The organism is Nostocoides sp. F2B08, from assembly GCF_009184895.1.
In the GTDB taxonomy this organism is placed as follows: Bacteria; Actinomycetota; Actinomycetes; order Actinomycetales; family Dermatophilaceae; genus F2B08.
Window position 1 is genome coordinate 57024 of the sequence record NZ_WESE01000005.1, and the last position, 115343, is coordinate 172366.

Here is a 115343-nt window from a genome sequence, read left to right on the forward strand (position 1 = left end):
GGTGCGATCTCCCCGACGACCGGACGCACGCTGCCGGACCGCTACATCGAAGGCACCTGCCCGATCTGCGGCTACGGCGAGGCCCGCGGCGACCAGTGCGACAACTGCGGCAACCAGCTCGAGCCCGAGGAGCTCATCGACCCGCGCAGCAAGATCAACGGCGAGACCCCGGAGTTCGTCGAGACCCAGCACTTCTTCCTCGACCTGCCGGCGCTTGCCGAGGCGCTGCGCACGTGGCTCGAGGGCCGGGAGGAGTCGGGGACCTGGCGTCCCAACGTCATCCGTTTCAGCCTCAACATCCTCGACGACATCAAGCCGCGCGCGATGACGCGGGACATCGACTGGGGCATCCCGGTGCCTCTCGACGGCTGGCTCGACCTGCCGACCAAGCGCCTCTACGTCTGGTTCGACGCGGTCATCGGCTACCTCTCGGCGTCGATCGAGTGGGCCCGCCGCACCGGCGACCCCGATGCCTGGCGCAGGTGGTGGAACCCGGTCAGCGGCATCGGCGCCGATCCCGGCCCGGACCAGGTGTCGTACTACTTCATGGGCAAGGACAACATCACGTTCCACTCCCAGATCTGGCCCGCAGAGCTGCTCGGGTATGCGGGGCGCGGGTCCCGCGGCGGCGAGCCGGGGGTCTTCGGCGAGCTCAACCTGCCGACCGAGGTCGTCTCGAGCGAGTTCCTCACCTTCGGCGACCGGCAGTTCTCCACGAGTCGTGGTGATGTCATCTACGTCCGGGACGTGCTCGACAGGTACGGCCCCGACGGAATCAGGTACTACATCTGCGCGGCGGGTCCGGAGAGCCAGGACTCGGCCTTCACCTGGCGGGACTTCGTGCAGCGCAACAACTCCGAGCTCGTCGCGGGCTGGGGCAACCTCGTCTCGCGCACCGCGGCGATGGTCGCCAAGAACTTCGGCGAGATCCCCGGTCCGGGCCCGCTCGAGCCGGTCGACGAGGACATCCGTGCCACGGTGGTGGGCGCCTTCGAGACCGTCGGACCCCTCCTCGAGCGCAACCGGGTCAAGGCGGCGCTCGCCGAGGTGATGCGCGTCGTCGGAGAGGTCAACGCCTACGTCTCGCGGACCGAGCCGTTCAAGCTCAAGGCCGAGGACGAACGCGAGCGGCTGGCCACCGTGCTCCACACGCTGGTCCAGTGCGTCAGCGACCTCAACACGCTCCTCGCGCCCTTCCTGCCCCACGCGGCGAACCGGGTCCACGCGGCTCTCGGAGGCTCTGGCGAGTTCATGCCGATGCCGGTGCTCACGGAGGTGGTGGGGCTCGACGACGCGGACGAGGGCAAGCGGTACCCCGTGATCAGCGGTGACTACTCGACCACGCCGCCCTGGCGCTCGGTCCCTGTGGTCGTCGGAACGCCGGTGACCAAGCCCACGCCCGTCTTCGCCAAGCTCGACGAGGCCGAGGTCCTCGCCGAGTGGGGACTGTCCTGAGACCGGGAGCGGCCCGATGAGTCACGGCGACCGGCCGCCCGCCCCGGACCCGCTGCCGCTCCCCGTCGTCGACAACCACACGCACCTCGACATGGGGCGCGGTGAGGAGCCACGTCCCGATCTGGGCCGGGCGCTGCGCGAGGCGGCCGCGGTCGGAGTGGACCGCGTCGTCCAGATCGGGTGCGACCTGCCCGGGGCGCGCTACACGATCGAGGCGGTCGACGCATACCCCTCGGTGCTCGGAGGAGTGGCTCTGCACCCCAACGAGGTTCCGCGTCTGGCCGCCCGGGGTGAGCTGGACGCGGCACTCGAGGAGATCGCGGCTCTCGCCGCACACCCGCGAGTGCGCGTGGTCGGTGAGACGGGTCTGGACTACTACCGCACCGGCCCTGAGGGGGTCGAGGTGCAGCAGGAGGCCTTCAGGTGGCACATCGACCTGGCCAAGCGGGGTGGCGCGGCACTGCAGATCCACGACCGTGACGCCCACGACGACGTCCTGCGGATCCTGCAGGAGGAGGGCGCACCGGAGCGCACCGTCCTGCACTGCTTCAGCGGGGATGTCGAGATGGCCCGGGTCTGCGTCGAGCGTGGGTACTACCTGTCCTTCGCCGGCACGGTCACCTTCAAGAACGCCCGGGACCTGCGTAACGCACTCGCGGTCGTGCCCCTCTCGCAGGTGCTCGTGGAGACCGACGCTCCGTACCTCACTCCGATGCCGTGGCGCGGCTCGACGAACTCGCCCTATCTCATCCCGCTGACGGTGCGCCGGATGGCCGACGTCCTGGGAGTGGCCGTCGCGACGTTGTGCGAAGCGCTGAGCGAGAACAGCGAGCGCGTCTACGGGTCGTGGCGACCCGTCGCGGAGGTCGGAGAGGGCCCGTGGCGGTGAGACGAGTCACGTCTCCGCCCACCGTCGTTACCAAAACTTGACCTTTGGTGGCCGGGCAGGGCAGCCTGGTACACGGACAGCCGGAGGCGTCGCGCCCCGGAGAGTCGGATCGAGACCTGGCGAGTATGAGCCGCCGGGTACGAGCCGAGTGCCCCACCCCTGCGGGGCACACCAGTCCCGACGGATAGCGCGTTCAGTGCCGTGCACGCTCTCCGGCGGTCGATGGTCGGTCGCGCCACACGCCCCCGCGGTTCCGGTGCTGCCCGCCGTCCTGGCCCTCTCCGAGGACACGCGGACCGGATCGTGCACACATCGGAGTATCTGTTGTTCCTCACCAAACTGCTCGCCTCTCGCAAGCTCGCGGCCGTCGCCGCAACCCTCATCTTCCTCACCACAGCCGGCGCCGGGATCGGCTATGCCACCCTCGTCAAGGACGTCACCCTCACCGTCGACGGTGAGGTGACCGACGTCCGCGGCATGCACGCCACCGTCGCCGACGTCCTCGCCAGCGAGGACATCGAGATCGGCGAGCACGATGTGGTTCAGCCCGCGCCGACGACCGAGGTCCGCGACGGTCAGAACGTCGTCGTCCGCTACGGCCGAGAGCTGAAGGTCAACGTCGACGGCGAGGTCACGGCGTACTGGACCACCGCCACGACCCTCGATGCCGCCATCCGTGACCTCGGCCTGCGCGTCGAGGGCGCCGAGCTCTCCGCCAGCCGCTCGCAGACCCTCGGTCGCGAGGGACTTGCGCTGCGGGTCATCATGCCCAAGGACGTCACCCTGACCGCCGACGGCGAGAAGACCGAGATCACCTCGACCGAGCGCACCGTGGCCGCCATGCTCCGTGAGGCGGGCGTCGCCCTCGGCGACGACGACATCGTCACTCCCGAGCTCGGCACCGTCATCACCCCTGGCCTGGCCGTCACCGTCAAGCGGGTCAAGATCGAGGAGAAGACCGAGGCCGTCGCGGTCCCGTTCACCACGGTCGAGGAGAAGAGCAGCGACCTCTACAAGGGACAGACCAAGACCAAGACCGAGGGCGTCAAAGGCAGCAAGGACGTGACCACCGAGTACACCTACACCGACGGCAAGGTCACCAAGGAGAAGGTGCTCTCCGAGAAGGTCACCAAGAAGCCGACCAGCCGCGTCGTGCTCGTCGGCACCAAGGAGCGGCCGGCCGCCCCGGCGCCTTCCTCGAGCGGTTCCTCGAGCAGCTCGTCGAGTTCCTCGTCCAGTGCCGGGAACACCTCGGGTGCCGGGATCAACCTCGCCAACGCGGCGATGTGGGACCGGATCGCGCAGTGCGAGTCCGGCGGTCGCTGGAACATCAACACCGGGAACGGGTACTACGGCGGCCTCCAGTTCAACTACAACACGTGGCTCTCGGTGGGCGGTGACGACTTCGCCCCGCGCGCCGACCTCGCCAGCCGCGCCGAGCAGATCACCGTCGCCAACCGCCTCTACGCCCAGCGCGGGCTGCAGCCGTGGGGCTGCGCCCACGCCGCCTGAGGCCTCCAGCGCCATCCGCGGGACCTCACCCGAACCGAGGCCCGCACAGCATGACGGCCAGCCGCACTAGGCTGGCCGTCATGCTGTCCGCGCGCGAGATCAGAGCCCGCGCGGCCGAGCTCGACATCCGTCCGACGAAGCAGTGGGGCCAGAACTTCGTCGTCGACGCCAACACCGTCGAGCGGATCGTCCGTCTGGCCGAGGTCCACGAGGACGATGTCGTCGTCGAGGTCGGACCGGGCCTGGGGTCACTGACGCTGGCTCTCCTGCCGCGGGTCGCGAGGGTCGTCGCGATCGAGGTCGATCCGGTCCTGGCCGCCGCATTGCCGGACACGGTCGCCGACCAGGCCCCCGCATACCGCAGTCGTCTGGACGTCGTCCATCAGGACGCTCTCACGGTGACGACCCTGCCGGGACCCGACCCGACGGCTCTCGTCGCGAACCTGCCCTACAACGTCTCCGTGCCGGTCGTGCTGCGCTTCCTCGAGCGCTTCCCCGGTATCAGGACCATGCTCGTCATGGTCCAGCTCGAGGTCGCCCACCGGCTCGCCGCCTCGCCGGGGACGAAGATCTACGGAGTGCCGAGTGTGAAGGCGGCCTGGTATGCGGACGTCCGACTCGTCGGCACTGTTCCGCGGACCGTCTTCTGGCCGGTGCCCAACGTCGACTCGGGCCTGGTGCGCCTGGACCGTCGTGAACCCCCGGCGCACGACGTGGGCCGTGAGGCGGTGTTCGCCTGTGTAGACGCCGCGTTCGCACAGCGGCGCAAGACCCTGCGGGCGGCGCTGGCCGGCTGGGCCGGAAGCCCCGCCGCCGCGGAGGAGGCCTTGCGCGCCGCTGGCATCGACCCCCGCACCCGTGGGGAACAGCTGACCGTCGGAGAGTTCACGGCGGTCGCCCGTGCCCGGGAGCAGAGTCAGCGGTAGGCCGACTACCGGTAGACCACGACCTTGGTCCCGACCTTGGTGTGGTTGAACAACCACTCGGCCCCCGCCCAGTCCCGCAGGTTGACGCACCCGTGGCTGCCCCAGTCGCCGACCCAGCCGTCGCGGGCGAATCCGTAGCTGTAGTGGAACGCCTGCCCGCCATAGAAGTACACCGAGAACGGCATCGGGGTGTTGTCGTAGGTGTAGCTGACCTCGTTGCGGACCTTGCGGGTCACGTAGAACGTGCCTTCGGCCGTCGAGTACATCCGCTCGCGACCGTTGACGTCGTAGGCGCGGCCACCGAAGCGAGCATCGAGTGTCCGGACGATTCGTCCCCTGTCGACGTAGTAGACCTTGCGGTCGTTCTTGGAGGCGCAGACGACGACCCCCGAGGTGTAACAGCGCGGGTCCAACCGGGTGCGGGTGAGGGTGACGGTGGGGCTGTAGTAGCGGGTGCCGCCTACGGTGACCACGACGCGGAAGGTGTGGGTGCCGGGCGTGGAGGCGCCGTAGGTCAGGGGGAGCACGTAGGAGCCGCGGCTGTCGGTGGTGCTGGTCTGGCTGGTCGACCAGGAGCCGCCCTTGAGGGCCTGGACCGAGACCGGCGCGTTGGGGGCGCCGGTCGCGGTGCCCCAGACGTTGCTCGCGGTCCTGATGACCTTCGTGCCGGCGGTCTTGGCCGTGACCGTGACAGCAGGCGCGGTCGTTTCGGTCGGTGTCGGCTCTGAGGTTGGTGTCGGCTCCGAGGTCGGCAGCGGCTCTGAGGTCGGCGCCGGCTCTGAGGTCGGCGCCGGTTCGGAGGTCGGCGTCGGAATCGGCTCAGCCGCCGCGGACGACACACCAGCCGCCATGACGGCCACCGAGGTCATGACGACGACAAGCCTCCGCGCTGTGCCGCGGGCGCCCCCCCACATACTCACGGTGACCTTCTCTCTCATCGATGAGCCACACCCTGCCGGCGGCCAGCGCGCTGATCGTAGCGTCTGGAGGAAGGCCGAGGAAGGCATTCGGTGAACGACCGGACGAACGGCCAACGGCTGCCGGGTGGTTAGGGTGAGTGGATGACCTCGGCGATGCGCACTTCCCCGTCCGTGACGGTTCGCGCGCCGGCCAAGGTCAATCTCGAGCTGCGGGTGGGACCGGTGCGTCCCGACGGCTTTCACGGGCTGGCGACCGTCTACCAGGCCGTCTCCCTCTATGACGAGGTGACGGTCCGTGCGGCCGACGAATGGTCCGTGACGGTCGAGGGCCCGCGAGCTCTCGGCGTGCCCGCCGACGACTCCAACCTCGCGATGCGGGCCGCGCGGGCGCTGGCGGCGGTGCACGGCATCGATGAGCCTGTCGAGATCGTGATCGACAAGGACATCCCCGTCGCCGGCGGTATGGCCGGCGGCTCCGCGGACGCCGCGGCGGCACTGGTGGCCTGTGACTGGCTGTGGGGACTGAGCAGCTCGCGCGAGGAGCTGGCCGAGATCGGTGCCGAGCTCGGGTCCGACGTGCCGTTCCTCGTCTACGGTGGCACGGCGATCGGCACCGGTCGAGGGGAGGTGGTCGCTCCCGTGCTCACCCGGGGCACGTATCACTGGGTCTTCGCCGCCGCCGATGTCGGCCTGTCGACCCCGGCGGTCTATGCAGAGTTCGACCGGCTCGCCTCGGACCGGGAGATAGCCGACCCCGTCACGTCGCCGGACCTGATGAGCGCCTTGCGCTCCGGGGACCCCGCCGCTCTCGGCGCCCGCCTGGTCAACGACCTCCAGCCTGCGGCCATCTCGCTGCGCCCCGAGCTCGGCGAGCTGCTCACGGACGGACTGTCCTACGGCGCGCTCGGCGGGATCGTCTCCGGCTCGGGTCCGACGGTGGCGTTCCTCGCGGCCGGGCACGAGAGCGCGATCGACCTCGCGGTCGCCCTCACCGCATCCGGTGCGGTCACCGAGGCCCACCGCGCCACCGGTCCGGCCCACGGGGCGAGCCTGCGCGGCGTCCCTCGCGTGGACTGACCGCCGCCGACCCAGACCCCCAGCCCGAGAAGACCACCTATGGCCGCACTGCCACCCACCAGCCTCGTCAACGCCGAGCGCGTCACCGTCGGCTTCGGTCTCGATCCCGTCCTCGAGGAGGTGTCTCTCGGTATCTCCGGCGGCGACCGGATCGGGATCGTGGGCCGTAACGGCGGGGGGAAGTCCACGCTCATCGCGATTCTGGCCGGCCTGCGCGCTCCCGACTCCGGACGCGTGTCGCGCACCGGTGGCGTCAGCGTGGGAGTGGTCCGTCAGGACGACGAGCTCGACGAGGGGGGCACCGTCCGCGACAACGTCCTCGGCGGCGTCGCCGAGCACGACTGGGCCGGTGACCCCGCCGCCCGGGACGTGGTGACCGGCCTGCTCGGACCGCTCGGGGGCGGCGCGGTCGAGCTCGATACGTCGATCGCGGCCATGTCGGGCGGCGAGCGCCGTCGAATCGCCCTGGCCCGTGAGCTCGTGCGGGCGCCTGACGTGCTCTTCCTCGACGAGCCGACCAACCACCTCGACGTCGAGGGGGTCGCCTGGCTCGCCGACCACCTGGTGAGTGGGTACGCGCGGGCCGACCGCGCGCTGGCCGTCATCACCCACGACCGGTGGTTCCTCGACGCCGTCGCGACCCGGACCTGGGAGGTGGTCGACGGCGGCGTGACACCGTTCGACGGGGGCTATGCCGCATACGTCCTCGCCAAGGCCGAACGGGAGCGGATGGCCGGCGTGGTCGCCGACCGCAGGTCCAACCTGCTCCGCAAGGAGCTCGCCTGGCTGCGACGGGGTCCGCCCGCCCGCACGAGCAAGCCCAAGTTCCGCATCGACGCGGCCAACGCCCTCATCGCGACCGAGCCGCCACCCCGCAACGACGTCGAGCTGTTGGGGTTCGCCACCGCGCGGTTGGGCAAGGACGTCGTTGACCTGCACGACGCGAGCGTGGTGGTGCCCGGCCAGGACGGCGGGCATCGCACGCTCCTGGATCGGGTCACGTGGCAGCTCGCCCCGGGTGAGCGGGTCGGGATCGTCGGGGTCAACGGCGCCGGCAAGTCGACGCTGCTGCGTGTCATCGCGGGAGAGCAGCCGCTGACCTCGGGGCGGCGCAAGCAGGGCGTCACCGTGGCGATCGGCCATCTGACCCAGGATGTGAGCGAGCTCGAGCGGTTCGCCCGCTGGCGGGTCATCGAGGCCGTCGAGGACGTGCGGTCATACGTCCGGCTCGGCTCCAAGGAGCTGAGCGCGGCCCAGGTCGCCCAGCGTCTCGGGTTCACCGGCCCCGCGCAGCAGACGCGGGTCGCAGACCTGTCCGGCGGCGAGCGCCGGAGACTCCAGCTGACCCGCATCCTCATGGCCGAGCCCAACGTGCTCCTCCTCGACGAGCCGACCAACGACCTGGACATCGAGACGCTCACCTCGCTCGAGGACGTGCTCGACGGCTGGGCGGGCACGCTGCTCGTCGTCTCGCACGACCGCTACCTGCTCGAGCGGGTGTGCGACCGGCAGGTGGCACTGCTCGGCGACGGCCGCGTCCGCGACCTGCCCGGCGGTGTGGAGGAGTACCTCAGACTCCGCCGGGCGGCCGTCGCGACCGCCGACCAGGCGACCCTCACCGGTGGCTCGGTCGGGGCGGCCTCGCCCACGGCCGGCACGGTCAGCCCGGCCGAGCAGCGCGAGGCCCGCAAGACGATGGCCCGGGTCGAGCGACAGCTCGCCCGCCTGGCCGAGCGTGAAGCGAAGGTGCACGATGCGATGGCTGCGGCGGCCACGGACCATGCTCGGGTGCTCGAGCTCAACCGGGACCTGCGCGAGATCGTCGACGATCGCGAGGCGCTCGAGCTCGAGTGGCTCGAGGCCGCCGAGGTGATCGAGGAGTAGGTCGAGCCGGGTTGGACTAGAGCAACGTGCTCCAGTAGCTCCAGAACCGGACGATGATCAGGGCGATGACCAGCCCGAACCAGAACAGCAGGATCACCCAGCGGAACGTGAGGAAGAACCCGCCGATCCCCGTCTCCGGGCTGGCATCCGGGTCCTGGTCCCGCCCCGCCAGGACATGGGCCGCGGTGAAGACGAAGATCGGCACGGTGACCGCCCACACGACCATGCAGTACGGACAGAGGTAGTTGATCGCATACAGGCTCTGGTGGGCCAGCCACGTGACGAAGAGGAACCCGAGCACCGTCCCGGCGAGCAGCGAGAACCAGAACCAGCGCGCGAAGCGCGCACCGGCCAGCAGGCCGGCACCGATCGTCACGACGACCGCGAACGCCGCCACGCCGAGGATGGGGTTGGGGAACCCGAACAGCTCGCCCTGCCAGCTCGTCATCACCGAACCGCACGCCATCACGGGGTTGAGGCTGCAGGTGGGGATGTAGTCGGGGTCCTTGAGCAGCTCGATCCGCTCGATGAGCAGGGCGGCGGCGGCGACGAGGCCGATCAGGCCGCCCACGACGTAGAGCCAGGCGAGCGCGCGCGGGGTGCGGGAGGTGGGAGTCATGGGTATGCGGTGGTCCGGTCTAGGAGATGAGGTGGTCCGATGAGGTGGTGAGGAGGCGACGCAGGACTCGCGGAAGTGCCGCGCGATCTCCGGGGTCCAGTGTGGCGACCAGGGCGTGCTCGTGGTCGAGCAGGGTGCCCATCGCGCCGTCCACGACGTCGCGACCGGAGGTCGTCAGGCGCACCAGGACGCCGCGACGGTCCCGGGGGTCGGGTCTGCGCTCGACGAACCCGCGATCGATGAGTCGGTCGACCCGGGTCGTCATGGTGCCGCTGGTGACGAGGGTCTCGGCGACGAGCTGGCCAGGGGAGAGCTCGTACGGATCTCCGGCTCTCCGGAGCGCGGCGAGCACGTCGAACTCCCAGGCGTCGAGGTCATGCTCGGCGAAGGCCGCAGTGCGGATCCTGGCGTGCTGCTTGGCGATCCTGGCGATGCGGGACAGGACGTGCAGCGGTTCGACGTCCAGGTCCGGGCGCTCGCGCTGCCACGCCGCGACGAGGCGGTCGACGTCGTCGCCGGGGCTGCCCTCGAGGGGTGAGAGGTCCTCGGACCGCCCGCGACGCATTGACATGTGGACAGTCTAGCCGCCGTCAAGTATCTTGACATCAAGATAGATGGATCGAAGGATAGGGCATGGCCGAGACGACCTGGGACCCGACGCAGTACGCGCGGTTCGGAGACGAGCGGGGGCGGCCCTTCCGCGACCTGCTGGCCCGGGTGGGTGCCGCCGAGCCGGCCGTCGTCGTGGATCTGGGCTGTGGCAACGGTCCACTGACCCTGACGTTGTCCGCGCGGTGGCCGCGCGCGGAGGTGATCGGGCTGGACTCCTCACCCGAGATGCTGGAGGCCGCCCGCACGCTCGACACCGACGGGTCGGTGCGATGGGTCCGGGCCGACCTGCGCGACTGGGACCCGTCGTCCCTGGGTGTCGCGCCGGACGTCGTCGTGACCAACGCGACTCTGCAGTGGGTGCCGGATCACGTCCACCTGATCACGCGGGTCGTGTCCGCCCTGGCCCCCGGCGGGTGGTTCGCGATGCAGGTGCCGGACAACTTCGGCGCCCCGTCGCACGCGTTGATGCGGGACGCAGCATCGGCCCACCGGCGATCGACGGATCTGCTGCCGGCGGTGTCGCGACTGGCCGTCGAGCCGCCGGAGGCCTATCTCGAGCTCCTCGCCGGCCTCGGGTGCGAGGTCGACGTCTGGAGCACGACCTACCTGCACGTGCTCGACCCCGCGGGAGAGGTCGATGATCCGGTGCTCGAGTGGGTGCGGGGGACCGGACTGCGGCCGGTGCTCGCCGTGTTGACCGATCCCGACGAACGCGAGGAGTTCCTCGCGGACTACCGCGCCCGGCTGCGCGAGGCCTATCCGCGAAGCGCCGCGGGTGTCGTCATGTCGTTCCGCCGGACTTTCGCCGTCGCTCACACGAGGGAGGCCTGATGGCCGCAGTCGGACTGCATCATGTGCTCATCGCCTGCCCGGCTGGCTCCGAGGACCTCATGCGCGAGTTCTACTCCGGGGTGGTCGGCCTCCGGGAGATCCCCAAGCCACCGCAGCTCGCCGCCCGCGGCGGGGTGTGGTTCGCGGTGGGCCAGCAGGAGCTGCACTGCGGCGTCCAGGGTGAGGACGGCGGTGGGTTCGTGCCGGCCCGCAAGGCTCACCCGTGTCTCGTCGTCGACGACCTCGATGCCCTGGCGGCCGCGGTGGCCGACCGGGGAGGGGAGGTCGTCTGGGCCGACGAGATCCCCGGCGTGCGGCGCTTCCACACGAGCGACCCGGTCGGCAACAGGGTGGAGTTCCAGGCCCAGCGGTGACTCGGGCTGCCGTGCTGTGAACGGACTCAGTCGTCGAACGGCTCGGTCAGGGTCGGCTTCCGCTCGAGGTCGGTCAGGCCGTTCCACGCCAGGTTGACGACGTGGGCCGCCACCTCGTGCTTCTTGAACTTGCGCGAGTCGAGCCACCACTGACCGGTCATGGCGATCATGCCGACGAGCATCTGCGCGTACATCGGCGCCGCCTTGGGGTCGAGCCGGTGTCGTTTGAACGCGGCGACGAGGATGTGCTCCACCTGGCTCGCGACGTCGGACATCAGGCTGGCGAACGTGCCGGTGGACTGCCCGGGAGGACTGTCCCGCACGAGGATCCGGAACCCGTCCGTCGAGCCCTCGATGTAGTCCAGGAGCGCGAGCGCGGCACGCTCGATGATCTGGCGTGAGGTTCCCGGGGAGGTGAGCGCCCCCTGGATCGCCGCGAGAAGGGCGTCGATCTCACGATCGACGACCACCGCATACAGGCCCTCCTTGCCGCCGAAGTGCTCGTAGACGACCGGTTTCGACACGCCGGCCGCGGCGGCGATCTCCTCGACCGAGGTGCCTTCGAAGCCGCGCTCGGCGAAGAGCTTGCGGCCGACCATCACGAGCTGCTCACGCCGCTGCTTGCCGGTCATGCGGGCGCGGACGACCGCTGCGCGCGTCGGAGGTGGGCTCGCCGTCATGGCTTCCATCATGCCTTGCACGTGCGGACGGTCCCAGGCCGCCCGCGGGCCGCACGGCACCGGCGTGCACGCCCGCACGCCCACGTACGGTGAGGGCATGGAATTCCGATACCTCGGCAACAGTGGACTGAAGATCTCCGAGATCACCTACGGCAACTGGCTCACCCACGGCTCCCAGGTGGAGAACGACGTCGCGACCCAGTGTGTGCGGGCTGCGCTCGACCACGGCATCAGCACGTTCGACACCGCGGACGTCTACGCAAACACCAAAGCCGAGAGCGTGCTCGGCGACGCGCTGCACGGTGAGCGGCGCGAGAGCCTCGAGATCTTCACCAAGGTGTACTGGCCGACCGGCCCGGGCGGAAAGAACGACACCGGCCTGTCCCGCAAGCACATCATGGAGTCCATCGACGGCTCGCTGACCCGGCTCCGCACCGACTACGTCGACCTCTACCAGGCCCACCGCTACGACACCGAGACCCCGCTCGAGGAGACGATGCAGGCCTTCGGCGACGTCGTCCGAGCCGGCAAGGCGCTGTACATCGGCGTCAGCGAGTGGACCGCCGACCAGATTCGTGCCGGTCACGAGCTCGCGAAGGATCTCGGCATCCAGCTCATCTCCAGCCAGCCTCAGTACTCGATGCTGTGGCGGGTCATCGAGGGCGAGGTCGTCCCGACGTGCGAGGAGCTCGGCATCGGGCAGATCGTGTGGAGCCCCATCGCGCAGGGCGTGCTCACCGGCAAGTACGTTCCCGGCCAGGCGCCCCCGCAGGGTTCTCGGGCCGCTGACGAGAAGGGCGGAGCCGACATGATCAAGCGGTTCATGAACGACGACGTGCTCGGACGAGTCCAGCAGCTGAAGCCGGTCGCAGACGAGGCCGGCCTGAGCATGGCTCAGCTCGCAGTCGCCTGGGTTCTGCAGAACCCCAATGTCTCCGCGGCGATCGTCGGCGCCTCGCGACCGGAGCAGGTCGGCGAGAACGTCAAGGCCGCCGGGGTGCGGCTCGAGCCCGAGCTGATGACGCGGATCGACGACGTGCTCGGCGACATCGTCGAGCGGGACCCCGGCAAGACCGCCGAGACGGCTCCGAAGGGCCGCGTGGTCTGAGCCGGCCCCGCTGGCCGCCGCGCTGAGGCGCGGACTGCGGGTCGGGCACTGACAGCTCGTGGCCGGCTCGTTCCTCGCCGGTTCGAGCTCCCCGGGTAGGAATCGAACCTACGTCGCTAATCCTGATTCAAAGTCAGGCGGGCCCTACCAGCAGACCAACCGGGGAACGAGTCCGTGCGGACCCGAGCGTCAAGGGTAGACCAGGCCACCCCGGACCCCCTCGCGACGAGAGATGGTTGTGGACACGCCTGCGGCCGAGAAGCGCGTCCACAACCATCCGTCGTCGGGTGGCGCGTGCGCAGAACCATCCCTCCTCGGCGGCGGTGTGACGGGGAGTGCCTCAGACGCGGCGCGGCCTCACACCACGCCCAGGACTCGGGGTGCCGGTCGACGATCGGGGCGAGGCTGACCATCACCTCGCAGACCGCCTGCTGGAACTCGGTCTCGCCCGGGTTGCGACGCAGGACGGCGTCGACGTTGTCGCGAAAGCTGGGGGTGGAGGGCGTCGTGCGGCATGTCCCTCACTGCGCCGAAGCCGCCGGGAGGCGGTCGAAGCGGTTCCGCGCGGCGGCTCCCCCCGCGGATCTGCGCTCCTGTATGCGGTCCTCACCCATCGCGGGAGTGTCGCCTTCCCACTCCGCGAGACCAGACAGAGATTTCTGCGCTCTGGCGTTTACAGCGTTTTGTTTCTGTGGTTTTATGTCTGTATAGCGATGCACCACGCATCACCGGGTGACGAAGGAGCGCCGTGTACGCAGCCGAACGCCAACAGCGGATCATGGCCGATGCCCGTCGGGACGGCCGGGTCGAGGTGGCCGCGCTCGCGGAGGCCCTCAACGTCACGCCCGAGACCGTCCGGCGCGATCTCACTGCCCTCGAGCGACGAGGCACCCTCCGCCGCGTCCACGGCGGCGCCATCCCGGTCGACCGGCTCGAGCTCGAGCCCACCCTGGCTACCAGGACCGGTCGACTGACGGAGGAGAAGCGGCGCATCGCCGCAGCAGCCCTCGAACAGGTCCCGACCGAGGGCACGGTGATCCTCGACGCCGGCTCGACGACGCTCGCGGTCGCCGACCTCTTCCCGCGCGAGGGCGACGTGACGGTCTTGACGAACAGCGTCGCGGCGGCGGCGGTCCTGACGGCCAACCCCGGTGTGACCCTCTACCTCATCGGCGGACGGATCCGCGGCGTCACCGGCGCGGCCGTCGGGGAGTGGGCTCTGGCGGCCCTGCGCGACATCTGCGTCGACGTCGCCTTCCTCGGCACGAACGGCTTCTCGACCGCCCGGGGGCTCACGACCCCCGACCAGTCCGAGGCGCTCGTGAAGCGCGCCATGGTCGGGGCCGCCCGACGTCGGGTGCTCGTGAGCGACTCGACGAAGTCGGCCGACGACCACCTGCACCGGTTCGCCGACCTCGCCGACATCGAGCTGATCATCACCGACACGGGCCTCGACGCCGACGTCGCGGCCGAGATCAGGACCTACGGACCGGAAGTGGTGCTCGCATGATCGTCACCCTGACCCCCAACCCCAGCCTCGACCGGGCGATCACCATCCCCGAGCTGCGCCGCGGCGAGGTGATCCGCGCCAGCTCGAGCCGCGTCGACCCGGGCGGCAAGGGTGTCAACGTCGCCCGGGCCCTCGCCGCGCAGGGCACCGACACCGTGGCGGTCCTGCCGAGCGGCGGCCCCGAAGGGCACATGATGGAGGAGCTGCTCGCCGAGGCCGGCGTCCGCGCCGTCACCACCCCGGTCCAGGGCTCACTCCGGATGAACATCAGCGTCCTCGAGCCCGACGGCACGACCACCAAGCTCAACGAGCCGGGGCCCACCCTCACCGACGAGACCGTCTCGGCCCTCCTGGCGGCCACCCTCGAGGCCGCCCGCGGAGGTGGTTGGGTCGTCGGCTGCGGCAGCCTTCCGCCCGGGGCGCCGATCGACCTGTATGCGACGCTCACCTCTGCAGCGCGCGAGGCCGGACTCTCGGTCGCCATCGACTCCTCCGGCGAGCCCATGACGCACGCGGCCGCGGCACTGCCGAACCTCATCAAACCGAACCACGAGGAGCTCGAGGAGCTCGTCGGCAGGCGGCTCGACACCGTCGGCGACGTCCGGGACGCGGCGTGCGGCCTCGTGGACCGGGGCATCGAGACCGTCGCGGTCAGCCTCGGCGGTGACGGGGCACTCCTCGTCACGGCCGACACGGTCGTGCACGCAGGTGCCGCGATCACCACCCCCCGATCCACCGTGGGCGCCGGCGACTGCATGCTCGCCGGCCTGCTCAACGGCCTGTCGCGCGGGGACGCCCCCGCCGACGCCCTCTCCGCAGCGGTCACCTGGGGTGCCGCCGCGGTGACCCTCCCGGGCAGCCGGGTCCCCGGCCCCGCCGACCTCGCTGGCATCTTCGCCCACGTGGACCCCTCGCCCGACCTCTCCCGATCCCTCCGCCGCTGACTCTCAGACGCTGACCCTTCTGCGCTGACCCCTCTGAAAGGACCTCGCATGGCGCTCATCACCGAAGGTCAGGTCATCCTCGACCTGGCCGCCCCCGACCGGCACGAGGCGACCCGGCTGCTGGCCGAACGTCTCGTCGCCACCGGTCGATGCACCGACATCGACACCTTCATCGCCGACGTGCGCGCCCGCGAGGAGAAGATGGCGACCGGCCTGCCCGGCGGTATCGGCATCCCGCACGCACGCAGCGCGGCGATCACCGAGCCGTCGCTCGTCTTCGGCCGCTCCACGGACGGCATCGACTGGGGCGCCAAGGACGGCCCGGCCCGGCTCGTCTTCCTCATCGCCGCCCCGGAGGCCGGTGGGGAGGCCCACATGCAGATGCTGCCGAAACTCGCGCGGGCGCTGATGAAGAAGGACTTCAAGGAGGCGCTGGCCGCCGCGACGAGTGAGGCCGAGGTCGTCGACATCGTCTCCCGCGAGGTCGCGCTCGACGCACCGGCGGCCGGTGCGGCCGCTCCTGCGGAACCGACCGCGGACACGACCGCGCCGCCGGCCGCTCCGGCCACGGCTTCCGCCTCGGCAGCAGGAGCGGCCACGGCAGCCGGAGCCACCACGGCGACCGCCGCCGAGCCCGCCGGCACGGCCCGAGGGCTCAAGCTCATCGGTGTCACTTCCTGCCCGACCGGCATCGCGCACACCTACATGGCCGCCGAGGCCCTCGAGGCCGCGGCCCGCGAGGCCGGTCACGAGATCCTCGTCGAAACCCAGGGCTCGGCGGGGTCGAAGCCGCTCACAGCCGCCCAGATCGCCGACGCCGACGCCGTGATCTTCGCGCACGACCTGCCCGTCAAGGACCTCCACCGGTTCACGGGCAAGCCCACGGTCGACGTCGGGGTCAAGAAGGCGATCTCCGACGGGCCGGCGCTCGTCACCCAGGCCGAGCGGCTGGCCGCCGAGTGGGCCGCCGACCCGACGAAGGCCGCCGCTGCCGGCATCACGACGCACGACGCCCTGACGACGAAGGTCGAGGACAACGTCGGGACGGGAACGAAGATCCGCCAGTGGCTCATGACGGGTGTCTCCTACATGATCCCCTTCGTCGCCGCCGGCGGCATCCTCATCGCCCTGTCGTTCATGCTGGCCCAGGTCTCGCTCGGCGAGAACGGCGCCATCGAGATCGTGCAGTACAACCTGACGAGCGACGACCAGTACAACATCGCCCAGAACTTCGACGCGCTGAGCCTGACCGCGTGGGCGGCGCTCCTCTTCGTCATCGGTGGGGCGGCCTTCGGCTTCCTCGTGCCGATCCTGTCCGGGTTCATCGCCTTCGCCATCGCCGACCGGCCGGGCCTCGTTCCCGGAATCGTGTCCGGGTTCATCGCCAACACCATGAACGCCGGCTTCCTCGGCGGTCTCGCGACGGGCTTCATCGCCGGCTTCGCAGCGCGGTGGATCTCGAACTGGAACGTCCACAAGGGAGTTCGCGGTGTGATGCCGGTCGTGGTGACACCACTGCTGTCGACGCTCTTCACCGCGGGCCTGTTCATCACGGTCCTCGGACGGCCCATCGCCGCGGTCATGGACGCCCTGAACACCTGGCTCGAGGGCCTCTCGGGCGGCAACGCACTCATCCTCGGACTCATCCTCGGCGCGATGATGGGCTTCGACCTCGGCGGCCCGGTCAACAAGACGGCCTACTTCTTCGCCACTGCCGGTCTGGCCGGAGCGGGCGTGGCCACCGACGCCCCGCAGCTGAAGATCATGGCGGCCGTCATGGCGGCCGGAATGGTCGCACCCCTGGCCATGGCACTGGCGACGACGGTCCGTCCGAGGCTCTTCAGCGAGCCCGAGCGGGAGAACGGCAAGGCCGCCTGGCTGCTCGGAGCATCGTTCATCTCCGAAGGCGCCATCCCCTTCGCTGCGGCGGACCCGACCAGGGTCATCGCCTCCTCGGTCGTCGGCTCGGCCATCACCGGTGGCCTGGCCATGCTGTTCGGCGCGACACTGCGCGCCCCGCACGGCGGCATCTGGGTGCTCCCGCTCATCGGCAACTTCCTCCTGTTCCTGCTCGCGCTGGTCATCGGGGTGCTCGTGATGGCGACGATCGTCGTCGCGCTGAAGTCCCGGGACAGCCGTCAGGCGCAGGTCCAGGCGGTCGCCGCCTGAGGTGACGGGTATGCGCCCGACGGCTCGGGCGCATACCCGCACCGACCCCAAACCGCACATCCGCGGACGATCCGCGACAGACTGACCTGACCCACCACCGAAGGAGACCATCCATGGCCACCCGCACCGTCACCATCGCCTCGTCCGTCGGACTGCATGCGAGGCCCGCCGCGCTGTTCGTCGAGGCCGCCTCGAACACCGGGCTCGACGTCGAGATCGGACGCCCCGGCGAGGACGCCGTGGACGCGACGAGCATCCTCGGCGTGATGGCGCTCGGCGCCAAGCACGGCGAGGAGGTCGTGCTCTCCGCTGAGGGCGACGGCGCCGACGCGGCGCTGGACCAGCTCGTCGAGCTCCTCTCCCGCGACCTCGACGCCGAGTAGTCGTCATGGCCGAGCTCGAGACCCGACACGGGATCGGGGTCAGCCCGGGCACCGCGTCCGGGCCGGTGGTGCAGGTCTCTCCACCGGTCCGGCCGCCGGCCCACGAGCCGGCCCCGGCCGACGCGGAGCAGGCGACCCAGGAGGTCCGTGCCGCCCTGGAGTCGGTCGCGGTCGAGCTGGAGTCGCGGGCCGCGGCCGCCGACGACACCGCCCAGCAGATCCTCAAGGCGACCGCCCTGATCGCCCGCGACAAGACCCTCGTCAAGGGAGCGGCCAAGCACCTGGCGGCCGGCAAGGGCCCCGCCACCGCGATCAGTGCCGCCGTCGAGGACGTCGCCGCCCAGTTCGAGGCCCTCGGCGGCTACTTCGCGGAGCGGGTCACCGACCTGCGCGACGTCGGCTCGCGGGCCGTCGCCGCCGTGCTCGGAGTGCCCCCGCCCGGAGTTCCGCCCTTCGACGAGCCCTCCGTCATCATCGCCGAGGATCTCGCCCCGGCCGAGACGGCGACGCTCGACCGCGCCCTCGTCGTCGGGATCATCACGTCGGCCGGCGGCCGGACGAGCCACACCGCTATCCTCGCCGCCCAGATGGGCATCCCCGCGGTGGTCCAGCTCAAGGGCGCCACGGAGATCGCGCCCGGCACGCTCGTGGCCATCGACGGCGACAGCGGCGAGGTCATGGTGGACCCGAGTCCCGCGTACGTCGCCGCCCAGGAGGAGCGTCGGGTCAAGCGCGAGTCGGCGCTCACCGGACTCTCGGGACCGGGGTCGACCCGCGACGGCCACCGTGTCGCCCTGCTCGCGAACATCGGCGGTCCCGAGGACGCCGAGTCCGCGGCGGCGACGGACGTCGAAGGGGTCGGGCTCTTCCGCACCGAGTTCGTCTTCCTCTCGGCCGACAAGGCGCCGACGGTCGCGGAGCAGACCGACATCTACCGACGCGTGCTCGAGCCCTTCGGCGAGCGCCGTGTGGTCGTGCGCACCCTCGACGCCGGCGCCGACAAGCCGCTCGCCTTCGCCGACCTCGGCCCCGAGGAGAACCCTGCACTCGGCCGGCGCGGGCTGCGCCTGTCCGCGGAGCGTCCGGAGCTGCTCGACAGCCAGCTCGAGGCGCTCGCGGTCGCGGCGCGTGAGACCGGGGCGGACGTGCGGGTCATGGCGCCGATGGTCGCCACCGCCGAGGAGGCGGCGTGGTTCGCCCGCCGGGTCCGCGAGAACGGTCTGCCGAAGTCCGGCGTGATGATCGAGGTGCCGGCCGCGGCGCTGCGGGCCGAACACGTCCTCGCCGAGGTGGAGTTCGGCTCGCTCGGGACGAACGACCTCGCGCAGTACACGATGGCGGCCGACCGGATGCAGGGCGAGCTTGCGGACCTCCTCGACCCGTGGCAGCCGGCCGTACTCGACGTGATCGCCGCGGCGTGCGCCGGTGCCGCGGCGACCGGTCGCCCGATGGGCGTCTGCGGCGAGGCCGGAGGCGATCCGCTCCTGGCGCTGGTCCTCACCGGTCTCGGTGTGTCGAGCCTGTCGATGGCGCCAGCCAAGGTGCCCGTCGTGCGGCTCTCGCTGTCCATGCACAGCCTGCCCGAGTGTCAGCGCCTCGCGGCCGTGGCGCGCTCGGCGCGGACGGCACGCGACGCCCTCGACGCGGTCCGCGAGGCCGCGAACCAGGAGTTCGTCGCCATCCTCTGAGCCCCACGCGTTTGGTGCGTTTCCCCCCGTTCGGTGCGATGTATCGCACCGAACGGGCGAAAACGCACCGGGCCGCCGCAGGTAGAGTGGGCGCGTCAGCACGGCCCCCCACCCACGGAGATCCTGCGTGAACGCGACTCGACCGGCCGCCGTCGTCATCCTCGCCGCAGGGGAGGGCACCCGGATGAAGTCAGCCCTCCCCAAGGTGCTCCACCGGATCGGCGGACTCACCCTCGTCGAACACGCGATCCGGGCCGCCCGGCAGACCGAGGCGCAGTTCGTCGAGGTCGTGGTCCGGCATCAGCGCGACCGGGTCGTCGAGCATTGCCGTGAGGTCGACGCAGACCTCCTCTTCGCCGACCAGGACGACGTCATGGGCACCGGCCGGGCCGTGGAATGCGGCCTCGACGCACTCCCCGCCGACCTCGAAGGCACCGTCGTCGTGACCTCCGGTGACGTCCCACTGCTCGCCGGCGATACCCTGCTGCGTCTGACGGAGCAGCACGCCGCCGACGGCAGTGCGGTGACCGTCGTCAGTGCCCGGGTGCCGCGGCCGTTCGGCTACGGGCGGGTGGTCCGCGGCGCCGACGGGTCCGTCGAGGGCATCGTCGAGGAGAAGGATGCGACCGACGGCCAGCGGGCCATCGACGAGATCAACGCCGGCATCTACGCCTTCGACGTGGCCGTGCTGCGTCGCGCGCTCGCGCGGGTCGGCACCGACAACGCCCAGGGGGAGAAGTACCTCACCGATGTCGTCCGGATCGCCCGCGAGGAGGGGCACACGGTCCGAGCCCACGTCGTCGACGACCTGTGGCAGACCGAGGGCGTCAACGACCGGGTGCAGCTCGCGACGCTCGGCCGGGTGCTCAACGAGCGCGTCTGCGAGCGGCACATGCGCGGGGGGGTGACCATCGTCGACCCGGCGACGACGTGGATCGACGTCGACGTCAGCATCGGTCGCGATACGACGATCCTCCCCGGAACCCAGCTCCTCGGCGCGACGAGCATCGGCGAGGGCTGCACCGTCGGACCCGAGGTCACCCTCACCGACACCGAGGTCCGCGACGGGGCGACGGTCAAGCGCGCCGAGGCCCATCTGGCCGTCATCGGCGAGGGCGCGAGCGTCGGCCCCTACTCCTACCTGCGTCCCGGCACGGTGCTCGGCGCGGGCGGCAAGATCGGCGGGTTCGTCGAGACGAAGAACGCCGACATCGGCGAGGGGGCCAAGGTGCCGCATCTGACCTACTGCGGTGACGCGACGATCGGCGAGGGCGCCAACATCGGCGCGGGCACGATCTTCGCGAACTACGACGGGATGGCGAAGCATCACACGACCATCGGCCGGCACTCCTTCGTGGGGTCCGACTCGGTGATCGTCGCGCCGGTCACCGTCGGTGACGGCGCGTACGTCGCCGCCGGGTCTGCGCTGACCAAGGACGTCGAGCCCGGTCAGATCGCGGTCGCTCGGGGCACCCAGCGCAACATCGACGGCTGGGTCGCGCGCTCGCGCGCCGGAACCAAGACCCACGCCGCGGCGGAGGAGGCCCGCGCGCGGACCGGACCACCGCATACCGACGATTCGGACTCGACCGGCTCCGAGGGTGACGGCGCGTCGTGAGCAAGGACCGGCGGATGGGCATCCGCAAGGCGACCAAGAAGAACCTCATGGTGTTCTCCGGCCGGGCGCACACGGGACTCGCCCAGGAGGTGGCCGCCGCTCTCGGCACGGAGCTCGTGCCGACCTCGGCCTACGACTTCGCCAACGGCGAGATCTACGTGCGCTACGAGGAGTCGGTGCGCGGCTGCGACGCATTCGTCATCCAGAGCCACACCGCGCCGATCAACGAGAGCATCATGGAGCACCTCCTGATGATCGACGCGCTCAAGCGCGCCTCGGCCAAGCGGATCACCGTCGTCCTGCCCTTCTACGGGTATGCGCGTCAGGACAAGAAGCACCGCGGCCGCGAGCCCATCTCGGCCCGGCTCATCGCCGACCTGTTCGCCACCGCCGGCGCCGACCGGCTCATGGCGGTCGACCTGCACACCGCGCAGATCCAGGGCTTCTTCGACGGCCCGGTCGACCACCTCATGGCGCTGCCGATCCTCAGTGACTACGTTCGGGACAAGTACGGCGAGCGGGACCTCGCCGTGGTCTCCCCGGACGCCGGCCGGATCAAGGTGGCCGAGCAGTGGTCCCAGCGGCTCGGCGGCGCTCCGCTGGCGTTCATCCACAAGTCCCGCGACATCACCCGCCCGAACGAGTCCGTCGCCAACCGGGTCGTCGGCGAGGTCCAGGGCCGGCTGTGCGTGCTCGTCGACGACATGATCGACACCGGAGGCACCATCACGAAGGCGGCGGACGCGCTGCTGCGCGAGGGTGCCGCCGGCGTGGTCATCGCCGCGACGCACGCGATCCTGTCCGGGCCGGCGATCGAGCGGCTCGAGGCCTGTGCGGCTCAGGAGGTCGTCGTGACGAACACCCTCCCGATCGCGGGAGAGTCCCACTTCGACGGCCTGACGACCCTGTCGATCGCGCCGCTGATCAGCCGGGCGGTGCGTGAGGTCTTCGAGGACGGCTCGGTGACGAGCATGTTCGACGGCAACGCCTGAGCAGCCGCCTCAACCCTCGGCCGCCTTGCGGGCCCGGTAGGCCGCGACGTTGGCGTTGTTGCCGCACGTGCCGTCGCAGAACTTGCGTGAGCGGTTGCGGGAGAGGTCGACGAAGACGTCGTCGCAGTCGCCGGCCGTGCACGTCTTGAGTCGGTCCAGCTCACCGGCCCGGATGACGTCGATCATGGCCAGCGCGGTGTCGACCGCCATCCGGACCGCGACCGGCGCGTCGTCGTCGGTCGCGTGGATGTGCCAGCCGATCGGCTCGTGGTCGACCAGGCGCGGGCGCGCGTCGCCGTCGCGCAGGAGCTCGTTGGTGATGCGCACCGCCTCGTCCACGTCGGAGTACCAGTAGTCCCGCAGCCGCTCCCTGACCCGTCGGACCGCCTCGAGGTCCTGCGGCGAGCTGGGCTCCGAGCCGGTCCAGCCCCAGCCGGCCATCTGCTCGAGCAGGTCGTCCAGCGACTCAAGACCCTCTTCGCGACTCGGGGAGGGCCGGGTGTTGACGAGGGCCGCCGCATACTGCAGCGCGACTTCGGTGTCATGGGTGAAACTCACGTTGACTCCTGACGACGCGGAGGAGTACTGTCACGAGCATCAGCATACTTCGCTCCTGACACATCAGGAGTCATGTCAGGAGAGGACGGTTCGCCGTGGTCGACGCCGTGCGCCGTCAGTTCGGGTCGGGGCTGCTCGCCCTGCTGCTCTCGAGCGCTGCCTTCGGCACCTCGGGGCCGTTCGCCAAGTCCCTCATCGAGGCGGGTTGGTCGCCGCCGCTCGTCGTCTTCCTGCGGATGCTCGGGGCGTCGGTCGTGCTGCTCCCGTTCGCCTGGGGGCCGCTGCGGCGGCACTGGCGCACGGTCGGGGACAACCTCCCCCTCGTCGTCTCCTACGGCCTGCTCGCGGTGGGTGCCGCGCAGCTCGGGTACTTCCAGGCCGTCCAGCGGCTGCCGGTCGGGGTCGCCCTGCTGCTCGAGTTCCTCGGCATCGTCCTCGTCGTCCTCGTCATGTGGTTCATCAGCCGGATCACCCCGCACCGGCTGACCTTCCTCGGGATCGCCTTGGCCCTGGGCGGACTCGCTCTCGTCCTCGACGTCCTCGGAGCAAGCACGCCGGACCTCGTCGGCGTCGCCTGGGGACTCTTCTCCGCCGTGGGGCTCGCCGGACACTTCCTTCTCGCCGGCCGGCCCAACCCGGTCCCGAGCATCGCCTTCGCGTGCCTCGGCCTGTTCGTCGGGGCGCTCGCCCTCGGGGCGCTCGGGCTCGTGGGACTGCTGCCCATGGAGGCCGGCGACGGCGCCGTCACGCTCGCGGGGGCGTCCGCCCCGGCCTGGCTCGCCTTCGCCGAGCTGGTCCTCGTGGCCGCGGCCCTCGCATACGTGCTCGGTATCGTCGGCGCGCGTCGCCTCGGCTCGACCGTGGCGTCCTTCGTCGGACTGACCGAGGTCCTCTTCGCCATTCTCGTCGCCTGGCTGCTCCTCGGTGAGCTGCCCCGTCCCGTGCAGCTCGTCGGAGGCGTGCTCATCCTCGGGGGCGTCGTCGCGGTCCGCCTCGGCGAGGCACGCCGGGAGGCCGAGCAGGCGGCCGCGGCCGCCGCAGCACTCGCTGTACCGGGCTCGGAGGAGCCGCACGTCACCGATTTCTCCCAGCACGAGCCGGTCCCCTAGACTGTCGGGGTTGCCTCGGCGAGGGACGATGCACGAGGACCGGTCACGTCGGCGTAGACGCGGACCGCGCACCCGCACCGTCCGTGATCGACGCGGTGGCCGACCAGCCCACCTCCGCAGCCGGAGAGAGGCCCTCCGGCGCCCGTCATCGTGCCGCGCCCCGCGTCGAGGCCACCGCCCGAGCTCCTGAGCGAGCTCACCACTGGACCGACAGCCTGCTTGCCCAAGGAGAACCCCTCTCATGTCCGACCTCACGCTCAACGCCGAGAAGCGCACCCAGTTCGGCAAAGGCGCGGCCCGCAAGATCCGCCGCGCCCACAAGATCCCCGCGGTCATGTACGGCCACGGCGCGGACCCGATCCACATCACCCTTCCCGGCCACGACACGATGATGGCGCTGAAGAACCCGAACGCCCTCCTCACGATCGTCATCGACGGCGACGAGCAGCTGGCTCTCGCGAAGGACGTCCAGCGCGACGCCATCAAGCCCATCATCGAGCACGTCGACCTCGTCGTCGTCCGCAAGGGCGAGAAGGTCACGGTGGACATCTCCGTCCACGTCGAGGGTGAGGCGGGTCCCGAGACCGTCGTCACCGTCGACCACCCGACGATCTCCGTCGAGGCCGAGGCGACGAACATCCCCGAGTACGTCACGCTCTCGGTCGAGGGCCTGCCCGCCGGCACGCAGATCCACGCGAGCGACCTCACGATGCCCGAGGGTGCGACGCTGGCGACCGACCCCGAGGTGCTCGTCGTCAACATCACCCAGATGGTCTCCGAGGAGGCCCTCGAGGCCGAGCTCACCGAGGCCGAGGCCGAGGTCGGCATCGAGCAGGACCAGAGCGACGCCGAGGCTCCGGCCGAGGCCGCCACGGAGGCTCCCGCCGAGGGCGAGCAGGCCGAGTAGGCCACTCCTGCAGCCGACGTCGCTGCAGCACTCAGGCGCCAGGGGCCCCGCACGCGTCGCGCGTCCGGGGCCCTTGGCCGCTCCACCACCCGACACCCCGAAGGAGGCGACATGACCGCCGGTGCATCGACCGCACCGTGGGTCGTCGTCGGCCTGGGCAACCCCGGCGACCGGTATGCCGGCAACCGGCACAACGTCGGGGCGATGGTGGTCGCAGAGCTGGCCGCGCGGTACGCGGTGAGCCTGCGAGCGCACAAGTCCCGGTGCGCTGCGGCCCAGGTCCGTCTCGGTATGCCGGCCGGACGTCCGGGTCCGGCGGCGGTCCTCGCCGTGCCCCACAGCTATATGAACGAGTCCGGCGGACCGGTCAAGGCTCTCCTCGGCTTCTTCGGCGCCGGCCCCGACAGACTCGTCGTCATCCACGACGAGCTCGACATCGACGGCGGACTGGTCCGGCTCAAGCTCGGCGGGGGAGAGGGCGGCCACAACGGGCTCCGGTCGATCTCCCGGTCCCTCGGCACCCGGGACTACGTGCGGGTCCGGGTGGGGATCGGGCGCCCGCCCGGTCGCATGGAGGCGGCCGACTACGTCCTGCGCGACTACTCGGCGAGCGAGCGCGCCGACTTGCCTTTCGTGCTCGGCGACGCCGCGGACGCCGTCGAGCTGCTTGCCCAGGAGGGACTGCTTGCCGCGCAGCAGCGGTTCCACTCGCCGCGCTAGCGGCTCCGGACTACAGCGATGTCGGTCCCGACGGAGAGGATGGAGAGCGTGACGACGACGGTTCAGCCCGCGACGAGCGGGACGACGACACCGGCACGGCTGCGCCCCCTGGCGGCCGCGCTGGCAGGCTCGGACGCCTTCGCCCGCGCTCTCACGGCCGTCGAGGCCGGACGCCGCGCAGGAGCGGACCGGATCGACATCGCCTGCGCCCGAGGGGCCCAGCCGCTGTTGACCGCAACTCTCGCCACGCGCCCTCTCCTCGTCGTGACTGCGACCAGCCGCGACGCGGAGGACCTCGTGCGGAGCCTCGGCGACGCCCACGACCCCAACCGGGTCGCCCTGTTCCCGTCCTGGGAGACCCTGCCGCACGAGCGCCTGAGCCCGCGCAGCGACACGGTCGGGGCGCGACTGGCCGTCCTGCGCCGGCTGGCCCACCCCGACCCGGACGACCCCTTCTACGGTCCGGTCGACGTCGTCGTCGCACCGATCCGGTCGGTGCTGCAGCCGATCGCCAAGCGCCTGGGCGAGCTCGCCCCGGTCTCCTTGCGGATCGGCGACGAGCGACCGCTCGAAGAGGTCGTCGAGGCGTTGGCCGGCGCCGCATACACCCGGACCGACCTCGTCGAGCGCCGGGGTGAGTTCGCCGTTCGAGGCGGGATCCTCGACGTCTTCCCCCCGACCGAGGAGCACCCGGTCCGTGTCGAGTTCTTCGGGGACACCGTCGAGGAGGTCCGCTGGTTCAAGGTCGCCGACCAGCGCTCCCTCGAGCTGGCCGAGCACGGGCTCTGGGCTCCGCCGTGCCGCGAGATCCTGCTCACCGACGCCGTGCGGGACCGGGCCGATGCCCTGCGCCAGTACCTCCCCGGCGCGATCGACATGCTCGACAAGATCGCCGCCGGGATCGCCGTCGAGGGGATGGAGTCGTTGGCCCCCGCTCTCATCGACGGCATGGAGACCCTCCTCGACGTGCTGCCCGACGGGGCGGCCGTCGTGCTGCTCGACCCGGAGCGGGTCCGCACCCGGGCCCACGACCTCGTCGCGACGAGCCAGGAGTTCCTCGACGCAGGCTGGGCCAACGCCGCGGCCGGCAACGCGGTCCCGATCGACCTCCAGGACCTGCTCGGCTCGTCCTCGTTCTGGTCGCTGGCCGAGCTCCGTTCGCACGCCACCGACCTCGGGCGGTTGTGGATCGACGTCACGCCCTTCGTCGTCGACGAGGAGCTGAGCGAGGCGCTCGACCACGAGGCCGTCCCGACCGGGACGTCCCCGGCGCCCACCTTCCGCGGCAATACCGAGGAGGCCGTCGAGACGCTGCGGGGGATGCTCGCCGACGACTGGTCGGTGCTCGTCGTCACCGAGGGCCCCGGCTTCGCCCGCCGCGTCGTCGAGCTGCTGGCCGAGCACGACATCGCCGCCCGCCACCTCGAGGAGGCGACCCCACCGCCGCCCGGAGCCGTCGCGGTCACCCAGGGGGCACTCGGCAGCGGTTTCCTCGTCGACCCGGACCGGATGGCAGTCATCACCGAGTCCGACCTCACCGGGAGCGCGCCGGGCTCTGCTTCGACGAAGGACATGCGCAAGATGCCGTCACGGCGGCGGGCCCAGGTGGACCCGCTCCAGCTTCGCACGGGGGACTACGTCGTGCACGAGCAGCACGGCGTCGGCCGCTTCATCGAGATGGCGCAGCGCACCGTGCAGGGTGCGACGCGCGAGTACGTCGTCATCGAGTACGCCAGCTCCAAGCGGGGCCAACCCGGTGACCGGCTCTACGTGCCGACCGACCAGCTCGACCAGGTCACCCGCTACGTCGGCGGCGAAGCGCCGACCGTCAACAAGCTCGGCGGCTCGGACTGGCACAAGACCAAGAGCCGGGCCCGGCGCTACGTCAAGCAGATCGCCAACGAGCTCATCCGGCTCTACTCCGCGCGGATGGCCACGTCGGGCCACGCCTACGCCCCGGACACGCCGTGGCAGCGTGAGCTCGAGGATGCCTTCGCCCACGTCGAGACCCCGGACCAGCTGAGCTCGATCGACGAGGTCAAGGCCGACATGGAGCGGCCGGTCCCGATGGACCGGCTCATCTGCGGGGACGTCGGATACGGCAAGACCGAGATCGCCGTCCGTGCCGCGTTCAAGGCTGTCCAGGACGGCAAGCAGGTGGCGGTGCTGGTCCCCACGACCCTGCTGGTCCAGCAGCACTACAACACGTTCTCCGAGCGGTATGCCGGGTTCCCGGTGATCGTCAAGGCGCTGTCCCGTTTCCAGAGCGACCGTGAGGCGCGCGAGGTCCTGGCCGGCCTGGCGGACGGCACGGTCGATGTCGTCATCGGCACCCACCGCCTGCTCGCCACGGAGGTCCGCTTCAAGGACCTCGGTCTCGTCGTCGTCGACGAGGAGCAGCGGTTCGGTGTCGAGCACAAGGAGCAGCTGAAGTCGCTGCGGACGGCGGTGGATGTGCTCGCCATGTCGGCGACGCCGATCCCACGGACCCTCGAGATGGCCGTGACCGGCATCCGCGAGATGTCGACGCTCGCGACGCCACCGGAGGAGCGGCACCCGGTGCTGACCTATGTCGGTCCGTACGACGAGAAGCAGGTCGTCGCCGCGATCCGGCGGGAGCTGCTCCGCGAGGGCCAGGTGTTCTTCGTCCACAACAAGGTCTCCTCCATCGAGAAGCTCGCGAGCCGCTTGCGTGAGCTGGTGCCGGAGGCGCGGGTCGCCACTGCCCACGGCCAGATGAACGAGCACCGCCTCGAGCAGGTCGTCGTCGACTTCTGGGAGAGGAAGTTCGACGTCCTCGTGTGCACGACGATCGTCGAGACCGGCCTCGACATCTCCAACGCCAACACCCTCATCGTCGACCGGGCGGACCGGCTCGGTCTCTCCCAGCTGCACCAGTTGCGAGGCCGGGTCGGGCGCGGTCGGGAGCGTGCGTACGCGTACTTCCTCTATCCGGCCGAGAAGCCGTTGACCGAGACGGCCCACGACCGGCTCGAGACGATCGCCTCGCACACCGACCTCGGCGCCGGCATCCAGGTCGCGATGAAGGACCTGGAGATCCGCGGGGCCGGCAACCTCCTCGGCGGTGAGCAGTCGGGTCACATCGCCGGCGTCGGGTTCGACCTCTACGTCCGACTCGTCGGCGAGGCCGTCGCCGACTTCAAGGGCGAGGGTGACAGGGCCCCCGCCGAGGTCAAGATCGACCTGCCGGTCGACGCCCATCTGCCGCACGACTACGTGCCCGGTGAGCGACTGCGGCTCGAGGCCTACAAGAAGCTCGCTCTGGTCAAGGACGAGGCCGAGCTCGCCGAGATCGAGGCCGAGCTGCTCGACCGCTACGGCCCGTTGCCCGAGGCCGTCGTCAGCCTCCGCGAGGTGGCTCGGCTGCGCACCGTGGCCCGCCGGGCCGGGATCGCCGACATCTCCGTCCAGGGCGCGACCATCCGGTTCGGCCCGGTCCCGGACCTGCGCGAGTCCCAGCGGCTCCGGCTGGCCCGGATCTATCCGGGCTCGATCGTGAAGGACTCGCTCGGCGTGATCCTCGTCCCGCACCCGAAGACCGCCAAGGTCGGCGGTCGACCGGTGCGCGACCGCGCCATCCTCGAGTGGGCCGCCCAGCTGATCGAGGCGATCTTCCTCGACGACATCGCTGCCGCAGGCGGGGCCGCGGGTCGAGGCTGACCCATGGCACCCGGCCGAACGGCGGGTCCGGCTCACGTCACGCTGCCCTGCCGAAGGACGAGGCCGCTCGCGATGCCGCCCCGGCGAGGCATCATGGGTGGATGCACCGCATCTTCCGGATGAGCTTCGCCGACCTGTACCCGCTCTACGTCACGAAGGTCGAGCGCAAGGGGCACACGCGCGAGGAGGTGGACCAGGTCATCACGTGGCTCACCGGCTACGACGACGCGGGGCTGCGGGCGACCATCGACGAGGGAGTCGACCTCGAGTCCTTCTTCGACCGGGCTCCCCGGATGAACCCGAACGCCGCCCTCATCACCGGTGTGATCTGCGGCCACCGGGTCGAGGACATCGAGGACCCGCTCATGCAGCGGATCCGCTACATGGACAAGCTCGTCGACGAGGTCGCCCGGGGCAAGCGGATGTCGTCCATCCTCCGCGGCGGGTAGTCCCCCGACGTGTCGACGGTGCTCGTCCTCCCCAGTCCGCTGCTCCCTGCATCGGCATACCGCGAGCTCGCGACGGCACTCTCCGACCGGGGGGTGGAAGCCTGCGTCGCTCCGGCGAGGTTGGGACCGGACGAGGGCGCTGACGACCTGGTCCGACGGTGGAGCCGGCTGGTCGCCGCGGACACGACCCTGGTCGCGCACAGCAACGCCGGCTACCTCGCGCCGCTGGTCCGCGCCACCCACTCGGGTCGCGCGCCGATCGTGTTCGTCGACGCGGCCCTCCCGCCGGCCTCCGGTTCGACTCCACTCGCTCCTCCGGTGCTTCGCGCCATGCTGGACGAGCGGGTCGATGCCGACGGGCGGCTACCGCCGTGGACCCGGTGGTGGCCCAGGGCGACGATGGACGCGGTCGTGCCGAGCGGCGCCTTCCCCCAACTGGACCGTGACTGTCCGCGCCTTCCGCGCGACTACTTCGACGCGGTCGTCGACGCACCGTCCGGGTGGACCGGCTTACCCACCGCATACCTGGCGTTCGGAACCACCTACGCCGAGGAGCTGGAGCAGGCCCGCGAGCTCGGTTGGCCGCACGCGACGCTCGACGCGGGTCACCTCCACTTCATGCACGACCCGGAGGCCGTCGCGGCGCAGATCGAGGCACTCGCCACCGCTGCCGTGGCAGCCGGGGGAGAGCGCCGCTCGTGACGACGAACCGTCTCTCTCCCCGGCTGCGCGCGGTCGTCGACGCCCTGCCACTGCGTCCCGGGCTGCGTCTCATCGAGGTGGGCGGGGCGCCCGGTGCAGCCGCGCGAGAGATAGCCCGCCGGGTGGGTCCGCAGGGCCACGTCCTCATCCTCGACCGATCGGCCGCCGCCGTGGCCGCGACCGAACGAGCCTGTGCCGAGGAGATCGCCGCAGGAACGATCTCGGTACGGCTGGCCAGGGCGGAGACGGCGACACTCCTGCCCGGAGAGCCGCTCTACGACCTGGCCTTCGCGTGCCGGGTCGGTGTCCTGGACGGACGGCACCCGGAGGCGCGAGGGCGCGCTCTGGCCCACCTGCGCGAGATGCTCGCTCCCGGCGGACCGGTTCTCGTCGACACCGGCGACCCCCTCCGTGACCTGACCCGTGCGTCACCGCCGACCGGCCCTCGGCGGTGACCCGCCGTTCGGTGCGGCATGATGGTCCCGACATGAGCCGCGCGTCCCGCCGAGCCTCTCGCCGACCGTGACCCGCCCACCGAGAAGGAACCGACCTGTGAAGACCAGACGACTGATCGCCGCCGCTCTCGCCGCCGCCGCGCTCGTCCTGACCGGTTGCGGCCGAGCCGACACGGCCGCCGTGGTCGACGGTCAGGTCATCACCGAGTCGGGGGTGCTCGCCGCCAGTGAGCAGGTCGCCGAGTACGCCACGCAGCCCCTGCCGCCGGCCGACATCGTCAACCGACTCGTCGTGCTCCCAGCGGTTCTCGAGGTCCTCGAGGACCGGGGCGTCACCATCTCGGACGCGGCCGCCCGGTCGGCGGTCTCCGGCATCAACGACCCGGCGCCGTACCTGCTCGACCTCGCGCGCCTCGACCTGGCCATCGGCCAGATGACGCAGGAGGACATGCAGAACGCCATCGGGCTCTTGCAGGAGGCGGAGGTCGAGGTCAACCCCCGGTACGGGACGTTCGACCCCGAGCAGGCGGCGGTCGTGGCCACCCAGCCCGACTGGATCGTCGGCGCCACCCCCAGCCAGTAGTCGCTCGGTCCACCCCGCGTGCCCCGTCTGACCCTCCTGGCGACCAGTCCGCGCGTCGCCCCGGGACTGCTGTCCCGTGACGCCTGGCAGGTGCTCGACTCCGCCGCACTCCGGCTCGCGGCCTCGACCGACGACCCGCTGCCACGAGCCTGCGTCGAGGCCGGTCTCGAGGTCGAGCCGGTGGACGTCTCGATCGGCCCGGCGGCCCTCGCCCGACACCTCGTCGACCGCGCCGTCGGTGCCGACGTGACCTGGGTCGGCTCGGACGACGGTGACCCCGGACTGAGCGACGCGGTCGCCGCCGAGGTCTCCAGCCGGACCGATCCTCCCGACGTCGAGATCGTGCTCGGTTCGTGGGACGTCGCGGGCGCACGGCTCCTCGACGTCGTCGCCGCGATGGACCGGTTGCGATCACCCGGCGGATGCCCGTGGGACGCCGAACAGACACACGAGTCCCTCGCGCCCTACCTCGTCGAGGAGGCCTACGAGACGCTGGACGCGATCGTCGCGGGAGATGCCCACCACCTGGCCGAGGAACTCGGCGATGTCCTGCTGCAGGTGGTCTTCCACGCCCGGGTGGCGGCCGAGTCCCAGGACGGCTTCGACATCGACGACGTCGCGGGCCACCTCGTCGACAAGCTCGTGCGGCGGCACCCGCACGTCTTCGCCGACGCGGACGTCGAGTCCGCTGCGGAGGTGGTGTCCCCCGACCAGGTCGAGGCCGCCTGGGAGCGCATCAAGGCGGACGAGCGTGGTGGCCGGCCGGAGGATACGGACCTCATGCACGGTGTGCCCGCTCACCTCCCGGTCGCGCTCGCGGCGGACAAGGTCGCAGCCCGGGCACGTCGCCGTGGACTCGTGACCGACACGGCGGTCGAAGCCGAGCTCGAGCGGGCAATCGCCGACCTCGCAGCCGCCGAGGAGCATGCCCGAGAGACCCTGCGGGTCCTCGCGCTGTCGGCCCGACGGGCCGGTGGGGAGACCGAGGCGGAGCGCGACGATGGCTGACGTCGTCGTCGTCGGCGCGGCCGCCATCGACCTCAAGGCCACCGCCGGCGCACCGCTCGTTCCCGCGACGAGCAATCCGGGTTTCGTCACCGCCAGTCCGGGAGGCGTGGGGCGCAACATCGCCGAGACCCTCGCCCGGCTCGGCAGCTCCGTGCGGCTCGTCAGCCGCGTCGCGGAGGACTCCTTCGGCCGTCTCGTGCTCGCCGAGACCGCTGCCGCCGGCGTCGACGTCTCGGGGGTGCACACCGAGGCCGAGCGCACCGCCACGTATCTCGCCACGCTCGACTCGGACGGGTCTCTCGCGGTCGCCGTGTCCGACTTCGCGGCCATCGACACGATGACCCTCGAGCACGTCCACGACCTGGACCTTCGCGGCGTCGCCCACCTCGTGCTCGACGCCAACCTGCCCGGACCGGTGCTCGCAGCCGCCCTGCGGCTCGGTGGCGAGGCGGGTGCGATGGTGACCATCGAGCCGGTCAGCGTGGCCAAGGCGGGCCGGCTCGCGAACCTGGCCGGCGCATACCCGGCTCACCTGCTCACGCCCAACGAGGACGAGTATGCGGCGCTCGCCGCCCGCGTCGACCCCCTGACCGTCGCGTCCACGATCTGCCTGCGCCGTGGCCTCGCGGGCAGCCGACTGCTCCGGGGGCCTGGCACGGACCCGGTCGACGTGCCCGCCGTGCGGGTCCCGCCCGAGGCGGTGCGCGACGTGACCGGAGCCGGCGACTCGGCGACTGCGGGACTGATTCACGCGCTGGTCCGGGGCGCCTCGATCGAGCAGGCGACCGCCTTCGGCCACGCGGTCGCGGCACGGACCGTCCGCTCCGAGCTCACCGTCCCGACCGACCTCGACGACCTGCCGGACCCCACGACGCTCACCGTTGGAGACACCCGATGACGACACCGCACAGCATGCTCAGCCTCTCCGACGAGGTGCGCGCCGCCGTCGAGGCGAGCGGTCCCGTCGTGGCTCTCGAGTCCACGATCATCAGTCACGGGATGCCGTACCCGGACAACGTCGCCATGGCCCGGGAGGTCGAGCAGATCATCCGGGATGCGGGCGCCACCCCTGCGACGATCGCGGTGCTCGACGGGGTGCCGCGCATCGGACTCTCCGATGACCAGCTCAAGGTGCTCGGGTCGCATCCCGACGTGAGCAAGGTGAGCGTTCGCGACCTGCCCTACGTCGTGGCTCGCTCGGCGCACGGAGCGACGACGGTCGCGAGCACCATGCGGCTCGCCGACCTGGCCGGCATCCGGGTCTTCGTCACGGGGGGCCTGGGCGGGGTGCACCAGGGCGCGGAGTCGAGTATGGACGTCAGCGCGGACCTGACCGAGCTCGGCCGCACCGATGTGGCCGTCATCTGCGCCGGCGTCAAGTCGATCCTGGACATCGGCCGCACCCTCGAGGTCCTCGAGACCCTCGGGGTCCCGGTCGTCGGCGTCGGCTCCGAGGAGTTCCCGTCGTTCTTCTCCCGGGGGAGTGGGTTCCGGTCGCCGATGTCCGTGCCCGGCATCGACGACGGCGGTCCGGAGGAGCTCGCCGCGGTGATGCGCGCCAAGTGGGGGATGCGCCTCCATGGCGGCGTCGTCATCGCGAACCCCGTGCCGGAGGACGAAGAGATCCCGGCCGACGAGATGCAGGTGTTCATCGACCGGGCGCTGGCCGACTGCGCGCGGCTCGGCATCACGGGGAAGGACATCACGCCCTACCTCCTCGGGCGGATCGTCGAGATCACGGACGGCCGCTCACTGGCGACGAACATCGCCCTCGTCCGCAACAACGCTCGGCTCGGCGCGGCACTCGCGCGGGCGTATGCGCAGGGCGGCTAGGCTGGCGAACGAGTCCGTCACAGACCCAACCCACCGCTCACCCTAGGAGTGCAGCATGGCCACCATCGAGGCCCTGAACGCCCGCGAGATCCTCGACTCCCGAGGCAACCCCACCGTCGAGGTCGAGGTCCTGCTCGACGACAACACCTTCGCCCGCGCCGCGGTCCCGTCCGGCGCCTCGACCGGCGCGTTCGAGGCCGTCGAGCGCCGTGACGGTGACAAGGGCCGCTACCTCGGCAAGGGCGTCCAGGACGCCGTCGAGGCCGTGCTCGAGGAGATCCAGCCCAAGCTCCTCGGCTTCGACGCCAGTGACCAGCGGCTCGTCGACGCCGAGATGCTCGCGCTCGACGGCACCGACAACAAGGGCTCGATCGGCGCGAACGCCATCCTCGGCGTGTCCCTCGCGGTCGCCAAGGCGGCCGCCGAGTCGGCCGGCCTGCCGCTGTTCCGCTATGTCGGCGGTCCCAACGCGCACATCCTGCCCGTGCCGATGATGAACATCCTCAACGGCGGCAGCCATGCCGACTCCAACGTCGACATCCAGGAGTTCATGATCGCGCCGATCGGCGCCGGCTCCTTCCGCGAAGCGCTGCGCTGGGGTGCCGAGGTCTACCACGCCCTCAAGGGCGTCCTGAAGGACCGCGGCCTCGCGACCGGACTCGGCGACGAGGGTGGCTTCGCGCCTAACCTCGAGTCCAACCGCGCCGCGCTCGACCTCATCCTCGACGCCATCCGCGCTGCGGGCTACGAGCCCGGCAAGGACATCGCCCTCGCGCTCGACGTCGCGGCGAGCGAGTTCTACGACAGCGGCTCCTACGCCTTCGAGGGCGGCACCAAGTCCGCCGAGGAGATGGTGGCCTACTACGCCGAGCTTGTCGACGCATACCCCCTCGTCTCGATCGAGGACCCGCTCAACGAGGACGACTGGGACGGCTGGAAGGCCATGACCGACCAGCTCGGCGACCGGGTCCAGATCGTCGGCGACGACCTGTTCGTCACCAACCCCGAGCGGCTGGCCCGAGGCATCGACTCCGGCACCGCGAACGCCCTGCTCGTCAAGGTCAACCAGATCGGCTCGCTCACCGAGACGATGGACGCCGTCGACCTCGCGCACCGGGCGGGCTACCGCTGCATGATGAGCCACCGCTCCGGCGAGACCGAGGACACGACGATCGCCGACCTCGCCGTCGCGACGAACTGCGGCCAGATCAAGACCGGCGCCCCGGCGCGGTCCGAACGCGTGGCCAAGTACAACCAGCTGCTCCGCATCGAGGAGGAGCTCGACGACGCGGCGGTCTACGCGGGGGCCGGAGCGTTCCCGCGCTTCACGGTCTCGGGCTGACGATCCGGCCAGGGGCGGCTGACCGATGGCGACACGGGGACCGGGCACCGGGAAGGGGCGCAGCACCGCCCGTCCCGGTGCGCGCCCGTCCCCGACGCGTCGCGGTGGCAAGGCTGCCGGGTCGGCCGGTTCCCGGACGCCGAAGGCTCGGGCGACGGCGGCCCGCAAGGACGAGGGCTCGGGTCTGTGGCGCTGGGGCGTGATCGCCCTCGTCGGGATCGTCCTCGTCGTCCTCCTCGCGCCCACCGTCCGATCGTTCTTCGCGCAGCGCAGCGAGATCGCCGCGCTCGAACGCCAGGTCGTCCAGGGTGAGGAGCGGGTGGCCCAGCTCGAGGCCGAGCGTGAGCGCTGGGAGGACCCCGCCTACGTCGAGCAGCAGGCCCGTGAGCGGCTGAAGTTCGTCCGACCCGGAGAGGTGTCCTACACCGTCATCGGTGCCGACGAGCTCGAGGAGCAGACGGTGGCCTCGGGTGCCGTCTCCGACACCCGCCCCTGGTACGACCGGATGTGGGCGAGCATCGCCCAGGCCGATCGCACCGACACCGAATTCGTCCCGTGAGCGTTCGTCCGGTGAGCGTGGTCGCGTGAGCGTTCGTCCGGTGAGGTCAAGGGCGTGAGCCGCGCGCAGGAGGCGGGTGGCCCCTGCGGACAACCCCCCACGCCAGGCGACCTCGCCGCCGTGCACGGTCAGCTCGGACGCGAGCCGAGGGGTGTCGTCGAGGTCGCGCACCGCTGCCCCTGCGGGGACCCGGACGTCGTGCGGACGGCACCGCGACTCCCCGACGGCACGCCCTTCCCGACCTCGTTCTACGCGACCTGTCCCCGGCTGACGGGAGCGGTGAGCACCCTCGAGTCCGAGGGGGTCATGAAGGACATGCAGGCCCGTCTCGCTGACGATGCCGACCTCGCGAGCCGGTATGCGCTGGCCCACGAGGACTACCTGCGCCGCCGAGCGGAGCTCGCCGAGGTGCCGGAGATCGCCGGAGTGAGCGCCGGAGGCATGCCGTCGCGGGTCAAGTGCCTGCACGTTCTCGTCGCCCACAGCCTCGCCGCCGGGCCGGGCGTGAACCCTTTGGGCGATGAGGCGATCGAGCTGCTGCCGCGGTGGTGGGAGCATCCGTGTAGAAGGAGAGAGACATGACGCGCGTGGGCGCGATCGACTGCGGGACCAACTCCATCCGACTGCTCGTCGCCGATGTCGAGCAGCCCGAGGGTCGGGTGCCGGTCCTCACGGATGTCGTCCGCGAGATGGAGATCGTGCGGCTCGGCTACGGCGTTGACCGCACCGGCCGGATCGACCCGGCGGCGATGGAGCGGACCCTCGTCGCGGCCAGGCGGTACGCCGGCACCTGCGAGGAGCTCGGGGCGGAGGGTGTCCGATTCGTCGCGACGTCCGCCTCCCGGGACGCCTCGAACGCGCACGAGTTCATCGACGGCGTGCGAGCGGCATTCGCGTCCTTCGACATCGCTCCTGAGGTCATCACCGGCACCGAGGAGGCCGAGCTGTCGTTCACCGGCGCAACGGGTGACGTCGTGGCGGCCGGACACCCCGGTCCGTACCTCGTCTGCGACATCGGCGGGGGCTCGACCGAGCTGGTGCGGGGGGAGGCGACAGCGGCCGGAGCCCGCGTCCTGCAGTCCTACTCCGCGGATGTCGGCTGCGTCCGGATGACCGAGCGGCACCTCGCATCCGACCCCCCGAGCGCGGCCGAGGTCGCAGCCGCGACGGCCGACATCGAGACGGCCGTCGATGCCATCACCGCCGAGGTCGACATCGCCGGCGCGGGGACACTGGTCGGGCTGGCCGGGTCGATCACGACGGTGACGGCTCATGCGCTGCGGTTGGACCACTACGACGCCGACCGGATCCACCTCGCGGCCATCCCACCGGAGCGTCTCGACGAGGTCACGGCCGAGCTGCTCACGATGACTCACGACGAGCGGGCGGCGCTGCCCTTCATGCATCCGGGCAGGGTCGACGTCATCGGCGCCGGTGCGCTGGTGTGGGACCGCGTCGTCGCTAGGGTCCTGGCCGCCTCACCGGGCATCCCGGTCGTCACCTCGGAGCACGACATCCTCGACGGCATCGCGCTCAGCGCCGCCCGTCGGGTCGGCGGCTGAGCCGGCCGGCCCAGCCCGCCCGAGATCGAGGTCAGGGCGCGAGCACCTGTTCGAGCAGGTCCGCGGCCCGTCGGTGGCCGTCCGCGCGGTCGGCGTCGTGTGCGGCGAGCGTGCTCGCGGCGTGCCGGTGCTCGGCGATCTCGGCCTCGACCACGGCCCGGACATCGGCATCGCTCAGCTCCCGCCGGGCGACCTCGGCGGCACCCAGGCCAGTGGCCGCATGCTCCAGTGCGCCGGCGGACGGGATCCCGCCGGAGGGTACGACCGCCTCGGCGTTGTCGATCCCGGCCATGGCGTGACGGTATGCGGCGAGGGCCGGACGGTCCCGGTCCTTCATCGCACGCGTCGCCGCGGAACGGAGCCGGTCGCGGATGGCGTGGGGGGCGGTCATCTGACCACTGAAGCAGGTCGTGGCCTCACACACCAGCGGATTTCCCGCCTCGCGTCGCTACAGTGGCTGGCGCCCCCGTAGCCCAATCGGCAGAGGCAGGCGACTTAAAATCGCTCGAGTGCGAGTTCGAATCTCGTCGGGGGTGCCAGTGAGCAGCGCGCCGGCGGTCAAGCCTCCCACCGACTTCGCCGAACCTTTGCGCGCCAGGAACAACCGCATACCTCCGAGCATTTATCCTCATAGCAGTCGGTGGGCACCGGACCCACCCGCACGACCCAAGAGAGAGGCCGCCGTGGCGACCAACCCCGTCTTCAACCGCATCGAGCAGGACGCCCAGCGTGGGTATGCCGGCTTCGAGGCCCCGCGCAACGTGGGCTCCGAGCGCCAGCAGCCGAACCTGGGCCAGGCCTCGGCGCAGTGGTCCTCGCAGGACGCGATGACCCAGCAGCGTCTCGAGGACATGTACAACCAGCCGCCCGCCGGCCCCATTCAGACCGGGCGGGTCACGATGGACGACGTCATCATGAAGACGCTCACGCTCTTCGTGATCGTGCTCGCCACCGGCGCGGCCGGATGGCTCGCTGCGGCCGCCAACCCGGCGCTCGGGTCGATGTTGTGGATCGGCGGGATGATCGGGACGCTGATCCTCGGCTTCGTCATCGTCCTCCGCAAGACGATCAGCGTGCCGTTGATTCTCGCCTACGCCGCGCTGGAGGGTCTTTTCGTGGGCGCCGTGAGCCAGGTCTTCGCGAGCATGTACGAGGGCATCGTCGGGCAGGCGGTTCTCGCGACCCTCGCGACCTTCGCCGGGATGTTCCTCGCCTACAAGACCGGCCTGATCAAGGTGACGGCGAAGTTCCGCCGCATCGTCACGATGATGATCTTCGGCTACGCGATCTTCGCGGTCGTCAACTTCATCTACGCGATCGTCACCAACACCTCGTTCGGCTTCGGTGGTACTGGTGGCCTCGGCATCGCGATCTCGCTCTTCGCCGTCGGCCTTGCCTCGGTCTCGCTCGCGCTCGACTTCGACTCGATCGAGCAGGCGATCGCCATGGGCGCCCCGCAGAAGTACAGCTGGCTGCTGGCCCACGGCGTCATCGTCACGCTCGTGTGGCTCTACATCGAGTTCCTGCGTCTGCTCGCCCGAATGCGCGGCGAGTGATCGACAGCAGCACCCTCGACTCCGCCGGGACAGGTTCGCCTGTCCCGGCGGAGTCGTCTGTCGAGCTGGACCGGATCCGCCGCAGGTTCACCGAGCTGTCGGTCGCCGGCGCCGAAGAGGGTATGCGTCGCGCCCGTCCACTGCTCGCCGACCTCGGTGCACGGCTGGGTCGCGGACCGGTTCCGGATCTCGGGGCCGCGGCCGTGCCGGACCAGCTGACTGTGCTCGTGTTCGACGCCTACCGTGCCGGCGTCGGGTCGGGGGTGCGGTCGCGGCTCACGGCGCTGCGTCGGGGGCTGCCGTGACCGCGCCGACCGCGCGCGAAGCGTCGACGCGGCCGTCCCGCCGGCAGCGCACGCTCGGTCTCGTGGGCGCGGCGGTGGCCGCCGCGCTGACGGTGGTCTGGCTCGTCGTCGTTCCGGAGAAGGCGGACGAGGTCGGGGGCGTCCAGGCGGGGCTCATCCGCTACGGTCATCCGGCCTGCTGGGCCCTCCTCGCAGGAGCCGGCCTGGCCTACGGGGCGGGACGACCGCATACGTCCCGACTGCTGGGGTATGCGGCGCTCGCCTGCTACGCGGCGTTCGTCCTCGCATTCGTGCTCTGACGGACGGCGCTCGGCGGGGGATCCGGAGGACGGGCAGACTTCACTACGGAAAGGGATCGTCCACTACGGAGACTAACCGTGGTGGACGTTCCCTTTCCCGGTTGGGGAGAGAAAGGTGTGACGCGGCCCGCCTCAGCTGAGGCGCTCGACGACGATGGCCATGCCCTGGCCGCCGCCGACGCACATCGTCTCGAGGCCGAACTGGCCGTCGCGGGCCCGCAGGCCGTTGAGCAGCGTCGTCATGATACGTGTGCCGGTCGAGCCGAAGGGGTGGCCGAGGGCAATGGCACCGCCGTGGACGTTGAGCTTGTCGAAGTCCATGCCGAGGTCGTCCGCGGAGGGCAGGACCTGGGCGGCGAAGGCCTCGTTGATCTCGTACAGGTCCATGTCCCCGATCGTCATGCCGGCGCGCGCCAGCGCCTGCTTCGAGGCCTCGACCGGGCCGAGCCCCATGATCTCGGGGGACAGTGCGGACACCCCCGTCGAGACGATCCGTGCCAATGGGGTCAGGCCGAGTTGGGCTGCCTTGGAGTCGCTCATGATCACCACGCCGGAGGCGCCGTCGTTGAGCGGGCAGCAGTTGCCGGCGGTGATCGTGCCGTCCTCGCGGAACACCGGGTTGAGGGTCTGGACCGCCTCGAGGGTCACCCCGGGCCGCGGGCCGTCGTCCGTGGAGACCACCGTGCCGTCGGCGAGCGTCACCGGCGTGATCTCGCGTGCGAAGAAGCCGTCCGCGATCGCCTTCTCGGCGCGGTTCTGGCTGGTGACGCCCCACTCGTCCTGGCGCTGGCGGGAGATGCCGCGCATCGTCGCGACGTTCTCGGCGGTCTGGCCCATCGAGAGGTAGACGTCGGGGACGAGGCCCTGCTCGCGCGGGTCGGTCCACGTCTCGTTGGTGCGCGCCATCTCGGCGCTGCGGGTCTGGGCGTCGGCGAAACGCGGGTTCATCGTGTCCTCGGCCGAGCCACCGGCACCCGCCCAGTTGGTGTACTGCGAGACGCACTCGACGCCGCCGGAGACGAAGACCTCGCCCTCCCCGGCCTTGATCGCGTGGAACGCCATCCGCATGGTCTGCGTCGACGAGGCGCAGAAGCGGTTCACGGTCGAGGCGGGCAACGTGTCCAGGCCGGCGAGGACCGCGATGACGCGGGCCATGTTCGAGCCGTGCCGGCCGCTGGGCTCAGCGCAGCCCCAGTACAGATCGTCGATCTCCGTCGGGTCGAGCCCGGGCACCTGCTCCAGGAGGGCGGACACGACCTGGACCGACAGGTCGTCGGGGCGGATGTCCTTGAGCGAGCCCTTGAAGGCGCGCCCGATGGGGGTCCGGGACGTGGCGACGATGACAGCCTCGGTCATGACTTCTCCTGACGGTGGGTCGAAACGGCAGATATCGGATGCGGTATGCGGTGCTCACCCGAGCGGTGCCCGCACCGAACACGGGACCTGTCGGGCCTCTCCGGCGAGCCTACTTCGCCTGCGGAGATCCGGTCTTGGGGCCGTCGCCGACGCTCGTGTGATCATCGCCATGGGCGACCACCGCCGCTGCCACGTCGGCCTCAGCCGGGGACGGTCCTCCGGCTGCCGCCTCGTCGGCCGTGTCGATCGTCTCGACCGCGGGCTCCGCGGCCTGCGGCACGTCGGGCTGACGGCGTCGCAGGAGGGTCGCCCACCGACCCCGCGGTCCGCGCGCAGCGCCGCCGAGCTCGGCACCCGACACCTCGGCGCCCGGTTCGCTGGCCGCCTGGCCTGCGGCGACGGCGACGGGCGCGACGTCCCGGCGGCTCATCGGACGTGGCACGGCTGAGGGGGCCTCGCCCGCCCACAGACCCAGCGAGTCGACGACGCTGGGCAGCAGGGCGGCGGCGACCCGCGCATACCCCGCAGCGGACGGGTGGAAGCGGTCGAGCGAGAACAGCTCGCGCGGGCTCGTCTCGAACTCCGGCCCGAGCATGTCCGCGAGGGATACGGTGCGGCCGCCGGCCTCGACGACGGCCACCGTCTGGGCGGCGGCCAGGTCGCGCGACCAGCGGCGTGCCAGCCAGCGCAGCGGTTGGGGGACCGGCTCGATGGTCCCGAGGTCGGGGCACGTGCCGACGACGACGTGGGACCCGGTCGCGAGCAGCCGACGCACTGCCTGCTCGAGATGGCGGACAGCGGTGGCCCGTTCGATGCGGTGGGTGACGTCGTTGGCGCCGATGAGAATGACCGCCACGTCGGGGGTGGGGACCGAGTCCAGCGCGTTGGCGACCTGGATCTCGAGACCGGAGGACTCGGCGCCGACGACGGCCACGTTGGTGAGGCGGACCCGCCGACCGGAGAGGGCGGCCACCCCGGAGGAGAGAATGGCGCCGATCGTCTGGCTGCGCTCGTCCGTGCCGAGGCCGGCTGCCGTGGAGTCACCGAGCATGAGGAGCTCGACCGGCTCTCCGGGCCCGTAGCCGTAGAGGCCGTTGTCGTCGGGGGAGTCGTCGAAGGGGCGGCCGATCAGGCGCCGTGCAACGGCGGCCTCGGCCCGGATCAGACCGTAGCCGGCCGCACCGAGGGCACCGGCGAGCGCGGCGAGACCCCCGCCGCCATAGGCAGCGCTGCTCGCGATCCTGCGAGCGCGCCGAGCTCGTCCCATGAGGTTCCTTCCCGGGTCGGGTGCCGTCGGTCCTGGTCGACAACGCTATCGCGGTGCTCGGCACTTCCGAACGGGCCGAAAGTCAGGTGACCCGTTCGACCGATCCCGCTACCCTCGAGCCATGCGCATCTCCTGAGCAGACCACCCCCTCGTCCGTCGTCCGGTCGCTGACCGGACCGTCGATGTCCTCAGGAGAACGATGTCCACCTCCACGCCGCTGCAGTTCGGCGGTGCCGGCCTGGCGCCCGGCGACCACCTGCGCCTGGACGGCATCTCGCGTTCGTTCCCCGACCGTCGGGTCCTCACCAACGTCTCCCTCGTCGTCGCCTTCGGTGAGATCGCCTGTCTCATCGGCGAGAACGGGTCGGGGAAGTCCACGGTGCTGCGCATCGCCGCCGGTCTGGATGCTCCGGACGCGGGTTCGCTGTCCGTGCCGGGCGCCGTCGGGTTGTACCACCAGGAGCCGCCGTTCCCGGCCGCCTGGACCGTCGCGGAGGTCCTCGCGGATGCGGTGGCGCCCGTCCGCGCGCTCGCTCTCGCGGTCGAGCACGAGTCGCGACTGCTGGCCGAGGGCGACGAGTCCGCCGCCGACCGTCTCGGGGTCGCCATCGAGGCGGCTCGCCGGCACCACGCGTGGGAGCTGGAGCACCGGGTGGATCGCGTCGTCTCGGGTCTCGGCATCGACCGGTCACCTCGAGAAAGGCGGGTATGCGACTTGTCCGGCGGTCAGGCCGCTCGCCTCTCCCTCGGCTGGCTGCTGCTCCGGGCACCGGAGACGCTGCTGCTCGACGAGCCGACGAACCATCTCGACGACGCCGGGACCGACCTGCTCGCCGAGCTCCTTCGGGACTGGTCGGGGCCGGTGGTGGTGGCGAGCCACGACCGGGCCTTCATCGACGAGGTGGCGACGACTCTCATCGACCTCGATCCCGTGCCGGTCGCTCACGCGGCGGTTCGGGAGGACCGGGGTCAGGGTGACTCTCCCGGCTCGGGCTTCGGGGTGACCCGGTTCGGGGGCGGGTTCACGGCATACCTGACGCATCGGGGCGAGGAGCGGGAGCGCTGGGTGCGGCGCTACCGGGACGAGCAGGCCGAGCTGAGCCGCCTCCGGGCCCGCGTGCGGTCGGACCAGAGCGTCGGGCATCCGGGCCGACCGCCACGCTCCGAGGCGCGGGCGAGCAAGAAGTTCTACTCCGACCGCAACGCCACCGTGGTCGCGCGCCGGGTCAACGACGCGGCGACGGCGTTGGCCCGCCTGGAGCGCGACCAGGTCCGCAGGCCTCCGGCGCGGCTGCGCTTCCGCGGCTTCGGCGGGTCGGGAGGGTCGTCGCGATCGGCGTCCTCTGGGCCGGTCCTGACCGCGACCGGCGTCGCGGTCACGGGGCGGCTGGATGCGACGGACGTGTCGTTGGGTGCCCGGGACCGGCTCCTCGTGACCGGGCCGAACGGGTCCGGCAAGTCGACCCTGCTCCAGGTCCTCGCCGGTCGCCTGGAGCCGGACGCCGGGGCCATGACGGTCCATGGTCGGGTTCGACGTGGGCTCCTCGGCCAGGAGACCACGTGGCGTGAGGGCGCCATGAGCGCCCGAGACGTGTACTCCGCCGCGGTCGGAGCAGAGACGGCCGAACACGTGCCCCTCGCCAGCCTCGGACTCATCGCCGGTCGTGACGTGGACCGGCCCGTCGGCTCGCTGAGCGTCGGTCAGCGCCGGCGACTGGACCTGGCCGTGCTCCTTGCCGATCCGCCCGAGGTGCTGCTGCTCGACGAACCCACGAACCACCTCTCGGTGCTGCTCGCGACCGAGCTCGAGACGGCGCTCGCGGACTACCCGGGCGCGGTGGTCGTCGCGAGTCACGACCGGTGGCTCCGATCCTCGTGGGCCGGCCGGACGCTCGAGCTCGACGGATGATCGCTCGCTCACCAGCGATCGCTCACCCGGCGCGGGCGTCCTGCGGTCCGGACCGGGACCGAACCGCCTCTCCGGGCGCGCGGACCGGCCGTCCGGGCACGAGCGGCGGGGCCTGGGATGCGTAGTCGTGCCCGGTCGGGGTCGTGAGGACGATCTCGTGCGTCTCGTCGATGCCACTGGACGTGTGCGCCGTCCATCCGGGGGCCTCGCGAGCCTGGTTGCACCGGATGCAGGCACCGCGGCCGTTCCACAGACTCGTCACACCCCCGTCCTCGCTCCGCCGCACATGGTCGCCGTGCCGTAGCGGCGCCCCACACCACGGCGTTCGGCAGGTCTGGTCGCGCAGCTCGAGCATGTGCCTGAGGAGCCCGGTGAAGACGCGCTTCGTCGACTCCATCGCGACGAGGTCGCGCTCGTCGGGGCTGGTGAACAGGCGGCGGACGGTGACGAGGTCGTCGATGGAGACGACCCGCGCAGCGACCGTGGCGCGCACCCAGGCGCGTGCGATCTCGGCGGGAATCGTGCCGTGGCCCGGAACGCCGGCCGGGGTGCAGTCTCGGCCGAGAAGCGTGGTGTCCGACATGACGAGGTTGATCCGGATCGGCACGGCCCCACCGCATGGCCGGTGACCCGCTCGACGAGCGCGTCGGCCATGATCTGGCCCTTGCCGCGCTCGTCCCCGTCCGCACGGGCGTCCTTGGCGAGCCGGGTGAGCGCCGCGAAGACGGACACGCCCTCGCGCATCGGCAGCAACGCCGTCACATAGGTCATCGCATCCGGCGCCGGACGGATCGACACCCGCCGCTCCCGTTCCGCCCGTCGGGCGCGCTCGGCGGCGCCGGCTGGGTCGAGACGCTGGGCCATCGCTCGCGCCGATCCGGCGGCCTGCCGGTCACCCATCTCGTGCAGTCTCGGACCGAGCTCGGAATCGACGGCTCGGCGGTCCTCGACCCGCAGGTGCGCGGTCTCGCGCGCCACACCCGTCACCCTCCACTCCGACACCTCACCGCGCTGCAGGGCGGCGAGGCACTTCGGCATCTCGTGGACCAGCGCCTTGGCCAGCCCGAGCAGTCGGGATCCCTTGTGCGGGGACTCCATCCGGGCGAGGGCGACCTGGTCCGCGATGCCGCGGCCGAGGCGGTGCTCACCCCAGCCCGCCTCGATCTGCTCGGCGCGCTGCGACGCGTCGAAGGCAACGCTCTCGGCCGCCTGCGCCGCTGCAAGGGCATTCTTCACTCGCTCCATCGCGCGTAGGCGGTCCACCCGCTCGGCGTCGGTCGTCGCCGGCGAGGGCGCCGCGAGCCGGGCCAGGAGGAGCTCGAGCTCCTCCATTCCGACTGCCGATCCGACTGGCGGGCCGGCTGCCCGCGCGAGTGATTCGATCATGCGTTCTACTCTAGGGATCGCCACCGACAATGCTTCCGAACCGGCCGCGTCCCTGTGGACAACGCCGATCTGATGAAGTTGAGGCATGAGTCGACGTGCCCGCCCGGCCGCCACCCCGGGGTCCTCCGACCTCGCTCCGCAGCGCGCCGCCCTCCTCGAAGCGCACGTGCGCTTCGAGCTCGACCGGTGGTCGAGTGGCGGCCTCGCCGCAGCCGTCCGCGAGGAGGTCGACGCCCTGTATGCGTGGCTCGCCTCGGTCCGGTTGGCCGACCTCGCGCCCGCCGAGCCGGTGGCCGCGAGCCTCGCCGAGCTCGTTGAGAAGGCCCCCGTGACGGATGAGACCACCAGGCTGCTGAACGAGGTGGTCACCACGGCTCTGCACACGTTCGCGGAGAGCGAGCTGAAGGTCCGCGACCTCACCCGGCGCGAGGACGTGCTCGCCGTCGCCGACGCGTCGGCCCGGCTGGACCGGCTCCGCACCGAGGTCATCGACGCACTCACGGCGAGCACCGCATACCGGCGTCTGGTCGCCCATGTGCTCTACCGCGGGGTGAAGGACTACGTGCTCACCGAGAACGTGCTCGCTCGGCGCATCCCCGGCGCGTCCTCGATCGTGCGCTTCGGGCAGCGCGGGCTCAACACGGCCGCGCCGGGGCTCGAGCAGGCCGTGGACCGTCAGCTGAGCGCGTTCGTCGAGGCGAACATCGCCGAGACTCTGCGGGAGAGCCGCCGCTACCTCGAGGCCACCCTGGATGCGCGGATGCTGCGGGTGCTGGCCGAGGAGGCGTGGGGTCAGCTGGCGCCTCGCCGGGTCTCGGAACTCGCGACGCTGGCCGACGACGAGGACCTCGAGCGGCTCGGCGCAGAGCTGGTCGGGCTCGTCGAACACACGCGGCGGTCCGGGCGGCTCACCCCGTTCGTCGAGAGCGCTGTGCGCGAGCTGCTGACCCGCCACGCTGACGACAGTCCCGGCGACCTGCTCCGCGACCTCGGCCTCGGTCGGAATGAGGCGGTCGAGGAGCTGACGCGCCTCCTGACGCCGCTGATGGAGCAGCCCGCCGTGCAGGACTTCGTCGAGGAGCGGGTCCGGGCCAGGCTGGCCTCCTTCTACGCCAGCGACGCCTGCCCCGTCGCGGACTGAGGAGGCGCGGAAGAATGGCCGGTATGCCCGCTCCGCAGTCGCCCCCACCGCAGTCCGCCACGCTGTCGTTCACCGTCGGCGAGGACGACACCGCGCTGGCGGTCGGCTCCGGGTCGCTTCCGGTCCTCGGCACGCCCCGCCTGCTCGCCTGGTGCGAGGCGGCGACATGTGCGGCTCTGAGCGACCTGGCCCCCGGGACCACGAGTGTCGGCACCCGGGTCGAGGTCGAGCACCTCGCCCCGAACGCGGTCGGCGACGTCGTCGTCGTCCACGCGGAGACGACGGGGCGGACCGATCGCACCGTGACCTTCACCGTCGAGGCCCGCCACCTCGACCACCTCGTCGCCCGAGGCGTCGTGACCCGGGCCGTCGTGGACTCTCAACGCTTCATGGCCCGTCTTGCGGGGCGCGCCGATGACTGACGGGACGGCCGAGCCGCAGCACGGGCTGCGGGACGACCTCGTGACCGTCCTCGCCCGGCGTGCGTTGACCGAGGACAGCGCCCGGCCCGAGGCCGTACAACGCCAGCACGCCCGCGGCGGCCGCACGGCCCGCGAGCTCATCGGCGAGCTCGTCGACCCGGGCAGCCTGGTCGAGTACGGCCGGTTCGTCACCGCCGCCCAGGAGCAGCGCCGCAGCCCCGACGACCTGCTCGACCGGACCGTCGGCGACGGCGTCGTCGGGGGCGTCGCCACGGTCGACGGGCGGCCGGTCGCCGTCGTCTCCTACGACTACCTCGTCATGGCGGGCACGCAGGGTATGCGCGGCCACGCCAAGACGGACCGCCTCCTCGACGTCGTCGAGCGGCTGGGGCTCCCGGTCGTCTTCTTCGCGGCCGGCGGCGGGGGTCGTCCGAGCGACACCGACATCCCCACCGTGTCAGGGCTCGACGTGTCGACCTTCGCGCGGTGGGCGGGCCTGAGCGGCAAGGTCCCCCGCGTCGCCGTGGTCAACGACAACTGCTTCGCCGGCAACGCCGTCATCGCCGGCTGCGCCGACCTCATCGTCGCGACACCGCGCTCCTCGCTCGGCATGGGCGGGCCGGCGATGATCGCGGGCGGCGGTCTGGGTCAGGTGGAGGCGGCCGCCGTGGGGCCGCTGGACGTCATGACGCGCAACGGTGTCGTCGACCTCGCCGTCGACGACGGGGACGAGGTCGATGCGGCGCGACACCTCCTCGGGTACTTCCTCGGGCGGCAGGAAGACTGGACCGAACCCGACCCGACCCCGATGCGGGGTGCGGTGCCCGCGGGGGAGCGCACCGCATACGACCTGCTGCCGGTGCTCGAGGGGATCTGCGACGAGGGGAGTGTGACCGTCCTGCGGCCGGACTTCGCGCCGGAGCTGTGCACCGCCCTGGGCCGTATCGAGGGTCGTCCGGTCGGGGTCATCGGCAACGACACCCGGTTCATGGCCGGCGCCATCACCGCCGACGCCGGCGACAAAGGGGCCCGGTTCGTGCAGCTGTGCGACGCATACGGGTTCGGCATCGTCTCACTCGTCGACACCCCCGGCATGATGGTCGGCCCGGACGCCGAGCGGAGCGCACTGGTCCGGCACACCTCGCGGCTGCTCGTCGCGTGCGCCCAGATCGAGGTCCCTCTCGTCGGAGTCGTGCTGCGGCGCGGCTACGGTCTCGGCGCGCAGGCGATGCTCGGCGGGAGCACGCGTGCCCCGGTGATGACAGTTGCCTGGCCGGGCGCCCATCTCGGACCGATGGGACTCGAGGGTGCGGTGCGGCTGGCCAGGCGCGCCGAGCTCGCCGCGATCGAAGACGCGGACGTGCGTGAGGCGAGGGTTCGCGAGCTGACCGCCGCGATGCAGGAGCACGCCAGTGCCCTCAACGTCGCCCGGCACGGCGAGATCGACGACGTCATCGACCCCGTCGAGACACGCGGGATCATCGCGCGGCTGCTCGACGCGGCGGACGCGGAGGGCCGGCTTCGGCCGCGGCGTCGCCCTGTTGATGTCTGGTGAGCCGACGTCGAGTCGCGGTCCCGTCCTCTCCGGGAAGGAAACCACGACTTCGGGAAGGATTGGTTCCCTCCCGAAGTGGACCTTTCCTTCCCGCGGAAGAAAAAGTCAGACCCCGAACGTCGCCCGGGGGTAGGCCGCCTCGACGTCGGTGACGACGTTGACGAGGTAGGGCACCCCGCTTGCGAAGGCGCGGTCCATCGCCGGGCCGATCTGCGCGGGGTCGGTGACCATCTCGCCGGCGCCGCCGAGGGCCTTGACGACCTCGTCGTAGCGGGTCCGGGGACCGAGGTCGGCGATCACGTCGTAGCCGTAGATCATCTGCATCGGGCCCTTCTCGAGCGCCCACGCAGAGTTGTTGCCCATGACCATGACGACGGGCAGGTTGTGGCGCACGAGGGTGTCGACGTCGATGAGGCTGAAGCCGGCGGCGCCGTCGCCGAGGAGGAGGACGACCTGGCTGGACGGCCGGGCGATCCGCGCCGCGATCGCCGCGCCGAGGCCGGCGCCGAGGCACCCGAACGGGCCGGGGTCGAGCCAGTTGCCGGGTCGCTTGGGCTCGACGAACTTGCCGGCGAACGAGACGAAGTCGCCGCCGTCGCCGATGACGACCGCGTCGTCGGCGAGCCGGGGAAGCAGCTCACCGTAGATGCGCGCCGGGTGGATCGGATCCGCTTCGGCGCCGAGCAGCTCCAGGTCCTTGGTATGCGTCGCCTGGGCCTTCTCCCGAAGGGCGCCCGCCCAGCCGGTCCAGTCGGCCCGGGTCGCCTGCCGCTGGACCGCGTCGGTGAGGGCGTCGAGGACCCGTGCCAGGTCGCCGGCCGTCGCGAATGCCGGGTTCGCGTGGTGGCTCAGCTGCCCGGTGGAGTCCTGGATGTGGACGACGGTCGCGGGGGTGGCGCCGTCCTTGCCGCCGAAGACGCCGTAGCCGAGGCGGAAGTCGAGCGGGGTGCCGACGACGACGACGAGGTCGGCAGCGTTGAACGCCATACCGCGGGCCTTGGTGACCAGGAGTGGGTGGCCTGCTGGTACGACACCGCGGCCCATCCCGTTCGGGATCGCCGGGAGACCCAGTTCCTCGACGCAGCGCAGGGCAGCCTCCTCGGCGAAGTCGCTCCACACATCGGTGCCGAGGACGATGACGGGCCGCTCGGCCTTCGCGAGGAGTGCGGCGATCCGCTCGACGGTGTCGGTGTCGGGGGCCCTGTCCGCGGCCGGTTCGGGACCGGGCCGCACCGACTCGCTCTGGTCGAACAGGTGGTCCATGTGGACGTCGAGGAAGGCCGGGCCGCGGTGCGCCGACCGAGCGGCCTGGAACGCGCGGTGGGTCGCGCCCGCGATGTCTCCGGTGTCCTTGGCCGTCTCGGCCGAGACGGTGACCGACGACAGCAGAGGCACGTGGTCGAACTCCTGAAGGCTGCCGCTGCCCCACCTCGCGAGCGGGGCGCGGCCCCCGATGACGACCATGGGCGCGCCGGAGAAGTGTGCCTGGGTGATGGCGCTGACGCCGTTGGTCACTCCGGGGCCGGCCGTGAGGACGGCAAGACCTGGGGAGCGGGTCAGCTTGCCGGTCGCCTCGGCCGCGAAGGCGGCCGTCTGCTCGTGCCGTACGTCGAGCAGCCGGATGCCGTGGTCCTCCTTGGCCGCCGCGTCGTACATGGGGAAGACGTGCGCCCCGGAGAGGGTGAACATCGTCTCCACGCCGTGCGCTGCGGCCACGGCCGTCGCGTGGGAGCCGCCGTGGGCCTGGACGGCGGTGTCGGTGGGTGTCTCCGTGGTCGGCTGCGCTGTCTCCTCGGGCGTCATGGCGGCCATGTTACTCACTGGTAGCCACAGATGTGGTGCGCGTCGCATACCCGTGTCTGTGTGAGGATCTGGGGGTGAAGTATGCCGAGCACATCGTCGACCTCGTCGGACACACTCCTCTGGTCCGCCTGCACTCCGTGACCGACGGCATCGCCGCGACGGTCCTGGCCAAGATCGAGTACATGAACCCCGGCGGGTCGGTCAAGGACCGCATCGCCGTGAAGATGATCGAGGAGGCCGAGGCGCGCGGTGACCTGCGTCCGGGCGGCACGATCGTCGAGCCGACGTCCGGCAACACCGGCGTCGGGCTGGCCCTCGTCGCCCAGCGCAAGGGCTACCGCTGCGTCTTCGTCTGCCCGGACAAGGTGGCCGAGGACAAGCGCAACGTCCTCAAGGCCTACGGGGCCGACGTCGTCGTGTGCCCGACCTCGGTGCCGCCCGACCACCCCGACTCGTACTACTCCGTCTCGGACCGGCTCGCCCGCGAGATCGAGGGCGGCTACAAGCCGAACCAGTACGAGAACCCGGCCGGACCCGCATCGCACTACGAGACGACCGGACCCGAGGTCTGGGACGACACCGACGGCCGGATCACGCACTTCGTGGCCGGGGTCGGAACGGGCGGGACGATCACCGGTACGGGACGCTACCTGCGGGAGATCTCCGCCGACCGGCCCGGCGGGCGGGTGCGGATCATCGGCGCCGACCCGGAAGGCTCGGTGTACTCCGGGGGCAGCGGTCGCCCGTACCTCGTCGAGGGAGTGGGCGAGGACATCTGGCCCGGCGCCTACGACCCCGCCGTCGTCGACGAGGTCATCGCGGTCTCGGATGCGGACTCGTTCGAGATGACTCGCCGGCTGGCCCGCGAGGAAGGACTCCTCGTGGGCGGCTCCTGCGGCATGGCCGTCGTCGCGGCGCTGCGCGCTGCCCGCGACCTGCCCGCGGACGCGGTCATGGTCGTGCTGCTCCCCGACTCCGGTCGCGGCTACCTGTCCAAGATCTTCAACGACGACTGGATGAACAGCTACGGGTTCCTCGCCGCGAGCAAGGGCGAGACCGTCGGCGACGTGCTCGCCGCCAAGACCGCGGCCACGGGTCTGCCGGACCTCGTCCACACCCACCCGGGAGAGACGATCAAGGAGGCCATCGACATCCTCCGCGAGTACTCGGTCTCGCAGATGCCGGTCGTCAAGGCGGAGCCGCCGGTGATGTCCGGCGAGGTCGCCGGGGCGGTCCACGAGCGCGACCTGCTCGACGCCCTCTTCACAGGTCGTGCCCACCTGACCGACTCCGTCGGCGCGCACATGGGTCCGGGACTCCCACTCGTCGGGGCGGGAGAGTCCATCGCCACCGCCCGGCACGAGCTCGAGAGCAGCGACGCGATCCTCGTCGTCGATGCCGGCAAGCCCGTCGGTGTGCTCACCCGTGCCGACTTCCTCAGCTTCCTCGCCGACTGACTCCTCGCCGACTGACTTCTGGACGACTGACGCCGGTTTGGAGGGGTGGTCTGCGACCCCCGACAATGACGGGGTGATGCCCGACCTGCCCACCCGCACCGATGTGCTCGTCGTCGGTGCCGGCCCGGCTGGGTCGAGCGCCGCCGCGTGGGCCGCCCGGGCCGGGATGGACGTCGTGGTCGCGGACGCCGCGTCCTTCCCCCGAGACAAGACCTGCGGCGACGGGCTGACGCCCCGCGCAGTGGCCGAGCTCGACCGGCTCGGCCTGGCCCAGTGGGCACGGAGCCGAGCCTACAACCAGGGGCTGAGGGCCCACGGCTTCGGCCAGACGCTGTACCTGCGCTGGCCGGGCGGGACTCTCCCCGACTGGGGGTCGGCCGTGCCGCGCACGATCCTGGACAACGCGATCCGCGACGCCGCCATGCAGTCCGGGGCCACGGCGTTGGACAGCCTGCGGGCCGTCGACGTCCGGTGGCAGGACGGCAAGGTCAGCGGGGTCGTGTTCCGGCGAGGCAAGGAGTTCCACGAGATCGGCTGCGAGCGACTCGTCGTGGCCGACGGGGTGCGGTCTCAGCTCGGCCGGGTGCTCGGTCGCACCTGGCACCGTGACACGGCCTACGGTGTCGCGGCGCGCTCGTACATGAGCTCGACGATGTCGGATGATCCGTGGATCTCGTCGCACCTGGAGCTGCGGGGCACCCAGGGCGAGATCCTCTCGGGATACGGCTGGATCTTCCCCCTGGGTGGAGGCGAGGTCAACGTCGGTGTGGGGACGCTCGCGACCGCGAAGCGTCCCGCCGACGTCGCCCTCCGCCCCCTCATGCAGTTCTACGCGGACGAGCGCCGCGACGAGTTCGGCCTGTCGGGGCCGCTGCGTCTACCGACCTCGGCGATGCTGCCGATGGGTGGCGCGGTCTCCGGGGTCGCCGGCCCGAACTGGGCACTCGTCGGCGACGCTGCGGGGTGTGTCAATCCGTTGAACGGGGAGGGCATCGACTACGGCCTCGAGGGCGGTCGTTTCGTCGCGGACCTGCTCGCCGAGAAGGCCGACCTCGGCACCGCCTGGCCCGACCTCCTGCGTGAGCACTACGGCGAGGCGTTCTCGATCGCCCGCCGGCTTGCAGGACTGGTGACCGTTCCCCGACTGCTGCCGACGCTCGGCCCGGTCGGCATGCGCACCGACTGGCTCATGACGCTCGCGCTGCGGTGGATGGGCAACCTCGTGACCGAGGAGGACCGCGACCGGGCCGCTCGGGTGTGGCGCTGGGCCGGTCGTCGGTCGATCCGGCTCGACGAGCGCGCTCCCTTCAGCTGAGCCCTCCGCTCCGCCTCCGACCTGCGAAAACGCGTCGGCTATCCGAGCGCCGGTGACCTGCAAGGCTGTTCGGCGCCGTCTCACCTTGGTAACGATGTGGTTAATGTGACTGCTGATGCTTGTGTGACTGATGTGACTAAAGTTGCATGTGGTCGTCGAGACACTCACCCGTCGAAGGGGTCGTCATGCCGTCCACGCCCAGGCCACCTGTCTCTCCCACGCCCTCCACGCCCGCGCCACTCCACCCGCCCGTCGTCCGCGCGGTCGCCCTCGTGGTGGTGGCCGCCCTGATCCTGTTCATCGTCGGCGCGGTGTTCAGCGGCGTCGCCAGCGCGGACAGCCACCGGGTGTGGGTCTGCAAATACGTGGGCACTCCCGGGGACGACGAGCGCCTCGGCCCCGGCAAGAACCCCATCTCCGTCTCGGTCAACGCCACCGACGGCGCGGGTGTCGGGGGGTTCTTCAATGACGCCCAGGGTCGCTCCTACGTGATTGCCGTCGTCCAGGGTGACGACGACGATGATGACGATGACGGCCCCACGTGCCCGAAGACGCCACCGGGCAATGGCACCTCCACCACTACTCCGCCGGTGACGGAGACGACGCCGCCGGTGACGGAGACGACGCCGCCGGTGACGGAGACGACGCCGCCGGTGACCGAGACGACGCCGCCGGTGACGGAGACGACGCCGCCGGTGACCGAGACGACGCCGCCGGTGACCGAGACCACGCCGCCGGTGACCGAGACGACGCCGCCGGTGACCGAGACCACGCCGCCGGTGACCGAGACCACGCCGCCGGTGACCGAGACCACGCCGCCGGTGACCGAGACCACGCCGCCGGTGACCGAGACCACGCCGCCGGTGACGGAGACCACGCCGCCGGTGACGACGACGCCGCCCGTCACGTCCACGACGACTCCGGACACCCCGGGTGCCGCACCGACCGACCTGGGTCCGACCCAGACGACCGGGATCTTCTCGCTCTTCGCGATCGCGGCCGGCCTGCTCCTCGCCGCCGTGCGCCTCCTGCGGGGAGCCCGGCACTGACGATCACCCCGGCTCGACGCCGGCCCGACACCGGGCCGGCGTCGACGTCTGCCCGCGTGCGCATGGCCGCCCTCCTCCTCGCCCTGGCGCTGGTCGCGGGGGCGACCGGCGCATACCTCCTCGCGGGCGACACGCTCCGCGCGCTCCGGTATGCGACGCCCGCCCCCGCCGTCATCGTCGACCCAGGTGCAGGGTCACCCGTCGCGACGGGACCGATCACCCCGACGCGCATCCACATCCCCGCCATCGGGGTGCGGACGATCGTCGAACCGGCCCCGGCGACCGAGGAGCCCAACCCCTTCACCGGCGACGTGGTCTCGACGTTCCCGGTACCCGGCGGCCCGCACACCACGGTGTGGTGGGAGGAAGGGCCGATGCCCGGCTCGGACGGTCTCGCGGTCGTGCTCGGCCACACGAAGGCCTTCGGTTCCGCGGTGTTCGACGACCTGCCGGACCTGGATCCGGGTGTCCCCGTCGGCATCACCGGGCGCACCGCGGGCGGCGCGGAGGTCATCGCGCGCTACGTCGTCGCCGACGTGGTCACGGGCATCTCGAAGTCCGACCCGGACGCACTGCGCGCGGTGCTCGAGAGCCCGCCACCCGGCGCGGCGCTGGCGCTGATCACCTGCTCGGGCGAGATCGACGGTCGGCTGTCCTCCCGGGAGGACAACACGGTGGTTTTCGCGACCCTCGAGGGAACGTACACGCCTTAGCGCACCACTACGCTCCTCGCCATGCAGCCTCTGCACTGGCTCGCGATCGCGCTCGCCGTCGTCGGCGTGGCCTTCGTCGTGGTGGGCATCCTCCAGCAGCGGGCGGCGCGCCCGTCCGAGGAGATCGTGCGCGGCTTCGGCGGCCCGGCGGGCACCTCGGACGTGGGCGGCGCGGACGGCTTCGACGCGCAGTCGCCCTCGGCGCACTACCCGGTCGGTCGCACCTCGCGCCTGACCGGCTTCGGGCTCGTGCTGGTCGCGCTGATTCTCGTCATGGTCGCGTCGCTGACCTGAGCCGGGGGCCGCCAGCATCATGAAGTGCACCCGAAATCCGACGTGCCACGCGCAATTGCAGGTGCCACGTCGCACTTCGGGTGTGATCGGCGGATCACAGGTGTCAAGCCGGGGCTCCGGCGCCGGTGATCGTCAACCGCCGAGGACGTGTGGAGTCGTCAGTCGCGCGGCGGCAGAGAGCAGCCGTACGGCCCGTGGTTGCAGTACCCGCCGGGGTTCTTGTGGAGGTACTGCTGGTGGTAGTCCTCGGCGTACCAGAACGGGCCGGCCTTCTCCGCCGGTGCGATCTCGGTCGTGATCTCACCGAAGCCCTTGCGGCTCAGCTCGCCCTGGAAGCGCTCGCGGGTGTCCTCGATCGCGGCCTCCTGCTCGGGCGTGGTGAAGTAGAGCGCGGAGCGGTATGCCGTTCCGATGTCGTTGCCCTGCCGGTTGCGCTGGGTCGGGTCGTGGTTCTCCCAGAACGCCGCGAGCAGCTCCTCGGGCGTGATCCGCGTCGGGTCGTAGGCGACGAGCACCGCTTCGGCGTGTCCGGTCCGGCCGGTGCAGGACTCCTCGTAGGTCGGGTTCGGGGTGAAGCCGCCCATGTAGCCGGCGGCGGTCGTCACGACCCCCGGGAGCTGCCAGAAGATCCGCTCGACGCCCCAGAAACACCCCATGGCGACGTAGAGCACCTCGGTTCCGTCGGGCCACGGACCCTCGAGCGGGGTGCCGAGCACCTCGTGCGTCTCGGGGACGGGGAAGAGGCGGTGCTCGCGTCCGGGAAGCGCGTCCTCGCGCGAGACCATGGTGGACTTGGCGCGGGCGCCGGGGAGCCAGGTGGTGAGGGGGTCGTTGCCGAAAAGCATGTGCGGTTCAACTCCGTGACCTGGCACGGTTGTTCCCATGTCCGCCGAACCGTCCGTCGAGCAGGTGCCCATCGTGGAGGTCCACGGCGCCGCGACCGACCCCGTCGAGCACGCCCGCTTCGACGCCTTCGCGCAGGTGTTCCACGACGCGACCCGGCACGACCTCGGTGACGCGGACGCGTGGACCGCCGACGAGCTGCGGGCCGTCGATGCCGACCTCACCAAACGTCGGGTCCGCCTCGCCGCGCTCGACGGGCACGTCCTCTGCGGGTCGGTCGAGCTGATCCTGCCGCTACGGGACAACCTGCACGCCGCATACCTCGAGCTGGCGGTCCGGCCGGGCCACCGTCGCAGGGGGATCGGCACCCGCCTCCTCGAGGCGGTCGAGCGGATCGCGCTCGCGGAGGGGCGGACGAGTCTGATGTCCGACACCGCGTGGTTGCCCGACGCCGCTGAGGAGGACCCGAGCGGACACTTCGCCCGCCGGCACGGCTACGCGCCGGCGCAGACGGTGCGCCGTTCGGACTACCCCGTTCCGGACACCGATCCGGTGGTCCCGCCCGCGCCGCAGGGGTATGCGGTGGAGACCCACGTGGGCACCCCGCCCGAGGCGGACCTCACCGACCGCGCCTGGCTCGCCCGGCGGATGTCGACCGACGCCCCGCTCGGCGACCTCGACATCGACGAGGAGGACTGGGACGAGGACCGGGTTCGCGCCCTCGACGCGCGACTCGAGACCATGGGCCGCGGGCGGGTCGGCGCCTTCGCCCGCCACCTCGGGTCGGGCCGCGTCGTCGCGTTCTCGGAGATCCAGGTGCCGGCGGCGAGCCCGCGACTGGCGTACCACCAGGACACGCTCGTCCTGCGTGAGCACCGCGGTCACGGGCTGGGTCTCGTGCTCAAGCTCGCCAACGTCCCGGTGCTGCGCGAGGCGTTCCCGGAGGTGCGCACGGTGCGGACGTGGAACGCCGTCGAGAACTCGCACATGCTCGCGGTCAACGACGCCATGGGCTACGTGACGAGCGGCTTCCTGCGCGAGTGGCAGAAGCGCCGCTGACGTCCCCTACCCTCGTCGGTATGCCTGACGACCCCGACCTCGCCGCACCCGACACCACCGCCGCCCTCGGCTTCTCCTCCCGCGCGATCCACGCCGGACAGGAACCGGACCCGAGCACCGGCGCCGTGGTGCCCCCGATCTACCAGGTGTCGACGTACAAGCAGGACGGCATCGGCGGCCTGCGGCGCGGCTACGAGTACAGCCGCTCGGCCAACCCCACGCGCACCGCGCTCGAGGAGTGCATCGCCGCGCTCGAGGGCGGCGAGCGCGGCTTCGCGTTCGCCTCCGGGCTCGCTGCCCAGGACACGCTGCTGCGTGCGTTGCTGCGACCCGGCGACCACGTCGTCGTGCCTTCCGATGCCTACGGCGGCACCTACCGGCTCTTCAACCAGGTCCTCGTGCCGTGGGGCGTCGAGCACGACATCGCGGCCATCGCCGACGTCGAGTCGGTGCGCGCCGCGATCCGTCCGGAGACGAAGGTCGTCTGGGTCGAGACACCGACCAACCCGCTGCTCGGGATCGCCGACATCTCCGCGCTCGCCGAGGTCGCCCACGAGGCCGGAGCACTCCTGGTCGTCGACAACACCTTCGCCTCGCCCTACCTCCAGCAGCCGCTCGCACTCGGCGCGGACATCGTCACCCACTCGGCGACGAAGTACGCCGGCGGGCACAGCGACGTCGTCGGCGGCCTCATCGTGACCAAGGCAGGTCTGCGGACGGCGCGCGACGAGGACGTCACCGAGCGGGTCGGGTTCCACCAGAACGCGATGGGCGCGGTCGCGGGGCCGTTCGACGCCTGGCTCGTCCTGCGCGGCCTGAAGACCCTCGCGGTCCGCATGGAGCGGCACTGCGACAACGCCGAGGCCATCGTCGAGTTCCTCCAGCGCCACCCGGGGGTCACGGCGGTGCACTACCCGGGGCTGCCGAGCCACCCGAACCACGACGTCGCCGCCCGGCAGATGGCGCGCTTCGGCGGGATGATCTCGTTCCAGGTCAAGGGCGGCGAGGACGTCGCGACCAAGGTCTGCGCCGAGACCGAGCTGTGGACCCTCGGCGAGTCCCTCGGTGGGGTCGAGGCCCTCATCGAGCACCCCGGTCGGATGACGCACGCGTCGGTGGCCGGAACGGCGCTCGAGGTGCCGAGCGACCTCATCCGTCTCTCGGTCGGCATCGAGGACGTCGACGACCTCATCGCCGACCTGCGGCAGGCGCTGGACCGCCTCACCTGAGCCCGGTCGAGCTTCCGTGAGCGCCATCTGGTGCGTCGACGTCGGCAGCACCTTCACCAAGGGCGTCCTCGTCGACCCGACCGACGGGCGGCTCCTGCACTCCGGGGCGACCCCCACCACGGTGGGCACCGACGTCCTCGAGGGGATCGCGACCCTGCGAGGACGCCTGCCGGTCGAGCCGTCGGACACGCTCGTCTGCTCGAGCGCCGGAGGCGGGCTGCGGCTGGCCGTCGTCGGCTACGAGCGGGAGGTGACCGGTGAGGCCGGCCACCGGGTGGGTCTGTCCGCCGGCGCGCGCGTCGTGCACGTCGCTGCCGGAGAGCTCGACCGCGCGGGTCTGGCCGCGCTGCGGGCGAGGCGGCCCGACATCATCCTGCTCGTCGGGGGCACCGACGGCGGCAACGCGGACGTGCTGCTGCACAACGCGACCCGGTTGGCCCGCGCCCGCATCACCGTTCCGATCGTCGCGGCCGGCAACGCCGACGCACGCGACGAGGTCGCCGCGGTGCTCGACTGCGCCGGTCGCCGCTTCGTCCTCGCCGACAACGTCGTGCCGCGGATCGGCGTCATCGACCCGGACTCGGCGCGGGCCGCGATCCGCACCGTGTTCCTCGAGCACGTCATCGGGGGCAAGGGGCTCTCCCGCGGCCCCGAGTTCGCGCGTATGGTGCGGGCCGCCACGCCGGACGCCGTCCTCACCGGCGTCGAGGTGCTCGCCGGCGTGGTCGGCGACGTCATCGTCGTCGACGTCGGAGGAGCGACGACCGACGTCTACTCCGCCCTCGTGCCGCAGGGCGAGGACGCCGAGATCCACCGCGACGTCGTCGGGCACCTCTGGCAGGAGCGGACCGTCGAGGCCGACCTCGGGATGCGCTGGTCCGCCCCCGGTGTGGTCGAGGCGGCCGCCAGGGAGCGCCTATCGGTTCCGGAAGCCCTGGAGGCGTATGCGCTGGCCGCCGCCGCCGACCCCGGTCACCTCCCGCGCGGCGCCGCCGAGGTGTCGCTCGACCTCGCGCTCGCCCGCATCGCCGCCGTCGTCGCGGCCCGGCGGCACGGTCGTCCCGCCACGCCGAGCGAGGCGCCGCGGCCGCTCGCCGACGTGGGGCTCGTCATCGGCTCCGGAGGGGTCCTGCGACACAACGAGCCCGACGCCGCCCTGGACGTCGTGCGTGCGGTGACGACGGACCACGGGGGTGGGTGGCGCGTGCCGGAGGGCGCGCAGGTGGCGGTGGACACCGCATACCTGCTGTTCGCCGTCGGGCTGCTCGCCGAGGCCCACCCGGACGCCGCCCGCTCGCTGGCGGGTCGCGTCGTCGGACCTCGGGCCTAGAGTGATCCCATGCCCGACGACACCGCCGACGTCCGTCCGCTCCTCGACCTCGTCGTCATCGACTGTCCGGACCCGCACGCGCTCGCCGAGTTCTACGGCGCGGTCCTGGGTTGGCTCGTCCAGGGCGGGGCCGACGATGACTTCGTCGTGCTGAGCCACCCCGAGGGCGGCGTCGGACCCGACCGGCCCGACGGCCGCACGTCGCTCGGCTTCCAGCGCATCGAGGACTACGCCCCCCCGACGTGGCCCCGCGGGGCGCACCCGCAGCAGTTTCACCTCGACTTCGCGGTCGAGGACATCGAGAAGGCCGAGCCGGCGGTGCTCGCGCTCGGTGCCGGTGTGGCCGACGAGCAGCCGTCCGAGGACGGCTCGTTCAAGGTCTACATCGACCCGGCAGGGCACCCGTTCTGCCTTGTCCGGCAGGGCTGAGCATGCCCGACCCCGTGCCCACCGTCTCCCTCGAGGACGTCCTCGCCGCGCGCGATGGCCTCGACGCGGTGATGCGGCCGACGCCGCTGAAGTTCAGCCGCGGGCTGAGCGACCGGGTCGGCACCGACGTCTTCCTCAAGTGCGAGAACCTCCAGCGCGCAGGGTCGTTCAAGTTCCGCGGGGCGTACACGCGGCTGTCGCGGCTCAGCCCGCAGGAGAAGGCCGCCGGTGTCGTCGCTGCCAGTGCGGGCAACCACGCGCAGGGCGTGGCGCTCGCCGCCCAGATGCTCGGCATCCGGGCCAAGGTGTACATGCCGGTCGGCGCGGCCATGCCGAAGGTCAACGCCACGCGCGGATACGGCGCCGAGGTCGAGCAGGTCGGCCTCACCTTGGACGAGGCGATGCCGCACGCCCAAGAGTATGCGCGGCGCACCGGAGCGGTCTACGTCCACCCCTTCGACCACGAGGACATCGTCGCGGGTCAGGGCTCCTGCGGCCTCGAGATCCTCGAGCAGTGCCCTGAGGTGCGCACGGTCGTCGTCGGGGTCGGCGGGGGAGGTCTCATCGCGGGCATCGCCGTGGTGCTCAAGGCGCTCAAGCCCGACGTGCGGATCGTGGGGGTCCAGGCGGAGGGGGCCGCCGCATACCCGACCTCGCTGCGCGCGGGGCACCCCGTCGCCTGCACCTCCATGCACACGATGGCCGACGGCATCGCCGTCGGCCTGCCGGGCGACGTGCCGTTCGAGATCGTCCGGCGGCACGTCGACACGGTGGAGACGGTGACCGAGGAGAGCATCTCGAGGTCCCTGCTGTTCCTGCTCGAGCGGTCCAAGCTCGTCGTCGAGCCGGCCGGCGGGGCAGCGGTGGCGCGACTCCTCGAGGCGCCGGGCGCCGGCTGGGAGGGTCCGGTCGTCGCGGTGCTCTCGGGCGGCAACATCGATCCGCTGCTCATGCTCCGGATCATCCGGCACGGCATGGCCGCGGCGGGGCGCTACCTGCAGCTGCGGGCCCGGGTCCCGGACAAGCCCGGCAATCTCGCCCAGCTGCTCATGGACTGCGCCGAGGCCGACGCCAACGTCCTCGAGGTCGAGCATGTGCGCACCAACGCCAGCCTCTCGGTCGACGAGGTCGAGATCGCCCTCGAGCTCGAGACCAAGAGCGCCGAGCACTGCGGGCAGGTCGTCGAGGCACTGCGGGGGCGTGGGTACCGTCTCGTCGTGGGTGACGCCTGGCCGGAGTAGAGCCGGGGATCCGGGTTGGGGCTGTCGGCGCGCAATGCGACCATGTCGGCCATGACTACGACCGTCCTCGCGGAGGACCTCGTCAAAACCTACGGCGACGTGACCGCGCTCGCGGGGCTCAGTCTCGCCGTGCCGGAGGGCAGCGTCCTCGGCGTCCTCGGCCCCAACGGCGCCGGCAAGACCACGACCGTCCGCGTGCTCACGACGCTGTTGCGACCCGACTCGGGCCGGGCTGAGGTCGCGGGGATCGATGTGCTCGCCGAGCCGCGCGAGGTCCGTCGCCGGATCGGCGTGAGCGGCCAGTACGCGGCCGTCGACGAGTACCTCACCGGACGTGAGAACCTCGAGATGGTCGGCCGGCTCTACCACCTCGGCGGCGACTCGGCCCGCACCAGGGCGGCGGAGCTGCTCGAGCAGTTCGACCTGGTCGACGCAGCCGACCGTCCCGCCAAGACGTACTCCGGCGGAATGCGCCGCCGCCTCGACCTCGCCGGGGCGCTCGTCGCCCGTCCGCCGGTGCTGTTCCTCGACGAGCCGACCACCGGACTCGACCCGCGCAGCCGAGGCGACATGTGGGACGTGATCCGCTCGCTCGTCGCTGACGGCGCGACCCTGCTCCTGACGACGCAGTACCTCGAGGAGGCCGACCAGCTGGCCGACAACATCATCGTCGTCGACCACGGCCGGGTCATCGCCGAGGGCACCGCGGACGACCTGAAGACGATGGTCGGCGGGGAGCGGCTCGAAGTCGTCGTCACCGACCCCGCCGAGCTCGGCCGGGCGCGTGAGCTGCTCGCCACGGTGGCGACCGGAGAGATCACGGTCGACGCGCATACCCGCCACCTGACCGTGCCGTGCGCGGTCGGCACCGCCCCGCTCGTCGAGGCGATCCGCCTGCTCGACGGCGCCGGCATCGAGGTGTCCGACATCGGCCTGCGCCGACCCACCCTCGATGACGCCTTCCTCTCACTGACCGGCCGCGAGACCGCGGCGGAGCAACCGACCGAGGGGGAGCAGGAGGTCGTCCGGTGAACACCTTCTTCCCGGACGCGGTCGTCATCGCGCGGCGCAACCTGATCAAGATCAAACGGATCCCCGAGCTGCTGGTCTTCACGACCTTCCAGCCGATCATGTTCATCCTGCTCTTCGGCTTCGTCTTCGGCGCTGCGATCGACATCCCCGGGTCCAGCTACCGCGAGTTCCTCATCGCGGGGATCTTCGCCCAGACCGTCGTGTTCGGCTCGACGATCACCGGGACGGCACTGGCCGAGGACATGCAGAAGGGCATCATCGACCGGTTCCGCACCCTGCCTATGTCCGAGTCCGCCGTACTCGCCGGACGGACCTTTTCCGACCTGCTCAACAACGTGCTCGTGCTCATCGTCATGGCCCTGACCGGTCTGGCGATCGGGTGGCGCGTGCGCACCTCACTCGGTGAGGCACTCCTGGGCTTCGCGCTCCTGCTCGTCTTCGCCTACTCCCTGTCCTGGGTGATGGCCTACGTCGGGTTGAGGGTTCGCTCGCCCGAGATCGTGGCGAACGCCTCGTTCATCGTCATCTTCCCGCTGACGTTCATCGCGAACACCTTCGTGCAGTCGGAGCAGCTGCCCACCCCGCTGCGCATCTTCGCCGAGTGGAACCCTGTCTCCTCGGTGACCCAGGCTGCCCGTGAGCTGTTCGGCAACATTCCGCCCGGAGCTCCGGAGCCCACCACGTGGGCGCTGCAGAACCCGATCATCTACACGTTGATGTGGGCCGTCGCCGCGGTCGCCGTGTTCGCGCCGCTCGCGCTCCGCCGGTACCGCGGAGCCGTGAGCCGCTGACACCTGGATATCGGGTGGCGTCGACCGGCTCGCGGCGCTTGGATGGCTGCTCGTGGACATCATCGACGCGCTACCCCCTGACCTGACCGCCCGCCCGCTGACGGCTGCGGACGCTCGGGCCGTCTACGAGGTGATGGCCGCGCTGCAGCGCGCCGAGATCGGGGCGGCGGAGATCGAGGAGGCCGACATCGTCGCCGACTGGCAGCAGCCGAGCGTCGACGTGCCGGCCGTGACGATAGGGGTATTCGACGGCGACCGGCTGGTCGGCTACGCCGAGGCGTCCCGACGGGGCTTCGGCGACGCGGCCGTGCATCCGGACTGGCACGGGCGGGGGATCGGCACGGCTCTGGCGCAGTGGCTGCAGCATCGCTCTCGCGAGCTGGGCGCCCGGGTCATCGGGATGCCGGTGCCGAAAGGCGGCAGCGGTGACAGGCTCCTCGAGGCTCTGGGCTTCGAGGTGCGGTGGACCTCGTGGGTGCTGCAGCTGCCGCCAGATGCGCAGATCCCGGACCGGCCGCTGCCGCACGGATACGTCGTGCGCGAGGCCCGGCCGGACGAGTACCGCGCCCTGCACGCCGTCGTGGACGAGGCGTTCCTCGAGTGGTCCGACCGCGACCCGGAGCCGTACGAGGACTTCGAGGCCGGCATCCTGCGGCGACCGGGTATGCAGCCCTGGCAGCTGCGAGTGGCCGTCGACCCGTCGGGTGAGGTCGTCGGTGCCGCAGTGCTCATCATGGCCCGGAGCGAGGCGGGCGAGATCACCGAGGGCTACGTCCAGCAGCTCGCCGTGCAGCGCGACCGGCGCGGCCGGGGTCTGGCTCAGGCGCTCCTCGACGACGCGTTCCGACTGGCGGGAGAGCACGGCGCTCCCACGTGTGGGCTCTCCACCGACTCTCGCACCGGCGCGCTCGGGCTCTACGAGAAGGTCGGCATGGTCGTGACCCAGACGTGGGTCAACCGCGGGATATCGACGGAGTGAGTGTCGGCGACGCTCCGGTGGTCCTCCTCGAGGGGCGCAGCGACATCGCCGCGGTACGGGCCGCGGCCGATGTGGCGGAGGTGGACCTGTCCGACGTCCGGTTGGTCGACCTGGGTGGCATCACGAACATTCGGAGCCACCTCGTCGCGCTGACTCACGAAGCGTGCGGCGGAGAGGGACCCGACGCTGAGCACGTGCTCGGAATGTGCGACGTCGGCGAGACGCGCTTCGTCGAGTCCGCTCTCGAGTCCACCGGCCACTGGGTGCGGGACGCCAGCGACCTGCCGTCGGCCGGCTTCTTCGTCTGCGTGGAGGACCTGGAGGACGAGCTGCTCCGGGCGCTCGGCATCCCCCGCGTGCTCGGTGTCCTGGACCGGCTGGGACTGCGGGGCAAGCTCGACGCGCTCGCCCAACAGCCCGCGTGGCGGGACCGGCCGCTGCACGAGCAGCTGCACCGGTTCGCCGGGGTGGCGTCCGGGCGCAAGGAGCTGCTCGCCGCCGAACTGACCGCCGAGCTGACCCCCGACGAGCTGCCCGAGCCGCTGCGCCTCCTGCTCGACCGGCTCCGCTGACGAGGGCTGCTTCCGGGCGAAGGTGGCCACCGCATACGGCAGCGGCGCCCCGAACCACAGGTCCGGGGCGCCGCTTGAGGGGGAACCTCGCGCTTGCGGAGGGAACCGTTGTCTCCGGAAGGCGACCTTTCTCTCCTGGGGAGAGAAAGGTCGGATCCGCGCCGGTCAGCCGGTGTAGGGCTTGGCGTGCAGGATCTTGACGTCGATGTCCTTGCCGTTGGGGGCCGTGTAGGTGACGGTCTCGCCGACCTTGCGGCCGTTGATGGCCGAGCCCATGGCGGACTTCTCGCTGTAGACGGTCAGCTCGGTGTGCTCGCCGATCTCGCGGCTGCCCATGAGGAAGGTCTCCTCGTCGCCGAACATCTCGACGGTGACGACCATGCCCGGCTCGACGACGCCGTCGTCCGGCGGTGCCTCGCCGACGGTCGCGCTCTCGAGGAGCTGGGTGACCTGGCGGATGCGGGCCTCCATCTTGCCCTGCTCCTCCTTGGCCGCGTGGTAGCCGCCGTTCTCGCGCAGGTCCCCCTCGAGGCGCGCGGCCTCGATCTTCTTCGCGATCTCCGTGCGGCCCTCGTTCGACAGGTAGTCGAGCTCCTCCTTGAGGCGGTCGTACGCCTCCTGGGTGAGGAACGTCGTGGACGTCTCGGTCATGTCAGCTCCTTGTGCGGCGAGCCCTTCTCGCCGGTCCTCGTGATCATCGGGCCCGGTCGACGGGCCTGGTCAAAGCGGAAGGTCTGGGTGCACGGTGGCGACGAGTGTCGCCGGCAACCCAGACCCTCGAGTCAGCAGGTGAAACGACCAGTCTACGCGACGATCGTGTCTGTGACCACTACGTGCGACCGTACTGTCGAGCACTACTGGCTGCGAGCGCCCTCGAGGACGCAGTTCTGTACGGTCCCGGTGTTCGCCCTGGTCGTCGTGCGCACCGTGACGTCGCGGTGCACGACGCGGGCGCCGTCGGCCTCGTCCGCCGGGATCGTCACGTCGACGGTGCCGACGGCGGCGAAGTCGACCGAGATCGCCTGCACGCGGCAGACCACCGCGGCGCCCTCCGGGCGGCGCACGTCGAAGCCGACCACGACCGTCCGGTCGTCGACGACGCCGTAGTTCGTGACCGTCGCGGTGACCCGGTCCTGCTGGAGGTAGACGCCCAATGCGACGATGAGCGCGGTGAACGCCGTGATCAGAACGGTCCCGATGACGACCCAGCGACGGGTGCTGGGCGGGGCGTCCGTTCGACTCACTCCCTTATTGTCCGTCACGATAGGGGCGGTCGATGACCGACCCCCGTGACCCACCCCCGACGAAGGATTTCCACCCCCGTGGCCGAGAAGTTCCGCCTGATGTGCGTGCACGCCCACCCCGACGACGAGTCGAGCAAGGGGGCGGCGATGATGGCCAAGTACGTCGCCGAGGGCCACGACGTCCTCGTGGTCTCGTGCACGGGGGGTGAGCGCGGCGACGTGCTCAACCCGCGGCTGGCGGACGACCCCCACATCCAGCGCGACCTCGTCCAGGTGCGCCGCGACGAGATGAAGGCCGCCCAGGAGATCCTCGGTGTCGACCACGTCTGGCTCGGCTTCGTCGACTCAGGTCTGCCCGAGGGTGACCCCCTTCCGGCGCTGCCGCCGGGATGCTTCGCCCTCGAGCCCCTCAACGTCACGACCGAGGCACTGGTCCGCGAGATCCGGCGCTTCCGGCCGCACGTCGTCACGACCTATGACGAGAACGGCGGGTACCCCCATCCGGACCACATCATGACCCACCGGGTGACGATGGCGGCCGTCGAGGCTGCCGGCGACACTGACCAGTTCCCGCACGCGGGAACGCCGTGGCAGCCGCTCAAGGTGTACTACAACGCCAGCTTCTCCAAGGCCCGGATCGCCGCCTTCCACGAAGCGCTCCTCGCCCTCGGGGAGGAGAGTCCCTACGAAGAGTGGCTGGAGCGGTGGGACCGCCCCGACCGCCCGGTGACCACGCGGATCCAGTGCGGCGAGCACTTCGAGACCCGCGACCGCGCGCTCCTCGCGCACGCCACCCAGATCGATCCCGACGGCGCCTGGTTCAAGGTCCCGCGCGAGACGCAGGCCGAGATCTGGCCGACGGACGACTTCGAGTGCGCCCTGAGCTTCGTTCCCGTCACCGCAGCGTCGGGCGGCGTCCCCGACGGCCCGCTCGGCGAGGTGGAGGAAGACCTGTTCGCTGGACTCGGCACGGTCGCCGAGGCCGACGCGCTCGCCACGTCCGGTGAGCTGACCATCGCCCTCGACGGGCGGAAGGAGTCCGACGTTCCATGGCCCTGGTGATGGTGCCCCTTCTCCTCCCGGGGGTCGGCACGCCCGACACCCCGTCGGACAACTCGATGCCCGGCCTCGGCTCGTTCATCGTCTTCGCGTTCATGGCCGTGGCCCTGTACTTCCTGCTCAAGAACATGAACGCCCGGCTGCGGCGGATGTCCTACCGGGAGAGGGAGCGCGAGGCGGCCGAGCGTGAGGCCCGCGAACCGGATGAGGGCACCGCCGCCTCCGGGCCGACCGTGCCCGACCTCTCCGCCCGCGGCCGCGGTCGCCCTGCCGGTGCCGACGGTGAGGCGGGTGACGAGGAGAGCGGACCACCGCATACCGACTCTGCGGACCCGACCGACGGACCGAGCGATGCATCGCCGCCTGACGAGCGGGGCGGGCGCACCGCCTGAGCGGGCCTACACCACCGCGTTCTACACCACCGCGTCGCGGTGCAGGACGATCGTCGCGGCGACGTAGTGCGCGACGAACGCGAGGATCGTCAGGGCGTGGAAGATCTCGTGGAACCCGAACCACCGGGGTGAGGGGTTGGGGCGCTTCAGGCCGTAGACGACGGCACCGAGGGTGTACAGCAGACCGCCGGTGACGATGAGGCTCAGCACGGCGGTGCCGCCGTAGGTCCACAGCGGACCGAGGTAGAAGACGGCGACCCAGCCCAGGGCCACGTAGATCGGGACGTAGAGCCACCGGGGCGCCCCCACCCACAGGACGCGGAAGCCGACTCCGACGATCGCTCCGATCCAGACGATCAGGAGCATCGAGATCGCCTGGCTGCGGGGGAGGAGCAGCGCGAAGGGTGTGTAGCTGCCGGCGATGATGAGGAAGATGTTGCTGTGGTCCAGCCGCTTGAGCACGTCGGCGACCCGAGGGGACCAGCTGCCGCGGTGGTAGACCGCGGAGGTGAAGAACAGCAGGAAGGCCGTCAGGGTGAAGACCGCGGCCGTGATCCGGCCGTTCTGGCTCGGGGCGAACACGACCAGGACGATCCCGGCGACCAGGGCGATCGGCGCCATTCCGGCGTGCAGCCAGCCGCGCAGCTTGGGCTTGACCGCCGCCGCGAACTCGTGGGCAGCCTTGCGCCCCTCCCCGACAGCGTCCTCGACGCTGTCGCGCAGGCCCTCCAACGTCCGCTCGCGGCGTGGGTCGTGCACGGCTCAACGGTACCTACGGATGCGTAGGTTCTCCTAGTCGGACGCCGTGCGATCTCCGTCGGTCGCTCGGCTGATCCGCGACGACCGGGGGGTAGCGTTGGGTCCGCGTCGGCGCGTCCCCGCCCGCGCCCGGGTTCCCCGGATCGTCGGTGACCACCGCGAGGAGGTGTCATGGCCGTCGGCAACCCGATCTATTCCGCGTACGAGCGGCGTCTGTTCCGTCAGCTGCGTGACAAGCCGCTGCCGCGACACGTCGGAGTCATGCTCGACGGCAACAGGCGCTGGGCCAGAATGCGCGGGGCCGACTCCGCCGAGGGGCACCGGGCGGGCGCCGACAACATCGCCAACCTCCTCACCTGGTGCGAGGAGGTCGGGGTCGAGGTGGTGACCCTGTGGCTGCTGTCGACCGACAACCTCGCGCGCGACCCCGACGAGCTCGAGACCCTCCTCGGCATCATCGAAGACGTCGTCTCCGAGCTCGCCGGCACCGGGCGCTGGCGGATCAACCCGGTCGGCGCCCTGGAGCTGCTGCCGGAGCCGACCGTGCAGCGACTGCGCGAGGCCGCGGAGGCGACGGCCGGGGTCGACGGCCTGCTCGTCAACATCGCCGTCGGGTACGGCGGGCGTCGCGAGATCGCGGACGCGGTCAGGGCGCTGTTGCGTGACCACGCGGACCAGGGCACGTCGATCGAGGAGCTCGCCGAGATCCTCGACGTCGAGCACATCTCCGAGTACCTCTACACGAAGGGCCAACCTGACCCCGACCTCGTCATCCGCACCTCGGGCGAGCAACGGCTGTCTGGGTTCTTGATGTGGCAGAGCGCGCACACCGAGTTCTACTTCTGTGAGGCGTACTGGCCCGACTTCCGCCGAGTCGACTTCCTGCGCGCTCTGCGTGCCTACGGCGACCGGCATCGCCGCTACGGCGGCTGACCTCGTCATCGACCGTTCATCGCAGTGATGGGCGACACACCGAAGTCGTTCACGGGCCGAGTCCGGGACGGCGGCTAGCGTCGCGATAACGCGCCGCACCCCGCGACGCCGACTTCAGGCAGGAGTCCCCGCCTTGTCCTCTCGTCCGTCGACCAGCCTCCTTCCGCACTCGCTCGATCCGGAGGCTGGCGCTCCGGACGAGCCTGTGACCTACATCCTGGACACCTCGGTCCTGCTCTCCGACCCGCGTGCGCTGTTCCGTTTCAAGGAGCACGAGGTCGTGCTCCCCGTCGTGGTCGTGACCGAGCTGGAGGGCAAGCGGCACCACCCCGAGCTCGGCTACTTCGCCCGGCAGGCGCTGCGTCTGCTCGACGAGCTGCGCGTGGAGCACGGTCGTCTGGACGCGCCGGTGCCGGTGGGAGAGGACGGGGGCACGCTCCGGGTCGAGCTCAACCACACCGATCCGCAGGCACTGCCCGCCGGGTTCCGGCTGGGGGACAACGACACCCGCATCCTCGCCGTCGCGAAGAACCTCTCGGACGAGGGGCGCAGGGTCACGGTCGTGAGCAAGGACCTCCCGATGCGGGTCAAGGCGTCGGCGGTCGGGCTCGCGGCTGAGGAGTACCGCGCCGAGCTCGCGGTCGACTCGGGGTGGACCGGTGTCGTGGAGCTGGACGTGACGACCGAGGAGATGGACTCGCTCTACGACCACGGTCGGGTCGAGCACGTCGGCGCCGCCGAGCTGCCCTGCCACACCGGGTTGCGTCTGCTCTCGCCCCGCGGCTCGGGGCTGGGGCGGGTCGGTCCGGACAAGCAGATCCGGCTCGTGCGAGGCGACCGGGACGCGTTCGGGCTGCACGGCCGCTCGGCCGAGCAGCGGATCGCCCTCGACCTGCTCCTCGACCCCGATGTGGGCATCGTCAGCCTGGGCGGTCGCGCCGGCACGGGCAAGAGCGCTCTGGCGCTCTGCGCCGGCCTGGAGGCGGTGATGGAGCGTCGCCAGCACCGCAGGGTGATCGTCTTCCGACCCCTGTATGCGGTGGGCGGCCAGGAGCTCGGCTACCTGCCGGGCACGGAGAACGAGAAGATGGGCCCATGGGCCCAGGCCGTGTTCGACACCCTGGGGGCGGTGGTGAGCGGTGAGGTGGTCGAGGAGGTCCTCGACCGCGGGATGCTCGAGGTACTTCCCCTCACACACATCCGGGGCAGATCCCTGCACGACGCCTTCGTCGTCGTCGACGAGGCCCAGTCGCTCGAGCGCAACGTCCTCCTCACCGTCCTCTCCCGGGTAGGTCAGAACTCCAAGGTCGTGCTCACGCACGACGTCGCGCAGCGGGACAACCTGCGGGTCGGCCGGCACGACGGCGTCGCCGCGGTCATCGAGAAGCTGAAAGGTCACCCGCTCTTCGCGCACGTGACGCTGACCCGCAGCGAACGCAGCCCGATCGCCGCCCTGGTCACCGATCTCCTCGAGGGATACGAGCCGTAGCCCGACCCGATTTCACCTCGTCAACGGGGTGCTCTAGAATCCTGAGAAGAAGGTCTCGATTTGATAACGAGGCCGTCCCCCCTGCCTCAGCTGTCCCTCTCAGGAGTCCCCCCACCCATGGGTCGTTACCACGGGCGTCATTCCGCGCGCCACGCCGCTCCCCGCGGCCGTCCTCACGCGCCCGCCGACGCAGGCGCCACGCGCAGCGGCCGTCACGCCGCTCGCTCAGGGACCCGAGGGCCGGCGCGGTTGCGCCTCGCCGCGTCCAAGCCGGCCGCGCTCTCCATGGCGATCGTCGCGGCGACGACCACGACCGCCATGGCGGCGGGCTCCTCGACCGCACCCGGGACCGTCACCCTGACCCTCAGCCCGAACGCCGTGTCGCAGTCCGCCGAGGTCACCGCCACGCTCGCCCAGGACGCCGCGCGACTCGCCGGCGAGCGAGCCGGAATGAACGCCTCCCGGGCCGAGGCGCGCGAGAAGATCGAGGCCGAGACCGCGGAGAGGGCGGAGGCGGAGGCGCTGGCGCGCAAGGAGGAGGCCGAGCGGGTCGCCCGCGAGCGGGCCGAGCAGCAGGAGGCCGAGCGCAAGGCCGCAGCCCTCGAGGTGGAGGCCGCCCAGGAGAACCCCCAGCAGGCGGCGCAGTACCTCATGCCCGAGTACGGCTTCGGGACGGATCAGTGGGGCTGTCTGCAGACGCTGTGGATGGGGGAGTCGGACTGGCGCTGGTGGGTCGAGAACCCGTCGTCCGGGGCCTACGGCATCCCCCAGTCCCTCCCTGCCGACAAGATGGCCGAGGAAGGCCCGGACTGGAAGACGAACCCGGTCACCCAGATCCGCTGGGGTCTGAACTACATCAAGCTGTCATACGGCACCCCCTGCAACGCCCTCGACTTCTGGAACGCCCAGAACCCGCACTGGTACTGAGACACGGCTTTCTCTCCCTGAGCAGGAAACGTCCACTTAGGGAGACAACGGTTCTTTCCCGAGGCGCCATGTTCTCTCCCGCGGAGGGAAAGTGCGAGCGGTCGGCGACCGAGCCGCGGCCTCAGAGCTTGCGAAGCGCGATCCGGGACACCGAATGGTCGGCGCCCTTGGTCAGGACGAGGGTGGCGCGGTCCCGCGTGGGCTCGACGTTCTCGACGAGGTTGGGCTCGTTGATCCGGCCCCAGATCCCCGCCGCCGTGGCGCGGGCCTCGTCGTCGGTAAGCGTCGCATACCGATGGAAGTAGGACTGCGGGTCGGCGAACGCCGTCTCGCGCAGACGCAGGAAGCGGCTGATGTACCACGTCCGGATCTGGGCGACATCGGCGTCGACGTACACCGAGAAGTCGAAGTAGTCCGAGATCGCACCGGTCCGTGACCCGTCCGGACGGGTGGCCGGCGGCTGGAGCACGTTGAGGCCCTCGACGATGAGGACGTCCGGGCGCCGCACCTCGATCGCTTCGCCGGGGACGATGTCGTAGGTCAGGTGGGAGTACACCGGCGCCTCGACGACCTCCATCCCGGACTTGACCTGGGCGACGAAACGCAGCAGTGAGCGTCGGTCATACGATTCCGGAAAGCCCTTACGTTCCAGGAGTCCTCGCCGCTCGAGCTCGGCGTTGGGATAGAGGAAGCCGTCGGTCGTGACGAGTGAGACGCGGGGCGTGTCGGGCCAGCGCAGGAGCAGCTCCTGCAGGATGCGCGCCGTCGTCGACTTGCCGACCGCGACCGAGCCCGCCACCCCGATGACGAACGGCATCTTGACGTCGCGCTCACCGAGGAAGGCCCCGGTCACCTCGTGCAGCCCTCGCACCGCTCGGACGTAGAAGCTGAGCAGGCGCGAGAGCGGCAGATAGACCTCCTCGACCTCGCGGACGTCGACGCGTTCTCCCAGACCTCTGACCCGCGCCACCTCGTCGGCGGTGAGGTTCATGGGGTGCTCGTCGCGCAGTCGGGCCCACTCGTCCCGGCCGAAGTTGAGGTAGGGGGAGGGCAGCTCTGGGACGGGCACGGCCAGCATTCTTGCGCACGTGGGGGGCAGTAGGCTGTCCGCCATGTGTGGAATCGTCGGATATGTCGGGCCGAGCACCGATGACAAGGCCCTCCAGGTGGTCATGGAGGGACTGGCCCGTCTCGAGTACCGCGGCTACGATTCCGCCGGGGTCGCACTCGTCACCGAGGCCGCCCAGAACGGCGCCGGCAACGGTGTCCAGAGCGAGAAGCGGGCCGGCAAGCTCGAGAACCTCCGCGGCGCCCTCTACGCGCGGGAGATGGCGCCCTCGCGCACCGCGATCGGCCACACCCGGTGGGCGACCCACGGCGGGCCCACCGACGGCAACGCCCACCCGCACCGCGGCGGCGACGGAGACCGGCTGGCGCTCATCCACAACGGCATCATCGAGAACTTCCACGCCCTGAAGAAGGAGCTGCTCGCCGAGGGGGTCGACTTCGACTCGGAGACCGACACCGAGGTCGCGGCCAAGCTCGTCGGACGGGAGTACGACCGGCTCGGCGACCTGACCGAGGCCATGCGCGCGGTCGTGGGCCGACTCGAGGGCGCCTTCACCCTCCTCGCGGTCCACGCCGACAGCCCCGGGACCGTGGTCGGTGCCCGCCGCAACAGCCCGCTCGTCGTCGGTGTCGGCGACGGGGAGAATTACCTCGGCAGCGACGTGGCCGCCTTCATCGGCTACACCCGCCATGCCGTCGAGCTGGGCCAGGACCAGATCGTCACGATCACCCCGGACGGCTACGAGGTCATCGGCTTCGACGGCTCCCCGGCGCAGGGCAATGCGTACGAGGTCACGTGGGACGCCGCCGCCGCCGAGAAGGGCGGCTACGAGACCTTCATGGAGAAGGAGATCTACGAGCAGCCGCACGCCGTCGCCGACACCCTCCTCGGCCGGACCGACGAGGAGGGGCGCCTCGTCCTCGACGACATGCGCATCTCCGAGGAGCAGCTCAGCCGCGTCGACCGCATCGTCATGGTCGCCTGCGGGACCGCCGCATACTCCGGCATGGTCGCCAAGTACGCGATCGAGCACTGGACCCGGATCCCGGTCGAGGTCGCCCTGGCCCACGAGTTCCGCTACAGCGACCCGATCGCCGACGAGCGCACTCTCGTGGTCTCCATCAGCCAGTCCGGCGAGACGATGGACACGCTCATGGCCGTCAAGCACGCCCGCGAGCTCGGGGCCCTGACGCTGTCGATCTGCAACACCCATGGCTCGACCATCCCCCGCGAGTCCGACGCGGTCCTCTACACCCACGCCGGTCCGGAGGTGGCCGTCGCCTCCACGAAGGGCTTCACCGCCCAGATCACCGCCGCATACATCCTCGGCCTCTATCTGGCGCAGCTGCGCGGCGGCACGTATGCGGACGAGGCCCAAGCGGTCATGCGCGAGCTGCGCGGGCTGCCGGACAAGATCCAGACGGTGCTCGACCGCATGGAGCGCGTCATCGAGATCGCGCGATTCATGGCGGACACCCGGTCGGTGCTCTTCCTCGGCCGGCACGTCGGCTACCCGATCGCGCTCGAGGGTGCGCTCAAGCTCAAGGAGATCGCCTACATCCACGCCGAGGGCTTCGCGGCGGGGGAGCTCAAGCACGGCCCGATCGCCCTCATCGAGCCAGGCCAGCCGGTCTTCGTCATCGCGCCGGGAACCGCGACTCCGCACGACCTGCACAAGAAGGTCGTCTCCAACATCCAGGAGATCCGCGCGCGTGGGGCGCGCACCCTCGTCATCGCCGAGGACGGCGACGAGGACGTCGTGCCGTTCGCGGACGAGGTCATCCGGGTCCCTGCGTCGCTGCCCCTGCTCATGCCGCTGCTGACCATCGTGCCGCTCCAGGTCTTCGCGCTGCACCTGGCCTCGGCCAAAGGCCTCGACGTCGACCAGCCGCGGAACCTCGCGAAGTCCGTCACCGTCGAGTGACCGCCCCATGATCGTCGGCGTCGGCATCGACGTGGTCGACATCGCCCGGTTCGGCGAGACGCTCGAGCGCAGCCCCCGCCTTTCGGAGCGGCTGTTCACCGAGGCCGAGCGCGCCCTGCCGCTCGCCTCGCGAGCGGCGCGCTTCGCCGCCAAGGAGGCCCTGGCCAAGGCACTCGGCGCGCCGGTGGGGATGGTGTGGACCGACTGCACCGTGCACCGCACCGAGGGTGGTGCGCCGGTGCTCGAGTATGTCGGCACGGTCGCCGCCCAGGTCGCGGCGCGCGGGATCTCCGCGATCCACCTGTCCCTGTCGCACGACGCAGGCGTGGCCTCGGCGATGGTCGTGTGCGAGCGACTGCCCGCACCCGTGGAGGAGGGCTCACCGTGATCGAGGCATGGGGGACGCAGGAGGTGTATGCGGCCGAGACCGCCCTGATGGCCACCCTCCCCGAAGGTGGGCTGATGGCGCGCGCCGTCGAGGGGCTGATCGCCGTGACCCGGGCGCGGATCGAGGAGCGAGGTGCCCGCCGGGTCGTCGGGCTGATCGGCACCGGCAACAACGGGGCCGACGCGCTGTATGCGCTGGCGCACCTCGCGGCGGACGGCCACCCCGTCGCGGCGGTGACGACGGAGCGGGTGCACACGGGCGCGCGCGAGGCGGCGGTCGAGGCGGGCGTGGTGCTCGCCTCCGGCGTCGAGGCTGCCGCGATGGTGGCCGACGCGGACCTCGTGCTCGACGGTGTGCTGGGCATCGGCGGGCGTCCTGAGGTGCCGGACTTCGCGCGGGCCTGGGTGGCCGCGGTCGCGGACGAGGCGTACGTCATGGCGGTGGACCTGCCGACCGGGGCCGACCCCGCCGGCCGGTCCGGTGACCCCGACGGGGTCTTCGCCGACGAGACCGTGACGTTCTCCGTGCTCAAACCGGTGCATCTGATGCCGGCCACCGAGGCCCGGTGCGGCCGGTTGACCGTCGTCGACATCGGGCTCGAGATCGACACTCCGCCCGCAGTACGTCGTCTCGTGCGGGACGACGTGTCGGACCTGTGGCCGGTCCCGGGACCCACCGACGACAAGTACTCGCGTGGCGTCGTCGGAGTCGTGGCCGGGTCGCAGGACTTCCCCGGCGCTGCTGTGCTCGCGGTGACCGCGGCGGTCGCGGCCGGCGCAGGCATGGTCCGCTACGTCGGACCGTCCCGTCCGGCCGACCTCGTCGCGTCGGCCGTGCCGGAGGCCGTGCACGGACAGGGGCGGGTGCAGGCATGGGTCGTCGGACCGGGGCTCGTCGCGACGGATGAGAACGGCGCCGACCGGCTCGACCCGCAGCAGCGCAGGGTCATCGAGGAGGCGCTGGCCTCCCAGGAGCCCGTCCTCGTCGACGCCGGCGGGCTGGACCTGCTCCTCGGGACGGACCTCGGTATGCGTCGCGGACGCCCCACGCTGCTCACCCCGCACGCGGGCGAGTGTGCGCGGCTCCTCGGGGTCGAGCGCGCGGAGGTGGAGGCGGACCCGGTCGCACACGCCGGGGAGCTGGCCCGGCGCTCGGGTGCGACGGTGCTGCTCAAGGGCTCGCACACGATCGTCCTGTCCTCGGATGGGGACGGCGCGGTGTGGAGCCAGGCGGACGCTCCCGCGTGGACGGGGACGGCCGGGGCCGGCGATGTGCTGTCGGGACTGGTCGGCACGCTGCTGGCGGCGGGGCTCGAGCCCGGTGTTGCCGGCGCCCTCGGTGCGCTCGTCCACGGCATCGCGTCCGACGACAGCAACCCGGGTGGCCCGGTGCGGGCGCTCGGGATCGCCGAGGCGCTCCCCGAGGCGGTCGCCGGCCTGCTGCGCCGCTGAGCGGAGTCGGTCGACGCAGTCCGGCCGGGAGGGCTGTACTCCCGGGTAGGGTGCCGTTCATGCGTCTCGCGTCCCGGACAGTGTGGTCCGTCCTCTCCTCGTTCGCTCTCCTCGGTGCGGGTGGGCTCGCGTCGACACCCGCGTCCGCGGCACCGCCCGAGCCGGTCGTCCACGACGCGCTCGGTGACTCCTACGGCAGCGGGTTCGGGGTTCCGCCGTACAGCGGCGCGAACTGTGCCCGCTCGGACGCGGCGTACGCCGTGCAGATCGACGGACGGATGCGGATCGACCTCGACGACTTCGCCGCGTGCGCGGGTGCGAGGACGGTCGATCTCATCGAGAACCAACTCGGTGCGCTCGACGAGGACACCGACCTCGTCACCGTGTCGATCGGCGGCAACGACATCGGCTGGGGACAGGTCGTCGGCGCCTGCGTCGCCTTCGACAACGACGCGCTCTGCGCCGGTCTGATCGCACAGACACGGCAGACGATCCAGACCGTCCTCCCCGGGCTGCTCGACGCCACCTACGCAGGCATCGCCGCAGCCGCGCCGGATGCTCACGTCGTCGTGACCGGATACCCGCGGCTGTTCTCGCCGGAGTTCGGCGCGTATTTCCAGGCGTCCCCGGCGGAGCAGCAGGCGATGAACGACGGCGCCGACCTGCTCAACGCCGTCATGGCCGACAAGGCCGCCGAGTACGGCTTCCAGTTCGTCGACGTGACGAAGCGCTTCGACGGTCACGGGGTCAACGCCCCGCGGCCGTGGATCCTCGGGCTGACCGACCCCGGCCTGTTCCACCCGAACCTGTCGGGCTACCGGGCCTACGCGGCGGCGGTGACGTCCTCGGTCAACCCTCGCGACCTCCGATAAGCCACAGCCCCGGTTTCACTGTTCGTCGGGTGTGTCGATACGCACTGCGGCGCCACTGACGATCGCCGCGCCCTCGGTGAGCTCGACCTCGATCCGGCTGGGTCGTCCCATCTCGACGCCCTGGGTGATGACGAGCCTGTCGCCGGCTATGGCGCCCGCGTGTGCGCGGAGGTACCCGGCGAAGGCGGCGGCCGCCGCACCGGTGGCCGGGTCCTCGACCACACCACCCCACGGGAACGGGTCCCTGGCCCGCCACTGGCCGGATCCGATGGAAGCGACGAGCTGCACCGTGATCCAGTCGTGTCGTCGGCTGAGACTCTGCAGGGCGCCGAAGTCGTAGTCCAGTTCCTGGAGCCGGTCGAGCTCGCGGGCGACGAGGACGGGATGCCGGTTCCCGCCGAACCCGACGGCCGGTGGCAGGGCGGGATCGAGGTCACTTCGTGACCAGCGGAGCGCCTCGAGTATCCGGGTCAGGAGGTCGTTCTCCAGGGGCAAGCAGTCCACGGGAGGGCTGTGCAGAGCCCCGACGGTGCGCGATCCCTCGCGCCGTGCCGTGATGGGGACCGGCCCGACGCGAGTGCCCAGCACGTAGTCGCCGAGCCCGTGGTGCTCGCCGATGGACACGGCCGTCGCAATCGTCGCGTGGCCGCAGAAGTCGACCTCTCCCTCCGGGGCGAAGAAGCGGATCGGGATCGACGACGTTTCGTCATGAGGGTCGGGTGGGACGATGGGGCCGGTCACGAAGGCCGTCTCGCTGTAGCCGACCTGCGCGGCGATCCGCTGCATGTCGACGGCGCCCAACGAAGCGGCGTCCAGGACCACTCCGGCCGGGTTGCCGCCGGCGGGATCGTCGCTGAACGCCGCGTAGCGCTCGATCCGAGGGGGCGTCGTCATGACTCCACACTCTTCGGCACCGACGGTGCCCGCGCCAGGGGGCGGTTATCCTGACCCGAGCCGGTGCCCCGACCAGCAGACGGACGGTTCGAGCGCATCGTGGTCACGGAGCCTGAGTGAACGACGCACCATCTACACGGCGAGAGGCGCGGGAGGCGGCGAAGCGCCCGCGGCGTCTCGCCCTGCCCGCCTTCCTCGCCGCGTCGATCATCTACCTGGAGGTGCTGCTCCGGATCGGGACCGATGCGCCGTTCGCCAACGACGGACTGCTCTACATCGTGCTGTTCGCCGTCGCCGTCGCTCTGCTGGTGCATCTCGTGGCCGGCCTGTTCGCCGGCCGGACGCGCACGATCGTCGTGGGTGTGTTCCTGGCGGTCCTGACCGTTGTCTTCGCCAGCCAGTTCATCTACTACGAGTTCTTCACGACCTTCTACACGGTCTTCTCGGCGATGCACGGGGGCCAGGCGGCCGAGTTCGCGGGTGACGTCATCGTCGCGCTCCGGGACAACGTTCTCCGGATCCTCCTCCTCTCTCTGCCGTTCATCCTCTTCCTCGTCCTGCGCAGCAGGCTCAGCGCGGGCCGACGTCGAGCGACCTTGGGAGAGAGTGGGATCGTCGCCATCCTGGTCGTGGCCGTCTCGGCCGTTGCCTTGACGGCCCTGGACCGGGGAGACCGGGAGCCGGCCGGCGCCTACGACCTGTACTACCGCACCAGCGAGCCGGTCGCCTCGGTGAACCGGCTGGGCCTACTCACCAGCATGAGACTCGACGTGCAGCGCACCGTCCTCGGGTTCGAGCCCGAGCTGGCTCCGCCCCCCGTGATGGTGCTTCCGGCGCAACCCTCTCCGACCCGACCGGCCGAGAGCCCCGGGGAGGAACCGGTGGTCTACGCGGACAACGTCATGGACATCGACTTCGAGCGCCTCATCGCAGAGGCGGACAGTGACGAGCTGCGGACCATGCACCAGTACTTCGCCACGCGCGAGGCGACGGCGCAGAACGAGCACACCGGCATGTTCGAGGGCTACAACCTCGTCTTCATCACCGCTGAGGGCTATTCCCACTACGCCGTCGACCGGGAGCTCACGCCGACGCTGTACGAGATGACGCATGAGGGGTTCACCTTCACCGACTTCTACAACCCACTCTGGGGCGTGAGCACCTCGGACGGAGAGTACGTCGCCACGACGAGCGTGATCCCCAAGAGTGGTGTCTGGAGCATGTACAAGTCCGCCGCCAACGCCATGCCGTTCGCCATGGGCAACCAGCTCCGACAGGACGGCTACACGACGTTCGCGTACCACAACCACACCTACGACTACTACCGGCGGGACCTGTCGCACCCCAACCTCGGCTACGAGTACAAGGGACTCGGCAACGGCCTCGAGATCCCCGAGACGTGGCCCTCCTCGGATCTCGACATGATCGACGTGACCACCGCCGACTATGTCGGTGACGAGCCGTTCCACGCGTACTACATGACCGTCAGCGGCCACATGCAGTACAACTTCTTCGGCAACTACATCGCGGCGAAGAACCGGGACCTCGTCGAGGGTCTCCCCTACACGGAGGCCGGCCGAGCGTACCTGGCGACCCAGATCGAGCTGGACCGGGCGTTGGAGCTACTCATGCGCAGACTCGAGGAGGCCGGCGTCGCCGACCGGACCCTCATCGTCATGAGTGCCGATCACTACCCGTACGGACTCGACATAGACGAGATCGACGACCTCGCCGGACACGAGGTGGACCGCACCTTCGAGCTCTACAAGAGCAGCCTGATCATCTATGCCAAGGGGATGGAGCCCGCCGTCATCGACCGGCCGGCGTCCAGCCTGGACATCCTCCCGACAGTCTCCAACCTCATGGGACTGGAGTTCGACTCGCGACTGCTCATGGGCAGGGACATCTTCTCCGACGCCGAGCCGGTGGTGATCTTCGCCAACCGCAGCTTCCTCACGGACAAGGGACGCTACGACAGCGCGACACGTGAGTTCACGCCCGCCGAGGGTGTCGAGGTGCCGGAGGACTACCGGAGGCGCGTATCCGAGGAGATCGACCGCCAGTTCTACTTCTCGACGATGATCCTCGACAGGGACTACTACGCGACGGTCCTCGATCGCTGAGCGCTCCCCACCACGGCACGGTGCCCTTGCGAGGCAGCCGAGGTGTCGAGAGGGTATGGGTATGCCCTCTGTTCAGTCGGAGTCCACTCCCGCCCCCCTCACCGAGGACGACGTGGCGGCCATCGACGCCTGGTGGCGCGCCGCGAACTACCTGGCGGTGGGCCAGATCTATCTCATGGACAACCCGCTGCTCGAGCGCCCGCTGGCGACGGAGGACGTCAAGCCCCGCCTGCTGGGCCACTGGGGCACCTCGCCCGGGCAGAACTTCCTCTATGCCCATCTCAACCGCCAGATCCGTGAGCGCGATCTCGACATGATCTACCTGAGCGGGCCGGGGCACGGTGGTCCCTCGCTCGTCGCTGCGGCCTGGCTGGAGGGCACCTACTCCGAGGTGTACGGTCACGTCGGACCGGACCGCCGCGGCATGCGGGAGCTGTTCCGGCAGTTCTCCTTCCCCGGTGGCATCCCCAGCCACGTGGCTCCTGAGACCCCCGGATCGATCCACGAGGGCGGCGAGCTCGGCTACGTGCTGTCCCACGCCTACGGCGCGGTGTTCGACAATCCCGAGCTCGTCGCCGTCGCGGTGATCGGCGACGGGGAGGCCGAGACCGGGCCGCTTGCCACGGCATGGCACAGCAACAAGTTCCTCGACCCTCGCGTCGACGGCACCGTTCTGCCGATCCTGCACCTCAACGGCTACAAGATCGCCAACCCGACCGTCCTCGATCGCATCCCCCGTGAGGAGCTCGAGGCGCTCATGGTCGGCTACGGCCACAAGCCCTACGTCTTCGAAGGTGGCTTCGACGACGAGGACCCCGCGCATACCCATCAGCGCTTTGCGGCACTTCTCGACGAGGTCCTCGAGGAGATCGCGTCGATCCGGGCCCGGGCCCGCGACGGGGGTCTCGACGGCCGACCGCGCTGGCCGATGATCGTCTTCCGCACGCCGAAGGGCTGGACCGGTCCCGAGGAGGTGGACGGCCTCCCGGTCGAGGGCACCTGGCGCAGTCACCAAGTCCCGATGGCAGCGGTCCGTGGCAACGAGGAGTACACGAGGCTCCTGGAGAGCTGGATGCGCGGCTACCGGCCGGAGGAGCTCTTCGACGAGAACGGCAGGATCGTGCCCCTCGTGGCGGCCAACAATCCTCACGGCCTCCGGCGGATGAGCGCCAACCCACACGCCAACGGCGGCGTCTTCACCCGAGACCTGGACCTGCCGGACTTCCGTGACTACTGCGTCGAGGTCCCGGCTCCCGGAGGCGCGACCGCCGAGCCGACGCGTCGGCTCGGCGACTGGCTCGCCGACGTCGTCGACCGCAACCGGGAGACGTTCCGCATCTTCGGGCCGGACGAGACGCACTCCAACCGGCTCGGCGCCGCCGTCGAGACCGGCGGCAAGTCCTGGCAGGCGCAGATCGTCGACACCGACGTCGACCTCTCCCGGACGGGTCGGGTCATGGAGGTGCTCTCCGAGCACCAGTGCCAGGGGTGGCTGGAGGGATACCTGCTCACCGGACGGCACGGGCTGCTCAACAGCTACGAAGCCTTCGTGCACATCGTCGACTCCATGTTCAACCAGCACGCGAAGTGGCTGGACGCCTGCCGTGACATTCCCTGGCGGGTCCCCATCCCGTCGCTCAACTACCTGCTCTCCTCACACGTCTGGCGTCAGGACCACAACGGGTTCTCGCACCAGGACCCCGGCTTCCTCGACGTCGTCATGAACAAGACCGCGGACGTCATCCGTATCTACCTTCCGCCGGACACCAACACGCTCCTGTCGACCGTCGACCACGTGCTGCGCAGCACGAACTACGTCAACGTGGTCGTGGCCGGCAAGCAGCCGGGACCGCAGTGGCTGACCATGGACGAGGCGGTGCTCCACTGCACGCGCGGCATCGGCATCTGGGAGTGGGCCGGCTCGGAGGTTCCCGGCGAGAAGCCCGACGTCGTGCTGGGCTGTGCGGGAGACATCCCCACGATCGAGGCGGTCGCGGCGGCCAAGCTGCTCCGCGAGCACCTCCCCGACCTGCGAGTGCGCGTGGTCAACGTCGTCGACCTCATGCGGCTCCAGGACGCGAAGGAGCATCCGCACGGTCTCGACCATCGCGACTTCGACGCGCTGTTCACCACCGACCGCCCGGTGATCTTCGCCTTCCACGGCTATCCCTCGCTCGTGCACCGGCTCACCTACCGCCGCACCAACCACGCCAACATCCACGTGCGCGGCTTCAAGGAGGAGGGCACGACGACGACCCCGTTCGACATGCTCATGCTCAACGACCTCGACCGCTATCACCTGGTGGTAGACGTCATCGACCGGGTTCCCGGTCTTGCCGAGCGGGCCTCGCTCCTGCGTCAGGAGATGCTCGACACCCGGGTCCGGGCTCGACAGTGGACCCGGACGCATGGCGAGGACATGCCGGAGGTCGCCGAGTGGGTCTTCCAGGAGGGCGACAACACGCAGGGGTCCGGTGCCCCAGGGTCGGACACCGGCGGCGACAACGAGTAGCACCGTGTCGGATAGGCACTCGACGCCATGACCGACTCCGACCGGCCCCGGTACGAGTCGCCGGCGGACCGGGCGATCCGCGAGGCGATGGAGCGCGGCGAGTTCGACGACCTGCCCGGCGCGGGCAAGCCGCTGACGAACCTCGGCGACCCGGACGACGCCCTGTGGTGGGTCCGCCGACTCGCCGAGCGGGAGCACCTTGACTTCTCGGCGGCGCTGCCACCGGCGATCGCGCTGCGCAAGGAAGCCGCGGCCTTCCCGCGGTCGCTCCAGGACCTGCGCACCGAGGCTGCCGTCCGCGAGGTCCTCGAGGACTTCAACCGCAGGGTCCGCCGCGACCGGCTCCGGCCACCGGACCCGGGTATGCCCCAGCTGATCGCACCGACGGTCGACGTGGAGGCCATCGTCGACGAATGGCGCGTCCTGCGCGAGCAGCGGGCGGCGGTGCGCCCCGGGGCCGCGCGCGACCCGGCCGACCATGCGCCCGGGAGACCCGGCAGGGCGGGGCGAGCGACGCATACCTCGAAGTGGTGGTTGCGGTGGTGGCCCCGCGCGCGGTGAGGTGAGCGCGGACGTGGCGAACCGCATACTCCGTCCCCCTCCGAACCCGCGCCGCAGACGCCTAGTCTGCACAGGTGAGCGACAGCACCACGGCCTACCCGTACCTCCTCAGCCCTCTCGACCTCGGCTTCACGACGCTGCGCAACCGGGTCGTCATGGGCTCGATGCACACCGGGATGGAGGACAAGGCCGAGCAGTTCCCCGAGCTCGCGGCCTTCTATGCCGAGCGGGCCCGCGGGGGAGTGGGTCTGATCATCACCGGCGGGTTCGCCCCGACCCTCGAGGGCACGCTCTACCCCCGCGCGTCCAAGCTCACCTCCCGCCGTGAGGTGGAGCGGCACCGTGAGGTCACCGACGCCGTCCATGCCGAGGGCGGCAAGATCGCCCTGCAGATCCTGCACGCCGGGCGCTACTCCTACCACCCGCTCTCGGTCTCCGCCTCCGCGATCAAGGCGCCGATCACGCCGTTCCGGCCGCGGGCGCTCTCGGAGCGCGGGATCCGGCGCACGATCGACGGGTTCGCCAAGACCGCGCGCCTCGCGCGTGAGGCGGGCTACGACGGCGTCGAGATCATGGGCTCCGAGGGCTACCTCATCAACCAGTTCCTCGCCCCGCGCACCAACAAGCGCACCGACCACTGGGGTGGCAGTCCGCAGAACCGCCGTCGCTTCGCCGTCGAGACCGTGCGCACGGTCAGGGAGGCGGTCGGTCCGGACTTCATCATCGTCTATCGCATCTCGGTGCTCGACCTCGTCGAGGACGGCCAGACGTGGGACGAGGTCGTCGACCTCGCCCGCGAGATCGAGACCGCCGGTGCGACCATGCTCAACCTCGGCATCGGGTGGCACGAGGCGCGCGTCCCGACGATCGTCACGTCGGTTCCGCGCGCTGCGTTCGTCGCGTTCGCGGGCCGGCTGAAGAAGGACGTCTCCATCCCGGTCGTCGCGACGAACCGGATCAACATGCCCGAGATCGCCGAGGACATCCTCTCCCGCGGCGACGGCGACCTCGTCTCGATGGCGCGGCCGCTGCTCGCCGACCCCGACTGGGTGCGCAAGGCCGAACGCGACGCCGGGGACGAGATCAACACGTGCATCGCCTGCAACCAGGCCTGCCTCGACCACACGTTCCAGCAGCAGCGGGCGTCCTGCCTGGTCAACCCGCGCGCCGGCTACGAGACGCGGCTCGTCCTCACCCCGGTGACCCGCGCCAAGAAGGTCGCCGTCGTCGGCGCCGGCCCGGCCGGCCTCGCCTGCGCGACCGCGCTCGCCGAGCGCGGCCACACCGTCGAGCTGTTCGAGGCGGGGGAGGAGATCGGCGGCCAGTTCGGCATCGCCATGCGCATCCCCGGCAAGGAGGAGTTCGCCGAGACGGTCCGCTACTTCCAGGGCCAACTGGACCGACTCGGCGTCAAGGTGCACCTGCGGACGTACGCGTCGGCCGAGTCGATCCGCTCCGGCGCCTTCGACGAGGTGGTCGTCGCGACGGGGGTCGAGCCGCGCATACCGCAGATCGAGGGGATCGACCATCCGAGCGTGATGACCTATGCCGAGCTCGTTCGGGGTGAGCGCCGCGCGGGCGACCGGGTCGCCGTGGTCGGGGCCGGCGGAATCGGCGTCGACGTGAGCGAGTTCCTCACCCACCTCGACAGCCCCACCCTCGACCTGGACGCCTGGCAGGAGGAGTGGGGCGTCGGCGACCCGGCCGAGAGCCGCGGCGGACTGCGCACGCCGGCGCCGGAGCCGTCACCGCGCGAGGTCTACCTGATCCAGCGCAAGACGAGCTCGATCGGTCGTGGGCTGGGGAAGACGACCGGCTGGGTGCACCGCGCGGCCCTGAAGGCCAAGGGCGTGCACCTGGTGACCGGCGCGGCCTACGACCGGATCGACGACGACGGGCTGCACCTCACCGTGACGACGATGCGGCGGGGCACGCCCCGTGGCCTGCAGAAGGTGACGTCGCGGTTGCCTGGACCGGTTCGCCAGGTGCTGCCGCGCTCGATCACCAAGGTCCCGCAGGAGGTCCAGAAGGTCGAGCAGGTCGTCCTGCCCGTCGACACGGTCGTCCTGTGCGCGGGTCAGGAGTCGGTGCGGTCACTCGCGGACGAGCTCGCCGCCCAGGGCGTGCGGGCGCACGTCATCGGCGGCGCCGATGTCGCCGCCGAGCTGGACGCCAAGCGCGCCATCCGGCAGGGAACGGAGCTCGCCGCGCGCTTCTGAGTGCGGCGGCTGTCGTGGGCGCGGGGTGGGCCTCGCGCCGTCAGCCTGCGGCGATGGCTTGCGCGGTACGGTCGACCATGACCGAGAGGTCGGTGTCGTCTGCATGGGTGCTGCCCGCGTGCGGGCTGGCAATGGGGCTGCTGGCTGTCGCCGCAGGAGTCCAAGGGCTCGGCCGGGGCATGTCCGGCGCGGGTGTCGCGCTTGATGTGCTCGTCGGGATCTCCGTCGGCGCACTGGGGCTGCTCTCCCCGGTTGCGGCTCGCCAGCGCGTCCTGATGTGGTCGGTCGGTGCAGCCTGGCTTCTCGCCTCGGTCGTCCCGGTCCCGACGATGCATCAGGGCCTCCTCGTGCTCGCGATCGGCTGGTTCCCTCTCGGGCGGCCCGGCGGCCCGGTCCGGTGGGTGTTGCTCCCGATCGCCGTGGTCGTGGCGCTCGGGGTGGGCGGACAGCTGTCCGCCGGATCTGCGCTGATCCTGGCCGGGGTTGTCGGTGCGTTCGTCGGTCACCCGGCGCGGTTGCCGGCCAGATGGTTCTCCCTGCTGTCCGGGGTCGTCCTGGGTGCCGGGCTGATGGGCGTTTCCGTCGTCAACGCGAGCGGGCCGCGAATCGACCCACGAACGGTCCTCGTGGCCTGGCAGGTCGGCCTGGTCGCCACGTCGACGCTCCATCTGCTCGCTGGTCGGCTCCTGTCGATGATTCCCGCAGACGTCGTTCATGCCATCGCCGAAAGATCCCGGGACGCGGGATCCGCAGCCCGCCTAGAGCTGATGGAGAGAATGCTCGCCGAGGCCCTGGGTGACCCGTCGCTGCATCTTGGAACATCCGGGCCGGACGACTCCCCACCCCGGCTTGGCGGGGTCACGTTGGCTGGGGCATTCGGCCCGATGAGGGTCTGGCTCACCACGTCGTCCCCGCTGGCGCGTGAGGAGACCGTCCGACGTCCCCTCGAGAACGCGTTGACCGTCGCGACCCGGTCGATCCATGCCTCACTCGAGCACGAGCGCAACCTCGTCGTGCTCAGAGGCGCTCGCCGTCGGCTCCTGTTGGCCGGTGACGCGGAGCGCGCAAGGCTGGCCGGCCGCCTCGCCGACGAGGTGATCCCGGAGCTCGACCGCGCCCTGGCCTGCCTCGGGGAACAGAGTCGCTCGATTGACGAGGAGCTGTCGCTGAGCGCAGCGAGAGATGAGCTGCGTCGGGCCCGGGACGAGATCGGGTCCATCCTCCGGGGCGTCCCGCCACACGAGCTCGGTGGGGGCCGACTGGTAGACGCTCTCGCCGGCCTGGTCAAGGCGCAGGCGCCGACGGGCAAGTTCGTGGTGGAGGGTGACGTGGCCGCTCCGGCGGAGGTCGAAGCTGCGGTGTACTACCTCTGCGCGGAGGCGCTCACGAACGTCACGAAGCACGCGGCGGCCACCGGCGTCGACGTCCGTCTTCGGCACGACGGAGCGGGGTTGACGCTGATCGTGTCCGATGACGGTGTCGGCGGAGCGGACCCCGCCGGTGGCGGCCTGACAGGGCTGCGGGAGAGGGTCGACGCCCTGGGCGGCACGTGGGAGCTCAGCAGTGTTCCGGGGGAAGGCACGGTTCTGCACGCCGGCCTTCCCGTTGCTCAGCCGATACGACGCCAGGGCTCAACGATGTAGTAGAGAGCGGGTTCGTCGGCCACGAGGTCGGAGAAGGTCAGCTCATCTCCGTCGAGGGACCAGGACACCCGGTTGGTGCTGGACGGGAAACAACTGAGCGGACCTCCCGCGATCTGTGGGTCGCAGTCGGTGAGGCCGGCCTCGGTCGCCTTGTCGTGGTGAAAGTATGCGACGTCGTCGTCGCCGGTGATCACTCCCACCTCGCGGGGGTTGTAGTCGAAGTCGTCCGGCAGCTCCTCGGCGTGGGCGCAGTCGATGCCGGTCGGGTTCCGCAGGGGCGCACAGTCGATCGCGTACTCCGTGCCGGACACCGTCAAGGTCCAGATCCCGGTGGAGCTGTACGCCGGCGGGCCGAGGCCGGACGCCCGGATGTCCTCGATGTCGATCTCCACGCGATAGGTGCCATCGGGGAGGCTCGACGGCGTGTCGGGCACAGTGAGCTCGGATGGGGCGACCTTGGAGTACGTCACCTTCGGGCGGCACCGTGCGGCGTCCAGGATGTCGGGATCGTGATTCGCGCCGATGCGTTGCAGGTCGGCGAGAAGTGGATCGGTGGACAGACTCGCCAGAACCGGGGCGACCGCGTCTGCCAAGGCATCGAGCTGCTCATCGCCGGCGATGTGGACAGTCGCTCCTGCGCGGCACAGCTCCTGGACGACCCGGTCCTCGTCGTAGCGGCCTTCGACCGATGCGGTCACAGCGTGTTCGGCCGCGGCCTCCACCCATCCACGCTGTTCGTCGGTCAGTGCCTCCCACGTCTGCTCGGACAGGCTGAGGACGAGCACCTTCGGCCACAGCACCACGTTGCCCGTGATCCGCCCGGCCTCGGTGGTCATCCCGTTGAGGCGGTACTGGGCGACGTCGAACTCGAGGCCGTGCAGGCGGCCTGCCCTGACCTCCTCCGGCCACGTGTAGGTCACATGCACGGGCGTGGCTCCCAGAGCACGGATGGTGGCGTCCTGGACCGGGGAGGCGTACGACCTGATCGCGAGTCCACTCCAGTCGTCCGGCTCGAGCAGGGGAGCGTCGGCGGCCATAGGGCGTCTCAGCGGCCCGACGGCGAGTCCGAGGCCGACCACTCCGGTGCCGTCGAGGCGGGTGAGAAGCGCATCGGCAGTCGGTGACTCGACGAGCTCCGCAGCCGCCGAGTAGGACGTGATGGTCAGGGGTGCCTCGACGACCTCGAGCCCGGTGATGCCCGCGCCCGCGAAGGCGCGGGTGGACGGCCACCCGCCATCCACCCGCCCCTCCGCGATCGCCTCCACGAGACGCATCTCCGTGTCCGCCTCGTTGCCGCCGAACGTCGTGAGATCGACTTCGGCGGTGAGTCGGCCGCCCGACTCTCTTTCGAGGCCGTCGATGAACTCCTGCGGCCCGTAGGACATCCCGTTGCCGCCAACAGCGTCGATCGACGCCAGGGTGAGGATCCGGGTCGTCCCTCCCGCCTTGTCGGGAGTCGGGCCCTCCGTTGCCACGCATCCCGTCGCAGCGAGGACGGCGGACGTGACGACGAGGGCCGCGAGCCGTCGAGTCATGACGATCCTCCTCATGTCGAGTGTGACGGTCACTGGTGCTCTCTGGCTAGGGAGCGAGGGCGACGACGTCGCGAACAGCGTCGGCGATCTCGTCAGGAACCACAGGCTCCATGAAGTGCGGTGAGTCGACGTCGCGAACTTCACTCCCGGGGGCGAACCGATGCACGTACGCGCTGAGCACATCGAGGATGACGGCGTCGTACTCAGGGATCCCGGTCGTGTTGCGAGGGTCCTGGGCGGCTGTGAGGTAGATGACGGGTATGCGCGGCTCCCTACCGATGAACCGTTGGGTCTCCTGCATCATCTTCCAATGACTGAGGCGCTCCAGCGTGCAGCACTGGTCCTCCGCGTGGAACGACTGGAACCGGTCCTCGCGCGGCCAGAGCGGCTCCAGGGACAGCTCGTCCGGGAACATGGCGTCCAGCAGCACCATCCCGGAGACGTCCTCGGGGTGCTCGTTGGCGTAGCGATACGCGAAGAGCCCTCCGAATGAGGCGCCGAGGAGCACATAGGGAGGCTTGATGCCGGCGGCCGTGAGAAGGCGGTCGAGGTCGCGGATCGCGTCCTTGGGCTTCTGGATCGCATCGACGGTGTCGCTGAGCCCCGTGTTGCGTCGGTCGTACAGGCATACCCGCATGTCCTCGTCCAGCAGGTCCCGGATCTGGAACGCGTTCACGTGCGGGATGACCCAGTCGTCCCAGATCGCTCCGTGGAGGTACAGAACGGTCGGTGAACCGGTTCCGGTGCAGCTCAGGTGCAGTCGGTGACCGCCGACATCGAACCGACCCTCGACCACGGTTGTCTCAGCCGCGGACGGCGGCGAGTCGGTGGCGGCTGCGGGGAGGCTCGGCGTCAGCACTACGGCGACGACGGGAGTGATGAGAAGGGCCGCGAGCGCCGAACGGACTGTGCGGCCTCTGGATCGGATGGACATGTCGAACTCCTTCGAGTCTGAGCGTGCTGGTGGCTCAACGGTCGCGCGGGCCGGAGTTGGAGACCACCGGGTCAGCACGCTGGTTGCTGCGGGAAACACGGTGGTGGCGGCACAATCTCGTTATGACGGGGACTGCGATCGGGCTACTCCTCTGCTGGCTCTCGGCAGGCGCCGCCGTCGTCGTCGCGCTCGCCTGCGTCGGTGTGGGGAGACCGGTTGCAGGGACAACGCTCGTCGGCGCACTCGCCGCCGCGCTGCTGCCCCTCCTCGCGAGCAGTCCATCGAGCTCCCCTGTCCTCGACCGTCCGGCACTGGCGGCGTTCGTGCTCGTCCCCGCCCTGCTCGTCCACCACGCCCTGTCCTGGCAGGACGGGCCTGGTCTCACCCCGGGCTGGCTCGTCCTGGCTGCGACGACGGGCGCCGGTGTCCTCATGGTCACCGCCTACTCGTCGTTCGCCGACCCTCTGTGCAGTCGCGGCTGCTCCCCGCCCATCGGGCCGGTCCTCGACCTCCTCCCCATGGCCGTGGTCGTGGACCTCATCTGCGGTCTTGTCGCCGTTGCCGCAGCAGCGGGCATGGCGGTGGTCAGACGCGCGGACCTGCCGCCGACGCCTGAGCGCGGTGCCTTGAGCGCACTGGTCCTCGTGATGGTCCTCTCCGTCGCCCGCGCGACGGAATGGGGTCTGACCGTGGTGACGCCGGGCCGAGCTTCAATCCTCGCCCTCCCTGTCCTCGTCACCGCGGGGAGCACCGGAGCGCATCTGCTGCGACTCCGGATCGTACGGGCACGGCTGGTGCGTGTCGCCGCACGGCTGGCCGACGTCGAAGGGACGGCGGAGGTCGTCCGCTCAGCTCACTTCGCGCGACCGTCGGGTGGGTGGGTCGACACCGCCGGGCTGTCGGTCGACGATGACCCGGATCGACTCGACATGGTCGTCATCCCAGACGACCGCGGTCGCGACTGGGTTCGCCTGACGGGCGTCCGCTCGGTGCCGACGGGGGGCGTCGGCGGCCGACAGGATGCAAGACTCCGCCTCCTGCTGAGCATTGCCTGGCAGAACGCGCTCCTCCGTGCCGAGGAGCGGGAGGTGGAGACCTCGAGAGCGCGCATCGTCGCCCGGGGAGACGAGGAACGTCGCACGGTGGAGCGGGACCTGCACGACGGTGTCCAGCAGCACCTCGTCTCGGTCCGGCTGCAGTTGGCGCTGGCGCGATCGGCCGTTGCGCCGACCGAGGCTGACCGGCTGCTCGAGGCGGACGCACACACCTCGAAGGCACTCAGTGGCCTACGTGGCATCTGTCAGGGCCTGTTCCCCCGATCACTCCAGAGTGAGGGTCTCGGACTGGCCCTGCAGGAACTCGAGGGTCGCACCGCGATGACTTTGGACGTCTCCGGACCACTCGATGGTCTGTCCCTACCGGTGGCGACGACGGCCTACGCCGTCATCGCCAGGCTCATCGAGAGCTCACCCGATGCGTCCGGGGCTCACGTCGGGATCCGCACGTCGGGCAGAACGCTCGTCCTGAGTGTCCTCCTGTCCGGTCCGCGAACACCGTCCGTCTCCGCCGCGATCGACGCGGTGACGGACCGCGTCGGGGCGGTGGGCGGCGTAGTCGATGTCCTCGATCGCGATGCCGTGGTCAGCGTGGAGGCGGTGCTGCCGTGCGGGTCGTGATCGCCGATGACGTGATGCTCGTCCGGTCCGGGATCGCCCGGTTGCTGGCAGACCACGATGTGGAGACGGTGGGAGAGGCCGCGGATGTTCCGGAGTTGATGCGCCTGGTCGCGCTCGAACGCCCGGACGTGGCCATCGTCGACATCCGTATGCCGCCGACCCAGACCGACGAAGGGCTCGTCGCAGCGCAGCGGCTCCGTCGACAGTATCCGGAGACGGCTGTCCTCGTCCTCAGCCAGCACGTGGAGCCGGTGTACGCCATGCGGCTCTTCACCGACCAGCCGGTCGGTCTGGGATACCTGCTGAAGGAGCGTGTCGCAGACGTGGCCGTGCTCGTCGACGCTCTCAGACGCGTCAGGGAGGGAGAGTGCGTCATCGATCCGACGATCGTGACGCGGATCGTCCGCGCCGCCGGGCCCGACTCGGCGCTCCACCGCCTCAGCCCGCGAGAACGCAGCGTCCTCCTCCTCATGGCCGAGGGGAGGTCCAATGCGGGCATCGCCAGCGAGCTCGGGCTGGGTGAGCGTACGGTCGAGGCGGCTTGCGCGGGGCTGTTCCGCAAGCTCGACCTCGCGGTCGGCCCGGACGTCAACAGACGGGTGCTGGCCGTCCTCGCCTTCCTCCAGCAGCGCTGACTGCTGCGAGGCCGCAGCCGGCTCGTCCTCGGAGCCGGACGGATCGGGATCGACGTCAACGAGTCGACGCCATGTTCGCATCCCCAGGCTCATCCCTTGGGGCGTCTCGCGTCCCAGCTCAGGTTCCTCTTCCGGGGGCCACACCTTCTCCCTGCGGCGTAGGCTGCCTTCGTGGCAGCCATCGGCGGAGCCCGAAGCCGGCTCCGTCTCGAGTTCCCGGACCCGGCGCTGGAAGCCGACTACCGGTCGGAGGTCGCCAGATCTGGTCTGCCGCAGCTTCGGCTGGGCGTCCTCGCAGGCTTCGCCCTGTGGGTGTCCGGGATGGTGCTGCTCCCGGTGGCGCTGCGCGTCGACACAGTGACGGTGACCGTCGTCTGCGCCGGTATGGCGGCGCTCAACATGGCGGGGTATCTCGCGACCCGATGGGCGACGACGCTCGAGCGACAACAGGTCATCGGGCTCACGCTCAACGGGTCGGCCGGTCTGGCGGTGCTCGTCCTCTCCCAGACGGAGGGGGTGGACCGCTCCCTGGCCGCCCCGGCGATCCTGCTCGTCGCCATCTTCGCCTTCGTCGTCATCCGACTGCGCTTCCTGCTCGCGTTCGTGGCGGCGGGCACGTACCTGGTCGGCTTCGCCGTCGTCGTGGCGGCGGACCCCACCCCGACAGCAATCCTCCAGCTCTTCCTGGTCGCAGCAGCCATCGGCGTCGGACTCGCGGCCACCTACCTCCTCGAGCAGGGGGCGCGCGCCGTCTTCGCCCAGCGCCGGTTCATCGAACGCCAGGCCGTCGCCCTGGCCGAGGCGCACGCCACGTCGGAACGGCTGCTGCTCAACGTTCTGCCGGCCAAGATCGCCGAGCGGCTGCGAGCCGGTGAGACGAGCATCGCCGACTGGTTCGACGACGCGACCGTGCTGTTCGCGGACCTCGTGGGGTTCACCCAGCTCGCCAACCGGTTGGAGCCGCGCGCGACTCGAGACCTGCTCGACCGGCTCTTCACGGGATTCGACGAGCGGGCCGAGCGGCACGGGGTGGAGAAGATCAAGACCATCGGCGACGCCTACATGGTCGTAGGTGGCGTGCCGGAGCCGTCCACCGACCATCCCGGCCGGGTCGTTGCGCTGGGGGGTGATCTCCTCGACTACGTCGACCGGGTGGCGGCCGACCTGGGTCTGCCGCTCGCCCTACGGATCGGCATCCACACCGGCCCTGTCGTCGCCGGCGTGGTCGGCACGCACAAGTTCAGCTATGACCTGTGGGGTGACACGGTCAACGTGGCCAGCCGGCTGGAGTCACATGGCGTGCCCGGCGCCCTCCACGTCAGCGAGGCCACCTGGTCGCGTGTCCGCGACGTCGTGCAGGCCACCGCACGCGGCCAGGTGGAACTTAAGGGACATGGGACGATGGCGACATACCTGGTGGCCCGTCCTGGGTCGACCGACGACGCAGGCTGACTCCAGCCGTGCTCGCCTTCCCCCAGCAGCGCGCCGGTGTGACGTGGCAGACGCCCGAACGCCGGTATGCGGTGGCCACGCTAGGTTGGACGTGGAGCCCGGGTGCTCCGGGCCCGTCGCGCTCGGAGGTGCGTCATGACCACCACTCGGTCCGACAGCCCGTCGTCGACGGCATCCGGTGATGTCCGCAAGGCCTGGCTGTCGATGGTTCTCGTCCCGTTCGCGTTCATCGGCGCTTTCCTCGTCGGCGAGGGGATCGTCTCGCTCCTCGGCTATCCGGCCGATGAGGTCACGGTCCCGCCGTTCTGGGCCGTCCTCGTCGCCTCGGTGCCGGCCATGGTTCTCTTCGCGGTGCCTGCCCTGGTGTCAGCGTTCTTCGCACGACGGGCGGCCGCGGCCGGTGACACCCGCGGCCGGGTCCCGGCGTGGGTTCTCCTCGCCGTGACACTGGGCTTCGTCCTGCTCAATGCCGGCCAGTACCTGTTGGCGCTGATCTTCGGTCTGGAGTGAAGCCTGTTTCCGCCCGGGCTCCGATCCTCCCGAATCCCGCTATGGGAGAGTGAGGCATGGCGACGACGCTGACCTTCCTCGGCGCGACCGGAGCGGTGACGGGGTCGAAGTACCTCCTCACCGTGGGCGAGCGACGGATCCTCGTCGACGCGGGGATGTTCCAGGGGGAGAAGGAACTGCGGCGGCGCAACTGGGCGGACTTCCCGGTGCCTCCGGACACGATCACGGACGTCCTGCTCACCCACGCCCACATGGACCACGTCGGCTACCTACCCGTGCTCACGAAGAGCGGGTTCTCCGGGCCGGTCTGGTGCACCGCATACACCATCGACCTGGCCCGGATCGTCCTGCGCGATGCCGGCTTCCTTCAGGAGCGCGACGCCGAGGAGGCCCGCCTCGGAGGCTGGTCCAAACACGCCAACCCCAAGCCGCTCTATGACTCGGCCGACGTCGAGAAGGCCCTGCCGCAGCTGACCGAGGTCGACTACGACCGCGACCTCGATCTCGGGGACGGCATCTCCGCTCGGTGGACCCGTGCCGGACACATCCTCGGAGCCGCGTCGGTGCGCGTTCAGACCCCCGACGGGTCGGTGCTCTTCTCCGGCGACCTGGGCCGCGTCGACCACCCCGTCCTGCGCCCACGGGAGACGCCCGAGGGCGCAGATCTCGTCGTCGTCGAGTCGACCTACGGAGACCGCGAGCACCCGAGGCCGGTCAACCTGCCGCACGAGGCGCTCGCCGATGCGATCCGGCGAGCGGTCGACCGGGGCGGGTCGGTCCTCGTCCCCGCGTTCGCAGTGGACCGCACCGAGATCGTCCTCCAGGCGCTGTCCGACATGCGCCGCAACGGTCGCATCCCCCGGACGCCGGTCTACGTCAACTCACCCATGGCCGCCAAGGCCCTCGACGTCTACACCCGCGCCGGCGACGAGATGCGGGCCGACCTCGACCTCTCGGACATCCGCCGTGACCTGCGGGAGGTGACGACGGCCGACGAGTCGCGCGAGCTGACGTCGGGCCGGCTCGAGCCGAGCATCATCATCAGCTCCTCGGGTATGGCGACCGGCGGGCGGGTCCTGCACCACCTCGAGCGGATGCTTCCGGATCCGCGCAACGCCATCGTCCTGACCGGCTACCAGGCGGCCGGGACGCGTGGCCGGGCACTCCTCGAGGGCGCGACCCGGCTGAAGATGCACGGGCGTTACGTCGGGGTCAAGGCCGAGATCGTCCGCGACGAGGAGTTCTCGGTGCACGCCGACGGGCCCGGACTGGTCGAGTGGCTGCGTGAGCTCGACCCGCCCCCCGCGACGGTGTTCTGCACCCACGGTGAGCCCGAGGCCGCAGTCGCGCTCGCAGACCGGATCGAGTCCGAGCTCGGGCTCCATGCCGTCGTGCCCACGCACGGCGAGGTCGTCGTCGTCGAACCCGCCGACGCGCGTGCCGAACGGGTCGACGTCACGGCAGCCGCGGCGGCGACCGAGTGGACCGAGGTCCGCGCCGGGCCGGACACGATCCCGGTCACTCTCGACGGCGTGACCGTCACCGGCGCCCACGTCGAGGCAGACCTGCGACCGCACGAGGAGCCCGACGGCTCGCTCGTCCTCGAGGGCAGCATCCGGATCCGTCTGCGTCGGTAGCCCGTGACAGGCTGTCCGCCATGACACGTCACCCCTCCCGCGGAGTCCTCGTCACGGGCTCCTCCCGCGGCGTCGGCGCAGCCGTCGCACATGCCTTCGCCGCCATGGGCGACCGCGTGGTCGTCCACTACCTGGCGAGCGAGGAGGCAGCTGCCCGAGTGGTGGCGAACCTGCCGGGCGACGGACACGGGCTCGCCCAGGCAGACCTGGCCGACCCCGCCGACGTCGAGCGACTCGCGTCCGAGGCGGTGGAGGTGCTCGGCCGCGTCGACGTCCTCGTCAACAACGCCGCGATGCTCGCCGCTCCCTGGGAGGGAGGCGGCCGGCGCGGTGACCATCCCCTCGAGAGCACCGCATACGACGAGTGGGTCGATATCTGGCAGCGGACGATCGCGGCGAACCTCCTCGGTCCGGCCAACCTCGTCTGGCAGGTCGCCCGACACATGATCGACACCCCGCCCGCCGACGGCGTCCCCGCCGGGCGCATCGTCAACGTGGGCAGCCGGGGCGCCCACCGCGGTGAGCCGGACATCCCCGCCTACGGCGCGAGCAAGGCGGGGCTGCATGCCTTCGGCCAGTCGATGGCGGTGCGGCTCGCGCCGCACGGGATCGCGGTGACGACCATCGCACCCGGGTTCATCGAGACGGACATGGCGGGGTATGCGCTGGCCGGCGACCGCGCGGCGGCCACCCGGGCGCAGAGCCCGTTCGACCGGGTCGCCCGACCCGAGGAGGTCGCCGACGCGATCGTCGCGCTCGCCGACCCGCGCGCGGAGTGGGCCTCCGGTGCGGTGCTCGACTTCAACGGTGCCAGCCACCTCCGGTGACCCGCCTAGACTTGAGCGCGCCATGACCAGCGACCCCCACGCCTCCTCCGCGACGTCGTTCACGGTGCAGGTGGACCTCGACGCCATCGCCGCCAACGTCGCGGCGCTGCGCGAGCGGGCGGGGTCGGCCTCCGTGATGGCCGTCGTCAAGGCCGACGCCTACGGGCACGGTCTCCTCCCCTCCGCCCGGGCGGCGCTGCGCGGCGGTGCGGCCGCTCTCGGCGTGGCCCAGCTCGAGGAGGCCGTCCGGGCGCGCGACGCCGGCATCGACGCCCCCATGCTGACCTGGCTCTACGCCCCCGGAGCCGACGTCGCGGGCGCGATCGACCGCGGCATCGAGGTGACCGTCTCGAGCCGCTGGCAGCTCGATGACGTCATCGCCGCCGCCGCACGGACCGGAGCGACGGCGCCCATCCAGCTCAAGGTCGACACCGGGCTGGCGCGAGGGGGTGCGCTGCTCGACGGCGAGGCGAGCGCGTGGCACGACCTCGTCGCTTCGGTCGCCGCGGGTATGGCCGACGGCGCGGTCGAGGTGCGAGGCATCTGGACGCACTTCGTCTACGCGGATGCCCCCGACCACCCCACCGTGCGCGGCCAGCAGGAGGTCTTCGCGGAGGCGGTGGCCGTCGCCGGCCGCGCCGGCCTGCGCGCCCCTCTGCACCACATCGCCAACTCGGCTGCGACCCTGACCAACCCGTCGGCCCATCTCGACATGGTCCGACCCGGCCTCGCCGTCTACGGTCTCTCGCCCGTGCCCGACCTCGGCGCCCCGCAGGACTTCGGCCTGCGCGAGGCGATGCGGGTGACCGCCCGGCTCTCGCTCGTCAAGCGGATCCGCGCCGGGCAGGGCGTGTCCTACGGCCACACGTGGACCGCCCCTGAGGACACCGTCGTCGGTCTGGTGCCGATGGGTTATGCCGACGGGATCCCTCGGGCGGCGGGGAATCTCGGCCCGGTCCGGGTGCAGGGTGCCGGACGGTCGACCGTGACGGGACGGGTGTGCATGGACCAGATCGTCGTCGACCTGGGCCCGGACTTCGGGGGCTCGGCCGGCGACGAGGTCGTCGTCGTCGGACGAGGCGCGGACGACGAGCCGACCGCACAGGACTGGGCAGCCGTCACCGGGACCATCAACTACGAGATCGTCACCCGCATGGCGCCGCGCGCCCCGCGGACCTATCTGGGAGAGGGAGCATGACCAAGCGCACCGTTGCCGGCCTGGCGGCCGGAGCCGCCGTCGCGGGCGGCGCGGCCGCCGTCCACACCGTCCGCCAGGCCCGACGCGAGCGGATCGCCGTCTCCCGGCGTGCGCTCACCGGCAACCTGGAGCACACGCCCGACCGCGAGACCGCCGTGCGGACCGACGACGGCGTCACTCTGCACGTCGAGATCGACGAGCCGGAGCAGGCTCGAGCCGACGCGCCGGTCGTCGTGCTCGTGCACGGGTTCACGGTGTCCTCGCGGGCCTGGGTCTTCCAGCGACGAGCACTGACCGAGGCCGGGTACCGCGTCGTCAGCTACGACCACCGCGGGCACGGGCGATCCGGGCACAGCAGCATGGAGGGCGCGACCATCGAGCAGCTGGCCCGCGACCTGCGTCTGGTGCTCGACGAGGTGGTCGACCAGATCGCCCCGGGAGCCCCCCTGGTCCTCGTCGGCCACTCCATGGGCGGGATGACGCTGATGGCCTTCGGCGACCTGTTCCCCGAGCTCATCGCGAGCCGCATCGTCGGCGTCTGCTTCATGGCGACGAGCGCGGGCGGGGAGGGCCACCTCATCTCGCTCGGCTACGGCGCCCTCGTCGGCCGACTCATCGAGCGCTACGGACCGGGTGCGCTGGACGGACTGAGCCGACAGGAGCGCCTGCTGCGCTCGCTGCGCAGGGTCGGCCGCGATCTCGAGGACTACTTCGTCGAGCACTACTCTTTCGCGTCGCCGGTGTCGCAGACCCTCGTCCGGTTCACGGGCGACCTGGCCTTCGAGACGTCCTTCCTGACGATCGGGGCCTTCATCGCCACGTTCAACGAGCACGACCGGCGCGATGCGCTCAAGGTCTGGGGAGCCGTTCCCTCGGTCGTCATCACCGCTCACGACGACCGGCTCACCCCACTCCAGCACGGTCGGCGGATCGCCGACTCCATCCCCGGGTCGGAGCACGTGATCGTCGCCGACGCCGGGCACATGGTGATGCTCGAGCACCCCGAGCTCGTGAGCCGCGAGATCCTCGAGCTCATCGACCTGGCGACGAGGTCTGCCGGGTGACCCTGCAGAGCCCACCACTCGTCGACGCCGAGGCGACCCGATCCTGGGGGGCGCGGCTGGGCGCCCTGCTGCGCGCTGGTGACCTCGTCATCCTCACCGGCGTGCTGGGAGCCGGCAAGACGACGCTGACCCAGGGCATCGCCGAGGGGGTAGGGGTGCGGGGTCCGATCACGTCACCGACCTTCGTCATCGCACGCGTGCACCCCTCGCTGGGAGGAGGACCGGTCCTGGTGCACGTCGACGCCTACCGCCTCGGCGGGCTCGACGAGCTCGACGACCTCGACCTGGACGCCGACCTCGATCGTGCCGTGACGGTCGTCGAGTGGGGTCACGGCATCGCAGAGGACCTGTCCGAGGATGCCCTCGAGATCGTCCTCGACGGCGAGTCCGTCCGGACCGCAACCGTGCTCGCTCGCGGCGCACGGTGGACGTCGGATGCCGCGCGCGAGTCGCTGGCCGCGCTCGGCGACTCGGGGGAGGTGAGGCGGCGGTGATCATGCTCGCGCTGGACACCTCGACCTCGGCGATCACGGTCGCCGTGCACGACGGCGAGCAGGTGCTCGCGGAGCGGTCCGTGCTCGACGCCCGAGCGCACACCGAGCACCTCGCGCCCCTGGTTCAGGATGCGCTCGAGTCGGCCGGCCTGCGACCGGCCGATCTCACCGACATCGCCGTGGGCGTGGGCCCGGGACCGTTCACCGGGCTGCGGGTCGGTCTCGTGACCGCCCGGGTCCTGGCCTACACGGTCGGTGTGCCGTGCCACGGCGTGGTCTCGCTCGACGCCCTCGCGGAGGAGGCGGTCCGCAGCGGATCGGTCGACGGCACAGCGGAGTTCGCCGTCGCGACCGACGCGCGGCGCAAGGAGGTCTACTGGTCGCGGTACACCGTGACGGCCGGTCACCCCGCTCGACTGAGCGACCCGGCCGTCCTGCACCCGGCCGATGTCGCGGACGGTATGCGCGGGCTGGCCACCGCAGGACGCGGACCGCTGCTCTATCCCGACGTGTTCGCGTCCCCGGTGACACCGCTCGACGTCAGCGCCGTCGCGCTGGCCGAGGTCGCGCTCCGGCAGATCGCCCACGGGGTCGAGGTCGGCGTCGACGCCCTCTATCTGCGGCGGCCGGACGCCCAGCCGACCTCCTCGTCGAAGTCGACGTTGACCGAGGTCCGAGGTGACCGGCGATGAGCCCCAGTGTCACCGACCACGTCGTCGGCCGGGCACTGTCCTGGGCCGACATCCCGAGGCTCGTCGAGCTCGAGGGTCGCCTCTTCGCCGACGACGCCTGGAGCGCGCCCACGTGGTGGGCCGAGCTCGCGGCCCGGCCGCGCCGCGACTACGTCGCACTCGAGAGCGACGGCGAGCTTGTCGGCTACGCCGGCCTCGACCTCGCGGGCGAGGTCGCCGATGTCATGACCATCGCAGTCGCCCCGGAGGCGCAGGGCCGCGGTCTCGGCGGGGAGCTGCTCGCCCTGATGGCGAGCCGGGCGCGTGAGGCGGGCGCCGCATACCTCCTGCTCGAGGTGCGGGACGACAACGCGGGGGCCAAGGCGCTGTATGCGCGGGCCGGCTTCGAGGTGGTCACGGTGCGGCGGCGTTACTACCAGCCGGGCGATGTCGATGCACTCGTCATGCGGCTTCGGCTCCGCGACGAACGCGATGGAGTGGGTGACACGAATGGCTGACCGGCCGCTGGTGCTCGGGATCGAGACGTCGTGCGACGAGACCGGGGTCGGGATCGTGCGCGGCGAGACGCTCCTCGTCGACGCGATCGCGAGCAGTGTCGACGAGCACGCGCGCTTCGGCGGGGTCGTGCCCGAGGTCGCGAGCCGGGCGCATCTCGAGGCGATGATCCCGACGATCGAGCGGGCCTGCACGACAGCGGGGGTGTCGCTGCGTGAGGTCGACGCGGTGGCCGTGACCTCAGGACCGGGACTGGCGGGGGCGCTCATGGTCGGCGTGGCGGCGGCCAAGTCGCTGGCGGTCGGCCTCGGGGTGCCGTTGTTCGGGGTCAACCATCTCGCCTCGCACGTGGCCGTCGACATCGTCGAGCACGGCCCGCTGCCCGAGCCGACGATGGCGCTGCTCGTCTCCGGCGGGCACTCCTCACTGCTCCTCGTGCCCGATGTCACGAACGAGATCAGCAGCCTCGGGTCGACCATCGACGATGCGGCGGGCGAGGCGTTCGACAAGGTGGCGCGCGTCCTCGGGCTGCCGTTCCCCGGCGGGCCGCACATCGACCGCGCCGCCCGGGAGGGGCAGGTCACGATCGACTTCCCGCGAGGGCTGACGACGGGCCGGGATCTCGAACGACACCGCTTCGACTTCTCGTTCTCGGGGCTGAAGACCGCCGTGGCCCGGTGGGTCGAGCTGCGTCAGCGGGCCGGTGAGCCGGTGCCGGTGGCCGATGTCGCGGCGTCGTTCCAGGAGGCGGTCGTCGACGTGCTCACCCGCAAGGCGGTGGCGGCATGCCGCGCCGAAGGGGTGGGGCACCTGCAGATCGGCGGCGGGGTCGCGGCCAACTCGCGGCTGCGCGCGCTGGCTCAGGAACGCTGCGACGCGGCGGGTGTCGAGCTGCGGGTGCCGAGGCCGGGGCTGTGCACGGACAACGGCGCGATGGTCGCGGCGCTCGGGGCCCAGATGGTGCTGCGCGGCCGGACGCCCTCGGATCTCGGGCTCTCGGCAGACTCGTCGATGCCGGTGACCGAGATCTCCGCCTGACCGCGCGTTTGGTGCGAAACTCCCAGTTCGGTGCGAGATTTCGCACCGGTCCGTCGAGTTTTCCGCTGCTCGAACGACGTCGCCGCTTGCGTGTGGTGTCGGGCGGGGTGTGTTGCCCTCGGTCGGCACCACAGGCGAGCTCGTGGCGCCCCCGTTCCTCCTGTGTCGATTCCGGACGCTCCCGGTGTTCCTATTGCATCAGGAGGCGGCGGAGCAGGGGAGGAGGCCCATCTCGTCCTTGAGGGTGAGCACCCGAGTCACCGACGCCTCGACCTGCTCGGCGAACGCGGGGTCGGCCGCCATCTCCGCACGGATCGCATCGAGCATCTCGCCGGTCGCGTTCGGGTCGCCGTTGAGGACGATGTCGCCACCAGCGCCGATGAACCGCACGGCGCGCTCACCCGCCGGGATGTCGGACAGCGCGGCCGCGTTGACGTCGTCGGTGATGACGACGCCGTCCCAGCCGAGCCGGTCGCGCAGCAGGTCGGTCACGACGGCCGAGGAGTACAGCGCCTGGTTCTCCGGGTCGATGTTGGGATAGAGGGCCGACGACATCATCACCATCGAGGCCCCGGCGTCCATCCCGGCGACGAACGGCTCGAGGAACGGGTCCTCGACCGTCGCGACGGTGTCCTCGATCCCCTCGGCGGTGAAGTCGGTGTTTCCCGTCACCCGACCGAGCCCCGGGAAGTGCTTGACGATCCCCTCGACCCCGGCCTGCGACATCCCGTCGAGGAACGCCGCGACGTACTCCCCGACGACCTCCGGGTCCGAGCCGAACTGCCGTCCCCAGCGCCCGATCGGCTCGTTCGCCGTGCCGATCTCCTCGGGAACGGTGTCGGCCACGGGCGCGAGGTTGAGGTTGACCCCGGCCGACGCGATCTCCTCACCCCAGCCGGCCGCAGCCTCGGTGAGCTCGGCCGGGCTCTGCTGCGCTTGGTCGAGCGCGCGCGGCGGCCGCGTGAAGCCCTCGCCGCGCAGCTGGTGGACGATCCCGCCCTCCTGGTCGGCGGCGATGATCAGGCCGACCCCGCCGGTCGACGCATCCGAGACGAGACCCTCGAGGTGCTCGGACGTCGAGCGAACCTTGTCGAAGCCCTCCCAGCCGCCGAGGTAGATGACGTTGCCGACGTGGCCGTCGGTGATCTCGTCGTCGAGCGACTCCAGCGGCGCATTGGTGTCGAAGCCGATCATGAGCAGTTGCCCGAGCCGTTGGTCCTCCGACAGCGCCTCGTATGCGGTGCTCACGCAGGTCTGCTCCGGCACCTCGGTCGTCGGTGCGCTCGTCGTCGGTGTCGCCTCCGTCGTCGCGGCGGCTGTCGCGCCGTTCTCCTCGGAGTCGGAGGCGTCCGACCCGCCGCACGCGGTCAGCGCGAGCGCGCTGAGGCAGGCGAGTGCGGCCACACGGCGATGCTTCGAGACGCGGGCGGCCACCGCATACGGGATGTTCTGCACGGGTCACGACGCTAACCGGCGCAGGACGACCGCGGGAAATCCGGCCCGCATAGGCTGGGCGGGTGAGCGCTGCGCGACCCATCGTCCTCGACGTCGACACGGGGGTCGACGACGCCTGTGCCATCCTCCTCGCCGCCCTGCATCCCGGGCTCGACCTGCGCGCCGTCACCTGCGTCGGCGGCAACGCGCCGCTGCCCCAGGTCGTGAGCAACACCCTCGCCGTCCTGCACACCGCCGGCCGGGACGACGTTCCGGTCGCCGCGGGCGCGGACCGGCCGCTGCTCGCCGAGCCGCACGACGCCCGACACGTCCACGGCGACGACGGCATGGGCGATCTCGGCTGGCCGCGCTCACCGCGGGCACCCGAAACCCGGCACGCCGTGGAGCTGCTGCGCGACGTCCTGCGCGCCGCTGCCCGGGCGGGGGAGCGGGTCACCGTCGTCCCGCTCGCGCCGCTGACGAACATCGCCCTGTTGCTGCGCACCTATCCCGACGTGGCGGCCGGGATCGCGGAGATCTGCTTCATGGGCGGCGCGGCGCACGTGGGCAACGCCACCGCCTCGGCGGAGTTCAACGTCTTCCACGACCCCGAGTCAGCGGCGGTCGTCATCGACGCGTGCACCGACCTCGACGTCGCCCTGCGGATGTACGGCCTCGACGTCTTCTACAGCCCGGTGGTCACCCGGACCGAGGCCGAGGAGCTCGTCGCCCTCGACCCGACCGGACCGGCGGGGCTCGGGGGGCGGCTGATCGCCTTCCAGTGCGAACGGTTCGGAGCGGACGGCGGCACGATCGGCGATGCCGGCGCTGTGTGCGCGGTGATCGACCCCCAGGGACTGCGGACCGAGCCGCTCCCGGTGCGGGTCGAGCTCGGCGGGAGCTGGTCGCGCGGCCGCACTGTCGTCGACCGCCGGGACTGGACCGGCGACCTCGCCCACGACCCGCATGGCCAGGCGCTGACCCGGGTCGACGTCGGGCTCGACGTCGACGCCGAGGGTTACGCGCGGCTCTGGCGCGAGACCCTCGCCTCCGCGGCGGGCCGGCGCTGATGGGCCGGGTCGTCGTCGTCGGCTCCCTCAACGTCGACCTCGTCACCTCGGTCGAGGTCCACCCCCGCCCCGGCGAGACGGTGATCGGCTCAGGTCTGGACCGGTATGCGGGGGGCAAGGGCGCCAACCAGGCGATGGCGGCGGCACGTGCCGGGTCGGGCGAGGTGCTCATGGTCGGCCGGGTCGGCGCCGACGAGGGCGGCTCGCTGTACCGGACGCGGCTGGAGCGCACCGGAGTGGACGTCTCGGGCGTCCTCGTCGACGACTCGGAGCCGACGGGGCACGCGCTCATCGTCGTCGACGAGGACGGCGAGAACACGATCGTCGTCGTGCCCGGTGCCAACGGCCGGGTGTCCGAGTCGGACCTGGGGCCGGTGCACGCGTGCGGGCCGGGTGACGTGGTGCTCCTCCAGCTCGAGATCCCGCTCCCGGTCGTGGCTGCCGCCGTCCGGCTGGCGCACGAGCGCGGCGCTCGGGTGGTCGTCAACGTCGCGCCGTTCGCGTCCCTGCCGCCGGACGTCGTCGCCCTCGCCGACCCGCTCGTCGCCAACGAGCACGAGGCGGCCGCTCTCGCCGACGCGGGAGGCGTGCCGGCGTCCCTGCTCGTGACCTTCGGCGCACACGGGGCGAGCTGGGACGGGGTCGAGTACCCCGCGCATACCGTGCCCACCCATCGGGTGCGCGACACGACCGGCGCGGGAGATGCTTTCTGCGGGGCGCTCGCGGCCGCGCTCGCCTCCGGCGCGGACCGGGCGACCGCGATGGATGCGGCGCTCGCCGCCGGTGCGGCCGCCGTCCAGCACCACGGTGCCCAGCCCGACCCGCACCTGGTCTGACCCGCACCGGGTGGCGGGATCTGATGAGATAGGGGGATGGCAAAGGCGCAGCGCATCGCACTCGGTATCGACATCGGCGGCTCGGGGGTCAAGGGGGCTCCCGTCGACCTCGACAAGGGGGAGATGCTGCTGGACCGGCACAAGATCGAAACGCCGCAGCCGTCGACGCCCCGGGCCATCGGCGAGGTGGTCGCGCAGATCGCGGAGTTCTTCGCCGATGACATCCCCGAGGACGCGCCGATCGGCATCACCGTGCCCGGCGTCGTGCAGCGCGGGGTCGTCCGGTTCGTCGGCAACATCGACCAGGAGTGGGTGGACTACGACGGGGACACCCATTTCGAGCAGCTCATCGGCCGGCCCGTCCACCTCATCAACGACGCCGACGCCGCCGCCGTCGCCGAGTCGCGCTACGGCGCGGCGCGTGGTCGCGACGGCCTGGTCATCGTCACGACGCTCGGCACGGGCATCGGCGCCGGCCTGGTCTATGACGGGGTGCTCATCCCCAACGCCGAGCTGGGGCACCTCATCATGAACGGCGAGAAGGCCGAGGCCCGGGCAGCGAGCAGCGCCAAGGACCGCGAGGACCTCAGCTACGAGGAGTGGGCGACCGGGCGGCTCCAGCCGTACTACGAGTACGTCGAGAACCTCCTGTGGCCCGACCTCTTCGTCGTGGGCGGCGGGGTCTCGCGCAAGTCCGACAAGTTCCTGCCGCTGCTCCGGCTGCGGACGCCCATCGTCCCCGCCGAGCTGCGCAACAACGCCGGCATCGTCGGCGCCGCCGCCGTCGCCGCCGACTACGCCGCGGGCAAGAAGGTCGGCTGAGCGGCGCACCGACCGCGCGAGGGACGGCGCGGCGGTGGTCATCGGGTCGGATAGCCACCGCTGAACCGTCCGTCGCGGGGTAAGCCGTTGAGCTCGTCAGTCCGGCGTCACGACGAGCACGGACGGCTGCCCGCTGACCCGGGTGAGCACGATCGTCGCCTGCGCCCCGTCGCCGGCCTTGCGGGTGATCCGCAGGTCCCGGCGAAGCCGGTCCTCGTCGAGCCGGATGCCGCGCTTCTTGATCGTGACGCCGGTGATTCCGCGGGCGCGCAGCCACGACCGCAACGACTTGACGTTGAACGGCATCGCCTCGCTCACGGCATAGCGCCGTGCGAACGGCAGGTCGACGTGTCGGTCGGCGCTCACATAGCCGAGCCCCGGCTCGAGCTCGAGCCCGTCGGTGCGCACCGTCACCGCCCCGAGCAGCCCCGCCCGCGTGACGGCGTGGTCCGGCTCGTACAGCCACGGTCCGAGCTCTCCAAGCCGTGGTGAGCGGGCGGGCACCTCGCCGGCCATCGACGCGTCGACCCGGACCGGACCACTGTCGGGTGACGAGGACAGCACGAGTGCCGTGCGGCCCCGCCGGCGCACGAGCGGTCCGAACCAGACGACGCACTCGAGCAGGTCCCCGTCGAGGCTCACCCACTGCGCCTCGGTGGCCGGCGGCTGGTCGCCGTGCGGGAAGGACGGACTGAGCTTGACGCCGGTCGCAGGCACGACACGCGCGACCTCGAGGACGTAGTCCCACGAGGGGGCCATCTCGTCGAGCCGGAACACCCGTCGCGTGCGACCCGACAGATCTGCCACACCCGGCGTCCGCCGTGCCGGGTCCATCCACACCCCGACCCGATCGAGCACCGGGTCGGCCGGCGGCTCGAAGTCCTCCGCGAAGCCGTGCCGGGCACGCGAGTCCGGCCAGGGCCTCAGGTTGGCGTCGGCGACCCGCGCGGTGACCGGGTCGGCGTCGATCGCGGCGACCGTCACGCCGAGCACCGACAGTGCCATCGCGTCGGCCCCGATCCCGCACCCGAGGTCATGGACCGTGGCCAGGCTGGCCCGCGCATACCGCTCCGCGTGCTGGGCGGCCACCTCGAGCCGGGAGGCCTGTTCGAGACCGTCGGACGTGAACAGCATGCCGTCGGCGAACTCGCCGAACTTGTCCCGCGCGCGCAGCCGGAGCCTGGCCTGGGTGAGCAGGGCGGCGGTCTGTTCCGGGCTGAACCCGTCCCGCCGCAGCCGGGTCTGCTCGGCCAACTCGGTCGCGGGGTCGTAGGGCGGAAGGGAGCGGAGCGCGGCGAAACCCTGCGGTGACGCCAGCCACCGCACCGTCGCCACATCCATAGCGCCAGATCCTCGCACGAGCACGGCCCTGATCTCACCCTGGCACTCGGCTTGACCGAGTGCTAACCAGCGACCTAGATTCATCCTTGGCACTCGACTCGTGCGAGTGCCAACCTCCGTGCCAGAGCCCACGGCCTCGACCCCCGCGACGGCGGGGCCCAGAAGGCGGCGGCACGGTCGTGAATTCCGTCCAGATCGACTTCACCCGTGAAGGGGAGGAGCAAGAAACCATGTCGGTTTCCATCAAGCCGCTCGACGACAGGATCGTCGTCAAGTCCCTCGAGGCCGAGCAGACCACCGCGTCCGGCCTCGTCATCCCGGACACCGCGAAGGAGAAGCCCCAGGAGGGCGAGGTCGTCGCGGTCGGCCCGGGCCGCTGGAACGAGGACGGCGACGAGCGCGTCCCCATGGACATCAAGGTCGGCGACCGCGTCATCTACAGCAAGTACGGCGGCACCGAGGTCAAGCACGGTGGCGAGGAGTTCCTCATCCTCTCCTCCCGCGACGTCCTCGCGATCGTCGGCTGACCAGGCCGCACCCAGCCGAGTGGGTATGCGGTGCGCGCCTCGCCTGAGCCGCGCACCGCATACCTCCTCCCGCAGCGAGCGGCACGCACCCGACGTACTGACGCACTGACGTAAAGGACAGCAATGGCAAAGGAACTGGAGTTCAACGACTCCGCCCGCAAGGCGCTCGAGCGTGGTGTGGACCAGCTCGCGAACGCCGTCAAGGTGACGCTCGGCCCCAAGGGCCGCAACGTCGTCATCGACAAGAAGTGGGGCGCCCCGACGATCACCAACGACGGCGTGACCATCGCCCGCGAGGTGGAGCTCGAGGACCCCTACGAGAACCTCGGCGCCCAGCTCGCCAAGGAGGTCGCGACCAAGACCAACGACATCGCCGGTGACGGGACGACGACCGCGACGGTCCTCGCCCAGGCGATGGTCAAGGAAGGTCTGCGCAACGTCGCCGCCGGCGCCGCTCCGTCCGGCCTGAAGCGCGGCATGGACAAGGCGGTCACCGCGGTCTCCGACAAGCTGCTCGAGACCGCCCGCGACATCGAGACCAAGGACGAGATCGCCTCCGTGGCGGCGCTGTCCGCGCAGGACCCCGAGATCGGCCACATCATCGCCGACGCGTTCGACAAGGTCGGCAAGGACGGCGTCATCACCGTCGAGGAGTCCTCGACCGCGTCGACCGAGCTCGAGTTCACCGAGGGCATGCAGTTCGACAAGGGCTACATCTCCCCGTACTTCATCACCGACGCCGAGCGCATGGAGGCCGTCCTCGAGGACGCCTACATCCTCATCAACCAGGGCAAGATCTCGGCCATCGCCGACGTCCTGCCGGTGCTCGAGAAGGTCGTCCAGTCCGGCAAGCCCCTCGTCGTCATCGCCGAGGACGTCGACGGTGAGGCGCTCTCGACCCTCGTCGTCAACAAGATCCGCGGCACCTTCAACGTCGTCGCCGTCAAGGCCCCGGGCTTCGGCGACCGTCGCAAGGCGATGCTGCAGGACATGGCGATCCTCACCGGCGGTCAGGTCATCGCCGAGGAGGTCGGCCTCAAGCTGGAGGCCGCCGGTCTCGAGCTGCTCGGGCAGGCCCGCCGCGTCGTCGTGACCAAGGACAACACGACGATCATCGACGGCCACGGGTCGCACGAGGACGTCGAGGCGCGTGTGCGCGAGCTCAAGGCCACGATCGAGAAGACCGACTCCGACTGGGACCGCGAGAAGCTCCAGGAGCGGCTCGCCAAGCTCGCCGGCGGCGTCTGCGTCATCAAGGTCGGCGCGCACACCGAGGTCGAGCTCAAGGAGAAGAAGCACCGCATCGAGGACGCCATCTCGGCGACCCGCGCGGCAATCGAGGAGGGCATCGTCGCCGGTGGCGGCTCCGCTCTCATCCAGGCCGTCAAGGTCATCGAAGGGCTCGGCCTCGAGGGTGACGAGCTCGTCGGCGCCCGGATCGTCGAGAAGGCCGCGGCCGAGCCGCTGCGCTGGATCGCCGAGAACGCCGGCATGCAGGGCTACGTCGCCGTCGCCAAGGTCAAGGACCTCGAGCCGGGTCAGGGCCTGAACGCCGCGACCGGCGAGTACGAGGACCTGGTCAAGGCCGGCGTCATCGACCCGGTCAAGGTGACCCGGTCGGCGCTGCGCAACGCCGAGTCGATCGCGTCGATGGTGCTCACCACCGACACCCTCGTCGTCGAGAAGCCCGAGGAGGAGCCGGCGGCCGCCGCGGGTGGCCACGGGCACGGGCACGGCCACTGAGGCTGACTCTCCCCAACAGCGCCGGTGCCGCGCGTCCCTCACGGGGCGCGCGGCACTCGCGTTCCCAGGGCTGCCCCTCCCGTGTTTGGTCAGTCGCACTGAGTCAGGTGTGCCGTAGTGCACCTGACTCGGTGCAGCGCACCAAACACGGCTTCAGCGGCTGGTGACGACGAACCGCTGCCGGGCGTACTCGACGACGTCACCGGGGTGCAGCTGACGACCACGGCGGGTCTCGACGACCCCGTCGACCGTCACCTCGCCACGCTCGATCGCCTCCCGTGCCTCGCCGCCGTCCTCGACGATCCCGGTGAGCTTGAGCAGCTGACCGAGCCGGATCATCTCGTCCCGGATCGGGATCTCGACCGGTCGGTCGTCCGGTATGCGGTGCTCACCCCTGGAGTGCTCCATGGGGTCATGTTCCCAAACGTCACTCACGGCGAAGGTGAGGGGGCCGGGGCGACCGCCGGGGAGGCAGCGCCGGTCGGTGAGGCAGCGCCCGTCGGTGCCGCGCCGTCCGACCCGTCCTCCGCATCAGCCGCCTCGACAGTGCGCTGCGTGATCCGCGTCGCCGCACTGCACTCACGCGGACTCTCCTCGTCCACCGGACGGGTGTCGATCCGCGAGCCGTTGACGAGCGTGATGTCGTCGTACGCGGGACGGCCCCGGATGAGGTTCTGGTACTGGTACCGCGTGAGGGTGGCCAGCCGGCAGTCGGTGTCGAACGCGAGGACGTCGAAGGCGAAGGGCTGGCCGGTGAGCTCCTCACCCGGCGCCTGCTCGGTGAAGTGGGCGAACGGGCCGCCCCCGGTGAAGCTCCCGGCCTGGATGCGGTTCCCCTCGAGCGCCTGGCTGTGCATGTGCCCGTTCACCGCGACCCCGACGTCGGGCACGTCGAGGACCGCCCACGGCTCGTGGCTGACCAGGAGATCGACGGGCTCACGGCCCTCGAAGGCGGCGATGAACCGATCTCGGGCGGGCTGCTGTTTCTCGGCCGACCCGGAGCCGCTGTCGCCGAACCACCGCGGGTCGTTGAATCCCGCGATCCGCAGACCGCCGATCTCCAGCTCGGTATAGCGGTCCGGGGAGGGCTGCAGGACGTAGGCGTTCGGCACCGAGGCGATGGCGTCGACGACGCCGTAGTCGAGCTCGGAGCGGGCGTCGTGGTTGCCCCGGACGAAGACATAGGGCACCTCGAGGGAGGCGATCCCCTCCCGGATGTCGGAGGCGTCCAGCTCGGCCGGGGACCCGAAGTTCACGATGTCACCGGCGTCGACGACGAGGTCGATCTCCTCCTCCTCGACGATGCTGCGCATGAGGGGATAGAGGTTCGAGGCGTGTACGTCCGCGACGAGCAGGACACGCAGCGCGACGTCGCGTTCGACCGCCGTCTCGGTGTACTTCTCCTGCAGGGCCTCCGAGAGCACGATCAGGTTGCGCAGGTACGGCGCCACCTGCGCCGACCGCTCCTCGACATCGCCGAAGATCCCGAGGTTCGACTGAACGGCGGTGAGCACGCCTGTGGTCGCGAAGGTGGGCTCCCGGTCCACGCGGTAGGTCCGCTGCATCGAGATCGCCGCCATCGCCGTCGCGGCGAGAGCAGCCGTCGTGGCCGAGGCCACCAGCCACCGCCGTGGCCGGCGATGCCGGACGAGGGCATAGGCGATGAGCATGAGCACCATCGCGACGACGGCACCGGCGAGGAAGCGGATGCCGATCTGGATCGCCGTGGAGCGGATGGCCTGGGCCAGCTCCTCGCTCGAGGGCTGCAGGCTGCTCGCGCTCATCCCCGGTCGGGCCAGCGCCTCGGTGATCTCCTGTCGGATCTGGGGGGAGGCGACGATGCCCGGGGCCAGCCCGCGGAAGTTGAGCGTGATGTCGCCGAAGACGGTCGGCACGAGGATGTTCGTCGCCTCCCGCGGGTCCGGCGAGAGCGACACGGTCGCCTGGTAGTACTGCGTCTGCGCGGTGACCGGCGCGAGGTTCGTCGCGATGACCCCGCCGAGCAGCGCGATGACCGTGAACGCGACGGTTGAGAGGACGTGCTTGCTGTGCGGCGCCCCGATGGGCCAGCCGGCCCGCCACCACGCCACGGCCGCCGTCGCTGCCGGCCAGAGCACGAGAGCCGCGGCGACGAGCCGCTCGTGCAGCCCGAACACTCCCGCAGGCAGCGCGAGGGTGGCCGTCAGGGACGCGACCGCCACGAGGAGGACGATGCTCGCAGGGCAGGCGACCTGCGGCCGGAGCAGCCCTTCGGCCCGGTCATGCGTTCCGAACCAGGGCCAGACCGCGAGCAGCACGAACGCGAGCGCCGCGACGACGGTGTGCACGACCGAGCCCTCACCCCGGGCGGGCAGGGGGAGGGCTGCGACCCCCACGGTCGCGACGCCGGCCCCGGCGAGGACCGCGCGACCCTGCCACCGCATACCGGGAAGGCACCCGGCGGTGACCACGTGCATGAGGCCGGTGAGGACCAGAGCGGTCGTCATGACCCAGCGGTTGGGCGTGGCGATCGCGGCGAGAGCGCTGATCGACTCGCGCACCGTGTCGAAGTCCGGCCGCTGGACCGACTGCGCGAGGGTCCAGCCCCCGATGAGGAACAGCGCCGCCGCCGTCGAGGACAGCAGGGCGGCACGCGGGTATCCCCGCGACTGCTGCGTGGCGTCGGTCATCACGGCAACTGTATGCGTGGGTCGCCTCGACCTCGGTCGACCGGGCCGGTCGGGGCCGGGAACCTGCGAACCGCCCCTCGGGTGACGGCGCACTCTGTCACGATGGCCGCATGACCGCAGGACCTCACACGGGGCGGCCGCCCACGGTCACCGTAGCCGGGGTCCTCACCGGCCTGGGCGCGGTGCTGAGCGCTGGGCTCGCCGCCCTGTTGCTCGTGACCTCCACGATGCCCGAGGTGATCGCCGAGCTGCCTCCCGAGGTGGACCCCGACGTCTCGCTCATCGTGGTGCGGGTGCTCGCGGGCCTGATGATCGTGTCATCGATCGTGCAGGGCTTCGCCGCCGTCCAGATCATGCGCGGTGCGAACAGCGGACGGCTCATCGCGACCATCATGGTCCTGGTTCAGCTGGCCAACGCATGGACCGTGCTCGACGAGGTCGGCCCGGGCGTCTTCGGCGGCCTGGCAGGGCTGGTCACGGCGTCCGTGACGATCTTCCTGCTGTGGAACCGGAGCGCCTCGGCGTGGTTCGACCGGCCGCGCGACCGGGCGGTCGCGGCCACGCTGGAGGGAGTGAGCGGCCGGGCGGGTCCCGGATCGACGACTCCCCGGGTCCTCGACTTCGTGTTCCGGCTCACCGTGCTGGGTGCGACGATCGCGCTGACCCCCGGGATCACCGTCGACTCGACCGGCGCCTTGCTCCTCGCCGTCGTGGCGATCTCCATCGCGGGGGCGGTGCTGCAGCCGATCTTCCTGCGGATCGCCATGGTCTTCGGCTGGGTCGGCGCGGTCGTCCTCGCCCTGTTCGCGAACGCCGTGGTCCTCGGCGTGGGTCTGTACCTCACTCCCGGGGTGGGCACGAGCAGCCCGCTCAGCGTGTTCCTGGCGGCGTGGGTGTATGCGCTGGTCATGACTGTCCTGACCTGGGCGTTGAGCATCAACGGACGCGACTATCTCACCGTGCACGCGATGCGGATGGGGGCCCGCGGTCCGGAGACCCCGCGATCGGACGTCCCGGGTGTGGTCTTCGTCCAGCTCGACGGTGTTCCCGCCCCGCTTCTCGGGCAGGAGATCCGAGCCGGCAACATTCCGACGATCAGCCGGTGGATCCGCTCGGGCAGCCACACCTGGACCGAGTGGACCGCGCGGGTGCCGTCGACCACTCCCGTCAGCCAGGCCGGGATCCTGCACGGCACGAACGACGAGATCCCGGCCTTCCGCTGGTTCGACCGCGGGCTGGGGCGGCTCGTGGTCGCCAACCGGCCCGAGGACGCGGCCCTGATCGAGGACCGTGTCAGCAACGGCCGGGGGCTGCTCGCCGACGAGGGGGTCAGCATCTCCAACCTCTTCTCGGGCGACGCCGACACCTCCCTGTTGACGATGAGCGGGCTGCGCCGCTCCGGCGGCGGACTCGGTCCGTCACAGTCGTACGCCGCGTTCTTCACCCATCCGGCCGGGATCCTGCGGGCCGTGATCCTCACGATCGGCGAGATGGTCAAGGAGGTCTTCCAGGCCAGGCGCCAGGTTCGCATCGGGATGGAGCCGCGGATCCATCGGGGAGGGGCGTATGTCGCGCTCCGCGCTGTGACCAACGTCCTGCTGCGCGACCTCAACGTCGCTCTCGTCGTCGAGGCGATGATGCGAGGGGCGAAGTCGATCTACGTCGACTTCGTCGACTACGACGAGATCGCCCACCACGCCGGCGTGACCCGGTCCGAGTCGCTCGCGGCCCTCCACGGGCTCGACGAGGCCCTCCGGAGCCTCGAGCAGGTGGTCGACGCGGGCATCACCCCCCGGCCCTACCACTTCGTGCTCATCTCCGACCACGGGCAGAGCCAGGGACCGACGTTCCGGCAGCGCTTCGGCGTCTCGCTCGAGGACGTGGTCCGTCAGCACATGAGCGGCGCGGGCACCCTGACCGCAGAGACGGGGGAGGTCGAGGCGTGGGGACCGGTCAACGTCCTGCTGGGTCAGCTCTCGGACCAGGACTCAGTGACCGGACGCGTCACCCGACGAGCGATCTCCAACCGACCCAAGGACGCCCCGGTAGGACCGAGGGGCCCTGCCGAAACCTCGGCCGAGGTCGGCGCAGCGACCGGAGAGGACGTGGCCGACGTGACCGTCGTGGGGTCGGGCAACCTCGGCTGCATCTGGTTCAGCGACCTGCCACGCCGGCTGTCGGCCGCCGACATCGAGCAGCGGCACCCCGGACTGCTGGCGGCGCTCGCGACCCATCCCGGGATCGGGTTCGTCGTCGTCGACACCGACGAGGGACCGACGGCCCTCGGGGCGAGGGGGAGCCACCGCCTGACAACGGGTCAGGTGAGTGGCGTGGACCCGCTCGCGCCATTCGGGCCCCGGGCGGCATCGGACTTCGCGCGCGTGATGGCGTTCGCGACCGCGCCGGACATCTATGTCAACTCCTCCTACGACCCGGTCCTCGACGAGGTGAGCGCGTTCGAGGAGCTCGTCGGCTGTCACGGAGGTCTCGGCGGCTGGCAGACCAGGCCACTGTTGGTCCACCCGGCCTCGTGGGACCTGGGCGAGGACCTTCTCGACGAGGGTCGACTGGTGGGGGCGGACACCGTGCACCGGCAGCTCGTCCGATGGCTCGAGGATCTGGGTCATCGTCGCGACCTCCGGGTCGCAGAGGTCACCCCGAACGAATCGGCGCTGCTCGGCGAAGCGGTCGACACCTCGGAGAACGCAGAGCGTGAGGACGGGGTCCACACCGTCGGCGACCTCGATGGTGAAGGTGTCCCGGACGGTGACCCACGTCTGGGAGATGTCGATCGCCGGACGACCATCTGAGGTCACCGTGTAGACCCACTCCACGATCGAGCCCCGATACCGACCGGCCGTTCCGCGGGTCGGCCTCCACCGACGTAGCCTGGGCGACATGACGCAGCCCGAGGCCGCAGCGGCCGAGCCATCCGCGACGTCGGAGCCGTCGGACGACCCCGCCGCGACGAGTCTCTCGGACTGGGTGGCGGCCGCCCTCGTCTTCGGATCCAACGCAGCCGTCCTCGTCGTCGAGATCGTCGCGCTGCGGCTGCTCGCCCCCTACCTGGGGCTCACCCTGGAGACGAGCACCCTCGTCATCGGCATCGCCCTCGCGGCGATCGCGCTCGGCTCGTGGGTCGGCGGCCTCTGGGCCGACCGCGTCGACCCGCGCCTCGTGCTCGCGCCACTCCTCGCGATCTCCGCGGGGGTCGTGGCGGCGACCCCGTTCCTCGTCCGGGGAGCAGCGAACGTCGCGGACGGC

At 71.1% G+C, this 115343-nt stretch carries 108 protein-coding genes, 2 tRNA genes and 1 pseudogene (2 of these 111 cut by a window edge); 87 read left to right on the top strand and 24 right to left on the bottom strand.

Annotated features, from left to right (window positions below):
* From metG to rsmA, 4 genes are all read left to right on the top strand, one after another.
* Positions 1–1455 carry the 3' portion of a methionine--tRNA ligase gene (gene metG, locus GA707_RS12805; RefSeq protein WP_152178841.1) on the top strand. Its footprint begins 366 nt before the window's first position, so 1455 of the gene's 1821 nt are visible here — the last part of the coding sequence; its start codon lies beyond the left edge, outside the window; the stop codon is at positions 1453–1455.
* A 16-nt stretch (positions 1456–1471) separates the two neighbouring features.
* On the top strand, positions 1472–2344 hold the full coding sequence (locus GA707_RS12810) for a TatD family hydrolase (RefSeq protein ID WP_152178842.1): 873 nt from the start codon (positions 1472–1474) through the stop codon (positions 2342–2344).
* 303 nt (positions 2345–2647) lie between these two features.
* Positions 2648–3856 (top strand): resuscitation-promoting factor, encoded by a 1209-nt coding sequence (locus GA707_RS12815; RefSeq protein ID WP_304650378.1) that lies wholly within the window; start codon positions 2648–2650, stop codon positions 3854–3856.
* Between the two features lie 80 nt (positions 3857–3936).
* Positions 3937–4782 carry a 16S rRNA (adenine(1518)-N(6)/adenine(1519)-N(6))-dimethyltransferase RsmA gene (gene rsmA / locus GA707_RS12820; protein ID WP_226963774.1) on the top strand — a complete coding sequence of 282 codons (846 nt, stop codon included), beginning with the start codon at positions 3937–3939 and terminating at the stop codon, positions 4780–4782.
* Between the two features lie 5 nt (positions 4783–4787).
* On the opposite strand, the gene GA707_RS12825 is transcribed toward rsmA, so the two are convergent.
* The gene (locus GA707_RS12825) at positions 4788–5309 is read right to left on the bottom strand and encodes a L,D-transpeptidase (RefSeq protein WP_152178845.1); all 522 of its coding nucleotides are present in this window, start codon (positions 5307–5309) and stop codon (positions 4788–4790) included.
* Between the two features lie 19 nt (positions 5310–5328).
* Here GA707_RS12825 and GA707_RS12830 point away from each other — a divergent pair, with 19 nt between their 5' ends.
* The 3 genes from GA707_RS12830 to GA707_RS12840 are packed head-to-tail and all read left to right on the top strand — an operon-like array spanning position 5329 to position 8663.
* Positions 5329–5796 carry a hypothetical protein gene (locus tag GA707_RS12830; RefSeq protein ID WP_152178846.1) on the top strand — a complete coding sequence of 156 codons (468 nt, stop codon included), beginning with the start codon at positions 5329–5331 and terminating at the stop codon, positions 5794–5796.
* Positions 5797–5843: 47 nt separating this feature from the next.
* Positions 5844–6779: a 4-(cytidine 5'-diphospho)-2-C-methyl-D-erythritol kinase gene (locus tag GA707_RS12835; protein ID WP_152178847.1), complete on the top strand. Its 936-nt coding sequence runs from the start codon at positions 5844–5846 to the stop codon at positions 6777–6779.
* A gap of 39 nt (positions 6780–6818) precedes the next feature.
* A complete protein-coding gene (locus tag GA707_RS12840; protein ID WP_152178848.1) occupies positions 6819–8663 on the top strand; it encodes an ABC-F family ATP-binding cassette domain-containing protein in 1845 nt (614 codons plus the stop codon).
* Positions 8664–8679: 16 nt separating this feature from the next.
* On the opposite strand, the gene GA707_RS12845 is transcribed toward GA707_RS12840, so the two are convergent.
* A complete protein-coding gene (locus GA707_RS12845) occupies positions 8680–9282 on the bottom strand; it encodes a vitamin K epoxide reductase family protein (protein WP_152178849.1) in 603 nt (200 codons plus the stop codon).
* A gap of 19 nt (positions 9283–9301) precedes the next feature.
* Positions 9302–9853, bottom strand: coding sequence for a MarR family winged helix-turn-helix transcriptional regulator (locus GA707_RS12850; protein ID WP_304650379.1), 552 nt, complete (start codon positions 9851–9853; stop codon positions 9302–9304).
* A gap of 62 nt (positions 9854–9915) precedes the next feature.
* Between GA707_RS12850 and GA707_RS12855 the strand changes: the two genes are divergently transcribed.
* Entirely contained in the window at positions 9916–10725 is an 810-nt protein-coding gene (locus tag GA707_RS12855) for a methyltransferase domain-containing protein (RefSeq protein ID WP_152178850.1), read from the top strand.
* Positions 10725–11099: a VOC family protein gene (locus tag GA707_RS12860; RefSeq protein WP_152178851.1), complete on the top strand. Its 375-nt coding sequence runs from the start codon at positions 10725–10727 to the stop codon at positions 11097–11099. Before GA707_RS12855 ends, GA707_RS12860 begins: the two co-directional genes overlap by 1 nt.
* 26 nt (positions 11100–11125) lie before the next feature.
* On the opposite strand, the gene GA707_RS12865 is transcribed toward GA707_RS12860, so the two are convergent.
* A complete protein-coding gene (locus GA707_RS12865; RefSeq protein WP_152179021.1) occupies positions 11126–11731 on the bottom strand; it encodes a TetR/AcrR family transcriptional regulator in 606 nt (201 codons plus the stop codon).
* 145 nt (positions 11732–11876) lie between these two features.
* On the opposite strand from GA707_RS12865, the gene GA707_RS12870 reads away from it, so the two are divergent.
* A complete protein-coding gene (locus GA707_RS12870) occupies positions 11877–12887 on the top strand; it encodes an aldo/keto reductase family protein (RefSeq protein WP_152178852.1) in 1011 nt (336 codons plus the stop codon).
* A gap of 87 nt (positions 12888–12974) precedes the next feature.
* On the opposite strand, the gene GA707_RS12875 is transcribed toward GA707_RS12870, so the two are convergent.
* Positions 12975–13053 (bottom strand) — tRNA-Gln (locus GA707_RS12875).
* A 582-nt stretch (positions 13054–13635) separates the two neighbouring features.
* Between GA707_RS12875 and GA707_RS12880 the strand changes: the two genes are divergently transcribed.
* The 7 genes from GA707_RS12880 (at position 13636) to GA707_RS12910 (ending at position 22191) form a co-directional block, all read left to right on the top strand.
* The gene (locus GA707_RS12880) at positions 13636–14397 is read left to right on the top strand and encodes a DeoR/GlpR family DNA-binding transcription regulator (protein ID WP_152178853.1); all 762 of its coding nucleotides are present in this window, start codon (positions 13636–13638) and stop codon (positions 14395–14397) included.
* Positions 14394–15341: a 1-phosphofructokinase gene (pfkB, locus tag GA707_RS12885; RefSeq protein ID WP_152178854.1), complete on the top strand. Its 948-nt coding sequence runs from the start codon at positions 14394–14396 to the stop codon at positions 15339–15341. The genes GA707_RS12880 and pfkB overlap by 4 nt, the downstream gene beginning before the upstream one ends.
* 48 nt (positions 15342–15389) lie before the next feature.
* Entirely contained in the window at positions 15390–17510 is a 2121-nt protein-coding gene (locus tag GA707_RS12890) for a fructose-specific PTS transporter subunit EIIC (protein WP_152178855.1), read from the top strand.
* A gap of 113 nt (positions 17511–17623) precedes the next feature.
* Positions 17624–17893, top strand: coding sequence for an HPr family phosphocarrier protein (locus tag GA707_RS12895; RefSeq protein WP_152178856.1), 270 nt, complete (start codon positions 17624–17626; stop codon positions 17891–17893).
* A gap of 5 nt (positions 17894–17898) precedes the next feature.
* On the top strand, positions 17899–19581 hold the full coding sequence (gene ptsP, locus GA707_RS12900; RefSeq protein ID WP_152178857.1) for a phosphoenolpyruvate--protein phosphotransferase: 1683 nt from the start codon (positions 17899–17901) through the stop codon (positions 19579–19581).
* Between the two features lie 127 nt (positions 19582–19708).
* The gene (glmU, locus tag GA707_RS12905; RefSeq protein ID WP_152178858.1) at positions 19709–21199 is read left to right on the top strand and encodes a bifunctional UDP-N-acetylglucosamine diphosphorylase/glucosamine-1-phosphate N-acetyltransferase GlmU; all 1491 of its coding nucleotides are present in this window, start codon (positions 19709–19711) and stop codon (positions 21197–21199) included.
* 14 nt (positions 21200–21213) lie between these two features.
* The gene (locus GA707_RS12910) at positions 21214–22191 is read left to right on the top strand and encodes a ribose-phosphate diphosphokinase (RefSeq protein WP_152179022.1); all 978 of its coding nucleotides are present in this window, start codon (positions 21214–21216) and stop codon (positions 22189–22191) included.
* A 9-nt stretch (positions 22192–22200) separates the two neighbouring features.
* Here the strand turns inward: GA707_RS12910 and GA707_RS12915 are convergent, their stop codons facing one another.
* Complete coding sequence (locus GA707_RS12915) at positions 22201–22749, bottom strand: CGNR zinc finger domain-containing protein (protein ID WP_152178859.1); 549 nt, start codon at positions 22747–22749, stop codon at positions 22201–22203.
* A gap of 95 nt (positions 22750–22844) precedes the next feature.
* On the opposite strand from GA707_RS12915, the gene GA707_RS12920 reads away from it, so the two are divergent.
* From GA707_RS12920 to GA707_RS12990, 15 genes are all read left to right on the top strand, one after another.
* A complete protein-coding gene (locus GA707_RS12920) occupies positions 22845–23858 on the top strand; it encodes a DMT family transporter (protein WP_152178860.1) in 1014 nt (337 codons plus the stop codon).
* A gap of 241 nt (positions 23859–24099) precedes the next feature.
* Positions 24100–24765, top strand: coding sequence for a 50S ribosomal protein L25/general stress protein Ctc (locus tag GA707_RS12925; RefSeq protein WP_152178861.1), 666 nt, complete (start codon positions 24100–24102; stop codon positions 24763–24765).
* 111 nt (positions 24766–24876) lie between these two features.
* The gene (pth, locus tag GA707_RS12930; protein WP_152178862.1) at positions 24877–25485 is read left to right on the top strand and encodes an aminoacyl-tRNA hydrolase; all 609 of its coding nucleotides are present in this window, start codon (positions 24877–24879) and stop codon (positions 25483–25485) included.
* Positions 25486–25524: 39 nt separating this feature from the next.
* Positions 25525–29166, top strand: a complete 3642-nt coding sequence (gene mfd / locus GA707_RS12935) for a transcription-repair coupling factor (protein ID WP_152179023.1) — start codon at positions 25525–25527, stop codon at positions 29164–29166.
* 101 nt (positions 29167–29267) lie between these two features.
* Complete coding sequence (locus tag GA707_RS12940) at positions 29268–29615, top strand: DUF2200 domain-containing protein (protein ID WP_152178863.1); 348 nt, start codon at positions 29268–29270, stop codon at positions 29613–29615.
* 9 nt (positions 29616–29624) lie between these two features.
* A complete protein-coding gene (locus tag GA707_RS12945; RefSeq protein ID WP_152178864.1) occupies positions 29625–30317 on the top strand; it encodes an alpha/beta fold hydrolase in 693 nt (230 codons plus the stop codon).
* Positions 30314–30772 (top strand): cyclopropane-fatty-acyl-phospholipid synthase family protein, encoded by a 459-nt coding sequence (locus tag GA707_RS12950; RefSeq protein WP_152178865.1) that lies wholly within the window; start codon positions 30314–30316, stop codon positions 30770–30772. The genes GA707_RS12945 and GA707_RS12950 overlap by 4 nt, the downstream gene beginning before the upstream one ends.
* A gap of 97 nt (positions 30773–30869) precedes the next feature.
* Complete coding sequence (locus tag GA707_RS12955; RefSeq protein WP_152178866.1) at positions 30870–31355, top strand: hypothetical protein; 486 nt, start codon at positions 30870–30872, stop codon at positions 31353–31355.
* Positions 31356–31373: 18 nt separating this feature from the next.
* Complete coding sequence (locus GA707_RS12960; RefSeq protein ID WP_152178867.1) at positions 31374–32363, top strand: MazG family protein; 990 nt, start codon at positions 31374–31376, stop codon at positions 32361–32363.
* A complete protein-coding gene (locus GA707_RS12965; protein WP_193315326.1) occupies positions 32356–33261 on the top strand; it encodes a PfkB family carbohydrate kinase in 906 nt (301 codons plus the stop codon). Before GA707_RS12960 ends, GA707_RS12965 begins: the two co-directional genes overlap by 8 nt.
* On the top strand, positions 33258–34196 hold the full coding sequence (locus GA707_RS12970) for a pseudouridine-5'-phosphate glycosidase (RefSeq protein ID WP_152178869.1): 939 nt from the start codon (positions 33258–33260) through the stop codon (positions 34194–34196). Before GA707_RS12965 ends, GA707_RS12970 begins: the two co-directional genes overlap by 4 nt.
* A 55-nt stretch (positions 34197–34251) precedes the next feature.
* Positions 34252–35538: a phosphopyruvate hydratase gene (eno, locus tag GA707_RS12975; protein WP_152178870.1), complete on the top strand. Its 1287-nt coding sequence runs from the start codon at positions 34252–34254 to the stop codon at positions 35536–35538.
* A 25-nt stretch (positions 35539–35563) separates the two neighbouring features.
* Complete coding sequence (locus GA707_RS12980) at positions 35564–36097, top strand: septum formation initiator family protein (protein WP_152178871.1); 534 nt, start codon at positions 35564–35566, stop codon at positions 36095–36097.
* A gap of 54 nt (positions 36098–36151) precedes the next feature.
* Positions 36152–36679, top strand: a complete 528-nt coding sequence (locus tag GA707_RS12985; protein WP_152178872.1) for a DUF501 domain-containing protein — start codon at positions 36152–36154, stop codon at positions 36677–36679.
* Positions 36676–37659, top strand: a complete 984-nt coding sequence (locus GA707_RS12990) for an exopolyphosphatase (RefSeq protein ID WP_152178873.1) — start codon at positions 36676–36678, stop codon at positions 37657–37659. Before GA707_RS12985 ends, GA707_RS12990 begins: the two co-directional genes overlap by 4 nt.
* 31 nt (positions 37660–37690) lie before the next feature.
* Here GA707_RS12990 and GA707_RS12995 read toward each other — a convergent pair whose 3' ends face one another.
* The gene (locus tag GA707_RS12995; RefSeq protein WP_152178874.1) at positions 37691–38050 is read right to left on the bottom strand and encodes a hypothetical protein; all 360 of its coding nucleotides are present in this window, start codon (positions 38048–38050) and stop codon (positions 37691–37693) included.
* Between the two features lie 71 nt (positions 38051–38121).
* Between GA707_RS12995 and GA707_RS13000 the strand changes: the two genes are divergently transcribed.
* From GA707_RS13000 to GA707_RS13015, 4 genes are all read left to right on the top strand, one after another.
* A tRNA-Leu gene (locus tag GA707_RS13000) sits at positions 38122–38198 on the top strand.
* A gap of 144 nt (positions 38199–38342) precedes the next feature.
* Positions 38343–39215 carry a Bax inhibitor-1/YccA family protein gene (locus GA707_RS13005; RefSeq protein ID WP_152178875.1) on the top strand — a complete coding sequence of 291 codons (873 nt, stop codon included), beginning with the start codon at positions 38343–38345 and terminating at the stop codon, positions 39213–39215.
* On the top strand, positions 39212–39520 hold the full coding sequence (locus tag GA707_RS13010; RefSeq protein WP_152178876.1) for a hypothetical protein: 309 nt from the start codon (positions 39212–39214) through the stop codon (positions 39518–39520). The genes GA707_RS13005 and GA707_RS13010 overlap by 4 nt, the downstream gene beginning before the upstream one ends.
* Positions 39517–39819, top strand: coding sequence for a hypothetical protein (locus tag GA707_RS13015; RefSeq protein WP_152178877.1), 303 nt, complete (start codon positions 39517–39519; stop codon positions 39817–39819). Before GA707_RS13010 ends, GA707_RS13015 begins: the two co-directional genes overlap by 4 nt.
* Before the next feature lie 132 nt (positions 39820–39951).
* Here the strand turns inward: GA707_RS13015 and GA707_RS13020 are convergent, their stop codons facing one another.
* Complete coding sequence (locus GA707_RS13020) at positions 39952–41175, bottom strand: acetyl-CoA C-acetyltransferase (RefSeq protein ID WP_152178878.1); 1224 nt, start codon at positions 41173–41175, stop codon at positions 39952–39954.
* A gap of 109 nt (positions 41176–41284) precedes the next feature.
* Positions 41285–42442, bottom strand: coding sequence for an SGNH/GDSL hydrolase family protein (locus GA707_RS13025; RefSeq protein WP_152178879.1), 1158 nt, complete (start codon positions 42440–42442; stop codon positions 41285–41287).
* A 199-nt stretch (positions 42443–42641) separates the two neighbouring features.
* On the opposite strand from GA707_RS13025, the gene GA707_RS13030 reads away from it, so the two are divergent.
* Positions 42642–44351 carry an ABC-F family ATP-binding cassette domain-containing protein gene (locus GA707_RS13030; protein WP_152178880.1) on the top strand — a complete coding sequence of 570 codons (1710 nt, stop codon included), beginning with the start codon at positions 42642–42644 and terminating at the stop codon, positions 44349–44351.
* Positions 44352–44373: 22 nt separating this feature from the next.
* On the opposite strand, the gene GA707_RS21335 is transcribed toward GA707_RS13030, so the two are convergent.
* Positions 44374–44958, bottom strand: coding sequence for an HNH endonuclease (locus GA707_RS21335; protein WP_226963801.1), 585 nt, complete (start codon positions 44956–44958; stop codon positions 44374–44376).
* 44 nt (positions 44959–45002) lie between these two features.
* Positions 45003–45824, bottom strand: a pseudogene (locus GA707_RS21815) (DUF222 domain-containing protein); the annotation flags it as partial.
* On the opposite strand from GA707_RS21815, the gene GA707_RS13045 reads away from it, so the two are divergent.
* The 3 genes from GA707_RS13045 to GA707_RS13055 are packed head-to-tail and all read left to right on the top strand — an operon-like array spanning position 45823 to position 48855.
* Positions 45823–46878, top strand: coding sequence for a hypothetical protein (locus tag GA707_RS13045; protein ID WP_193315328.1), 1056 nt, complete (start codon positions 45823–45825; stop codon positions 46876–46878). The pseudogene GA707_RS21815 and the gene GA707_RS13045 overlap by 2 nt on opposite strands.
* Before the next feature lie 23 nt (positions 46879–46901).
* Positions 46902–47300, top strand: a complete 399-nt coding sequence (locus GA707_RS13050) for a thioesterase family protein (protein ID WP_152178884.1) — start codon at positions 46902–46904, stop codon at positions 47298–47300.
* Entirely contained in the window at positions 47293–48855 is a 1563-nt protein-coding gene (locus GA707_RS13055) for an acyl-CoA carboxylase subunit beta (protein ID WP_152178885.1), read from the top strand. The genes GA707_RS13050 and GA707_RS13055 overlap by 8 nt, the downstream gene beginning before the upstream one ends.
* Positions 48856–48960: 105 nt before the next feature.
* Here GA707_RS13055 and GA707_RS13060 read toward each other — a convergent pair whose 3' ends face one another.
* A complete protein-coding gene (locus GA707_RS13060; protein ID WP_152178886.1) occupies positions 48961–50658 on the bottom strand; it encodes an acetolactate synthase in 1698 nt (565 codons plus the stop codon).
* Positions 50659–50732: 74 nt separating this feature from the next.
* Here GA707_RS13060 and GA707_RS13065 point away from each other — a divergent pair, with 74 nt between their 5' ends.
* The 5 genes from GA707_RS13065 to GA707_RS13085 all read left to right on the top strand — a co-directional run bounded on the left by GA707_RS13065 (position 50733) and on the right by GA707_RS13085 (position 55486).
* Positions 50733–52115, top strand: coding sequence for a cystathionine beta-synthase (locus GA707_RS13065; protein WP_152178887.1), 1383 nt, complete (start codon positions 50733–50735; stop codon positions 52113–52115).
* Between the two features lie 76 nt (positions 52116–52191).
* Positions 52192–53430: a geranylgeranyl reductase family protein gene (locus GA707_RS13070; RefSeq protein ID WP_152178888.1), complete on the top strand. Its 1239-nt coding sequence runs from the start codon at positions 52192–52194 to the stop codon at positions 53428–53430.
* A 185-nt stretch (positions 53431–53615) separates the two neighbouring features.
* Positions 53616–54479 (top strand): hypothetical protein, encoded by an 864-nt coding sequence (locus GA707_RS20900; protein ID WP_193315329.1) that lies wholly within the window; start codon positions 53616–53618, stop codon positions 54477–54479.
* 62 nt (positions 54480–54541) lie between these two features.
* On the top strand, positions 54542–55192 hold the full coding sequence (locus GA707_RS13080; RefSeq protein ID WP_152178889.1) for a class F sortase: 651 nt from the start codon (positions 54542–54544) through the stop codon (positions 55190–55192).
* A 21-nt stretch (positions 55193–55213) separates the two neighbouring features.
* Positions 55214–55486, top strand: coding sequence for a hypothetical protein (locus GA707_RS13085; RefSeq protein ID WP_152178890.1), 273 nt, complete (start codon positions 55214–55216; stop codon positions 55484–55486).
* 158 nt (positions 55487–55644) lie between these two features.
* Here GA707_RS13085 and msrA read toward each other — a convergent pair whose 3' ends face one another.
* A complete protein-coding gene (gene msrA / locus GA707_RS13090; protein WP_226963776.1) occupies positions 55645–56331 on the bottom strand; it encodes a peptide-methionine (S)-S-oxide reductase MsrA in 687 nt (228 codons plus the stop codon).
* A gap of 37 nt (positions 56332–56368) precedes the next feature.
* Between msrA and GA707_RS13095 the strand changes: the two genes are divergently transcribed.
* Genes GA707_RS13095 through GA707_RS13135 form a run of 9 tightly spaced genes read left to right on the top strand, consistent with a single transcriptional unit; the run spans position 56369 to position 64991 of the window.
* Positions 56369–57388, top strand: coding sequence for a GNAT family N-acetyltransferase (locus GA707_RS13095; protein WP_152178891.1), 1020 nt, complete (start codon positions 56369–56371; stop codon positions 57386–57388).
* 20 nt (positions 57389–57408) lie between these two features.
* Positions 57409–58617: a cystathionine gamma-synthase gene (locus GA707_RS13100; RefSeq protein WP_152178892.1), complete on the top strand. Its 1209-nt coding sequence runs from the start codon at positions 57409–57411 to the stop codon at positions 58615–58617.
* 16 nt (positions 58618–58633) lie between these two features.
* On the top strand, positions 58634–59947 hold the full coding sequence (locus tag GA707_RS13105; protein WP_152178893.1) for a glutamate mutase L: 1314 nt from the start codon (positions 58634–58636) through the stop codon (positions 59945–59947).
* 9 nt (positions 59948–59956) lie between these two features.
* On the top strand, positions 59957–60376 hold the full coding sequence (locus tag GA707_RS13110) for a VOC family protein (RefSeq protein WP_152178894.1): 420 nt from the start codon (positions 59957–59959) through the stop codon (positions 60374–60376).
* A gap of 2 nt (positions 60377–60378) precedes the next feature.
* Positions 60379–61617 carry a threonine ammonia-lyase gene (gene ilvA / locus GA707_RS13115; RefSeq protein ID WP_152178895.1) on the top strand — a complete coding sequence of 413 codons (1239 nt, stop codon included), beginning with the start codon at positions 60379–60381 and terminating at the stop codon, positions 61615–61617.
* Between the two features lie 51 nt (positions 61618–61668).
* Positions 61669–62649, top strand: a complete 981-nt coding sequence (locus tag GA707_RS13120; RefSeq protein WP_152178896.1) for an ATP-binding cassette domain-containing protein — start codon at positions 61669–61671, stop codon at positions 62647–62649.
* Positions 62646–63440 carry an ABC transporter permease gene (locus tag GA707_RS13125; RefSeq protein ID WP_152178897.1) on the top strand — a complete coding sequence of 265 codons (795 nt, stop codon included), beginning with the start codon at positions 62646–62648 and terminating at the stop codon, positions 63438–63440. Before GA707_RS13120 ends, GA707_RS13125 begins: the two co-directional genes overlap by 4 nt.
* Positions 63441–63492: 52 nt before the next feature.
* On the top strand, positions 63493–64419 hold the full coding sequence (locus tag GA707_RS13130; protein ID WP_226963777.1) for a GNAT family N-acetyltransferase: 927 nt from the start codon (positions 63493–63495) through the stop codon (positions 64417–64419).
* Complete coding sequence (locus GA707_RS13135; protein ID WP_226963778.1) at positions 64416–64991, top strand: hypothetical protein; 576 nt, start codon at positions 64416–64418, stop codon at positions 64989–64991. The genes GA707_RS13130 and GA707_RS13135 overlap by 4 nt, the downstream gene beginning before the upstream one ends.
* Before the next feature lie 165 nt (positions 64992–65156).
* On the opposite strand, the gene greA is transcribed toward GA707_RS13135, so the two are convergent.
* On the bottom strand, positions 65157–65642 hold the full coding sequence (greA, locus tag GA707_RS13140) for a transcription elongation factor GreA (RefSeq protein ID WP_152178898.1): 486 nt from the start codon (positions 65640–65642) through the stop codon (positions 65157–65159).
* A gap of 203 nt (positions 65643–65845) precedes the next feature.
* Positions 65846–66235 carry a DUF4307 domain-containing protein gene (locus tag GA707_RS13145; RefSeq protein ID WP_193315330.1) on the bottom strand — a complete coding sequence of 130 codons (390 nt, stop codon included), beginning with the start codon at positions 66233–66235 and terminating at the stop codon, positions 65846–65848.
* A 78-nt stretch (positions 66236–66313) separates the two neighbouring features.
* Here GA707_RS13145 and mca point away from each other — a divergent pair, with 78 nt between their 5' ends.
* Both mca and GA707_RS20905 read left to right on the top strand, forming a co-directional pair.
* A complete protein-coding gene (gene mca / locus GA707_RS13150) occupies positions 66314–67297 on the top strand; it encodes a mycothiol conjugate amidase Mca (RefSeq protein ID WP_226963779.1) in 984 nt (327 codons plus the stop codon).
* Positions 67285–67686 (top strand): hypothetical protein, encoded by a 402-nt coding sequence (locus tag GA707_RS20905; protein ID WP_193315331.1) that lies wholly within the window; start codon positions 67285–67287, stop codon positions 67684–67686. Before mca ends, GA707_RS20905 begins: the two co-directional genes overlap by 13 nt.
* 21 nt (positions 67687–67707) lie before the next feature.
* Here GA707_RS20905 and GA707_RS13160 read toward each other — a convergent pair whose 3' ends face one another.
* Positions 67708–68445 (bottom strand): hemolysin III family protein, encoded by a 738-nt coding sequence (locus GA707_RS13160; protein WP_152178902.1) that lies wholly within the window; start codon positions 68443–68445, stop codon positions 67708–67710.
* Positions 68446–68616: 171 nt separating this feature from the next.
* Between GA707_RS13160 and GA707_RS13165 the strand changes: the two genes are divergently transcribed.
* The 3 genes from GA707_RS13165 to GA707_RS13175 all read left to right on the top strand — a co-directional run bounded on the left by GA707_RS13165 (position 68617) and on the right by GA707_RS13175 (position 71794).
* Entirely contained in the window at positions 68617–69378 is a 762-nt protein-coding gene (locus GA707_RS13165) for an isoprenyl transferase (RefSeq protein ID WP_152178903.1), read from the top strand.
* Between the two features lie 205 nt (positions 69379–69583).
* Positions 69584–70867 (top strand): PhoH family protein, encoded by a 1284-nt coding sequence (locus GA707_RS13170; RefSeq protein WP_226963799.1) that lies wholly within the window; start codon positions 69584–69586, stop codon positions 70865–70867.
* 249 nt (positions 70868–71116) lie between these two features.
* Positions 71117–71794: a hypothetical protein gene (locus GA707_RS13175; RefSeq protein ID WP_226963780.1), complete on the top strand. Its 678-nt coding sequence runs from the start codon at positions 71117–71119 to the stop codon at positions 71792–71794.
* Between the two features lie 121 nt (positions 71795–71915).
* Here GA707_RS13175 and coaA read toward each other — a convergent pair whose 3' ends face one another.
* A complete protein-coding gene (coaA, locus tag GA707_RS13180; RefSeq protein ID WP_152179028.1) occupies positions 71916–72872 on the bottom strand; it encodes a type I pantothenate kinase in 957 nt (318 codons plus the stop codon).
* A gap of 34 nt (positions 72873–72906) precedes the next feature.
* On the opposite strand from coaA, the gene glmS reads away from it, so the two are divergent.
* The 4 genes from glmS to GA707_RS13200 are packed head-to-tail and all read left to right on the top strand — an operon-like array spanning position 72907 to position 77498.
* Positions 72907–74787 (top strand): glutamine--fructose-6-phosphate transaminase (isomerizing), encoded by a 1881-nt coding sequence (glmS, locus tag GA707_RS13185; RefSeq protein ID WP_152178905.1) that lies wholly within the window; start codon positions 72907–72909, stop codon positions 74785–74787.
* A gap of 7 nt (positions 74788–74794) precedes the next feature.
* A complete protein-coding gene (locus GA707_RS13190; RefSeq protein WP_152178906.1) occupies positions 74795–75175 on the top strand; it encodes a holo-ACP synthase in 381 nt (126 codons plus the stop codon).
* The gene (locus GA707_RS13195; RefSeq protein ID WP_152178907.1) at positions 75172–76626 is read left to right on the top strand and encodes a bifunctional ADP-dependent NAD(P)H-hydrate dehydratase/NAD(P)H-hydrate epimerase; all 1455 of its coding nucleotides are present in this window, start codon (positions 75172–75174) and stop codon (positions 76624–76626) included. Before GA707_RS13190 ends, GA707_RS13195 begins: the two co-directional genes overlap by 4 nt.
* A 59-nt stretch (positions 76627–76685) precedes the next feature.
* On the top strand, positions 76686–77498 hold the full coding sequence (locus GA707_RS13200; protein ID WP_152178908.1) for an SGNH/GDSL hydrolase family protein: 813 nt from the start codon (positions 76686–76688) through the stop codon (positions 77496–77498).
* Positions 77499–77513: 15 nt separating this feature from the next.
* Here GA707_RS13200 and GA707_RS13205 read toward each other — a convergent pair whose 3' ends face one another.
* Positions 77514–78392 carry a PhzF family phenazine biosynthesis protein gene (locus GA707_RS13205; RefSeq protein WP_152178909.1) on the bottom strand — a complete coding sequence of 293 codons (879 nt, stop codon included), beginning with the start codon at positions 78390–78392 and terminating at the stop codon, positions 77514–77516.
* Between the two features lie 116 nt (positions 78393–78508).
* Here GA707_RS13205 and GA707_RS13210 point away from each other — a divergent pair, with 116 nt between their 5' ends.
* From GA707_RS13210 to GA707_RS13230, 5 genes are all read left to right on the top strand, one after another.
* Positions 78509–80515, top strand: a complete 2007-nt coding sequence (locus GA707_RS13210; protein ID WP_152178910.1) for an LTA synthase family protein — start codon at positions 78509–78511, stop codon at positions 80513–80515.
* 61 nt (positions 80516–80576) lie between these two features.
* On the top strand, positions 80577–83027 hold the full coding sequence (locus GA707_RS13215; RefSeq protein WP_226963782.1) for a phosphoketolase: 2451 nt from the start codon (positions 80577–80579) through the stop codon (positions 83025–83027).
* 27 nt (positions 83028–83054) lie between these two features.
* Positions 83055–83588 carry a DUF1992 domain-containing protein gene (locus GA707_RS13220; RefSeq protein WP_152178912.1) on the top strand — a complete coding sequence of 178 codons (534 nt, stop codon included), beginning with the start codon at positions 83055–83057 and terminating at the stop codon, positions 83586–83588.
* Between the two features lie 74 nt (positions 83589–83662).
* Positions 83663–85807, top strand: a complete 2145-nt coding sequence (locus GA707_RS13225; RefSeq protein ID WP_226963783.1) for an NADPH-dependent 2,4-dienoyl-CoA reductase — start codon at positions 83663–83665, stop codon at positions 85805–85807.
* A gap of 77 nt (positions 85808–85884) precedes the next feature.
* Entirely contained in the window at positions 85885–87450 is a 1566-nt protein-coding gene (locus tag GA707_RS13230) for an ATP-binding protein (protein WP_152178913.1), read from the top strand.
* On the opposite strand, the gene GA707_RS13235 is transcribed toward GA707_RS13230, so the two are convergent.
* Both GA707_RS13235 and GA707_RS13240 read right to left on the bottom strand, forming a co-directional pair.
* Positions 87417–88985: a TRAP transporter substrate-binding protein gene (locus GA707_RS13235; protein ID WP_193315332.1), complete on the bottom strand. Its 1569-nt coding sequence runs from the start codon at positions 88983–88985 to the stop codon at positions 87417–87419. The two genes, GA707_RS13230 and GA707_RS13235, sit on opposite strands and share 34 nt — an antisense overlap.
* 46 nt (positions 88986–89031) lie before the next feature.
* Complete coding sequence (locus tag GA707_RS13240; RefSeq protein WP_152178915.1) at positions 89032–89919, bottom strand: alpha/beta fold hydrolase; 888 nt, start codon at positions 89917–89919, stop codon at positions 89032–89034.
* A gap of 122 nt (positions 89920–90041) precedes the next feature.
* Here GA707_RS13240 and GA707_RS13245 point away from each other — a divergent pair, with 122 nt between their 5' ends.
* The 12 genes from GA707_RS13245 (at position 90042) to tsaD (ending at position 101637) form a co-directional block, all read left to right on the top strand.
* Entirely contained in the window at positions 90042–91595 is a 1554-nt protein-coding gene (locus GA707_RS13245) for a histidine kinase (RefSeq protein WP_152178916.1), read from the top strand.
* Positions 91583–92230 (top strand): response regulator transcription factor, encoded by a 648-nt coding sequence (locus GA707_RS13250; protein ID WP_152178917.1) that lies wholly within the window; start codon positions 91583–91585, stop codon positions 92228–92230. Before GA707_RS13245 ends, GA707_RS13250 begins: the two co-directional genes overlap by 13 nt.
* Before the next feature lie 171 nt (positions 92231–92401).
* Positions 92402–93682 carry an adenylate/guanylate cyclase domain-containing protein gene (locus GA707_RS13255; protein ID WP_152178918.1) on the top strand — a complete coding sequence of 427 codons (1281 nt, stop codon included), beginning with the start codon at positions 92402–92404 and terminating at the stop codon, positions 93680–93682.
* A gap of 135 nt (positions 93683–93817) precedes the next feature.
* On the top strand, positions 93818–94192 hold the full coding sequence (locus GA707_RS13260) for a hypothetical protein (protein ID WP_152178919.1): 375 nt from the start codon (positions 93818–93820) through the stop codon (positions 94190–94192).
* Positions 94193–94248: 56 nt separating this feature from the next.
* On the top strand, positions 94249–95829 hold the full coding sequence (locus GA707_RS13265) for an MBL fold metallo-hydrolase RNA specificity domain-containing protein (protein WP_152178920.1): 1581 nt from the start codon (positions 94249–94251) through the stop codon (positions 95827–95829).
* Positions 95830–95849: 20 nt separating this feature from the next.
* Positions 95850–96656, top strand: a complete 807-nt coding sequence (locus tag GA707_RS13270; RefSeq protein WP_152178921.1) for an SDR family NAD(P)-dependent oxidoreductase — start codon at positions 95850–95852, stop codon at positions 96654–96656.
* A gap of 22 nt (positions 96657–96678) precedes the next feature.
* Positions 96679–97854, top strand: a complete 1176-nt coding sequence (gene alr, locus GA707_RS13275) for an alanine racemase (protein ID WP_152178922.1) — start codon at positions 96679–96681, stop codon at positions 97852–97854.
* Positions 97851–98918, top strand: a complete 1068-nt coding sequence (locus GA707_RS13280) for an alpha/beta fold hydrolase (RefSeq protein ID WP_152178923.1) — start codon at positions 97851–97853, stop codon at positions 98916–98918. The genes alr and GA707_RS13280 overlap by 4 nt, the downstream gene beginning before the upstream one ends.
* A complete protein-coding gene (gene tsaE / locus GA707_RS13285) occupies positions 98915–99412 on the top strand; it encodes a tRNA (adenosine(37)-N6)-threonylcarbamoyltransferase complex ATPase subunit type 1 TsaE (protein WP_152178924.1) in 498 nt (165 codons plus the stop codon). The genes GA707_RS13280 and tsaE overlap by 4 nt, the downstream gene beginning before the upstream one ends.
* A gap of 2 nt (positions 99413–99414) precedes the next feature.
* On the top strand, positions 99415–100104 hold the full coding sequence (gene tsaB, locus GA707_RS13290) for a tRNA (adenosine(37)-N6)-threonylcarbamoyltransferase complex dimerization subunit type 1 TsaB (RefSeq protein ID WP_370460043.1): 690 nt from the start codon (positions 99415–99417) through the stop codon (positions 100102–100104).
* Positions 100101–100601, top strand: a complete 501-nt coding sequence (rimI, locus tag GA707_RS13295) for a ribosomal protein S18-alanine N-acetyltransferase (protein ID WP_152178926.1) — start codon at positions 100101–100103, stop codon at positions 100599–100601. The genes tsaB and rimI overlap by 4 nt, the downstream gene beginning before the upstream one ends.
* Positions 100594–101637, top strand: coding sequence for a tRNA (adenosine(37)-N6)-threonylcarbamoyltransferase complex transferase subunit TsaD (tsaD, locus tag GA707_RS13300; RefSeq protein ID WP_152178927.1), 1044 nt, complete (start codon positions 100594–100596; stop codon positions 101635–101637). The genes rimI and tsaD overlap by 8 nt, the downstream gene beginning before the upstream one ends.
* A 198-nt stretch (positions 101638–101835) precedes the next feature.
* On the opposite strand, the gene GA707_RS13305 is transcribed toward tsaD, so the two are convergent.
* The gene (locus tag GA707_RS13305) at positions 101836–103092 is read right to left on the bottom strand and encodes a glycoside hydrolase family 3 N-terminal domain-containing protein (RefSeq protein WP_226963784.1); all 1257 of its coding nucleotides are present in this window, start codon (positions 103090–103092) and stop codon (positions 101836–101838) included.
* A 62-nt stretch (positions 103093–103154) separates the two neighbouring features.
* Between GA707_RS13305 and GA707_RS13310 the strand changes: the two genes are divergently transcribed.
* From GA707_RS13310 to ppgK, 3 genes are read left to right on the top strand one after another with little or no spacing between them, the layout of a single operon-like run.
* On the top strand, positions 103155–104141 hold the full coding sequence (locus GA707_RS13310) for a nucleoside hydrolase (RefSeq protein WP_226963785.1): 987 nt from the start codon (positions 103155–103157) through the stop codon (positions 104139–104141).
* A complete protein-coding gene (locus GA707_RS13315; RefSeq protein WP_152178928.1) occupies positions 104141–104977 on the top strand; it encodes a ribokinase in 837 nt (278 codons plus the stop codon). The genes GA707_RS13310 and GA707_RS13315 overlap by 1 nt, the downstream gene beginning before the upstream one ends.
* A 36-nt stretch (positions 104978–105013) precedes the next feature.
* A complete protein-coding gene (gene ppgK, locus GA707_RS13320; protein ID WP_152178929.1) occupies positions 105014–105799 on the top strand; it encodes a polyphosphate--glucose phosphotransferase in 786 nt (261 codons plus the stop codon).
* Positions 105800–105895: 96 nt separating this feature from the next.
* Here the strand turns inward: ppgK and GA707_RS13325 are convergent, their stop codons facing one another.
* The gene (locus GA707_RS13325; protein WP_152178930.1) at positions 105896–107140 is read right to left on the bottom strand and encodes a class I SAM-dependent methyltransferase; all 1245 of its coding nucleotides are present in this window, start codon (positions 107138–107140) and stop codon (positions 105896–105898) included.
* A gap of 230 nt (positions 107141–107370) precedes the next feature.
* On the opposite strand from GA707_RS13325, the gene groES reads away from it, so the two are divergent.
* Together groES and groL are read left to right on the top strand one after the other, a co-directional pair.
* The gene (groES, locus tag GA707_RS13330) at positions 107371–107667 is read left to right on the top strand and encodes a co-chaperone GroES (protein ID WP_152178931.1); all 297 of its coding nucleotides are present in this window, start codon (positions 107371–107373) and stop codon (positions 107665–107667) included.
* Positions 107668–107790: 123 nt separating this feature from the next.
* The gene (gene groL / locus GA707_RS13335; RefSeq protein WP_152178932.1) at positions 107791–109410 is read left to right on the top strand and encodes a chaperonin GroEL; all 1620 of its coding nucleotides are present in this window, start codon (positions 107791–107793) and stop codon (positions 109408–109410) included.
* Positions 109411–109563: 153 nt separating this feature from the next.
* Here groL and GA707_RS13340 read toward each other — a convergent pair whose 3' ends face one another.
* Both GA707_RS13340 and GA707_RS13345 read right to left on the bottom strand, forming a co-directional pair.
* Positions 109564–109818: an RNA-binding S4 domain-containing protein gene (locus GA707_RS13340; protein WP_152178933.1), complete on the bottom strand. Its 255-nt coding sequence runs from the start codon at positions 109816–109818 to the stop codon at positions 109564–109566.
* Between the two features lie 23 nt (positions 109819–109841).
* Positions 109842–112079, bottom strand: a complete 2238-nt coding sequence (locus tag GA707_RS13345) for a DUF998 domain-containing protein (protein WP_152178934.1) — start codon at positions 112077–112079, stop codon at positions 109842–109844.
* 110 nt (positions 112080–112189) lie between these two features.
* Here GA707_RS13345 and GA707_RS13350 point away from each other — a divergent pair, with 110 nt between their 5' ends.
* Both GA707_RS13350 and GA707_RS13355 read left to right on the top strand, forming a co-directional pair.
* Positions 112190–114889 carry a phage holin family protein gene (locus tag GA707_RS13350; protein ID WP_152178935.1) on the top strand — a complete coding sequence of 900 codons (2700 nt, stop codon included), beginning with the start codon at positions 112190–112192 and terminating at the stop codon, positions 114887–114889.
* An 88-nt stretch (positions 114890–114977) separates the two neighbouring features.
* On the top strand, positions 114978–115343 hold the start of the coding sequence (locus GA707_RS13355; RefSeq protein WP_152178936.1) for a fused MFS/spermidine synthase. The gene runs 1170 nt beyond the window's last position; only the first 366 of its 1536 coding nucleotides appear in the window; the start codon lies at positions 114978–114980; its stop codon lies beyond the right edge, outside the window.

Bases quoted from the DNA above. Each gene is read 5' to 3' on its own strand.
- groL (WP_152178932.1), top strand. From the start codon at position 107,791: ATGGCAAAGGAACTGGAGTTCAACGACTCCGCCCGCAAGGCGCTCGAG.
- GA707_RS20900 (WP_193315329.1), top strand. From the start codon at position 53,616: ATGCCGTCCACGCCCAGGCCACCTGTCTCTCCCACGCCCTCCACGCCC.
- GA707_RS12855 (WP_152178850.1), top strand. From the start codon at position 9,916: ATGGCCGAGACGACCTGGGACCCGACGCAGTACGCGCGGTTCGGAGAC.
- GA707_RS12810 (WP_152178842.1), top strand. From the start codon at position 1,472: ATGAGTCACGGCGACCGGCCGCCCGCCCCGGACCCGCTGCCGCTCCCC.
- GA707_RS13095 (WP_152178891.1), top strand. From the start codon at position 56,369: ATGTCCGCCGAACCGTCCGTCGAGCAGGTGCCCATCGTGGAGGTCCAC.
- GA707_RS13235 (WP_193315332.1), bottom strand. From the start codon at position 88,985: ATGACTCGACGGCTCGCGGCCCTCGTCGTCACGTCCGCCGTCCTCGCT.
- GA707_RS12910 (WP_152179022.1), top strand. From the start codon at position 21,214: ATGGGCATCCGCAAGGCGACCAAGAAGAACCTCATGGTGTTCTCCGGC.
- GA707_RS12845 (WP_152178849.1), bottom strand. From the start codon at position 9,282: ATGACTCCCACCTCCCGCACCCCGCGCGCGCTCGCCTGGCTCTACGTC.
- GA707_RS13270 (WP_152178921.1), top strand. From the start codon at position 95,850: ATGACACGTCACCCCTCCCGCGGAGTCCTCGTCACGGGCTCCTCCCGC.
- GA707_RS13020 (WP_152178878.1), bottom strand. From the start codon at position 41,175: ATGACCGAGGCTGTCATCGTCGCCACGTCCCGGACCCCCATCGGGCGC.
- GA707_RS12995 (WP_152178874.1), bottom strand. From the start codon at position 38,050: ATGACCGCCCCCCACGCCATCCGCGACCGGCTCCGTTCCGCGGCGACG.
- GA707_RS13245 (WP_152178916.1), top strand. From the start codon at position 90,042: ATGACGGGGACTGCGATCGGGCTACTCCTCTGCTGGCTCTCGGCAGGC.
- GA707_RS13060 (WP_152178886.1), bottom strand. From the start codon at position 50,658: ATGACGCCCGAGGAGACAGCGCAGCCGACCACGGAGACACCCACCGAC.
- GA707_RS12860 (WP_152178851.1), top strand. From the start codon at position 10,725: ATGGCCGCAGTCGGACTGCATCATGTGCTCATCGCCTGCCCGGCTGGC.
- GA707_RS13120 (WP_152178896.1), top strand. From the start codon at position 61,669: ATGACTACGACCGTCCTCGCGGAGGACCTCGTCAAAACCTACGGCGAC.
- mfd (WP_152179023.1), top strand. From the start codon at position 25,525: ATGGAGAGCGTGACGACGACGGTTCAGCCCGCGACGAGCGGGACGACG.
- GA707_RS13025 (WP_152178879.1), bottom strand. From the start codon at position 42,442: ATGGGACGAGCTCGGCGCGCTCGCAGGATCGCGAGCAGCGCTGCCTAT.
- GA707_RS12890 (WP_152178855.1), top strand. From the start codon at position 15,390: ATGGCGCTCATCACCGAAGGTCAGGTCATCCTCGACCTGGCCGCCCCC.
- rsmA (WP_226963774.1), top strand. From the start codon at position 3,937: ATGCTGTCCGCGCGCGAGATCAGAGCCCGCGCGGCCGAGCTCGACATC.
- eno (WP_152178870.1), top strand. From the start codon at position 34,252: ATGGCCACCATCGAGGCCCTGAACGCCCGCGAGATCCTCGACTCCCGA.
- GA707_RS13100 (WP_152178892.1), top strand. From the start codon at position 57,409: ATGCCTGACGACCCCGACCTCGCCGCACCCGACACCACCGCCGCCCTC.
- GA707_RS13350 (WP_152178935.1), top strand. From the start codon at position 112,190: ATGACCGCAGGACCTCACACGGGGCGGCCGCCCACGGTCACCGTAGCC.
- rimI (WP_152178926.1), top strand. From the start codon at position 100,101: ATGAGCCCCAGTGTCACCGACCACGTCGTCGGCCGGGCACTGTCCTGG.
- msrA (WP_226963776.1), bottom strand. From the start codon at position 56,331: ATGCTTTTCGGCAACGACCCCCTCACCACCTGGCTCCCCGGCGCCCGC.
- GA707_RS13325 (WP_152178930.1), bottom strand. From the start codon at position 107,140: ATGGATGTGGCGACGGTGCGGTGGCTGGCGTCACCGCAGGGTTTCGCC.
- GA707_RS13220 (WP_152178912.1), top strand. From the start codon at position 83,055: ATGACCGACTCCGACCGGCCCCGGTACGAGTCGCCGGCGGACCGGGCG.
- GA707_RS13280 (WP_152178923.1), top strand. From the start codon at position 97,851: ATGACCAAGCGCACCGTTGCCGGCCTGGCGGCCGGAGCCGCCGTCGCG.
- GA707_RS13230 (WP_152178913.1), top strand. From the start codon at position 85,885: ATGACCGAGAGGTCGGTGTCGTCTGCATGGGTGCTGCCCGCGTGCGGG.
- ptsP (WP_152178857.1), top strand. From the start codon at position 17,899: ATGGCCGAGCTCGAGACCCGACACGGGATCGGGGTCAGCCCGGGCACC.
- pth (WP_152178862.1), top strand. From the start codon at position 24,877: ATGACCGCCGGTGCATCGACCGCACCGTGGGTCGTCGTCGGCCTGGGC.
- GA707_RS12895 (WP_152178856.1), top strand. From the start codon at position 17,624: ATGGCCACCCGCACCGTCACCATCGCCTCGTCCGTCGGACTGCATGCG.
- GA707_RS13240 (WP_152178915.1), bottom strand. From the start codon at position 89,919: ATGTCCATCCGATCCAGAGGCCGCACAGTCCGTTCGGCGCTCGCGGCC.
- GA707_RS13205 (WP_152178909.1), bottom strand. From the start codon at position 78,392: ATGACGACGCCCCCTCGGATCGAGCGCTACGCGGCGTTCAGCGACGAT.
- GA707_RS13315 (WP_152178928.1), top strand. From the start codon at position 104,141: ATGGGCCGGGTCGTCGTCGTCGGCTCCCTCAACGTCGACCTCGTCACC.
- pfkB (WP_152178854.1), top strand. From the start codon at position 14,394: ATGATCGTCACCCTGACCCCCAACCCCAGCCTCGACCGGGCGATCACC.
- GA707_RS13070 (WP_152178888.1), top strand. From the start codon at position 52,192: ATGCCCGACCTGCCCACCCGCACCGATGTGCTCGTCGTCGGTGCCGGC.
- ppgK (WP_152178929.1), top strand. From the start codon at position 105,014: ATGGCAAAGGCGCAGCGCATCGCACTCGGTATCGACATCGGCGGCTCG.
- GA707_RS12850 (WP_304650379.1), bottom strand. From the start codon at position 9,853: ATGTCAATGCGTCGCGGGCGGTCCGAGGACCTCTCACCCCTCGAGGGC.
- GA707_RS13345 (WP_152178934.1), bottom strand. From the start codon at position 112,079: ATGACCGACGCCACGCAGCAGTCGCGGGGATACCCGCGTGCCGCCCTG.
- greA (WP_152178898.1), bottom strand. From the start codon at position 65,642: ATGACCGAGACGTCCACGACGTTCCTCACCCAGGAGGCGTACGACCGC.
- glmS (WP_152178905.1), top strand. From the start codon at position 72,907: ATGTGTGGAATCGTCGGATATGTCGGGCCGAGCACCGATGACAAGGCC.
- GA707_RS12965 (WP_193315326.1), top strand. From the start codon at position 32,356: ATGGCTGACGTCGTCGTCGTCGGCGCGGCCGCCATCGACCTCAAGGCC.
- GA707_RS13200 (WP_152178908.1), top strand. From the start codon at position 76,686: ATGCGTCTCGCGTCCCGGACAGTGTGGTCCGTCCTCTCCTCGTTCGCT.
- GA707_RS12980 (WP_152178871.1), top strand. From the start codon at position 35,564: ATGGCGACACGGGGACCGGGCACCGGGAAGGGGCGCAGCACCGCCCGT.
- GA707_RS12940 (WP_152178863.1), top strand. From the start codon at position 29,268: ATGCACCGCATCTTCCGGATGAGCTTCGCCGACCTGTACCCGCTCTAC.
- GA707_RS13050 (WP_152178884.1), top strand. From the start codon at position 46,902: ATGCCCGCTCCGCAGTCGCCCCCACCGCAGTCCGCCACGCTGTCGTTC.
- GA707_RS13080 (WP_152178889.1), top strand. From the start codon at position 54,542: ATGGCCGCCCTCCTCCTCGCCCTGGCGCTGGTCGCGGGGGCGACCGGC.
- GA707_RS12865 (WP_152179021.1), bottom strand. From the start codon at position 11,731: ATGACCGGCAAGCAGCGGCGTGAGCAGCTCGTGATGGTCGGCCGCAAG.
- ilvA (WP_152178895.1), top strand. From the start codon at position 60,379: ATGCCCGACCCCGTGCCCACCGTCTCCCTCGAGGACGTCCTCGCCGCG.
- groES (WP_152178931.1), top strand. From the start codon at position 107,371: ATGTCGGTTTCCATCAAGCCGCTCGACGACAGGATCGTCGTCAAGTCC.
- GA707_RS13030 (WP_152178880.1), top strand. From the start codon at position 42,642: ATGTCCACCTCCACGCCGCTGCAGTTCGGCGGTGCCGGCCTGGCGCCC.
- alr (WP_152178922.1), top strand. From the start codon at position 96,679: ATGACCAGCGACCCCCACGCCTCCTCCGCGACGTCGTTCACGGTGCAG.
- GA707_RS13055 (WP_152178885.1), top strand. From the start codon at position 47,293: ATGACTGACGGGACGGCCGAGCCGCAGCACGGGCTGCGGGACGACCTC.
- GA707_RS13045 (WP_193315328.1), top strand. From the start codon at position 45,823: ATGAGTCGACGTGCCCGCCCGGCCGCCACCCCGGGGTCCTCCGACCTC.
- GA707_RS13085 (WP_152178890.1), top strand. From the start codon at position 55,214: ATGCAGCCTCTGCACTGGCTCGCGATCGCGCTCGCCGTCGTCGGCGTG.
- GA707_RS13260 (WP_152178919.1), top strand. From the start codon at position 93,818: ATGACCACCACTCGGTCCGACAGCCCGTCGTCGACGGCATCCGGTGAT.
- GA707_RS12840 (WP_152178848.1), top strand. From the start codon at position 6,819: ATGGCCGCACTGCCACCCACCAGCCTCGTCAACGCCGAGCGCGTCACC.
- GA707_RS13110 (WP_152178894.1), top strand. From the start codon at position 59,957: ATGCCCGACGACACCGCCGACGTCCGTCCGCTCCTCGACCTCGTCGTC.
- GA707_RS13215 (WP_226963782.1), top strand. From the start codon at position 80,577: ATGCCCTCTGTTCAGTCGGAGTCCACTCCCGCCCCCCTCACCGAGGAC.
- GA707_RS12990 (WP_152178873.1), top strand. From the start codon at position 36,676: ATGACGCGCGTGGGCGCGATCGACTGCGGGACCAACTCCATCCGACTG.
- GA707_RS13190 (WP_152178906.1), top strand. From the start codon at position 74,795: ATGATCGTCGGCGTCGGCATCGACGTGGTCGACATCGCCCGGTTCGGC.
- GA707_RS12925 (WP_152178861.1), top strand. From the start codon at position 24,100: ATGTCCGACCTCACGCTCAACGCCGAGAAGCGCACCCAGTTCGGCAAA.
- GA707_RS12870 (WP_152178852.1), top strand. From the start codon at position 11,877: ATGGAATTCCGATACCTCGGCAACAGTGGACTGAAGATCTCCGAGATC.
- tsaB (WP_370460043.1), top strand. From the start codon at position 99,415: ATGCTCGCGCTGGACACCTCGACCTCGGCGATCACGGTCGCCGTGCAC.
- GA707_RS13340 (WP_152178933.1), bottom strand. From the start codon at position 109,818: ATGGAGCACTCCAGGGGTGAGCACCGCATACCGGACGACCGACCGGTC.
- GA707_RS12970 (WP_152178869.1), top strand. From the start codon at position 33,258: ATGACGACACCGCACAGCATGCTCAGCCTCTCCGACGAGGTGCGCGCC.
- GA707_RS12835 (WP_152178847.1), top strand. From the start codon at position 5,844: ATGACCTCGGCGATGCGCACTTCCCCGTCCGTGACGGTTCGCGCGCCG.
- GA707_RS20905 (WP_193315331.1), top strand. From the start codon at position 67,285: ATGGCCCTGGTGATGGTGCCCCTTCTCCTCCCGGGGGTCGGCACGCCC.
- GA707_RS13165 (WP_152178903.1), top strand. From the start codon at position 68,617: ATGGCCGTCGGCAACCCGATCTATTCCGCGTACGAGCGGCGTCTGTTC.
- GA707_RS13265 (WP_152178920.1), top strand. From the start codon at position 94,249: ATGGCGACGACGCTGACCTTCCTCGGCGCGACCGGAGCGGTGACGGGG.
- coaA (WP_152179028.1), bottom strand. From the start codon at position 72,872: ATGCTGGCCGTGCCCGTCCCAGAGCTGCCCTCCCCCTACCTCAACTTC.
- tsaD (WP_152178927.1), top strand. From the start codon at position 100,594: ATGGCTGACCGGCCGCTGGTGCTCGGGATCGAGACGTCGTGCGACGAG.